The following is a 109,503-nucleotide window of genomic DNA, read 5'->3' as shown; positions in this document are numbered from 1 at the left end:
GCCCTCGTCGACAATGCCGAACATGCGTGCGGAAATGTCTTGGTACTCCACGCGGGTCTTTCCCGTCTCCAGTTTCGGAAGCTGGGCGGGGGAGTGAATGGCGCAGTGCACGAAGTCGAAGTTCGGCCACCACTTCTTTGGACGTTCGTATTCGTCTTGCCCGCATACGATGCAGGTCAGGTGGACCCAAACCGGGCGGCTGCCGGCTTTGCGATTAGCCCGCGACTGGACCAGCCAGGCCGGCGGGTTTGCATTGAGCTCGGCAAATTCTTTTTCGCTCATTCGCGAAGGGACGCCATGGCGCTTGGCCATTTCCATGGGAATATCCAACGCAATTGCTGCGTCTCTACGTGTCATCATCGTCTCCAAGCCTAGAGTACCGGGGCATTCTTAGGTATATGCCATTGCTCTCGCGGCATTTAAAAGCATCCGAAAGCGAGGTGGAGATCACCCGGGGATGCGGCATGGGTCTCACTTTCTACGCCGAAACCGGATAATTCATTCGCCTTTCATGAGCTCCATCACTTAGGCTGTATGAAGCATGTGCTAACTATCACTCCGCATGTTCTACGACAGAGAAGGATTGCTCATGGCCAGCAAAAAGAACGGTATGCGACTCGCAGCTGCCGTTATCGGTATTTCCGCCATCGCGCTGACCGGTTGCACCGGTCCGTCATCAAATGACTCGGGTGACAACGGATCCGGTGAAGCCAGCAGTGCCCCCATCACCTTGGGCACGACCGATAAAGTAACGTCGCTTGACCCAGCGGCCTCTTACGACAACGGCTCGTTTATGGTCATGAACCAGATCTACCCGTTTGTGCTGAACTCGGAACCGGGCAGCCCAGACCCATCCAATGACCTGGCCGAGTCGGCCGAGTACACCAGCCCTACCGAATTCACCGTTAAGTTGAAGCCGGGATTGAAGTGGGCCAACGGAAATGATCTTGATTCGAAGGATGTGAAGTTCTCCTTCGACCGCCAGCTGGAGATCGCGGACCCCAACGGCCCATCATCGCTGTTGGGCAACATGGAATCGGTTGAAGCTCCGGACGCCACCACCGTGGTTTTCAAGCTCAAGGTTGCCGAGGACCAGACCTTCCCGCAGGTGCTCACCTCGCCGGTCGGCCCCATCGTTGACGACGAGGTCTTCCCGGCCGACGAGGTTCTCGATGACCAGAAAATCGTGGATGCCAACGCCTTCGGCGGCCAGTACATCATCGATTCCTACAACAAGAACAACCTGATTTCCTTCGCGGCGAATGAAGCCTACCAAGGCGTGCTCGGTGCACCGGCCAACTCGAAGGCAGCAATCAAGTACTACGCGGACGCGAACAACCTCAAGCTCGAGGTGCAGCAGGGCAAGATCGATGTTGCCTGGCGCTCGCTGACCCCAACGGACATTGAAGATCTGGGCAAGGAAGAGAGCCTCGCGGTCCACAAGGGCCCTGGTGGCGAGCTTCGCTACATCGTCTTCAACTTCGATTCGATGCCATTCGGCGCCAAGACCGAGGACGCTGACGAAGCGAAGTCGCTGGCGGTACGTCAGGCAGCCGCACATCTGGTAGACCGCCAGGCGATCGCCACGAACGTCTACAAGGACACCTTCACTCCTGCCTATTCATATGTTCCACAGGGATTCACCGGTGCGATCGAACCGCTGAAGGATATGTACGGCACCGATGGCAAGCCAGATGCTGCCAAGGCCAAGAAGGTTCTGGAAGACGCTGGCGTGGAGACCCCGGTGGAGCTCGCGCTGCAGTACAACCCGGATCACTACGGACCGAACTCGGGCGACGAGTACGCGCTAGTTGAAAAGCAGCTCGAAGCCGATGGCCTGTTCGACGTTGACTTGAAGTCGACCGAGTGGGTTACCTACCAGAAGCAGCGCGTCACCGACTACCCCGCCTACCAGCTGGGCTGGTTCCCGGACTACTCGGACGCCGACAACTACCTGTCCCCGTTCTTCGCTACCGAGAACTTCCTGTCGAACGGCTACGACAACGCGGAGGTCGATTCGCTGATCTCCGAGCAGCGCGGCCAGTCCGACGTTGCAGAGCGTACCGCCTCGATCGAGGAGCTGCAGCGAATGGTCGCCGAAGACCTGTCCACCTTGCCGCTCTTGCAGGGCTCGCAGGTGGCCGTGGCCGGCAAGGACGTTCAGGGTGTCGAAAAGACCCTGGACGCATCATTCAAGTTCCGCCTCGGTGTGCTGAGCAAGTAATCTCGACGGCACCGTAAGTACACCTAAGACCAGGGGATCTACCTCAAGTGCAGAACTTCGTGCACCAGGTAGATCCCCTTGGCATGTCCATTTCGGACCATGCGCCAAAATTCTGATCCTGATACTAAGGACAAAAGATGACAATCACGTCGCAAACGGGCGAAACTCACAGCCCGGCACCTGCGCGCAAACCAGCGAAGCAGAAGGGCGGAGGATTCCTCCGCTATCTGATTACCCGCTTCCTGTTGATCATTCCCACCGTTTTCATCCTCATCACGGTGGTCTTCTTCCTCATGCGCGTAACCGGTGACCCGATTACCGCTGCCATGGGTGGACGTCTAACTCCAGACCAGTTGGCCATACGAATTCATGAGGCCGGCTATGATCGCCCGGTTCTCATCCAGTACATCGAATACCTAGGCCAGGTGTTCACCGGAAATCTCGGACGCACCATGAGCGATAACCGTGCGGTCACCGAGGTCTTGGTGACCTATGGCGCAGCTACCTTAGAACTTGCGGTTAACGCGGTACTCGTCGCGTTGCTTGTAGGCATCCCCTTGGGTCTGGTCGCGGCAAAATTCCGTGACCGCTACCCGGATGCGGTCCTGCGCATCCTGGCGATCCTCTCCTATGCGACCCCGGTCTTCTTCGCCGGCCTGCTGCTCAAGCTGATCTTCGGGGTGTGGCTGGATTGGCTCCCGATCAGCGGTCGTGCCGATTGGCAGACCGAACTTGCGCTGACCGGTCTGCAAAACCCTTCGGGCATTTATTGGCTGGATGCCCTGCGCAGCGGTAACCTGAACGCCTTCGGCGACGTAGCCGCCCACGCTGTGCTCCCGGCGTTGGCCTTGGGATTGCTGACCGGTGGGGTGTTCCTGCGTCTGGTGCGCACCAACGCAATTGGCACACTGGGACGAGAATATGTTGAAGCCGGACGTTCACGCGGCGTCAGCGAATTCCGCCTGGTTACCAAGCACGCTTACCGCCCGGCATTGATTCCCATCATCACCGTGATGGGATTGCAGATCGCCATGCTGCTCGGCGGCGCGGTGCTCACCGAAACCACCTTCGAGTGGGCGGGGCTCGGCTTCAAGCTGGCCGAGTACCTCACCGCCCGAGACTTCGTCGCGGTACAGGGCATCGTAGTGGTGCTGGCCATTATCGTGGCGGTCACCAACTTCATTGTTGACGTCCTTGCGGCCCTGATCGACCCGAGAGTCAGGTACTAATCATGAGCATCCCTTCGATTGCCTCGGCCCGAAAGTCCTGGTTCGCCCGGCTTCCGGTCGTTTCACACCTGCGCATGTCCTCTGGTCTCCAGCGCGGCATGTTGATCGCCGGCCTTGCACTTTCGGCGTTGTTTATTTTCTCGGCCCTCTTCGCCCCGTTGATTGCTCCCTTTGATTTCGCCCAGTCATCAGATATGTCCGGCGACTTCCCGCGTCAGGCGGCTCCCGATGACAAGTTCATTTGGGGGACCACCGTCACCGGCTACGATGTCTTCTCCCGCACCATGTACGGTGCGCGAACTGCGATCTGGGTGATTATCGCCGCGGTGCTGATGTCGCTGTTCGTCGGAGTGCTGTTGGGCCTGATCTCCGGCTACCTCGGTGGCTGGTTTGACCGCATCATGGTGGTGCTCGCCGACGCGATCTACGCATTCCCGTCACTCTTGCTGGCCATTGTGATGTCCATCGTCATCTCACAGGGCCAATCGAGCCTTTGGGGCGGCATCATGGCGGCGGCAATATCCATTACCGTGGTCTTCATCCCGCAGTACTTCCGCGTGGTGCGCGCCGAGGTGATGCGCCTGAAAGCCGAACCTTTCGTCGAATCGGCGCAGGTCATCGGTGCCAGCCCGTGGCGCGTGATGACCACGCACCTATTGCGCAACTCGACGCGCACCTTGCCGTTGATCTTCACCCTGAACGCCACCGAAGCGCTGTTGACGCTTGCCGGCCTGGGCTTCCTCGGATTCGGCATCGAACCGACCGCCGCGTCCGAATGGGGCTTCGACCTGAACCGCGCGATGTCCGACGCGACCAGCGGCATCTGGTGGACCGGGCTGTTCCCAGGTCTTGCCATCGTGCTCACGGTCATGGGCCTGACCCTGGTCGGCGAATCGATGAATGACCTCAACGATCCACGGCTGCGTCGTTTCAGCCGCAAGAAGGCACAACGCATCACGCAGGCAGGAGCCGCACGGTGAGTAACAATCTGAAAACTGACATGAACGCCACAGAGAATGTGTTGCGCATCGAGAACCTGAATGTCGACTTTGTCACGGATGCCGGGGCCGTCCCTGCGGTCCGCGGCGTGGATTTGTCGGTCAAGCCAGGGGAGATCCTGGCCATCGTCGGCGAATCCGGATCGGGTAAGTCGGTGACCGCGCGCACCGCCTTGGGGATCTTGGCGGAAAATGGTGCCTCGCATGGCGCTGTCTACCTGAAGGGCCAGAATATGCTGACCCTCCAGGGGTCCGCATTGCGGGCGGCTCGCGGACGAGACGTGTCGATGATCTTTCAGGAGCCATCCACCGCACTGAACCCGGTGTACACCGTTGGCTGGCAAATCATGGAGGGCATCCGCGCACACACCAAGCTGTCGAAAAAGGAAGCCAAGGCGCGCGCCGTCGAGGCGATGCGCCAGGTAGGCATTCCGGATCCGGAACAACGCGTGGATTACTATCCGCACCAGTTCTCCGGCGGGCAGAAGCAGCGTGTGGTGATCGCCGCGGCGCTGGCGCTGGAACCCGATTTGATCGTGGCCGATGAGCCGACCACCGCGCTGGACGTCACGGTGCAGGCCGAAATCCTGGCTCTGCTGCGGAACCTGCGCGATGAGCTGGGGACCGCAATTGTGATCATCACCCACAACATGGGCGTGGTGGCAGACATCGCGGACCGGGTCATCGTGATGAACCAAGGGCAGATTGTCGAACAAGCAACTTCGCGTGAGCTGTTCGAGAACCCGCAGGACGAGTACACCAGAACGCTGCTGGCGGCCGTACCGCATCTGGGACGCAATTCCGCCTCTGCCGGCCTGGAAGAGCGGCCCCACGCCCAAGCCGAAGTGCTCGTGGAGGCCAAGGGGCTACGGGTGCATTTCCCTGGACGTCTCGGAGCTCCTGGATTCACCGCGGTGGACGGAGTGGATCTGAAGATTCACGCCGGTGAGGTTTATGGACTGGTGGGCGAGTCAGGGTCTGGAAAAACAACCATCGGGCGCAGCATCGCCGGGCTCAATAGGATCACCGATGGTTCGCTGCAGGTGCTCGGCTATGAAATGGCGCAGTTCAAGGAACGCAGCTTCAAGCCGCTGCGCAAGCAGATCGGTTTCGTTTTCCAGGATCCCGCGGCGAGCTTCAACCCGCATCTGACCGTGGGGGAGTGCGTGGCCGAACCGTTGAACGTGCACCGAGAACTGAACCCTTCACAGACTCGGTCAAAGGTCGCTGCGCTCTTGGAATCCGTGCAGCTGCCCGGAGGCTTTGCCGATCGGTACCCGCATGAGCTTTCTGGCGGGCAACGTCAGCGAGCTTCCTTGGCGCGGGCCTTGGCGCTGGAACCTAAGCTGCTGATCGCCGATGAGCCCACCAGCGCGCTGGACGTGTCGGTGCAGGCGAAGGTATTGGAGCTATTCCGTGAATTGCAGGCGGAACTAGGATTCGCCGCGTTGTTCGTCTCCCACGACCTCGCAGTGGTTGACCTGTTGGCTTCGTGGGTGGGCGTCTTGTTCCGGGGTTCATTGATCGAGGAGGGGTTAGGCTCCAAGGTGCTTTCCGCGCCGCAAAATGCCTACACCCAGCGTTTGATCGCGTCCCTGCCGGTTCCGGATCCTCGCGAACAAGCCGTGCGACGAAAGATCATTGAAGAATTGAACGGCGCCTAGCCTGGATTCTAGGTTTTGCCCCGACATCCTTTTTCAGGTTGTCGGGGCAACGTCACTTAATGGGAAATACACGAGATGACCACGTAAACTAAACATCATGAGCGAGCCGAACACTACTGCCCCTATCGAGGAATTCGACCCGCATGCAAGTTCTCTGCCAGGGGAAGTTGAGCAAGAAGTCCTCGACGAGTTGTACGCCATCCGTGGAAGCATCGATAACTTCGATGCCCAGCTGGTGTATCTGCTTGCCGAACGTTTTAAGGCCACACAACGCGTGGGTCTGCTTAAAGCACGTCATGACCTGCCGCCCAGCGACCTCAATCGTGAAAAAGCGCAGATTCAGCGCTTGCGCACCTTGGCTCACGAGGCACACCTTGACCCGGAGTTTGCCGAGAAGTTTTTGAACTTCATCATCTCCGAGGTCATTCGCCACCATCAGAACATTTCTGACGCGCATAAAAATGACTGAACCAAGTGACGATTTCGCCCGTTCGGATGTCTTCGTCACCTCGTTCTGCCAATTTCCCGGTCAAGATCCGTTGGAGATTCACAAGGTTATCCGCGGGGAACTAGGCGAACCGAATCTGGCGGTTTTCCCGCAATTAGTGGACCGCGGCATGGGTTCCGATGCACTGGGCCGAAGCGCCACCATGGTCAGCGACATGGGCTTTGACCTGCAACCGCATGGTTGGCGCATCGGGGTCACCGATGGGATTGATGCCCGTCGGGCGCGGAGCTTGTTGCGCAGCGACGAAAACCTCTTGGCTGATGTCATCGGCGCCGAGAAGAAACCAGCGACGCGACTGAAGATTTCGACCCTTGGGCCGTGGTCATTGGCGGCCGGGCTCTACCTGCAGCACGGTGAACGGATCCTGATTGATCACGGGGCACGCCGGGATGTCTTGGAGGCTTATGCCGACGGGGTGAAGCAGCAGCTCCTGCGGATGCGCGGGAGCACCACGATTCAAAGATTTACGGTGCAGCTCGATGAGCCGCAGCTGCCCGCTGTGCTTGACGGCGCATTGCCCACCGCCAGCGGATATCGCACCTTACGCTCCATTCCACGACAGGAGGTGCGCGAGGTTTACTCCCGGTTTGTGCAGACGCTTGCCGAGGTCGAAGGCACGCAAATAGTCGTTAATCTGCCCAGCGCCGATGAGCAGTGGATCAAACGCGTGGACATCTTGCATCAGGCCGGTGTGCAAGGGTATGTGATCGATCCGGCGCGAGTGGATCACCGCTCATGGGAGCGCGTCGCAGCTTTGGTGGAAACCGGGGCGCAGATTTACCTTCAGCTACTTGAACCGGGCAAGCGTGCCCCGGGAGTTGTCGACGGGGTGAACAAGGTGCTCCGGCCCTGGCGGCAGCTTGGCCTGCCGTTGACGCAGTTAGGCCAGCTGACGCTGATGCCCGCAGGCACGTTTGCCAACGCGAGTGCAAATCAGGTGGTTGAATGCCTGCAACATTTAACCGGTTATGCCCAAGCTTTGGAGCAAACGCGGGTTGACGCGTAGCGGAATCCTTGATTTGTGCGGTCACAGCATGAAAACGGGGGTGTGTCATGTATCTTAGGAAGAGTGGGGAAAGTAAAAGTACCCGTATAGGCGACGTGGGTGACGCCACTGTTTTCGGTTTCAGGGGGATGTTGTATGAAGTTTCGGATTTTAGTCGTCGATGATGACGAGGCGTTGTCGGAGATGATCGGCATCGTCTTGCAGAATGATGGCTTCGAAGCATCATTTTGCTACGACGGATCCGGCGCAATCGAGGCATTCCGCGAAGCTAATCCCGACCTGGTTCTGTTAGACCTGATGTTGCCTGGAATTGACGGCATCGAGGTCTGCAAGCAGATTCGTGCGGAGTCGGACGTTCCGGTGGTCATGCTGACCGCAAAATCTGATACCGCAGATGTTGTTCGCGGCTTGGAATCCGGGGCTGACGACTATGTGCCCAAGCCCTTTAAGCCAGCAGAGCTGGTAGCGCGCGTTCGAGCCCGGTTGCGCCCGAATGAAACGCATGTGGCAGAAACTCTGACCGTGGGGGACGTGACAATCGATGTCGCCGGGCACCGCGTGACCCGCGCTGGTAATCAGGTCTCCCTCACCCCACTTGAATTCGATCTATTGGTCACCATGGCACGTAAACCGTGGCAGGTCTTCAGCCGCGAGCAGCTCTTGGAAGCTGTATGGGGTTACCGACACGCAGCCGATACGCGCCTGGTGAACGTTCACGTGCAGCGATTGCGATCCAAAATTGAATTAGACCCTGAAAAACCACAGGTCATTCAGACCATTCGCGGTGTGGGTTACAAGGCTGGTACGGCAAGTTGAGTGAACACGCCACGACCGGAAGCGAGATTGCACCGGTCGAAGTGCGTGCTCAAATTCCTCCGGTAGCTCCTGCATTCTTGAGGGTAAGGCTTTGGGTCAAACGACCTATTGAATGGATTCGGCAGCGCTGGCAGCGCCACCTGATGTATCGCACGGTGATTTCGACCCTGCTCTTTACCTCCTTGGCGCTGTTGGCAGCCGGCGCTTTTTTGTCCAACCAGATTTCCTCCGCGCTATTCAGCGAGCGGTTTAACCAGATTTCAAAAGAATCTGAACGTGGTCTGGCTCAGGCGCGTTCAATTCTTGAATCTGCCTCCACAACCGACCGTGTTTCTACCCAGTCCTTGGTGAACTCGACCTTGGCGACGCTAGAAGGCGACGGAGCCACGGTGATCCGTGACTTTGTGCTCAAACCAATTCCGGTCGCAGGTGATGAAAACCTGTATGTAGGACCCACCGCTTCTGGCTCATTGACTACCCGGGTAGTCCCAGACGACCTGGCCGAAAGTGTGCAGAGCGATTCGGGGATTTTTTGGCGTTCAATTGAGCTTGGCGTTGGTTCGGAGATTCAGCCAGGCATCATCATCGGCACCAAGGTGTTGATCCCTCCGGGCCGTGAATATGGGCTGTACTTGGTCTATGACTTATCCAGCGTGCAGGACACCCTGGAATTCATCAACCGTGCCATGGCCTTTACCGGTCTGGTCTTGTTGCTAGTCGTTGGCTTTATTTCCTGGTCTGTATCCCGCACCGTAGTGCGTCCAGTTGCAGACGCGGCGTATGTATCCGAACGGATTGCCTCGGGCGATCTCGACCGGAGGATGAAGGTTGCTGGCAAGGATGAAGTCGCCAGACTCGGTACTGCCTTCAATCACATGGCGCACTCGCTGCAAGAACAGATTACCCAGCTCAATCACCTCTCGGCCATGCAGCAACGTTTCGTTTCCGACGTTTCCCACGAATTGCGAACCCCGCTGACCACAGTGCGTATGGCCGCTGAGCTAATTCACGATGCTCGCGAGAACTTTGATCCGCTCACCGCCCGTTCGGCGGAACTCATGTATGAGCAGATTGAACGTTTCCAGAACCTACTCAATGACCTCTTGGAAGTTTCCAGATTCGACGCCGGCGTTGCGGTCCTTGATCGAGAGTCCACCGACCTGAACGTCATTGTACGAAAGGTGATCGACACCGCCACGCCCGTGGCCGATGAATATGGCTCGATTATCCGGTTCAACGCCCCGGCAGAGGGATGCGTGGCGGAATTCGACCCGCGCCGAGTTGAGCGTGTGGTGCGAAACCTCGTGCTAAACGCCGTAGAACACGGCGAACAGAACCCCATCGATATCACCATCGGCCAGAACGAAAGCTCGGTCGCGGTGACCGTGCGAGACTACGGCATCGGGATGAGTCCCGAGGCCTGCAAACATGTTTTCGATCGCTTCTGGCGTGCGGACCCGGCACGTGCCCGGACTACCGGCGGCTCGGGGTTGGGCCTGTCCATTTCAATGGAAGATACCCGGTTGCATGACGGACGCCTGGAAGCCTGGGGAAAGAAGGGCGTGGGCTCGGCATTCCGCTTGACCTTGCCGCGGACCGCGCACGACGCGATTACCTCATCCCCACTTCCATTGGAACCTCCGGTGACGGAAGAAATTCTCGGTCTGCTCGGTGATTCCTTCCCGTTGACCGGTGAGGTGCCGAAGATCGGCTACACGCCGTTGATCTTGGACGACGAAGATATTCTTATCGAGGACGAAATCTTCCCCAAGCCGGTGGATCCATCCGAGAATCCGGGGGAGGGCAAATAATGCGCTTACGGTTGCTGAGAGTTCTAACTATCGTATTTACCGGGCTGCTCATACTTTCAAGCTGCGCCGCCATCCCACGTAATTCGACCGTGCAGAAGATTGAAGCCGAATCCGACCAGGGCGAATCGCAGCCTTTTCGCTTTGATGCCCAAGGGCCAACGGAAGGTGCAGATGCACGCCGTATCGTCGAAGGGTTCGTCGAAGCTGGACGATCGGTCCTCGAAGATTATGCGCTTTCGCGGGAATTCATGACCCCAGAGTTGGGGGCCGACTGGCGCGGGAATACCCGCACGCTGATCTATGAGGCGATGAACGTACTCACCGGTGCCGAAAGTAACCGATACACGGTGCAACTGGAAATATCTGGTGAGGTTGACGCGATGGGTGTTTACACCCAAGAACCAGAGCATTCAACGCGCGCCGTGGACGTGGAACTTACCCAGGTGGATAACCAATGGCGGATTTCCAATGCGCCGGACGGGATCATGCTGGAATCGAGTTCCTTCAGCAAGATCTTCGCTCCGCAAACTATTTATTTCTACGACGCCAGCTACCAATATTTGGTGCCCGATGTCCGCTGGTTTACCTCTGGCGCGGGTACGACGACGTCTATGGTGGAGGCCTTATTGGCTGGTCCGGCGCCATATCTGCAGAACGCCGTCGTTTCGGCCTTTTCTCCGGCAAGTACGCTCGTGCGTTCGGCGGTGCCGGTGCGAGATGGAACGGCGACGGTTGATCTCAGCGCCGAGAGCCTCAGCGATGCCTCTGATCATGCGAAACAGCTCATGCAGCAGCAACTTGAAAAAACGTTATCGCCCTTGTCCTCCGTGAGCATTGTGCGCATGCTTCAAGATGAAACCGAAGTGACCTTGGGCTCGCCGTCGGCAAACTTTGTGCCGGCGCTGATCAATCCGAGTACCCCGGACACACTGATCGCGATTTCCAATGAATCGCTGGTTTACGTCAAAGGACGATCGATCATCCCCGTTGGCGGAGTCCCGGACATTTCGGCGTTCCACCCGCGCCATCCTGCCATGTCAGCGGTGGGCAATCGGTATGCCTTCCTCAATGGCAAGGGCACGCAATTGATGACGATCAGCGAGAGCGGAAGCGTCAGCGTGGCCGCTCAAGGCGGCGCCTTAATCCGCCCCTCGATGGACATCGCGGGCTGGACCTGGACGGCTGACAACACCGCGGAGCATCCGCTGCTGGTGGTGCCCGAAGATGTGGCCGGGCAGGGAGAAGTGCGCCCGATTAGCGTCTCCTGGCTCGAAGACACCAAAATCAGTTCCTTGGCTATTTCGCGTGATGGCGCACGTGCGCTGATCGTGGCCGAAGAGAATGACGAAGCTAAGGTATACGTCGCCGGCATCGTGCGTGACGCCGATGGTGTGCCACGCGGACTGACCGACGAGCCGATGGAAATCTTCCCAGATGTGCCAGTTTCCACCGCCGTATGGGACTCGGATCGTTCAATCATTGTGGCCGAGTTGAGCGCAACCGAACAGGTTGCAGCGGAACAAATCACTTTCGAGCATGGATCTGAACGGTTGGGTCTGCTGCTCGGCATGAGCGGCATAACCTCGGGTGTCGGAGATCGCCGACCGGTGTATGCCGAAACGAGCGAGGAACTTTACACGCGGGTGGGCAATTCATGGCATGCGCTCGATGACTACGCCAAAGACGTCGCATACCCGGGCTGAATTCACAATTGGTGAGACATCGTCCAGCGCAAGGCGGTTGCAGCGACATCCTTGAAGCATGTCACTCCAACGCCGTTCCGCTGGCTTACTTGATGCGCTGGTTCATGCGCGGAGCGCCGGATGGATCATTCACTCGGTGCGCGAGACGCTGAACCTACTTTTACCTACGAGTTGCGCAATTTGCGAGCGTGCGGATTTTAGGCTTTGCCCCGAATGCCGGCACAAGATTCATCAGCAGCTGTTTTTACCACCATTGGGGGATCAGCTGCAGTTCTATATTGAGCTGCCCAGTACGCAGTGGCAGCTGCCGGTCAGCGCCAGCGGTATCTACAGCAACGAACTGGCGCGAGCTATCTTGGCCTACAAGAATCAACAACGTCATTTCTTGGGCCAAGAGTTCGCTCCTTTCCTGGCCGCGGCGATTAATATTGCTTGTCCTCCTAGAGTATTGGGCCAGCCTACGTTGGTGGTTCCCATGCCCAGCTCCGTGCGTGCCCTGAGCACGCGCGGTTATCGACCAGTAGAGGTCATGCTGAAAATGGCACAGCGCCAGAGGCTGCTCGGGGAGCACACTCGGACCTCACCGGTACTTCACTATCGTTTCCGTCAGCTTCTTGGTGGGCAGCAGAAGAGCAAAACTGGGCCCGCGCGGCGAAGCGGTGACTCGCGGCTGATTGCGGAAATTCCGAAGTATTCGGGACAGCCGATAATTCTCGTCGACGACGTCACGACCACGGGGTCCACCCTTCGCAGTGCGGCGCTGGCTTGCTTTGAAGCAGGCTACGACGTGATTGGAGCCGTGGTTCTCGCATTCACAAAACCACCTAGCGATGACGAGGACTAGCCGATTTCGCTGAACGCGATATGAAATCTGGCTGTTTGGTACTTGAATCCTGCCGGATGTGGCATAGGGTGAAGTATGGGTTGCATCACAGATGCAGCGAAGGCCCATCTTCAGCCTTTGGGGGAGGAAAACCCCGGGCTGTTGTGTCACCCGACTCCCTATTGGAGGACACCATGGAGCTGAATTACAGCGGACGTAATATCACCGTCTCGGATCGATTCCGTGAGTACGTTGACGAGAAAATCACCAAGGTCGACCAGCTGGCCAGCAAGATTCAGCGCATCGATGTGAAAGTCGTCAAGGAAGCACACGCCCGCAACCAGAGCACCGCGCTTAGCGTCGAACTGACGGTCGTTTCACGGGGCCCCGCAATTCGTGCGGAAGCTCGCGGAGCAGATAAATTTGCGGCGTTCGACATCGCATTCGCAAAGCTCCTCGAAAGATTGCGCAAAGCACGGGATAAGCGGAAGGTTCATCGTGGAAACCATGCGCCAATCGCTGTCCACGAGGCGACTAGCTCGCTACCCGTAGCTCCAAGCGACAAATCTTTGGTGCAGGAGACGCTCGAAGCCCAGGCAAATGCTGAAGCCGAGGCAAACGCGAAGGAAGCGGAGTATTCGCCGGTCGTCATTCGCCGTAAGGTCTTCCCCGCTGAAGTCATGAGCGTTGATGACGCAGTTGATCGCATGGAACTCGTTGGGCACCCCTTCTATCTGTTTATCGATGAAGCCACCGGCGCTCATTCGGTCGTCTACGGACGTACCCAGTACCAGTACGGCGTCATCACCCTCGACCCGTCATTGGGTGAAAATGACGAATTGCCAACCGAAGTTCGCGGTTACCGCGATAAGGCCCTGGCTAACGAGGGCTAATCATTAACAACTCTCACGACCTGGGCGGTCAACGCACTCTGGGCTTATCTCAAGCCCGAAGAATTGCGTTGGCCGCCCAAGGTCTGTCTCGACCACGCAAGCAGACCAAGGTTTCCAAGCGCCACCTTGTGGGGGTTCTTGACGCAATCGGGCAATTGCAGATTGACTCCATAAACGTCGTCAGCAGGGCGCACTATGTTCCATTGTTCGCTCGACTTGGTCACTACGACACCCAATTGCTGGATGCCTTGGTGTCGCAGCGGCATGGACCGGCAACCGAATACTGGGCACATGAGGCAAGCTATGTGCGTAGCGAGCTCGTGGCAGATCTCGTGCCCTGGCAACGACGGCGCTGGGTTGATCGTTCGGAACAATTCGATGGCGATTTGAAGGACCTGAGTGCCCGGGTAATCGAGCACCTCTCGTTGCACCCGGGTACTAGCGCACGCCAGCTCAGTGCCTCGCTGGGAGTCAATCCCATGAAGGATCGAAGCCACTGGGGATGGAACTGGAATGACACCAAGATTGTCACCGAAGCATTATTTGCGCAGGGCAGGATTCTTGCATTGGGTCGAAACACGCAGTTCGAGCGATTATTCGCACTGAGCCAGGATGTCTTGCCGGAGCTGCCGGCGGTCGACCAAGAGCATAAATATCAGGCGCTACGTCGGCTAGTCGTAGAGTCCTTGACCGCTCAAGGCATTGGTACAAAGCATTGCGTTGCCGAATACTTCAGATTGCCAATTCGTGAGGTTCAGGCAGCTCTGGAATCCATGGCTGACGAGGGACTGGTGGAACGCGTGCAAGTTGAACGAGTGACAGAGACGTGTTTTATGATCCCCGGTACGAAAATCCCTCGGAGAATCGCACCGGATCTGCGCTTATTGGCGCCATTTGATTCGATGGTGTTCAACCGCAAGCGGCTGGAACGCTTCTTTGATTTCGAATACCGAGTCGAAATCTATGTTCCCAAAGAGAAGCGTCGCTATGGTTATTATGTTTTCCCAATGCTTTACGGGGAGCGCTTCGTTGGTAGGGTCGATTTGAAAGCCGACCGCGCGAAGGGCGAATTGCAGGTAAATTCGGTGCATTATGAGGCGCACGCACCGAACGAAGTTGCTGCTGCCTTGGAAATTGAACTCGGACGAATGGCGCGCTGGCTTGCCTTAGACAACGTGAAATACAGGCTGTGAACAGCCTGTTAGCGCAGTTCCTATTTGCATGCAGAACACCAAACCGCCCCGGGAAATAGCAAGTTGTGCTGTTTTCCTCACGTAGACTAAAGACGCCAGAATTTACTGTGCTTGAGATATTGGGAGCTACCACGTGGCATCATTGCTAGAACGTATTTTGCGTACCGGCGACAAGAAGATTCTAAAGACTCTTCGAGCTTACGCCGACACGATCAATACGTTGGAAGACGAATTTCGCGACATGTCGGACGAGGAGCTTAAAGCCGAGACCGATAAGTTCCGTGCTCGTTTAGCAGAAGGCGAAACTCTTGAAGCATTGCTTCCGGAAGCTTTCGCGGCCGTTCGCGAGGCCTCAGACCGAGTTCTGGGTATGCGCCACTTCGACGTGCAGCTCATGGGTGGCGCTGCACTGCACCTGGGTAATATCGCAGAAATGCGCACCGGTGAAGGTAAGACCCTGGTTGCGACTGCGCCGGCTTATCTGAATGCCCTGTCCGGTAAGGGCGTGCACGTGGTGACCACCAACGACTTCCTCGCGCAGTATCAGTCGGATCTTATGGGTCGTGTTTTCCGATTCCTCGGATTGAGCTGTGGTTGCATCTTGTCCAATATGGATCCAGCCGCGCGGCGTAAACAATACGAGAACGACATTACCTACGGAACGAACAATGAATTCGGGTTCGATTACCTGCGCGACAACATGGCATGGAATAAGACCGAACTTGTCCAGCGCGGACACAACTTTGTAATCGTCGATGAGGTCGACTCGATTCTGATCGACGAGGCACGTACGCCATTGATCATTTCGGGCCAAGCATCAGGCGACGTGAACCGTTGGTACACCGAATTCGCCAAGATCGTCAAACGCCTCGACCGTGAGGATGACTATGAAGTCGACGAAAAGAAGCGCACCATCGGTGTGCTGGAAGACGGTATCGAGAAGGTCGAAGACTATCTTGGCATCGACAACCTGTACGAATCGAATAACACCCCGCTGATCGGTTTCCTGAACAACGCTATTAAAGCCAAGGAACTGTTCAAAAAAGACAAGGACTACGTCGTTGTCAAGGACGAAGTCATGATCGTCGATGAGCACACCGGACGTGCCCTTGAGGGGCGCCGTTATTCCGAAGGCATGCATCAGGCCATCGAAGCCAAGGAAGGTGTCAGCATTAAGGCTGAGAATCAGACCTTGGCGACCATCACCTTGCAGAACTACTTCCGCATGTACGACAAGATCTCGGGCATGACCGGTACCGCGCAGACTGAAGCCGCCGAATTCATGGGTACCTACAAGCTCGGTGTCGTCGAGATTCCAACAAACCGCCCGGCCATTCGAAACGATCAGGCCGACCTGATCTACAAGAATGAAGTTTCCAAATTCAATGCGGTCGTCGAAGACATCGCCGAACGTCACGGAACCGGACAGCCCATCCTGGTGGGTACCACCAGCGTTGAAAAAAGCGAATATCTGTCGCGGCTGCTCTCCAAGGGTGGCATTCGCCACGAGGTGCTGAACGCTAAACAGCACGCACGCGAAGCTGCAGTCGTTGCCATGGCGGGTCGTAAAAATGGCGTCACCGTCTCCACCAACATGGCCGGCCGTGGTACCGATATCATGCTCGGCGGCAACGCCGAGTTCCTGGCCGTCGCCGAAATGGAACGCCGAGGATTGGATCCGGAGAACCATCCGGAGGAGTACAACAAGGTCTGGGACGAGGTCTTTGCGAAAGCCAAGGCCACCGTGGCTAGCGAAGCCGATGAGGTCACTGCGCTCGGTGGGCTGTACGTGCTTGGCACCGAGCGCCACGAATCGCGGCGTATCGACAACCAGCTGCGTGGTCGTGCGGGTCGTCAGGGTGACCCGGGTGAGTCCCGTTTCTACCTCTCGATGACCGATGACCTGATGCGGCGGTTCAACTCCGGCATGGCTGAACGCATCATGAATAATCCGTCGATGCCAGACGAGGTGGCCCTGGAATCTAAAATGGTCTCCAAGGCCATCGAGTCCGCGCAGGCGCAGGTCGAGGGAGTAAACGCCGAACAGCGTAAGAACGTGCTGAAATACGATGACGTGATGAACCGTCAGCGTGAAGCAATCTACGCCGACCGTCGCGCGATCCTAGAAGGCGAGAATATCGACGAGAAGGTCAGCCACTTCCTCGAAGACGTCGTGAAATCCATGGTCAACGAGGTCACTCTGGTTGGCAACCCGGATGATTGGGACCTGAAGCAGCTGTGGACAAACCTCAAGCAGCTTTACCCGATCGGCCTCACTGTCGATGAAGTGGTCGAGGAGGTGCACGGCGTTGGGCATCTAACTCCACAGTTCCTTGAAACCGAGATCCTCTCGGACGCTAAGTACCAGTATGAACTGCGCGAAAAGGCCATCGGCTCCGAGGTCTTGCGAGATCTCGAACGCCGCGTCGTGCTTTCCACGATCGGTCGCAAGTGGCAAGAGCACCTGTACGAGATGGACTATCTCAAGGAAGGCATCGGTCTGCGTGCCATGGCTCAGCGCGATCCGTTGGTTGAATACCAGCGCGAGGGATACACCATGTTCCAGACCATGATGGAATCCATCCGTGAAGAAAGCATCGGAACACTCTTCAACCTCGACGTGCCAGCCGGATCGGAAACGAGTCAGGAATCCTCCGGTGCAGTGGGCGAACCGGCCGTTCCGAAGAACTTGCAGTTCACCGGGCCTGACGAGGACGGCGAAGCCAGTACCCAGGCCAAGCAAGCTTCGAACCCGGCCAAAAAGAACAAGAAAAGTAAGCGCCGCTAAAGCATTTCCACACTGGTGATTTGCCATCGTCCGTGCCATGGCTCAATTCTGAGAGCTACGGCGCGGACGCGGTGTTTAAAGGCCACGATGACCGAGCATTCGTAGGCACCGGATATCGTAGGCCACAAATGCAGCGAACGTACCTCGCCGTGGCTGGTGCCCGGCATCGGCTGGACGGTGTAGCCACCGGTTTGCAGAATTGCCTGCGAACGAAGCTTTTTTACGCATTCGGGGTCCATGACAAAAGCCAATTGGCTCACCGAACGATATCCAGCGATGATCTCGAAGACCGCTCGGGACACCGCATGAGAGAGTTCGACGACGGTCTTGCGCTCGGATGGTGCAATCGCCGGTCGATGAAATATGCGATCCATGGCCAACGAAATTTGCTGTGGCGATCTGTTGGCGTTGGGCTGGCGATGTTCTGCGGTGAAGCGTATCGGTGTGTTTGGGCAGCTGCCTGCCCTGCTATTTCTTGTCCGGTTGGCAAGCAGCTCTGACTCGATGCTCACGGTGTTTTCCTCCCTAGTCGGTTTTGGGCAACTGCAGTTCGATACCAAGCCGCAGCAGATTTGGGTCCTCCCCGATCACCTGGCGGTTCAACTCATATATTTGCGGCCAAAGCTCGGCAATCTCGGCAGGCGATCCGTGTCTGTTGAGCAAGTCGTTGGCGATGCTCCATAAGGTTTGCCCAGATGCGACGACTACATGATCCGGTTGCGCAGAGGCACTTTTTCGGTCATTCCCGGATCCCAGAAGTCGGTTCATAGGAATGCTCAGTGAGCCAGGAAACCAGCCCGGTGTTGGGATTTCGGTATTTGGCTGTGCTGAGGCAGTTTCTGGGCTGTGTGGCAAAGATGCCAGCTCCCCGGTTTGGTGGTGCGAGATATCCGGGTGAGGAGTCGTCGCGCCGTTGGCAATGCCGGTTCCGGACAGTGCCAACGTTGTTCCTAAGATCGGGCCCACTGCACGGTGAGCCAAGCTTGGGGCCAACCGGATCAACAATTCCAAGAAGCCGCCATGCCCGTGGCGTGCCGCGTTAATTGCCGCGCGCAGGAGAGCATAAAAAATCAGGTACGCACCAAAGAGGACTCCGGTGCCAAGCAGAAATAACACCAGCAAGTTCTGCGACATGTCGCCAGCTGGATCGAAGTGGGGCCGTGAACGTACGGCCCATTCGGCCAAGGCCAACAGGATGACCAACGTTGCACCAGTCAGCAGACCGACCATGAAAGTCTTCCTTAAGCGGAACATCCATCTCGCCTCTTTTTATGTAATTTGATGCAGTTTGCTGTAGTTAGATATAGATGATGACACTTTAATTGATTTTATGGAAGAGGGTTTCCCGAAAAACTCTTCTCTCGTACAGTGGGCGCATGCGATGGGATTCCCTTTTTGAAGATCTTGAGGCGCAGGCCGAGGCCCAACAGGCGGCACAGTTCCGCGAAGAGGTAGCGGAAAGTATTCGTATCGAACGAGCTACAGAGCAAATGCATGAGCGCTTGCTTCGGCTTCAAGGATCGGCAATTACCCTGAAGCTGGCCGGCGAATACGAAATAAACGCAAGGCTTGGCCCCATCGGTAGAGAATATTTCTGCCTTGAAAATGAAGGAAAGCGTTGGCTGGTGAAGAATTTGGCGCTGCGTTCACTGGAAATGAATCAGATCGGTTCTAACCTCACAGGGCGCTTGTCGCCAGTAAAGTTCTCCACTGTGGTTCGCGGCGTGCTGCGTGATCGCCAACGAACCTTGGCATATGACATCAACGGCAAGCCAGTAGCCGAAGGAACCTTGTCGCAGGTAGGTAAAGACTTTCTCATCATTGCGCTTCATCCCAGAGACGATTACGCGCGTGATCGCAGTATCACCGGCTATCAGCTCCTGCCGCTAGATACGGTCGGCTGGGTTCAAGTCGTCGATGTCTAATAATCCACAGGCCCCGGAATAGGTCTTCACACCAACGGAAACTTGTCGTAGGCTCTCGAAACAAGTAGCTAGCGCGGGCAAAGGACAGAGCATGAGCGGCGAACAGAACACCGGCACGACCCGTTCTGCTAGTGCACCGCGAGTAAAGCGACCGACGTGGAAGGACCCGAGGTTGGCCCTGGGCGCGGTCCTGGTCGTGGCTTCAGTGGTTGGCACGGTTTATCTCGTGCGCGAACTGAACCACACCACAGAGGTTTATGTAGCCGGAGCAAACATCACTCTGGGAGAAGAACTCTCGACGCAAAATCTTCGAACTGAGAATGTGAAACTCGGGGAATCCGGTGTTCAATACCTCGAAGCGAATCCGGAGCTCATTACCAACGCCCGCGCCAATACCTTCATTGGAGCCGGTGAGTTCATCCCGAACGACTCCATTACGCACAACGAATTGGGTTCCCGCCGGCCAATCAATATTGATCTGCCAGCGGATCTTACGCCGGCGATTACCCCGGGTAGTTTCGTCGATGTATGGATTGCCCAACGTGAAAAGGGCGGTTCGGCGTACGGAGTTCCAGAACAGTTGGCAAGCATGGTGGAAGTCTCTGCACGGGTTGCCCGCGCAGGGGGACTCGTGAATCAAAACGGTACCAATCTGGAGCTGCTCGTCGAACCCGACCATCTCGAGCCATTGCTTCAAGCCTTGGCTAACGAATCGAGAATTATCGTGATCTACAATCCAGCCGGTACCCAGCAATGAGTATCTCGGTGGTGGTCTTGGGAAATGGTGAACACGTTGTCCGCCAAATCGAAGGGTATCGCGGCGAGTTGATGGTCACTCGCGTATGTGAAGATATTGCGGAGGCCGTTGCGGCCTGTGCGGTGGGCGCAACAGACGTGCTGTTGGTGTCCGGTTGGGAGCTGCTGCCGCCACTGGAACAGATCGACGCGGTGACTTCGCAACAAACGGTGCTGGTACTGCTGGACGAAAAACCTCGAAACGGTGGCACCACCCAAGGAATGCTCGAAGTAATTGAGAGCGTTCCAATGCTGGAGCTAGAACTACTCGTGGTGCAGGCGCTTCGTGAATTGACGCATCCCGATGAGCTAGACGAAGCACAGGTCACCGAGACCTCCGCGCAAGCGACATTGTCGACCGGAAAAATTGTCTGCTTTTGGGGCGCGGCGGGTGCACCGGGCCGAAGCACGGTGGCGCTGAACTACGCTGTGGAAGCCGCGCTCTCAGGAAAAACGGTGGTGATACTGGACGCCGATACTTTTGCCGCGTCCATTTCCATACAGCTGGGTCTGCTCGATGAATCCGCATCTATCGCGCAGCTTTGTCGTGTGATTGACTCGGGATCACGCGAACCTGCAAGGTTGGATGCAACTTGCTTGAGCGTCGAAGTTGGTACTGCGATACTCAAAGTAGCCACCGGTCTGCCGCGGTCAAGCAGGTGGCCGGAGGTGAGAGCGTCTGCGCTACGTCGTGCGACAAGTGTCTTGCGTGAACACAATGATTTGGTGGTGCTTGATGTCGCATCGCAGGTGGAAATGGACGAACAACTGAGCTTTGACACCCAAGCGCCTCAGCGCAACGCGGTCACCGTGGAGATGCTTCGCTGTTCGGATGAAGTATTTATGGTTGTCGCCGCAGATAGCGTAGGGATCCCGCGCGCCCTTCGAGCGATCGATGAATTGGAAGATCAAGTCCCCGGAGTGAGTCTGCAGATTGTTTTCAATAAACTCGGTGCTGCGAATACCGGGCATAGCCCCAAACGGCGTCTCCTGGAAACCTGGGATCGGTTCGGGCCCAATCATTGCATCGCTGGATACCTGCCCCAAGACGTGGTGAGCTGCAATGCGGCGCTACTAGCCGGATCGCCCTTGGCTGAAATCGCCCCTAAGAGTACATTGCGTACTGAAATACGGGGTTTGCTGGGCATTAAATCCACGGAAAAGAGACGGAAGCGACTGAGTCGTCGAATCGGCTGAAACCTTGAACTTTGGTACTCGAAAACACGGTAGTGTGGTTTCTATCGGAGATCCGCAAAGACGCGGATTAATTAGAACTTCGTTCTTGGAGGCGTTCACTTGAACTCGTCGGAATCCAGCATGTCAGAATCATTTATGGATGCGACACTCACCTCGCAGTTGGTGAGCGAGTACTATGGCCAAATCGCTAGAGAAGATGTCGCGGCGTTTACGCCCGACGAGCTCGAGGCGCGAGTAGCCGCACACTTGGAAATCGGATATGGCCGCGACGTTGATACGGCCAATGTATCTATTACCCGCAACAATGGTGTTTCGGTGGTACATATCGTCACCGACGATATGCCGTTCTTGGTTGATTCGGTCACCGCGGAACTGGTCCGGCTTTCAGCCCCAATTCAGCTCGTCGTGCACCCGACTTTCGTGGTCTCCCGCGATCGAGACACCGGACTGATCAAAAAGCTGTCGCACACGGGGTTGCAGCACGTTGCCAGTGGCGATACGGCTGCCTTGTCGGATCTCAGCACGCTGACCTCGCTCGACACCCATACCAAGGTTGAATCCTGGATTTCGGTAGAAGTCGCACGCGACCTCTCCGACGATGAAGCAGTGACGATCGTTGAAAATTTGCTGAAGGTCCTTGCCGACGTGCGGGTTGCCGTGCAGGACTGGCCCGCAATGCTGGATCGGGCAAAGAGCATTGCCCAGACGCTGCCGCAGACCGCCAATGCAGGCGAGATTGCCGATCTCGACCAAGCGGTAGAGCTGCTGAACTGGATGTCGGACGGTCGTTTCACCTTCTTGGGCTACCGCGACTACTATCTGACCACGGAGCACGGGGAAGACGTACTCGTTGCCCGTGAAGGAAGCGGTCTAGGGCTCATGCGATCCCTGGAGGACCAGGGCCCACAGCACCTGACCAAGCGTGGCCGCGCGACGGCCCGCGACAAGCGCGCATTGATCATCACCAAAGCGAACTCGCGTTCCACCGTGCACCGCGGAGTCTACCTGGACTATGTGGGGGTTAAGAGCTTCGATGCCAGCGGCGACGTCAATGGTGAGCGCCGCTTCATTGGGTTGTTTGCTACCAAGGTGTACACCTCGAGTGTGAAAACCGTACCGGTGGTGCGTGAAAAAATCGAAGCGGTCCTGAAAAGTACCGGATTCGCCCGAGACTCGCACTCCGGCAAGGACATCGTCACGATCCTAGAGTCCTACCCGCGCGATGAAATGTTCCAGATCTCCGTAGACGACCTGACCGAAATTGCATTAGGCATTCTGCGTCTGCAAGAGCGTCGCCGCACCTCGGTCTTCCTGCGCACTGACTCCTACGGGCGCTTTGTGACCGCAATGGTGTATCTGCCACGCGACAGGTTCTCCACCGATGTGCGACAGCGTATCGAAAAAGAGCTGGATTCCAGCTTCAATCCGGTGTCTACCGAATATGAAGCGCAGCTCGGAGCCGGCGCCTTGGTCCGGCTGTTCTATCGACTTCGCCTTCAGCACCATGGGCTGACCCCGGTGGTGGATCGCAAGGCGTTGGAGAATCGAATCGCCAAGGCCGTTCGCTCCTGGAACGACGCCATTACCGACACCGCACGGAATAGTCTCGAACCGGGCGAAGCCAACCACCTGGCCAATTCGTGGGCCGGCGCATTCCCCGCAGCGTACAAGGTGCAATTTGAGATTGAAGATGCACTGGCCGACATCGATCTGCTGGAGGAGCTTGATGCTCCGGATCAGCAAGGACCAGTCGTTTCCTTCTACGATGCTGCCAATGACGAAGATTCCGCTGTCACCAAGCGAATGAAAATCTTTGTAGACCGGCCGTTGCTGCTTTCAGGGATCCTGCCCGTACTGCAGGATTTGGGCCTTGATGTGGTTGATGAGCGCCCGTATGAGCTGAACCCCGAAGGCATCGGCGCGCGGTACATCTATGACATGGGGCTGAAGGTTGATCCAGAAATCGACTTCGCCACCATCGAAGCCAAACTTGCCGACGCCTACTCTGCCGTGGTTCGCAACGCCGCCGAATCGGACAAGCTCAATGCGCTGGTGCTGCGTGAAGGGTTAAGCTGGCAGGAAGTCGCCATGCTTCGTGCCTACGCGCACTACCTTTTGCAGCTTGGCATTTCGAATTCCACCGGATTCATCGCATCGACCCTGGTCAACAATGCGGCAGTGACACACGGTATCGTCGATTTGTTCCATGCCACCTTCGATCCTTCGCTCTCTGCTGCGGCTTCAACTTCGGCACGGGATCAGGCTCTGGCACAGATCGACGAAGCACTTGAAAATGTGCCTACCTTAGACGCGGACACGCTGCTTCGCCGTTTCGTAAAGGTCATAGAGGCAACCAAGCGGACGAACTACTACACCGAACGTCTCGCGCTGGCCTTCAAGCTCGCACCCGAAGAGATTGACTTTGCCCCATTCCCACGGCCAAGGCATGAAATGTGGGTCTACTCGCCACGTGTCGAGGGTGTGCATTTCCGGTTCGGTGCGGTTGCCCGCGGTGGCCTGCGCTGGTCCGATCGTCGAGAGGACTTCCGCACCGAAGTGCTGGGTCTGGTCAAGGCGCAGATGGTCAAGAACTCGGTGATTGTGCCTACCGGAGCAAAGGGCGGTTTCTACGCCAAGCAGCTACCTAGTCCGGCAGTAGATCGGGCAGCTTGGATGGAAGAAGGCAAAGCCTCCTACCGCATCTTTATCCGGACCTTGCTGGATTTGACCGATAATCTGGTCACCGATGAAAATGGCGAGCACGTCGAGTCACCAGCTAATGTGGTGCGCCACGACGGGGATGACACCTATCTGGTAGTGGCTGCGGACAAGGGCACAGCAAGCTTCTCAGACATCGCCAACTCGATTTCGCAGGAGAAGGGCCACTGGCTGGGTGACGCCTTCGCCTCGGGTGGCTCCGTAGGCTATGACCATAAAGGCATGGGCATTACCGCCCGTGGCGCATGGGAATCGGTCAAGCGCCACTTCTTCGAACTTGGTCTGGATACTCAGCGTGAAGAGTTCACCGCTGTAGGCGTTGGCGACATGTCAGGCGACGTCTTTGGCAATGGACTACTGCGCACCCGTACCGTGAAGCTGGTCGCCGCATTCGACCACCGCGACATTTTCCTAGATCCAAACCCGGCGCCGGAAGCCTCCTTTGTCGAGCGCCAGCGGCTATACGATCTTCCGCGCTCCAGCTGGGCAGACTACAACAAGGAACTGATTTCCGAAGGCGGCGGAGTCTACTCCCGCAGCTTGAAGTCGGTCCCGATTAGCGTGCAGGTACGCGAAGTCCTGGGCTTGGACCCCTCGGTCACTAAGCTGAGCCCAAACGAATTGCTCAAGGCGATTCTGTCGGCACCAGTTGACCTGCTCTACAACGGCGGCATCGGAACCTATGTGAAATCCAGCGCCGAAACACACGCACAGGTGGGCGATCGCGCCAACGACGCGATCCGTGTTGATGGCGGCGCAATTCGCGTCAAGGTCATCGGCGAGGGCGGAAACCTGGGCATGACGCAGCTTGGCCGCATCGAGGCAGCCCGCAATGGCGTTATCCTCAATACCGACGCCATCGATAACTCTGCCGGTGTAGATACGTCGGACCGTGAAGTCAACATCAAGATCTTCGTAGACCGGCAGATCAAGGCGGGAAAGCTCACCGCTGAAGAACGCACCGATTTCTTGTTGTCGATGACGGACAATGTGGGCGACCTGGTGCTGCAGGCCAATTTTGATCAGAACGTGCTACTGCTGAACGAAAAGCATGCAGCCAAGGTCTGGGCTCCCGCCTACGAGCGACTGATGCAGTGGCTGGAAAAAAACGCTGATCTGAATCGTGAGCTGGAGTTCCTGCCAAGTAGCGACGAGCTGGAACAGCGCAAGAGCGCTGGTGAGATGATGACCGCGCCGGAGATTTCGGTGCTGGCCGCCTACGCCAAAATTCAGCTCGCGCATGCGCTGGCTGAATCCGATCTGGCGGATGATCCGTACTACGTAGCGACATTACGCCGCTACTTCCCGCAGCAGCTAGTGGATCGCTTCGGCGATCAGCTGGAAACTCACCCATTGCGCCGGGAGATCATTGCGACCGTTGTTGCCAATGACATCATCAACATCGGTGGGGTCACCTATGTCTTCCGTGCCATGGAAGAAACCGGTGCAAACGAAGTCCAGATCGCCAAGATGTTCACCGCGTTGCGTGAAATCTATGGTTTCGACCGGCAATTCGCTGCGATCAACCTCCAACCCGCTGGTACGGAGGTGGCGTACTGGGGAAGACAGCATCACGACATGCGTCGCTTGCTTGATCGTACGACGCGTTGGTTCATCAACCGCGTTGATCAGCAGCAGCCGGTCGAAGAAATCGTAGGCAACTATGAACCGATCGTCAGCGAGTTGCGCCAGAGCCTGCCGACGCTGTTGCGCGGGTCGGATCTCGAACGTTACAACGCATGGCAGCTTGATGCGATCAGCAATGGGATCGACGAGCATCGAGCAAGCATGTGGGCCTCTCAGTTCGAATCCTATACATTGTTAGATATCGCCGAACTGGTTGGTCGTACCGAGTATTCGGCACAGCAGGTCGCCGAGACCTACTTCGTGTTGTACAACCAGTTTGGCGCCGACGATTTGCTCAATCGGATCACTAAGCTGCCGCGTTCGGATCGTTGGCAGGCGTTGGCCCGTGCAGCAATGCGTGACGACCTGTATACGACACTCATTGATCTGACCTTGAACGTGTTGGACAACGGTGCGGAGATTGCCGGTCCGGCAGAGCGTGTTGCAGCTTGGGAAGAAGCAAACGCGGCTAACCTTGATCGTGCGAAGACAATGTTTGCTGAAGTAAACAGCCTCGGACGCGACGACATGGCGTCGCTGTCTGTAGCCCTTCGCCTTCTGCGTTCCATCGTCCGGAGGTAACACCCCCTAATGGCCCTCATCACCGAGCAACTCCGTCAACAAGCAAACCTCGGGCCCGGTGATGAGGACTGGCTCCACCTGCTGGTGGGGGACTGGCAACTGATCTCAGATCTGGCGTTCGCTGATCTTGTTCTTTGGTTCCCCACCGGCGACGGGTCCTATGTCGCGCTTGCGCACGTACGGCCTTCTACCTCCCACACCGTATTCCACACGGACTTTGTGGGAGAGCGGATCCGTAGAGATTTGCGACTCATGGTCGACCAGGCCTGGGACAGCCAACGCGTGCAAAAATCTGCCGAGCAACCAAGCGCTGATCTGATTTCCGGATTAACTTCGGTCCAAGCCATTCCCTTGGTGCGCCAGCACCGCCCTGTTGCCGTGATCACCTCACACTTTGATCCAAATCAGGCACGTACGCCCTCGAACCTGGAACTCGTGTACCGGCAGAGCGCCGAGGACCTTCTCACCATGGGAACCCGCGGGCTGTGGCCGGACTTCGCAAGCCCTACCGGCTCACGCCGCGGCGCGCCGCGTGTCGGTGATGGATTCATCAGGCTCAACGTCAACGGGGTGGTCGAATACGCCAGCCCGAACGCAGTGTCGGCTTTCCGCCGGCTAGGGGCGGCCGAAGTTCTTCAAGGTCAACCGCTCGCGGATCTCACTATGGCCCTGGTCAGTGACCGGCGCGTTGTCGATGAGACGCTACCACTGGTGCTGCAAGGCAAAATGCCTTGGCGTACCGAAGTCGAATTTTCCGGGGTCACCCTGTCTCTTCGTGCAATCCCGCTTCGAGACGAATCGAAACGTTGGGGTGCCCTAGTGCTTTGCCGTGATGTCACTGAGCTCAGACGTCGCGAGAAGGAACTTGTCACCAAAGACGCGACGATTCGCGAGATTCACCACAGGGTAAAAAATAATCTGCAGACCGTGGCGGCTCTATTGCGCATGCAATCGCGGCGGATGAACTCAGTCGAGGGTCAGCAAGGACTCGAACAGGCTATGCGGCGCGTTTCAACTATCGCATCGGTTCACGATTTCTTGTCCAAGGGCCTGAACGAAACCGTCAAATTTGATGACCTGATGGATCGTCAGTTCCGGCTCATTGTCGAAATTGCCTCTCCGGGTCAGCGCGTTGCTACGCGGCGCGAAGGCGAATTCGGAATGCTCGATGCCGATTTGGCCACACCACTGTCGTTGGTTATCAACGAACTGGTGACAAACGCGGTGGAGCATGGATTAGCTAACAGGGATGGCGAAGTTGGACTCCTCGCGAATCGGTACCGCGGACATGACGGTAAAGATTGGCTGCGCGTGGTGATTCAAGATGACGGACATGGCCTGCCAGACGGTCCACGGCGTGAAGGTTTGGGATTGCAGATCGTGCGCACCTTGGTCACCAGCGAATTATCTGGTGAAATCCAGTGGGTGCAATCTGAACCGCAAGGAACAAAGGTTGTCATAGAAATGCCGCTACACCGCAACCGGCGCGAGCAGTACACGGCATAGGCGAAGAAGTAATTTGTTAAAGAGTAGTGGGGGGCAAGTTCCTAAAGAACTTGCCCCCACTACTCTTTGGGTTTAGCTGTACTGCTTCATCAAAGATTTGACGCTCGCGACGTAACGCTTGGTGTCTTCGAACATCCCGTACTTTCGGACTCCTCCGAGTCCTTGATAGTACGAAGCAATTGCATCATCCAAGCTATCGGTGTTATCCAGATTGAAACGGATCGTGGCCACGCCAGCAGCGACATTGTCCTGTGGCTTCAGCAAATTCAGATCGCGTCCGAGCCGGGACGACATCCACTCGCCGGTGCTCGGAATAACCTGCATGGCGCCCAAGGCGTTGGCGGGGGAGACTGCACGCATGTTGAAGCCAGATTCCTGCATGGCGTGTGCCATGGCAAGTGCAGGGTCAACACCCATGCTGTTAGCGGTCGAACGGATCATGGCTTTCATTTCATCACGGCTTGGGACCGAGACGGAATCTAAGTAGTTCTTGTTCTGATTGGCATCATTGACGGTGGCATCCGGATAGGTGCGCCCCTCAAAAGTATTGCCGATCTTGCGGTCTTCCTTCTTCTCGACATTGCCGTTTGGCTGTACCGAGGAACCGGAGACCTTGAGCTTTTCACCAATCTTCAGCGGAGATTGGGTGCTTACCTGCGGGTTCAAGTTAAGCAGCGCCGACAGCTTCATATTGTGCTGGCCAGCGATACCGCCGAGCGTGTCACCGCTCTTGACGGTGTAGGTTGCGTTGCCGGACTTCTTCGGTTCGCTCTTCTTCTCAGAATTTTTGGAACTCGAAGATCCACCAGAAACGATTAGTTTATCGCCGGGAAAGATGTGCTTGCCGGCGCTGATGTTGTTCTTGCTCAACAGGGCCGAGAGGCTCATGTTGTGCTTGACTGCGATGCCACCGAGGGTGTCGCCGCTCTTGACCGTGTAAGTAGAAGAGCTTGAACCTGAGTTTTGGTTCTTGCTTTCGCTCTTTGGCGAAGAGGACTTGGAGCTGCCCGAAACGGTGAGCTTGTCGCCTGGGAAGATTGGCTTCGAAGCTGAAATGTTGTTCTTGCTCAACAGGGCTGAGAGGCTCATGTTGTGCTTGGCTGCGATGCCACCGAGGGTATCTCCGCTTTTGACCGTGTAGGCAGAAGAGCTTGAACCTGAGTTTTGGTTCTTGCTTTCGCTCTTTGGCGAAGAGGACTTGGAGCTGCCCGAAACGGTGAGCTTGTCGCCTGGGAATATCAGCGAGCTAGCAGAGATATCATTCTTGCTCAGCAACGAAGACAAGCTCATATTGTGCTTCGCGGCGATTGCCCCAAGCGTATCGCCATTTTTGACCGTGTATGACGAGCTTCGAGTGCTCTGGGACTTTGACTTCTCCTGTGATGAGGAAGCACTGCCCGGAACCTTAAGAGTCTTTCCGGCAACAATAACGTCGTTCTTGAGATTGTTGAGTTTCTTCAACTCGGAGACGGAAGTGTCATACTCCCTGGCAATGCTCCACAACGACGAGCCTGGCTCGACCTTGATTTCCTTGATGCTGCGTTTAGCAGGAAGTCCCATAGTCGAAACACGAGAAGCGAGCAGATGCGCCTTGATATGGTCTTCAGCGATCTTGACGGTCTCTGGTGAGACGCTTTTTGGCGATAAGGAGTTTGGGCTCAGAGTCAATGGAACAGGAGCCGCCTGAACTGCGGGGGCTAGGGCCAGGCTGCCGATCACTGCGGCAGGTATAGCCGCGCCTGCTACGACGCCTAGCGCATGCTTAGCTGCATAGCTCGATTCGTGTGGCATGGGGTCAATCCTCAAATCAGGGGTGTAGGTAACAACTTTCACTCGAACGATGCTAGGTAACGGCACCAATGTTGTTCATGTGGCAATTGTTATCAAAGTGATACATGAAAATTTACACTACTACTGTGGCGCATGGAAACCATTGTGGCTCGTCGGGATTAAAGTTTCTGCACCGTTCACTAATTTGTGGGAACCTTTAGAGGTGAATGAACTTCAAAAAACCGTTGGCCAGTGGCTAACCCTGCCGGACCTAGCCGAAATTCTTGACGTCGATATTCGACGTGTCCACCGCATGCTCGATGAGCGCGCTATCATTTCCGTACGGATCGGTGAGCGTCATGTGCGGTCAATCCCCGCAGACTTCGTTCTTGACGGCGCTGTAGTGGAGAGCCTCAAAGGAACCCTGTCGGTGCTTCAAGACGCCGCATATTCGGATGAAGATGCCATCAAGTGGCTATTTACCGAAGATGAGTCGTTGCCAGGAACACCAATGAATGCCTTGCGCACCGGACGAAAAACCGAGATCCGTCGTCGTGCGCAAGCCCTCGCCTGGTAGGCCCTTCGACAAGACCATAAAGTCTTTATAAAAGAGAGGTCTCGGCCACGTCAACGCATTGGACGTGGTCGAGACCTCTGTTATTTTCCTGAGACCCTACCTAGATCGCGCATTACGCTGACTCACCGAGTAGTACCTCGTTCAAGGCGATTGGAGTTCCAGGAGGATTCGGTGGCGCTTTGCTCAGCTAGCAATCTTTGAAGTAACGGGTTCTTGGAGGCGCGAAGAGTTCATTTGCTTCGCTTAGTGACTGCATCGCTGAGATAATGCATTCCGGCCAAAGGAAGCGGAGCGACATCGATGCGTTCTAGTGCTGCCAGTGACTGCGTAGTCAGATCGCTGATACTGGACTCGGTTTCCCGCAGCGCGCCAGACGCCCGCAAAATATTGCTCATTTTGGCAACTTCCACATCGCTTAAGTTTTGGGCACCGAGGCGAGTTTGGATAAACTCGCGTTCCTCCGGGACGGTTAGCGCCAAGGCATGAGCAATCAATTCGGTGCGCTTTCCTTCGCGAAGGTCATCGCCAGCAGGTTTTCCGGTGACCGATGGATCGCCAAAAACTCCGAGAACGTCATCCCGTAGTTGGAAGGCTTCACCCAAAGGCAAAGCGAAAGCACTATAGCTTTCCAAGAGTTCGTCTCTCGCATTAGCCAATGCGCCACCAAGCAAGAAGGGATTCTCCGTCGAGTATTTTGCGGACTTGTATCGAACGATGGTGCGAGCGCGCTTAACTGCCTCGGCCGGATCGTAGGCAGAGCCAGCGGACTCTTCAAGAACGTCCAGATATTGTCCCGCCATGACTTGCAGCCGCATCTTGTTGAAGATCGCCCGGGTGCCTGGCGTTAGGCTGTCAATCCCGGCAAAGACTTCTTCACTCAGAGATAGGCACAAGTCCCCGGTGAGGATGGCGCTCGCTACGCCGTACTGTGCTGCGTTCCCAGTTAATCCGAGCGAAGAATGCTGGGCCTCAAAGCGCTTGTGTACGCTCGGTTTGCCTCGACGAGTATCTGAGTTGTCAATAATGTCATCGTGGATGAGCGCGGCACCCTGGAAGAGTTCTAGAGCTATGCCCAGACGAACAATATTCTCGTCGTCGGGCTGACCTCCAGCCCCGAGAAACCCCCAATAGGCGAATAGCGGACGAAGCCGCTTTCCGCCACGAGTAAGATCTTGAATGCTGTTGACGATTTCCGTGGCGCTGGCAGTAATCTGAGCAACTTCTTCGCTTTTTGACGACAAGAAGTCTTCCAGGCGATGAGCGACCGCATCGGTGTACGTGCGGCTCACCTCCCCGGCTTCTGACACGAGGGCTGACAGAGATTCAGACGGCGACATGCAAAACCATTTTCTAAGCGTGAACTGCTAACGGATAGTTTCAACTCTACCGTTATCTTTATGGGTTGCTAGCAGAGCGCAGAATGGCCCCATATTGGATTGCTAACACTTGCCAGCCATCCGTCGGTGACGCTCACTAGACTGTAGATATGTCAGTCTTGGAAAACCGCGCGATCTTGCATGTGGATATGGATGCCTTTTTCGTGTCTGTAGAGCTGCGCGAGCGTCCCGAGTTAAGGCATGAACCGGTGATCGTCGGATTTCCAAATGGCCGAAGCGTAGTCTTATCCGCATCCTATGATTGCCGGGCACGCGGGGTGCGATCGGCTATGCCGATGAGCCAAGCAATCGCCTTGATGCCGCAGGCAACGATTATCGAACCGCAGCATGGGGTGTACTCTGCGGTTTCTGCCCAGATCATGAACTACTTTGAGACTATTACGCCTTTGGTTGAGCAAGTAAGTATCGACGAAGCGTTCCTTGACGTCACCGGAAGCATGAGGTTGCTCGGTGGCCCGGTCGCGATCGCTCACCGAATTCGCGCCCACCTGGCCGAGGAATTGAATCTACCCTCCAGCATCGGCATTGCTCGAAACAAGTTTGTCGCAAAACTTGCCTCTACGCATGCCAAGCCCAATGGGCTGATCGTCGTCGCACCAGAACGAACCACGGAGTTTCTGCATCAATTGCCAGTATCGGCGATGTGGGGTGTCGGGAAGAAAACTGGAGAACAACTTCACGCGTTGGCGATCGAAACTATCGAGCAATTAGCCGACGAGCCCCAATCACGTATGATCCAACGTTTTGGTGAACACGGCCGTTCCTTGCACCTGCTGGCCCATGGCATCGATAACCGAGCAGTTCAGACCACTAGGGAAGAAAAGAGCATTTCTGCCGAACATACCTTTGCCGGCGATATTGCGGACCTCGAATTGCTGGAAGAAGAATTGCTCAGACTAGGACACCGGATAGGCCAGCGGCTTCGCGCCTCCAATAAAGCCGCATCCGCAGTGGGCCTCAAACTGAAATACCAAGATTTTACTGGCGTAACACGATCCCGTACTTTGGCCGCGCCAACAGACTCGTCTTCCGCAATAAGTCAAAGTGCCATCGAACTATTGCGTCGGATGACTCCGTTGCCGCAGCCGGTACGGCTTGTGGGAGTGAAGGCAGAAAGGCTAAGCGACCCTGAGTTGGGCATTCAGCTCAGTTTGGATCCAGCGGAGGGCAAAACCCGCGAAGCTGAGAGGGTTGCGGACGAAATAAGCCAACGATTCCCTGACTCCGGATTAGCTCCGGCCCGCTTCCTTCGACCCAAAGAAAAATAGCTTTAATCGGCGTAGCTATGAAGTTGCCTGAAAGAGCTGAAGATCAACTAGCAGGGTAGCGGTAAAAGAGACTATCCTAATAAGTAGGTAGCAAATACCGATTGGAACGTTTCCAAGTGGTTGTGCGTTATACCTGTAGGCGGTGGATGACCGCTACAGCAGTGATTGGAAGGAGAAGACGATGCCGCTATCAGAGCACGAGCAACGTCTGTTGGAGCAGTTGGAAAAGCAGCTGCACGAAGACCGCCGCTTCGCCTCCAGTATGAAAGCTCCAGCTAGCAGTGGTCGCCTTTCAACGCGCAACATTGCACTCGGCGCGCTTCTGGTCATAGTTGGGCTTGCTGGTCTAATTTATGGCATTTCGCAGCAGCTCATCATCGTGGGTGTTGTTGGTTTCGCCGTCATGTTCGGTGGGGTACTGCTGGGCCTGGCCAAGTCTGCAGCAGGCAAGGTTGGTGGTGCGAAGGCGCCAGCCGATTCAAAATCATCCGGCCCGGGAAACTCGCAGTTCATGAGCGGTCTGGAAGAAAAATGGAATCAGCGCAAGCGGGACCAATCCGACGGCTAGAATCCTTATTTACGAGGTGTAACCCTTTATTGGGGTTGCACCTCTTTTTCTTTTTAACGGTCTTTTCAACCGTCGACACGCGCTACGTCGATTCTCGGCAGATTCCTAGGAAACACATTCTCACCGCTTCCTAACGATTCCCCACTTTCCTCCCCGTCTCCCTCCACCGCCCTCCCCATTCGCCCAAAAGGCCCGAAAGTAGCGGTATCTCGGTAATTTCTTGGTCGAATTTCGAGGTGCGCACGTTCTCGCCCCTGGAGCCCTCCACAATGCATGCTGGGAAAAACCCGCCAAAACACGGCATTTTTTATGTCCAACCCCTCGCGAAAACGGTTGGATTGCGTTGACAGTGGAGGGTTGTGGAGTAAAGTGGAGTGCAGTAGAGGGAATTGGGGTTTCCAGCCACTTCACATGAAAGGCGGTGTGCATGTTCCTTGGAACTTACACGCCCCGACTTGATGAAAAGGGCCGGCTGATTCTCCCCGCAAAATATCGTGACGATCTGTCTTACGGACTCGTATTGACCCGTGGGCAGGAGCGCTGCATTTATGTTTTCAGCCAACGAGAGTTCGAGAAGCAGCATGAGCAATTAGCTCAGGCATCGCTTACCTCGCGTAAGGCGCGAGACTATGCACGTGTTTTCTTGTCCGGAGCTTCCGACGAAGTGCCGGATAAGCAAGGACGAGTCACGATTCCTCAAGTATTGCGAAACTATGGAGACCTTGACCGTGAAGTGACGGTCATTGGTGCGGGCAACCGCATAGAAATTTGGGACTCCACGGCATGGCAGCAGTACTTGCAGGAACAGGAAGACGTATTTTCCGAAACGGATGAAGACTAAGGCTCCAACAGGAGCCGGTTTACATCCACATCAGGTAAGAGCGCTGGGTTGAGATCTCCAGCCACCTTCAGGGGGACTTGCTCTGGCTCCACTTCCCCGGAGCCAGATCGACGATCGCCGTTACAAGGTTGGAGGGGGATCTGAATCCAGCGAACACGACGATAGCGAAAGGGGGCGCAGTGCCGAATCAAGATTCTCAACGACCCGCATCGGAACGACACGTTCCGGTATTACTGGATCGATGTGTCAATCTCTTGGCACCGGGCATCGAACGCGCCAACGCCGCCGGACGCAAGGCAATCGTCGTGGACTGCACTTTAGGAATGGGCGGGCACTCCGAAGCCATTCTCCAGCGCTTCGACAACCTCCACTTGATCGGCCTCGACCGCGATGAACAAGCCCACGAGCTTGCAGGTGCACGGCTCAAGCCCTACGCCTCGCGCGTTGATTTGGTTCATGCGGTGTACGACGAAATTTCAGATGTTGTCGAAGACCTCGGCTACCCGGGAATCGATGGTGTCCTCTTTGATCTGGGCGTCTCGTCGCTTCAATTAGACGAACGCGAACGCGGATTCGCCTATTCCTACGATGCACCATTGGATATGCGAATGGACACCTCGGTAGGTCCAACTGCCGAAGATCTAGTCAACGACTTGGACCGTGAAAAGCTGCTGCGCATCATTCGGCAGTGGGGTGAAGAGAAATTCGCGGGTCGAATTTCCACCGCAATCGTCGAAGCCAGGGATAAAGAACGAATCACCACCACCGCCCAACTGGTGGACGTGATCCGAACAGTCGTTCCAGCTGCTGCCGCTCGTACTTCCGGCCACCCGGCCAAGCGGACCTTCCAAGCGTTGCGTATTGCGGTCAATGAAGAACTCGATGTACTGGAGCGGGCTATTCCTGCCTCAATGTCTTCATTGAATATTGGTGGTCGAGTGGTCGTGATGAGCTATCACTCGCTGGAAGACAAGATCACCAAACGTCACTTCGTGAAGGGCTCAACTTCCTCCGCGCCACCGGGCTTCCCGGTCGAGCTGGAAGAGCACAAGGCTGAATTCAAGGTTCTGACTAAGGGCACCGAAAAGCCGAACGAAGCAGAAATTGCAGAAAACCCACGCGCTGCATCGGCCCGCTTACGGGCGGTCGAAAGAGTTCTGAAAAGGAGCTAGCCATGAGCCAACGAGCCCAACGTCGAGTATTGAAGACTGCCGCTATGACCGCACAGCCGGTTGTAGAAGGTAGTGCCGCTCGCGATGTTCGTCCGGAGCCGGTGGCGGCGAGCGAACTGGCTGGCAATGACCCTCGGCAGCGTGTGACGCTCTCGCTCGTTCCTCGAATGAACGAGACGAATAAACGCTCAATGCTCGTCATGGTAATCGCTTTAGTCCTGCTGGCCTTCGCGGTTATGGTCACGCTCGTTTTCATGAATACCTCGGTCGCGCAGCGCCAGTACGACATCGTCTCCTTGCGAAACCAAGAACGCGCTCTCTCTCAGGAGAACCAAGCGTTGTTGAAGGAAGCCCAGTCGTTGTCCGCTCCACAGGCGCTCGCCAAGGAGGCCAAAGCGATAGGCCTGGTGGCTCCGGGAGCACCGGGTCTCGTCGACCTATCAGACAACAGCATCAAGAAATCAGCCGACAAGGCCGTCACTGCAGAAGGAAACGCCGCAAATTATGCGACGCTCCCGTTGCCAGGACAAAGCATCCGCGAGAAGGCTGACACGAAAAAGAGCGAGTCGAAGGCTCCTGCTCCCACCGTGGGGCAGAATTCCAAGGACGAATCCAAAACCTCTAATGAGGCATCGGATTCCAAGGACTCCACGAAGTCCGAGGCGAAGGAAGAGGCGGCAACTCGCAAGGTCGCTGATGACGGGCGTCCGGTCTTCAACGACAGCGAGCTCAACGGCGGCACGATCCCGGCACCAATGATCAAATCCCCGACGAACTAACTTTCGCTTTCTAAGCTAGGACTACGGCGGTAATTCTCGCTGTCAAGAAACCACGTTGAGGGGACTGAGTATCACCGTGAACTCGACCGCACTGGAAACCGCAAAAAAGCGCATGCGCTTTTTGCTGATCCTATCTTTGGCAGCACTCCTGGCGATTGCTGGTCGGCTATTTTGGGTGCAAGGCATCAACGCTTCCACCGTCGCCGACGCCGCTCAGGCCGATCGTCAGCGCGAAGAAATCATCGCGCCGACTCGCGGTTCAATTGTCGATCGCAAGGGAACCTTGTTGTCGGTCAGCGTGGATCGATACGACCTGGTGATCGATCAGCGTGATCAACGAGATCAAATCCGCCGCGCCAAGCGTGATGGGACTAACGGCAGCGAGTTCATCGGCTGGGACCAGGCGATCCAGGAACTTGCGGAAATTCTTGAGCAGAACCCCGAAGACCTTGCCAAATCGGTTCAGCCGCAGGATGACGCCAAGCCCAAAGGCTACGTGGTTCTTGCCAAGGGAGTCACCCCAGAAGTCAAGAACGAAGTCATGGAAGTTGGCATCCCTCGTCTGACGCCATTACTGCGCAGCGAAAGGCAATATCCGCAAGGCGTCATTGCCGGACCGTTGCTTGGCTTTGTTCGCAATTCCGAAGACCAGACCACCGTGGTCGGCGCCGAAGGGCTCGAACTGAGCCAAGAGGAGCATCTGAAGGGAACCAACGGCAGCCGCAAGATCGAGGTGAGCGCCGACGGCGTGCGCATCCCGGTCACCGAAGTCGAAGAAACTCCCGCGGTCAATGGCCAGGACGTGATGCTCACCATCGATTCCGACGTGAACTATGTGGCCCAGCGTGAAGCCGAAAAGAAGCAGAAAGAATTCAACGCTGAATGGGTTTCGGTCGTCGTCGAAGAAGTGAAGACCGGCAAGATTCTTGCCATCGGCGACTCTGCCCAGCTGGATCCCAACGATCCGGGAGCCACCGACCCGGAATTCCGGCGTTCGGTGGCCATCACCCGTGCCTTTGAACCAGGCTCCACAGGCAAAGCCGCCATCTTCGCCGCGGCGATAGACCAAGGTGCGGTGACTGCGAAGACCGAAATGCGCGTCCCGAACAAAGTGACGGTCACCAGAGAGACGATCCACGACTCGTTGCCGCACGCCACCTATGACATGACCGTGGCCGGAATCTTCGCCCGATCCTACAACACCGGCACGGTGATGGTTGGCAATAAGCTCAGCAACAAGGAACGCTATGACTACATGCGCAAGTTTGGGCTGGGCAGCCCGATCTACCTTGGTCTGAATGGTGCCAGCGCCGGTCAGCTGGCAAAACCCGAGAATTGGGACCGACGCCAGCAGTACACCACCATGTTCGGCCAGGGCTATTCCCAGACGGTGCTGCACACGGCATCGATCTTCCAAGCCTTGGCCAACGGCGGCGAACTGATTGCTCCAAGCCTCATCGAGGGGTACAAGAACGAAGACGGCAGCATCACCAAACCTGAAACCCCGAAAACTACCCGAGTTGTGAAAAAGACGACATCTAAAGAGATGCTCAAACTCATGGAAGGTGTCGTGGAATCCGGCACCGGTACTAAAATGAAGATACCGGGCTACCGGGTAGGCGGAAAGACCGGTACCGGCCAGGCCGCCAGCGACAAAGGCTACGACGGATACAGCTATTCGTTTGCCGGCGTAGCACCACTGGATGACCCGCAATACGTTGTGGTGGCAACCATGTACCGTCCACAAGGCAGCTGGAAGAACTTTTCGGTCGCCGACACGTTCACCGAGGTGATGAGCCACGTGCTCAACACCTACAACGTGCCGCCAAGCTCCACTAAATCTGAGTCGTACGACGTCTTCGTTGGTAAGGAACAAAAGAAACCTTGGTAGTCCAGGAATCAGGCACGCCACGCGAGCTGGAACGTTATTTACGACCCCAATCGGTCAAGGGAATCAGCTTTGACCGGCTCTGCGTGACGGTTGCCGCAACTGCAAAGGACCGAGGTACCGGGCTTAATCCGCACATTACCGGTGTGAGCCTGAACCCGCAGATCGTTCAGCCGGGAGACGTGTTCCTAGCGATTTCGGGTGCCAAACGGCACGGAGCCGAATTCCTTGCGGCTGCGCTCGAACACGGTGCAGTTGCCCTGATCACCGATCCTGCCGGGCTGGAGTTCTTGCCAGCCGAACTGTCAATCCCGGTAGCAGTGGTGCCGAACGTCCGGCAGATAGCCGCCCAAGCCGCTAGCAGCGTCTACGGCACAGATACACGCTGCCCACAGCTGCTCGCGGTCACCGGCACCAATGGCAAAACCACGACAAGCTACATGATTCGCGCGATAACCGAGGCCCTGGGCAGGCACTCAGGCCTCGTGGGCACCATCGAAATGTCTGCTCGCGGCCAGATCATCCCCAGCGTGCTGACCACGCCCGAGGCCACCCAGCTGCATGGTGTCCTGGCGCGGATGCAGGAGCAAGAAGTCGCCACCGTGGCCATGGAAGTCTCCAGCCACTCACTGAGCTATGGCCGAGTGGACGGACTTCGATTTGCGGTCTCCGGATATACCAATCTCACCCAAGACCACTTAGACCTGCACGGTTCGATGGAGGAGTACTTCCAGACCAAGGCGAAGCTGTTTAACTCGCAGCATAGCGAACGCGCGGTGGTGATGGTAGACGATCCGTACGGCCAGCGCTTGGCGGAGCAGGCCCTGATCCCCACCGAATCGCTGAGCCTCGACGCTGCCAACGGGACCGCCGACTGGATAGTCACTGACCTTGCGCCTAGTGCGCTTGGACATAAATTCTCCATCGTGCACCGCGACGGGCGAACCCTGCATGCGCGTACCGGGCTGCCGGGCCTATTCAACGTCGCCAACGCGGCGCTGGCCACGCTCATGGTGCTTAGCAGCGGAGTTGACCTCGATACGCTGCAACAGGTGCTGGAGGAGTTCGAACCGTTGTCCGTGTCGGTTCCCGGACGCATGCAGGTGATCGGCGAAGCCCCGGTTGCCGTGGTGGACTTCGCGCACAATTCCGACGCACTGGCTAAGGCTCTGGACTCGGTACGCACCGGAGAGCAGGGCCGGCGGATCATCGTCTTTGGCGCCACCGGTGAACGCGACAAGACCAAGCGGCCGGACATGGGCGCGGTAGCCGCACGCCACGCCGATATCGTCATCGTCACCGACGACGACCCGCACGGCGAAGACCCCGCACCGATTCGCGAGCAAGTCGCATCCGGAGCGCGCGCTGTCATCGAAGGCGAACGCCGGCAGGTGCAGCTGTTCAACATCGCGCCACGCGCTAAAGCCGTAGAGTTCGCTGTGAGTTTGGCGGGGGTCCAAGATGCGATCCTCATCGCCGGTCGTGGACACGAAGTCAGCCAAGACGTAGCGGGAATTGACGTTGCCCTCGATGACCGCATCGAATTGGCCAACGCCCTAAAACTTCATGGATTTGTGACCATTTACTAGCTCACAGAAGTCCTCGACCACGGCCGCACAAGTGTAAAGTCCTAATTGCCATGATTGATTTGTCCTTCTCCGACCTGCTCGCGATCACCGGGGGTCGCGCGACAGCTTCTGTCGTCCCATCCACCGTCATCTCATCGGTCACCACCGATTCGCGTGACGTGCTTCCCGGAGCCCTCTTTGTCGCCAAGCCCGGTGAGTTCTCCGACGGGCACGCCTTCATCGACAAGGCTCTCGCCGGTGGTGCCGTGCTGGCCTTGGCCGAACGCATCACCTTAGATGACCGGCGGGTCGAGCACCCGGCAATCATCGTCGAAGACGCGGTCGAAGCCATGGGCCAGATTGCCGCGCACATCGTCAAATACCTGAAGACCCGGAACGATGCCGTGGTGATCGGGATTACCGGTTCGGCCGGAAAGACCACCACCAAAGACCTGCTGGCGACGATCTTGGACAAGGTCGCACCGACCGTTTCGCCGATCGGTTCCTACAACGGCGAAGTCGGCGTTCCGCTGACGGTGTTCACCGCCACCGAGGAAACCAAATATCTGGTAATCGAAATGGGCGCCACCGGCGTGGGACACCTGACCTACCTGACCGACATGGTTCGCCCGAAGCTTGGCGTAGTGCTCTGCGTCGGGACCGCGCATGCCGGTGAATTCGGCGGAGTCGAAAACATTGAAAAAGCCAAGGGCGAACTCGTCGAGGCCTTGGACGCCTCCGGGACCGCCTTGCTGAACTTCGAAGATGCCAGGGTAGCGCGCATGGCGGACCGCTCCGGGGGAGCGGTCCGGTACTTCGGCAGCATCCAAGGAAAGCCACAGAACGCCAGCGTTTGGGCCAGCGATGTTGTGGTTAATGCGCAAGGCCAGCCCGAGCTGACCCTCGAATTCGCCGACGGCTACAGCCAGCGGATCACCTCCGGCCTGCTGGGCCGCCACCACGTGAGCAACATTCTCGCCGCCGCGAGCGCAGCCTTTGAACTCGGGATCGCGTCAGCGCAGATCGCCGAGACCCTTGATGGGTTGGCCGCCGGCAGCCGCTGGCGGATGGAGCGCATCGAGCGGGCCGACGGCGTCACCATCATCAATGACGCCTACAACGCAAACCCGGAATCCATGCGCGCCGCGCTACGCACCTTGGCCGAGCTCGGCCTGCCCGATGAGCAGGGCCACGCCCGGCGCACTTGGGCGGTACTGGGCGAAATGCTTGAACTCGGCGACGACTCCCGGCATGAGCATGATGTGCTGGGACGGATCGCGGTACGCATGAACATCAAGAAATTGCTGGTCATCGGCTGGGGCGCGAAACTTGCCTATAATTCGGCGGTGCTTGAAGGCAGCTGGGGAGACGAAGCTTATTTTGTGGAAGATCTAGACGAAGCACGTACCTTGCTTCAAGAGCAGCTACTACCTGGAGATATTGTCCTGTTTAAATCCTCAAATGGGGCCGGTCTGCGGCACCTGGGCGATGACATCGCTGCACTTGTGAAAGAAGGCGAAGACGCGTGATCGCATTGATTCTAGGCGCAGGCATTGCCCTGGTGCTGACCATGGTGGCGATGCCGTTATACATTCGGCTGCTCACCAAAAAGCAGTACGGCCAGGTCGTGCGCGACGACGGCCCCAATTCGCACGCGGTGAAGTCCGGCACCCCCACCATGGGCGGGGTGGTCTTTGTGCTTGCGGTGTTCGTCGCCTACTTTGCCACGCACCTGATCCTCGGATTAATGGGACGCACCTCCTCGGGCATCACCGCTAGCGGTTTGCTGGTGCTGCTGCTCTTTGGCGGAATGGGCCTGGTCGGCTTCCTCGACGACTTCATCAAGATCGCCAAGAAGCGTTCCCTGGGCCTGCGTGCCTACCAGAAGATCGTCCTGCAGGCGATCGTGGGCATCAGCTTCGCCATCCTCGCCTTGCAGTTCCCCAACAGCCAGGGCCTGACCCCGGCGTCCACCGCGATCTCCTTCTTGCGCGACCTGAACATCGATCTGGCCTTTGCCGGACCAATGCTCGGCTTGATCCTGTTCGTGCTTTGGGCAAACTTCATCGTCACCGCCACCACCAACGGCGTGAACCTCACCGACGGCCTGGACGGCTTGGCGACCGGGGCCTCGATCATGGTGTTCAGCGCGTACACCTTGATCGGCATCTGGCAGCAGAACCAGGCCTGCGGCAACGCCAACGCCATGGAAGTCTGCTACACCGTGCGTGACCCGCAGGATCTGGCGCTGCTCGGCGCCACCATCTCCGGTGCGCTGATCGCATTCCTGTGGTGGAACGCCAAGCCGGCAAAGATTTTCATGGGTGATACCGGTTCCTTGGCCATCGGCGGCGCCGTGGCGGCCATGGCCATTCTTTCGCGCACGCAGCTGCTGCTGCTAGTTATCGCCGGGCTGTTCGTGATCATTACCCTGTCGGTAATCATCCAGGTGGGTTACTTCAAGCTTTCCGGCGGCAAGCGCGTGTTCAAGATGGCGCCCCTGCAGCATCACTTTGAGCTCTCCGGCTGGTCCGAAGAGAATGTTGTTATTCGATTCTGGATTCTGGCCGGACTGTTCGTGGCAGCCGGACTGGGTCTGTTCTACTCCGAATGGGTTGTCGCACTGTGAGTGAAAAACTGGCCGATCTGAGAAGCTGGGATGCTAATTGGAAGGGCCTGCGCGTTCTCGTTGCGGGTCTCGGGCTTTCCGGTTTCTCTGCCGCGGATACCCTGATCGAGCTGGGCGCGATCGTCAGCGTCATCGACGGCCGCGACGATAAGATCAACGCCCAGCGCGCCGAAACGCTCAAGCTGGTCGGAGCCCACGAGGTGCTGCTCGGCGAGCAGCACGTCGCTTCGCTGCCACAGGTCGATGGCGCTGCGCCAGACCTGGTGATCGTCTCGCCAGGCTGGAATCCGCGTCACCCGATCTTGCTTCAAGCCGCGGATGCCGGCATCGAAATCTGGGGCGACATCGAACTGGCCTGGCGGGTCCAGAACCGCGCCGGGCGTACCGCGCCGAAGTGGCTGGCGATCACCGGCACGAACGGCAAGACCACCACGGTAGGAATGACCGAGGCCATCTTGCAGGCCGCCGGCCTGCGGGCGATCGCCGTGGGCAACGTCGGCACCCCGATTCTCGATGCGGTGCGCGAACCGGTGGAATACGACGTGTTCGTCGTTGAGCTCTCCAGCTTCCAGCTGCACTACACCCACAGCATTTCGCCGCTCGCCTCGGTGGTGCTGAACATCGCGGAGGACCATGTCGATTGGCATGGTGGATTCGAAGGCTACAAGGCCGACAAGGCCAAGATCTACGAACGCACCGAAGTCGCCGCGATCTTCAACACTGCCGATGCGCCGACGCTCAAAATGGTCGAGAACGCGGATGTTGTCGAAGGCTGCAGGGCCATTGGCTTCTCCACCGACAGCCCAGCGGTTTCCACCGTAGGCATCGTCGAAGGACTGCTGGTGGACCGCGCATTCATCGAAGATCGCCGGACCAACGCGCTTGAACTGGTGGCGCTGAAAGATATCGGCGAGATCGTTCCACGGCATACCGCGGCCAACGCCGCGGCGGCGGCCACCTTGGCCCGCGCCTACGGGGTGGAAGCCGAAGCGATCGCCAAGGGGCTTAGCGGGTTTGATTCCGGAGCGCACCGCATCCAAGCGGTGGCGCGTCGCGATGAGATCTTGTGGATCAACGACTCCAAGGCAACTAACCCGCATGCGGCAAATGCTTCCCTTGCGGCGTTCAGCTCGGTGCTGTGGATCGCCGGCGGCCTGTCCAAGGGCGTGGACTACACCGAGCTGGTCAAGGAGCATGCCCAACGGCTACGAGCCGTGCTGCTGATCGGCACGGACAACGATTCGCTGCGTGCGGCGTTGGCCGAACAGGCACCGCAGGTACAGCTGATCGACATTACCGCTCAAGGGCTAGCCGCCGAGGGCGTTGCCCCTAGCGGGACTCAGGTGATGACCCAAGCGGTGCGCAAGGCGGCAGAACTAGCTCAAGCCGGCGACACCGTGCTGATGGCTCCGGCCGCGGCATCGATGGATCAATTCAGTTCCTACGCCCAGCGTGGCAACGCATTTATCAGCGCGGTCAGTGATCTGATGGATGCGGGCACCGAAGAAACCAAGTAAGCAGCGGACGGGACGGGAGGCAGATATGGCGTCACCACGTGGCAAAAAAGCCAAGAACGGAAAGCCTAAAATCTCCCCGATTTCTCGGCTCATCGGCAATATCGAATCCGGTAGTGCCCGGACCGCCTCCATTGACTACATGCTGGTGTTCGTCACCTCCATTGCCCTAGCCGTCTTCGGTGTGCTGATGGTCCAGTCCTCGGCATCGGTCGAGGCGATCGCGCGCGGAAACGATGGCTTTGAGGTGGCAATCTCCCAGGCGATGTTTGCCGCATTGGGGATCGCGTGCATGATCGTCATGCAATTTTTCAAACCAGAGTCCTTGAAGCGGCTCGCCTGGCCGGCGGCAATCATCGCGTTCGGGCTGCTCTTCCTGGTGGCCTTCACCACGTTGGGCCATGAGGTCTTGGGCAACCGAAACTGGATCCGCATCACCGCCACCGTGGGGCTGCAGCCCAGTGAATTCGCCAAGCTGGCGTTGGCGGTTTTTGCCGCGTTCATGCTGGAAAAGAAACAGGGCATGCTGCATGACTACAAGCACCTGTTCATTCCAGTAGTTGCTCCCGTCGGCGGCGCCATCCTCCTGCTGGTGCTGTGGGGCAAGGATGTGGGTACCGCGCTGATCCTCATCCTGATCATCGCCACCGCATTATTTCTCGGCGGGCTCAAGGTCAAGTGGCTGGCCCTGACCGGCGCCGCGGGTTTTATCGTGCTCTCGGTCTTGGTTTTTGCCTCTAGCAACCGCCGTGCCCGAGTGCTGGCGTGGCTGAACATCGACTGCGGACCCGACGACAGGATCTGCTACCAGTCGAGCATGGGACTTCATGCCTTTGCATCCGGCGGCTGGTTCGGTGTTGGCGCCGGGCAATCACGGTTGAAGTGGTCCTATGTTCCGGAAGCTCAAAACGACTTTATCTTCTCAATTCTTGGTGAAGAGTTCGGCTTTGTCGGAGTGCTCTTCGTGCTGTCCATGTTCGCGCTTTTGGCCTTGGCCATGTACCGCATTTCGATGCGCGCAAATGACCTGTACACGAAGGTCCTCATGGGGTGCATTTCTTCGTGGATCATTGGCCAGACGTTCATCAACCTCGGCACCGTGAGCGGACTGCTGCCGGTCATCGGCGTGCCTTTGCCGTTCATCTCTTCCGGTGGCTCGGCCATGCTGGCCGTAATGCTCGCCATGGGTTTTGTCCTGTGTTCGGCTCGCGCCCAAAAGGTCGCCGCATTGGCTACCCTTGTCGAGGATGCCAAGAAGCCTAAAAAGTAGTATTCGCCTACGTTATTGCCTAACAGCCGGTCTTGGACCCAAGGAGTAGAAAAAGCCATGAGTGATCCGATCCGTCTGGTCGTTGCCGGAGGCGGAACCGCCGGCCATATCTCGCCGATGCTGGCGATCGCCGATGCGGTCCGCAAACGGGAGCATCAAGCAGAAATCCTCGCGCTGGGATCCCCGGGCGGACTCGAAACGAAGCTGGTGCCGGAAGCTGGATATCGGCTGGAGCTGATTCCCAAGGCGCCGATGCCCCGCAGTATTTCGCTGGATCTGCTCAAGTTCCCATTTCGATTCCTCAAGGCGCTAAGCCAGGCGAAGCGGACCCTGCGCGTAAGCGGGGCCGAAGCACTGCTCGGCGTGGGCGGCTACGTATGCACACCAGCCTATTTAGCGGCAAAGCAGCTGGGGATACCGACCTTTGTCCATGAGGCGAATTCGGTTGCCGGCATGGCCAATAAGTTGGGTGCCAAACACGCCGTTGCGGTCGGAACCACCTTCGCCAATACGGGGTTACCCAAGGAACGCCAGGTGGGCATGCCGATGCGCTCGAATATTGCGCTGATGGACCGCAACGCGTTGCGCGAGGAAGCACGCGCGTATTTCGGACTCACCGATGAAGCTCCGGTACTCCTGGTCACCGGCGGTTCCTCCGGGGCGCAAAGCCTCAACACCACGACGGTCGCCGCGCTCGATGAGCTGACGGCCGCCGGAATTCACGTGGTGCATATTACCGGCCGCGATAAGCAGGCCACCGATGCCCAGGGAAATCTCTTGGCGCGGCAGGGCTATACGCAGCGCGAATATGTGGAACGCATGGACTACGCCTATGCGGCGGCCGATCTGATGATCTGCCGTTCGGGTGCCGGGACCGTTTGCGAGCTGGCCGTGGCGGGCACCCCCTCGGTATTGGTGCCCTTGCCCATCGGCAATGGCGAGCAGAAGCTCAATGCGCGTGCACTCGTCGCAGCAGGGGGCGCGGTGCTGGTCGCCGACGATGAGTTCACTCCCGAGTTTGTCACCGACACAGTCCTGAACTTGGTCACCGATCAGCATAAACTTGAACAGATGTCGCAGGCTGCCGCCGCCCTGGGGCAGCGAGACGCCGCCGAGCAGATGGCGGCCCTGATTATCGATGAAGTTTCATCCCGCCGTTCAGCGTCGGGTCAGAAAGGCTAAACATGGCACAGCAGCCAGGCGAACACATCGCCGAACTTGGCAAGGTACATCTGATGGGTGTTGGCGGTGTTGGCGTTTCTGCCGTTGCCCGACTGCTTTTGGACTACGGGGTATCGGTTTCCGGCTCCGACGCCAAGGACCTGCCGGTACTCGACGGCTTGCGCGGGCGCGGTGCGCGTATCCATGTCGGCTATGACCCACAGAACTTGGGCGACGCGGACACCGTGGTGATCTCCTCGATCATCAAGCCCGGGAACGCCGAGTACGATGAAGCACTACGCCGGGGACTGCGCATCATGCACCGCTCCGAGGGGCTCGAAGCGACCATGCGCGGCCATCAGCAAGTGGTGGCCATCGCCGGAACCCACGGCAAGACCACCACCACGTCGTTGACCGCCCATATGCTGAAGACCGCCGCGGCAGCCCCGTCTTTTGCCGTGGGCGCGAACATTCCGAGTCTGGGGACCAACGCAGAACTCGGCGCGGGAGCGATCTTCGTCGCCGAGGCGGATGAGTCCGATTCATCGTTCTTGAATTATCGGCCAAATGTCATCGTGGTCACCAACGTCGAAGCCGATCACCTCGACCATTACGGTACGGCGGAAGCCGTGCACCAGGCCTTTGTAGATTTCGCTCGGCTGCTGCCCGCGGATGGCCTGCTCATTTGCTGTGCAGATGATGAAGGCGCCAATGATCTGGCTCGCAAGATGCGCCACGAACGTCCCGAACTGCGGATCCAGACCTACGGTTTCGCCGATCACGCTGACCGTCGGCTCAGCGATGCGCGCGCGCTGGACGACGGGCGTTTTGCATGCACCATCGAATGGGGGAGCGGCGAGAGCCATACGCTGAACCTTGCGGTGCCCGGCCAGCACAACCTGCTCAACGCTGCCGCAGCCCTGGCGGTAGGCATGGATGCCGGGCTCGAAATCGACGATGCGCTTGAGGCATTGGCGAGTTTTGCAGGTGCAGCGCGCCGTTTTGAGTTCAAAGGCGAAGCCGAAGGCGTGCGTGTCTATGATGATTACGCCCACCATCCCACCGAAGTAAACGCCGCCTTGAAGGCAGGACGTGCAGTGGTGGGAGACGGAAAGCTGCATGTGGTGTTCCAACCGCATCTTTTCAGCCGAACCCAAGAGTTCTACCGCCAGTTCGCCCAAGCCTTGTCGCTGGCCGACAGCGTGCGCGTTCTGGAGATCTACCCGGCACGTGAAGAGCCGATCCCCGGAGTCACCAGCGCGCTGATCGCCGAGCGGATCGAAGTGCCAAGCGAAGTGCTCAGCCCGGCGGCGGCGGTGGCCCACGTGGTCGAGTATGCCGAACCCGGAGATGTTGTGATGACCATTGGTGCCGGCGACGTGACCGAACTTGGTTCGCAAATCGTTGCAGCACTGTCCTGCGAATAAAGCTGGGAGCCACCATGGGAGAAAACACCAAGGTTGTCGAGCTGCCAGCCAGCCCGGAGAAGAAACGACGCAAGCTGCTCATTGTCATCGCCGCAAGCATTGTGGCGCTGAGCATCGCGGCGGTATTGATTCTCAGCTTTTCGCCGCTGCTTGCCGCCAAGAAGATTGAGGTGGCCGGAAGCAAGCTGGTCAGCGAGAAGAAGCTGCTCGAAGCGCTGGCGCCGCTGGAAGGAGTGCCGCTGCCGCGGATCTCCGAATCGCGTGTCGCAGAGCTTATCGGCGATCAGCCAGCCGTGGACGAGATTGTGGTGCGTGCGAAAATGCCCGACACGCTAGTCGTCGAAGTGGTGGAGGCCGAGCCTGTGGCGATCCTAGTGGAGGGGAAAAATTCCTATATCGTCTCCTCTACCGGAGAGAAGCTGAAAAAAGTCGGAGAGAAGGACAAGACCAAACTTCCTCGGGTGAAGGCCTCGGATCAAACCAAAGACCCGGAACAGTTTCAGCTGTTGACCGGGATCCTGAGCACGGTGGAGCCCAACGTGCTCAAGCAGGTCTCCACCGCTACGCTGACCCAGGCCGGTTTCATGGAACTCGCCTTGCCGAAGAAGCGAACTCTGATCTGGGGAGACGGGGCGAAAGCCGCACTTAAAAATGAAGTTGCGAAGATTTTCCTCGATGAACTAAAAGAAAATCCGAAGATGGCCAAGGTCATCGACGTGACCAATCCAGAAAACCCGGTGACGTATTAAGTCGTTCGCCACGGGCGAGGGATGAACATTCTCAAGGTAAATTCTGGAAAGATAGGTTTCAATAGGCGACACGCCACGGCGGTCGTTGCAGAAAGCCAGCATGGCTCATAGCGTTCTTAATAGCGATAGCTTGACAGAAACTTAACCTTAAGGCAAAAGGTCAAGGTTTCGCGCATGAATCGTGAAATATGTAGCACATCTAACAAGGGAAGCGGGACGTGGCAGCTCCACAGAATTACCTCGCGGTCATTAAAGTCGTCGGAATCGGCGGTGGCGGTGTAAACGCAGTCAATCGAATGATCGAAGTCGGTCTCAAGGGCGTTGAATTCATCGCCATCAATACCGATGCGCAGGCTCTACTCATGAGTGATGCCGACGTTAAGCTCGACGTAGGACGCGAACTTACTCGCGGTCTCGGCGCTGGCGCGAACCCTGATGTGGGACGCCAGGCAGCCGAAGACCACGTAGAAGAGATCGAAGACGTCCTCCGCGGCGCCGACATGGTCTTCGTGACCGCCGGCGAAGGCGGTGGCACCGGTACCGGTGGCGCGCCCGTCGTGGCACGAATCGCCCGCGGATTGGGCGCACTGACCATCGGCGTCGTTACCCGCCCATTCACCTTCGAAGGTCGCCGCCGCGCAAACTCGGCCGAAAATGGCATCGAGGCACTACGCGACGAAGTCGATACTCTGATCGTCATCCCGAACGACCGACTGCTGTCCATCTCGGACCGCAACGTTTCCGTTCTGGACGCATTCCGCCAAGCAGACCAGGTTCTGCTTTCCGGTGTTCAGGGCATCACCGACTTGATCACTACCTCGGGTCTGATCAACCTCGACTTCGCCGACGTGAAGTCCGTTATGCAGGGTGCCGGCTCGGCACTTATGGGAATCGGCTCGGCACGTGGCGAGGATCGTGCGGTCAAGGCCGCGGAACTAGCAATCGCTTCGCCGTTGCTGGAAGCATCCATTGACGGTGCGCACGGCGTCCTGCTCTCCATTCAGGGTGGCTCGGATCTCGGTTTGTTTGAGATCAACGAGGCAGCTCGTCTGGTTCAGGAAGTCGCGCACCCAGAAGCCAATATCATCTTCGGTGCCGTCATCGACGACGCCTTGGGTGACGAAGCTCGAGTCACGGTAATTGCTGCCGGCTTTGACGAGCCGGACGTAACCAGCAAGCCGATGGCTCCGCTGGTTTCAAAGCCAGCGGCCAGCCGTCAGGCACAGGAGCAGCAGCCTGTTCCAGCTGCGGTGGCCCCTGAAGCAACACCAGCTCCGGCGGCTGCTGCTCCAGAAGCAAAGCCAGCGGCAGCGGAGCAGAACAACTCCTTCCAGGATCTTCCAGACGTTGTCGACTCGGACCTTAACGGTTCGAACGATGACCTGGACGTTCCGGACTTCCTAAAGTAAAAACAGCGACAAGCTGAGCAGTGCTACATTTCGCGTCGAACCTCGATTCGAGTATCCAACTGGCATTTACCACGCAAGCCGAGGGAAACCTGGCCTTGCATGTAAACGATGACCCCCACTTAGTAGGGGAGCATCGGGCCAAGCTGGAAGACTCGATCGGGGTTCGCCGTTTTTCATTGCACTTCATGAACCAAATCCATTCCACCGTGGCGGTGCACATTGCCCCAGGCCTGCGAACCTCATGGAATGAACCCGAGGCGCCGACCTGCGATGCGCTCATTGACCCTACCGGTCGCGAGGCCCTGGCCGTCATGGTCGCCGATTGCCTGCCCGTCCTTTTTGTTGCACGAGACAAGCGCAATGATCGGACTTTCACCGCCGCGGCCCATGCCGGGCGTCGAGGGCTTCTGGGTGGGATTCTGACGCGTACCGTCGACGAACTGCGGCAATTGGGTGCAGATGCGGTCGAGGCCGTCATCGGTCCGGCCATTTGCGGGCGCTGCTATGAAGTCCCTGAAGCGATGGCGGCCGAATCCGAGCTTGCGCGACCGGGGATACGATCCAGCACTAGCTGGGGAACTCCCGCTCTCGATCTGCCAGTTTCGGCCGAGCAGGAACTCTCAGCCCTTGGTGTTACGGTACAGCAAAGCGGAATTTGCACCTTAGAGGATGAGAGATTCTTCTCCTACCGAAGAACTCCGCAAGCGGGTCGATTGGCTGGCCTGATATGGCCGAAAGCCTAGGCTTGCGCGACACACCGCGCAAAAAAATTCGAATGAGCGATGCCTGTCGATTGCCGTGCGGTAGCGTCAGAGTAGCGGATTCATGCACCTGCGGGTGCATGCACGGGACAACTGAGGAGAAATATCGTGGCTGACGGACTACGTAAGGCAATGGTCTATCTCGGCTTGGCGGATGCTGTTGAGCAGAGCGAGGCCGAAATGGACAACTCAGAACCTAGGACCCAGGTGCGGGCCGTAGAAGATGCTGCCCCGCAGCGTCCTTCCGAAGCTCCGCGCCCGCAGCCGGTAGTCAAGTCGGTTGCCCCGCATTCCGTAGCCAAAGAACCAGAGAACGAATACCGTGCTCCGGTCACACCGATAAAGCGTGCCCCTTCAGTACGGGATGAGGATTCCGAATTGCGTCAAATTACTACCGTTCACCCGCGTTCTTACAACGATGCCAAGATCATCGGTGAGAACTTCCGTGACGGAATCCCGGTGATTATGAATGTCACCGATATGGGAGAAACCGATGCTAAGCGCCTGGTCGACTTCTCGGCTGGCCTAGTCTTCGCACTCCACGGCTCCATCGAGCGAGTCACGAATAAAGTATTCCTGCTCTCCCCGGCCACTGTGGAAGTACTGGGTGAAGACCGTAAACAGTCCGAAGCTCAGGCGACCTTCTTCAATCAGAGCTAAGCTGCAGGAGCGAGCGCGTAAACATGGTGTTCGGGATTATTTATTTCCTGCTAGCTGTCTTGCAGATTCTGCTAATAATGCGAATTGTGTTGGACATAACTGAAAGTTTTGCACGGCATTGGCGCCCGAAAGGGATCGCGCTAGTGGCCGCAACAGCAATCGTCACTATTACCGACCCGCCGTTGCGTTGGTTGAGACGCAGGATTAAGCCATTGGATATCGGTGGAATCCGGCTTGACTTGTCATTTTTGATCCTGTTTATCGTCGTAATGATTGTCAAATCGATCATTAGTGGCGTAGGTTACAGTACAGGGATCTGAGCAGGTATTTCGTAGAAGAATACGAGGATCTGGCTGGATCCTAAACTGTAAAATTCAATAGAAAAAGAGCTGTCCCGGCAGTTCGGTTTCGTAATTAGTGTCCGAATCGTTATATCCTTTAGGAAATAGTGCTCCGACTTCACCGGTCGCGACACTGAATGAACGGTAAGTGTTTCGCTAGACATCAACGGTCGAGCGGAAATGATCCCAGTATTGAGGTGACCCAATGGCTTTGACGCCAGAAGACGTAGTCAATAAGCGGTTTCAGCCGACCAAGTTCCGTGAAGGCTACGACCAAGACGAGGTAGATGACTTCCTCGACGAGATCGTTGTGGAGCTGCGTCGCCTGACCGGTGAGAACGAAGAGCTGCGCCGCCGCTTGGCAGCGCAAGGCGGGGACACCAGCGTCTCGGCCAAGGAACAGTCCGTTCCAGCTCCCGTGGCCGCCGCTCCAGCTGCGAAACCAGCTGAAGAAAAGAAGGCTGAAACCAAGCCGGAAGAGCCAAAGAAGGTCGAGACCCCAGCAGCTGCACCAGCAGCCGAGGCCAAGAAGGCCGAAGCTCCGGTTGCTGCAGCCAAGGTCGAGGACAAGAAGGACGCGGCTCCTGGAGCCAACGCCGTTCCTGCTGCCGCTCCTCGCACCGAGTCCGCAGAATCTGCAGCCAACGTGCTTTCGATGGCACAGCGACTGCACGATGAATACGTTGCCTCCGGTGTTGAGCAGCGTGACAAGATCATCTCGGAAGCTAAGACCGAAGCGAACTCGCTGGTTACCTCTGCAGAAGAGAAGAGCCGCAAGACTCTCTCCGCACTGGAACAGCAGAAGTCAGTACTTGAGCGCAAGCTTGAGCAGCTGCGTGGCTTCGAGCGTGACTACCGTGCACGTCTGAAGACTTACATCGAAGGACAGCTCCGCGACCTTGAGTCGCAGGGATCCATCGATAACGCAACCAAGTCCAACTAGTCCCTTACGGGTTTGATGGCTTGAACTAAATATCAGTACAGTTGACGGTGGTGCTCGGGATTGTCCGGCGCCACCGTTGATGTTTAAAGGGAATTAATGGGTAATAGTTTGAGTGCTTCACAACCGAGAAGTGCTGCTGCGGCCAAGCGCTTCACCGGCATCGGGCTGGTCATCGCCTTGATCGCGCTGGTCTTGGACCAGGCGGTCAAGATTCTCGTGGAGAGGAATATGGAACTCGGCGAATCCTTCGTGGTCATCCCGAATTTCTTGGATATCCATTACATTCTCAACCCCGGGGCCGCCTTCTCCATGGGCGAAGACTTCACGATCATCTTTGCCATCTTGCAAGCGGCGGTCGTGGTCTACGTGATCTACCTGCTCTTGCGCAAGGTCGCGGTACGCTCCTGGGCGATCACCCTGGGATGTCTGCTCGGTGGGGTCGCGGGAAACCTGACCGACCGAATCTTCCGCGAGCCGGCCTTTGGCTTCGGGCATGTAGTTGACATGTTCTCTGTCCAAAACTTTGCCATCTTCAACGTCGCCGACTCGTTCATCGTCTGCTCGATGATCGTGGTTGCGCTGATGCTGATCCGCGGGAGAAATTTGGATGGCACCATCGGCGATGCGCCAACTAAGAAAATGAACGACGGGGACGACGAAAGCACGGAGCCCACAGCATGAGCGGTACCGACACCACCGAGATCCACGAACTACTCGTCGCCCCTGAAGACGCAGGGCAACGCCTGGACGTCCACATCTCCAAGGCCCTGGAAATCCCGCGCACCCTGGCCAAGTCCCTGTGCAAAGATTCGATGGTTGAAGTCAACGGACGGATTGTCACCAAGCCGCTTAAGCTCCAAGTGGGGGACAAGCTGCACGTGACCATCCCACCCCAGGCCGATCCATTAGAAATTAGAGTAATAGCCGTGGAAGATCTGAAGATTATTGCCGACGAAGATGACTATGTGGTCATCGACAAGCCGGTAGGCGTCGCGGCGCATCCCTCGCCCGGTTGGGTCGGCCCGACAGTTGTCGGCGCGCTGATGGCCGAGGGATATAACATCTCAACCTCCGGCGCGTCAGAACGCCAGGGCATCGTGCATCGGCTCGACGTCGGCACCAGTGGCCTGATGGTGGTGGCCAAGTCCGAACGCGCCTACACCGCGCTCAAGCGCGCCTTCAAGGAACGTACTCCGAAAAAGGTCTACCACGCGGTGGTCCAGGGACTGCCGGATCCCCTAGAAGGAACCATCGACGCGCCCATCGGCCGCCACCCGGGACACGACTGGAAATTTGCGGTACTCGAAGGCGGACGTGATTCGGTGACCCATTACGAAATGCTTGAGGCCTTTGGGCGGGCAAGCTTGGTCGAAGTGCAATTGGAAACCGGCCGAACCCACCAGATCCGTGTGCACTTCTCAGCCTTCGGCCACCCCTGCGTCGGCGACCAAACTTATGGCGCGGACCCGAAGTTCAGCGCCGCCCTGGGACTGACCCGCCAATGGCTACATGCCAAGCGTCTGGGATTCAACCATCCTGTCACCGATCAATGGGTCGAGTACGAAAGCGAATATCCGCACGACCTGTCGGGTGCATTGGAGCTACTGCGCGAGGGAACTTACTAGATCCCACGCTACTTGCTATGAGAGCTCCCACAGCGGGTGGGGCAGTGGACGAAATTCGTTGCGTGAATCGCTAGACTGGTTCAGTGAGCGCGACACGTGACGGATTTGTCCATCTGCATACCCATACCGAATACTCCATGCTGGACGGAGCAGCCCGGCTAGGCGAGCTATTCGAAGAAGCCAACCGGCAAGGCATGGAAGCCATGGCCATCACCGACCATGGATACCTCTTTGGCGCCTTTGATTTCTGGAAACGGGCGACCGACGCCGGCGTCAAGCCAATTATCGGCGTAGAAGCCTATGTCACCCCGGGCACCGCCCGTGATGACAAGACCCGTGTGAAATGGCGTACCGACGAATCGCAAAAAGGCGACGACGTTTCCGGCGGTGGCCTGTACAACCACATGACCTTGCTGTCCTATAACAACAAGGGCATGGACAACCTGTTCAAGGGTTCCTCCAGAGCCTCATTGGACTCGGTGTTCGGCAAGTACCCGCGCTGGGACCGCGAACTGCTCAACGAGCATTCCGAGGGCCTGATCGCGACCACCGGTTGCCCCTCCGGGGAGGTGCAGACCAAGCTTCGCCTCGGGCAATACGACGCGGCCAAGGCTGCCGCGGCGGAGCTCCAGGACCTGTTCGGCAAGGAAAACTACTACTGCGAGATCATGGACCACGGTCTGGAGATTGAACGCAGGATCACCAAGGACCTGTTGCGCCTGGCCCGCGAGCTGAGCATCCCCTTGGTGGCGACCAACGACCTGCACTACACCCATGAAGCTGATTCGAAAGCGCACGAGGCGCTGCTTGCCATCAACTCGGGTTCCACGCTCGATGAACCGACCTATGACCAGGGTGGCAGCCGCTTCGCATTCTCCGGTTCCGGTTACTACCTCAAGAGCGCGCGCGAAATGCGCGAGCTGTTCAAGGAACATCCAGAAGCCTGCGACAACACCCTTGAAATCGCAGATCGCGTTGATCTCACCTTTGACACCAACGCGAACTACATGCCGAAGTTCCCTTGTCCTCCGGGAGAAGATGAGACCAGCTGGCTGATCAAGGAAGTCGACAAGGGGATGCACTACAGGTATCCCAATGGCGTTCCGGACGCTTCGCGCCGGCAGGCGGACTATGAGCTGGACGTCATCATCAAGATGGGCTTTCCTGGCTACTTCCTCGTCGTGGCGGACTTCATCAACTGGTCCAAGGACAACGGCATCCGTGTCGGTCCGGGCCGTGGCTCCGGTGCCGGTTCCATGGTTGCCTATGCCATGCGTATTACCGACCTCGACCCGCTGGTGCACGGGCTGATCTTCGAGCGCTTCTTGAACCCGGAACGTGTGTCCATGCCCGACTTCGACGTCGACTTCGATGATCGCCGCCGCGCGGAGGTCATCAAGTACGTGACCGAAAAGTACGGCGACGAACGTGTCTCCATGATCGTGACCTATGGTTCGATCAAGACCAAACAAGCGCTGAAGGACTCCTCACGCGTGCTTGGCTACCCATTTAGCATGGGTGAAACCTTGACCAAGGCATTGCCTCCGGCGGTGATGGCCAAGGACATTCCGCTCAACGACATTGAGAATCCGGATTCGAAGCGCTATTCCGAAGCCGGGGACTTCCGCAACCTGGTGGCGAATGACCCGGAAGCCGCGCGTGTCTTCGAGACCGCGAAGGGCCTGGAAGGGCTGAAGCGCCAGTGGGGTGTACACGCCGCCGGCGTCATTATGAGCTCGGATCCGATTATTGACGTGATCCCGATTATGCGCCGTTTTCAGGATGGCCAAGTCATCACCCAGTTCGACTACCCGACCTGCGAAGGTTTGGGGCTGATCAAGATGGACTTCCTGGGGTTGCGCAACCTCACCATCATTTCCGACGCGCTGGAGAACATTCAGTACAACACCGGGAACGAGATCAACCTCGAGGTGTTGACCTTGGAAGATCCCGCGGCCTACCAGCTGCTTGCCCGCGGTGATACCCTCGGCGTGTTCCAGCTCGACGGTGGCCCGATGCGTTCACTGCTGAAAATGATGCGTCCGGATAACTTCGAAGACATTTCGGCAGTCATCGCCCTGTACCGTCCGGGTCCAATGGGCGCGAACTCGCACACCAATTATGCATTGCGTAAAACCGGGTTGCAGGACGTTACTCCGATCCACCCGGAACTCGAAGAACCGCTTGCGGATATTCTCGGCGGGACCTACGGCCTGATCGTGTATCAGGAGCAGGTTATGGCGATCGCGCAGAAACTGGCCGGCTACTCGCTGGGCCAGGCAGATATTCTGCGCCGCGCCATGGGCAAGAAGAAGAAGTCCGAACTGGATAAGCAGTTCGCCGGCTTTAAAAAGGGCATGAACGACAGCGGGTATTCCGACGCCGCAGTGAAAACCCTGTGGGACATTCTGCTGCCCTTCTCCGACTATGCCTTTAATAAGGCCCACTCGGCAGCCTACGGTGTGGTCTCCTACTGGACCGCCTACCTCAAGGCTCACTACCCGGCCGAATACATGGCCGCCTTGCTCACCAGCGTCGGCGACGACAAGGATAAGCTCGCGCTGTACCTGAACGAATGCCGCCACATCGGTATCACCGTGCTGCCGCCTGATGTCAACGAATCGGCCTTGAACTTTACCCCTGTGGGCAAGGACATCCGCTTCGGCATGGGCGCCATCCGAAACGTCGGCGCCAACGCCGTGGCTGGCATGGTCGAAGCGCGCACCGAAAAGGGAGCCTACCGGGACTTCAGCGACTTCCTGAGCAAGGTTCCGGCGGTGGTATGCAACAAGCGCACCATCGAATCCTTGATCAAGGCCGGTGCTTTCGACTCGATGGAGCACCCGCGCCGTGCGCTGGTGGCTATCCACGAAGAAGCAGTGGACTCGGTCATCCAGCTCAAGCGCAATGAGGCCGCGAACCAGTTTGACCTGTTCAGCGCGCTGGATACCTCCGATGTTTCGGACGCGATGACGGTGGCCGTCCCCGACCTCCCCGACTGGGAGAAGAAGGAAAAGCTCGCTTACGAACGGGATATGCTCGGCCTTTACGTCTCGGACCACCCTTTGCAGGGACTGGGCTCTGCCCTGGACCAGTACGCGGATATGCCGGTCACCAGCGTGCTTTCGGATGAAGGGCCCTCCGATGGGCACGTCATTTCGATTGCAGGCATGATCAGCGGGCTGCAGCGGCGCATTGCCAAGAAATCCGGCAATCCCTACGCGCGGTGTGAGATCGAAGACCTCTCGGGCTCCATGGAAGTCATGTTCTTCGGGCAGGCCTATCAGCCGATCGCCGAGATCCTGGCCGATGACCTGATCGTGGTCATCAAGGGCCGCGTGCAGCGCCGCGATGATGGTTCGATTACGCTCAACGCCCAAGAAATGATGATTCCGGAACTCTCCGATGCCTCTGGCACCGGACCGGTGGTCATCGGGATTCCGACGCATAAGGCCACCGAATCGCTGATCCAAAAGCTCGGTGACGTGCTGCGTACCCACAATGGCAATACCGAGGTACGGGTGAAACTCACCGGCAGCCGGGGAACCTCATTGATGCGGCTAGGGATGAACTTCAGGGTCAATCCGAACCCCGCATTGTTCGGAGACCTCAAGGTACTGCTGGGCCCTGCCTGTTTGGACGTGTAGCAACTTCCAGAGGCGTATGACCGGGTTGGGTAACCAAAGGAAAGCTAACCCGGTCACAGGCGTTAAACTAGGAGCGTGACTTCAAACCCAGATACAGTCTTTTCCGAACTCGCGACCATCGATTGGCGTGGAGAGAAACTCAACCGTGCTCAGCTCAAGGCCAAACTGCCGCGACCTGAAGTGAACTCGCAGACCGCCGCCGAGGTGGTCCAGCAGATCATCGAGGACGTGCGCGAGCATGGCATGAAGACGTTGAAGGACCTCGCGAAGCGATTCGACAAGGTTGATCTGGAGCATACTCGGGTACCCCAGGGCGAACTCGATCGTGCCCTGGACGAGCTAGACCCGCAGGTCCGGCTGGCTCTGGAAGAGTCGATCAGCCGCGCGCGAGTCTTCGCCGCAGCGCAGCTGCCGCAGGATGCAAATGTGAGCTATGGCCACGGCGGCACCGTGACGCAGCGCTGGGTGCCGGTGCGCCGCGTCGGACTATATGTTCCCGGAGGACTGGCCGTCTATCCCTCCTCGGTGATCATGAACACCGTCCCGGCGCAGGCGGCAGGCGTCTCCTCGCTGGCGTTGGCCAGCCCTCCGCAACGTGACTTCGGAGGACTGCCGCACCCAACGATCCTTGCCGCGGCGAAGCTGCTGGGCATTACCGAGGTGCACGCCATGGGAGGTGCGCAAGCCGTCGCGGCCTTCGCCTACGGCGTCGAAGTCCCCGGAGACCAGCGCGGAGATATCGAACCGGTAGATGTCATCTCAGGTCCGGGCAATGTCTTCGTCGCGACCGCTAAGCGCCTGGTCAAGGGAGTAGTGGGAATCGATGCGGAAGCCGGACCCACCGAAATTGCGATCCTCGCCGATCACAGGGCCAACGCGGCCTTCGTCGCCGCGGACATGATTTCGCAGGCCGAACACGATGCGAATGCGGCGGCCGTACTGGTCACCGACTCGCCGGAGCTAGCTGTCGCTGTGCGCGCCGAACTTGCCACGCAGGTGGCCGCAACAAAACACACCGAACGCGTGCAGCAGGCTTTGGCAGGTACGCAATCGGCGATCATCCTGGTCGATGACCTGGAGCAGGGGATCGACGTATGCAATGCGTATGCGGCCGAACACCTCGAGGTGCTGACCCAAGACGCCGCCGCGATTGCCGCGCGGATCAATGCTGCCGGGGCGATCTTCGTAGGTGAGTACGCTCCGGTGTCGCTGGGAGATTACTGCGCCGGGTCAAACCACGTGCTTCCTACCAGCGGTACCGCCCTGCATGCCTCGGGGCTGAATGTGAACACCTTCTTGAAGGCCATCCAGGTGATCGACTATGACAAGCGCGCGCTCGCTGAGGTAGCCGCTCACGTGATCAATCTGGCCAATGCGGAGGACCTTCCAGCGCACGGCGATGCAGTCGCGGTCCGTCAGGCGCTTTAGAAGCTAAACTATTAGGTGACGTGTGTGGATTTCTGTACGCCGTAGGCCTCGGTAGACACCACGGTCGCAAAAAGTTGGAGGTGCCATGAATTGCCCTTATTGTCGCAACGCAGATTCGCGTGTGGTCGATAGCCGAGTCGCCGACGATGGCGTGTCCATTCGACGCCGTCGTCAATGCACCGAGTGTTCGCGCCGTTTCACCACCACGGAAACCGCTTCGCTGAGCGTTTTGAAGCAGTCCGGTGCCGTGGAGCCATTCTCGCGCCACAAGGTCATCAATGGTGTGCGCAAGGCTTGCCAAGGACGCCCAGTGACCGATCACGATCTGGCCATCCTGGCTCAAGAGGTTGAGGAAGCGGTCCGGACTTCCGGGGCCGCAGAAATCCCGGCCCATCAGGTTGGGCTGGCGATTCTCGAGCCGCTGTCGCGCCTGGACGAAGTCGCTTATCTGCGTTTCGCTAGCGTTTATCACAATTTCCAGTCGCTCACGGATTTCGAAACTGCGATCGCGAAGCTGCGCGACCGCCGGGCCAAGACCCCGCAGGGAAACCAGCGTCCGCTTACCGCAGACTAGTGGCCAACGCTTCCCAGCCGTAGGCAGATAGTTTCAAGGCCGGGCCCCGAACCATGACGGTTCGGGGCCCGGCCTTGTTCTTTGCCGACAATCGAGTATTCGAGCCGCTACGGAAGGGTGAGAATCTCGGCGCCGTCGTTGGTGACCAGCAGAGTGTGCTCGAACTGTGCGGTGCGCTTCTTGTCGCGCGTGGTCACCGTCCAGTCATCGGCCCACATATCCCATTCAATGGTGCCCAGGGTCAGCATCGGCTCGATGGTGAAGACCATGCCAGGCTCGATCAAGGTATCGTAGGCCGGCGCCGCATCGTAGTGCGGAATGATCAGCCCGGTGTGGAATGCCTCGCCGACCCCGTGGCCGGTGAAATCACGGACCACGCCATAGCCAAAGCGCTTGGCGTAGCTTTCGATGATGCGCCCGATGACGTTGATTTCACGCCCCGGCATCACTGCCTTGATCGCCCGCTTCAAGGACATTTCGGTGCGTTCCACCAAAAGCCGGGATTCTTCGTCAACGTCGCCCACGAGGAACGTTGCATTGTTATCCCCGTGCACCCCGCCGATGTACGCGGTGATATCGATGTTGATGATGTCGCCATCCTGCAACACGGTGCTGTCCGGGATGCCGTGGCAGATGACCTCATTGAGCGAGGAGCAGAGCGACTTGGGGAATTCCCGATAGCCGAGAGTCGATGGGTAGGCGTTGTGATCCATCAAGAATTCGTGACCCAGACGATCAAGCGCATCTGTGGTCACGCCCGGCTGGCAGGCCTTGCCAACTTCGGCCAGCGCTTGGGCCGCGATCCGTGAGGCAATGCGGATTCGCTCGATCACTTCAGGACTTTTAACTTCCGAGGCCGTGCTTTTTGCCGGTTCTTTCTTGCCCACATATTCGGGTCGTTCGATATGCGCCGGGACGAAGAGCTCCGGTGAAATCGTGCCAGGGGTCAGGGTTCCAAGTGGTGCAGTTGCGACAGTAGCCATATAAACATTCTAGCTAAGGGGCTAGCCCAACATCGCGTTTCTGAAGCCACCGATGTGCGTGAGATTGAGCTAGCGTGGAGTCAGCAACAGCAAACGAACCTAGGAGCTGACCGTGAGCCAGAGCGCCACCCCCGGTGAAGGCAAATATTGGTACAACGTATCGACCGGCGGAATCGAGAAGGGACCGCAGTCCGACTGGACCCAGCTTCTCGGCCCCTACGATACCGAGGACGAGGCACGCAACGCGATGTCCAAGGTGCAGGCCCGCAACGAAGCCTGGGATGCCGAAGACGAAGAGGACGAATAACCAGCTGGACCCGGGTGCAGGGAAATTGATTCCTTGCACCCGGGTCCAATGTGGTGGCCGTGGAACTTGTTAGTCCTTGAATTCGTACTCGGCCGAGGGGAATGCGCCGCTCACCACGTCCCGGTGGTACTCGCTGACGGCCGTGGAAATCACCGAGCGAAGATCGGCGTACTTCTTCACGAATCGCGGGGTGCGGTGGGCACCCAGCCCGAGGAGGTCCTGCCAGACAAGTACCTGACCGGTGGTCGCGTTTCCCGCGCCGATGCCAATGGTTGGCACCCGCAGGGCCGCATCGACCTTGCCCGCCACAGGGCTTGGCACCATTTCCATGAGGACCGCAAAAGCTCCGGCACGCTCTAGCGCCTGGGCATCCGCGATCATCTCCGCGGCGGCGTCTCCGCGTCCTTGAACACGGTAGCCGCCCAGGGCATGCTCGGATTGCGGGGTGAATCCGATATGTCCGATGACCGGAACTCCGGCAAGCACCATCGCTTGAACATGCTCGGCGAACTGATGGCCGCCTTCAACCTTCACGGCCTGGGCGCCGCCCTCCTTCATGAGCCGAACCGCGCTGGCTACCGCTTGCTGCGGGGACTGCTCGTAGGAGCCAAATGGGAGATCGGCTACGACCAGAGCGCGCTTGGCACCATTGGCAACGGCCTTGGTGAACACGATCATTTCGTCCACGGTAATAGGCAAGGTGGAGTCGTAGCCGACAACGGTGTTGGCGGCTGAGTCGCCTACCAGAAGCAGCTCGATGCCTGCCTGGTCGAAGATCTCGGCCATCATGACGTCATATGCGGTTAACATGGCGAATTTTTCGCCATGCTCTTTTGCCTGCTGTAAATGGTGAACCCTAATGCGGGAAGGACCTTTGTCAGGGTCGGAAAGATATGGTTGGGGCATAGAAAAACCTTATCGCACTTGGACCCAGCGGTGCGTGGCAGAGTTTGAGGCTCAAAACGTATAGTCTTGCATCAGGTTGTTTAACTCCCGGCTGTGATCAGTGCCGGAATCAAAGATTTTGAGGCGGTGAATTATGGATCGTCAGCAGGAATTCGTGCTGCGCACCATTGAAGAACGTGATGTTCGGTTCGTGCGTATGTGGTTTACCGACGTCGTCGGTTCCTTGAAGTCTGTAGCGTTGGCCCCGGCCGAAGTTGAAGACGCCTTCGAAGAGGGCTTGGGTTTTGATGGCTCGTCGATCGACGGGCTGTCGCGCATCTCCGAATCAGATATGCTTCTGCAGCCAGATCCGGCGACCTTCCAGATTCTGCCATGGCGCGGCGAAGTCGAGCCCACCAGCCGCATGTTCTGCGACATCCTCACCCCCGAAGGCCAGCCTTCCAGCGCGGATCCTAGACAGGTGCTTAAACGCCAGCTGACCGAAGCGGCCGACATGGGATTCACCTGCTACACGCACCCTGAAATCGAGTTCTATCTGCTGGAGAACAGCAAGCTCGATGAGCAGGGCCGCCCGCAGCCGATAGACAATGGCGGCTACTTCGACCACGTGCCCGATGGTGTGGGCCAAGATTTCCGTCGCGCCTCGGTGACTACCCTGGAAGCCTTGGGGATTTCGGTCGAATTCTCGCACCATGAGACCGGGCCAGGGCAGAACGAAATTGATCTGCGCTATGCAGATGCACTGCAGACCGCCGACAATATTATGACCTTCCGCACCGTCATCAAGGAAATGGCCATGCAGAAGGGCATCCACGCCACCTTCATGCCCAAGCCGTTTTCGGACCAGCCAGGCAGCGGAATGCACACTCACTTCTCGCTGTTCGAGGGCGACGCGAATGCATTTTTCGAGGCCGGCCGCGAGTACCAGCTCTCCGACGTAGCTCGTTCATTCATCGCCGGCATTTTGCACCATGCGCCCGAGATGACCGCGATCACCAACCAGTACGTGAATTCCTACAAGCGACTCTGGGGCGGCGGTGAAGCTCCAAGCTACCGTTCGTGGGGCCACAACAACCGTTCCGCGTTGGTCCGCGTGCCGCTGTACAAGCCAGGCAAGGGACAAAGCGCCCGCGTGGAATACCGCGGCATCGATTCCGCCGCCAACCCCTACCTGGCCTACGCAACCCTGCTTGGCGCCGGGCTGAAGGGCATCCGTGAGGGATACGAACTGGAGGAGCCGACCGAGGACGATGTCTGGGCACTGTCCACCGCAGAACGCCGTGCCTCGGGCCACGTCCCGCTGCCTGGCACGCTGCACGATGCGCTGAAGGCTATGGAAGAATCCGAGCTGATGGCAGAGGTGCTTGGCGAACAGGTTTTCAACTCCTTCTTGGCCAATAAACGAGCCGAGTGGGAAGAGTACCGTCAGGTCATCACCCCCTACGAGCTCAACAAGTATCTGGGAATCCTCTAAGGAGTACGCCACGTCCACGACGTGGTGGCAAGTGGGAGACACACGAAGAATATGGCAGAAGTATCCTCACGGGCACTGATCAACGCTGGATTCAGCGATACCGAACGCGCCAAGAAGTTCCTTGAAGCAGAAGAACTGGCGAACGTTGATCCGGTTCTCATCGTGAGGATGATGGCGCACGCGCCAGATCCCGACCAGGCCCTTCTGCTGGCGCTCAGGCTCGTGGATCGTCATCCCGAAGCCGCAGAGATTTTCCGGGAGCCGGATACCTGCTTGGCAATGGTGCGCCTGCTTGGCGGCTCCTCGGCGCTGGGCGAGTTCTTGATCCGCTGCCCCGAGGCCTTGGCCGTAGTCAACCAGGCGCCGAGCACAACTTTTCGGCCAGTCGGTCTCGAATCCCTACGCAGTGCCATGCTCGACTCGGTCGGCGCCACGCGCACCGCCAACGAACACTGGATATCATCGTGCATTGGGGCCGAAGCACGGCAGAAATTACGTGCGAGTTACCGCAAGGCGCTGCTGTCTTTGGCGTACCGAGACCTTGGCGCCGCGGACCCGCAGGAAATTCTTCCCTTCGTCGCCGCCGAACTCGCTGATATGGCTGGTGCGGTGCTCGAAGGTGCACTGGCAATCGCACGCGCCGAAGCCTCCGAGCAGTACACCCCGGAAGATGTAGACAGCGTCAAGCTTTCCATCATCGGCATGGGCAAATGTGGTGCTCGGGAACTGAACTACATTTCAGATGTAGACGTGATCTATGTGCACGGCAGCACCCCGAACCTGGATGAGGACCTCGCATCGGCCATCGCCACCGTACTGTGCGGCAATACGGCCCGTGCAATTATGGTCCCTGGCCCCGAACCGATGCTCTGGGAAGTGGACGCGAACTTGCGTCCGGAAGGCAAGGACGGGGCGCTGACCCGGACTTTGTCGTCACATGAAGCCTATTACAACCGGTGGGCGCACTCCTGGGAGTTCCAAGCGCTGCTCAAGGCGCGAGCCATTGCCGGGGACCCGGAACTTGGACGTTCTTACGAGCGCATGGTCTCCCCGATGATCTGGTCCAGCTCGGAGCGCGAAGGCTTCGTTGAATCCGTGCAGTCCATGCGTCGGCGGGTGAGCGACCACATCGACAAGGAAGAAGTTCCTTGGCAAATCAAGTTGGGGCCTGGCGGACTGCGCGACGTGGAATTCACCGTGCAGCTTCTGCAATTGGTCCATGGACGCGTGGATCCCGAGATCCAGGTGCCGACGACTACGCTGGCGATACGGGCGATGAGCGAGATCGGCTACATCAGCCGCGAAGACGCGAGAAACTTTGACGAGTCTTACCGCTACCTGCGCCTGCTAGAACACCGAATCCAACTTAGCCAGCTGCGCCGTACGCACCTGATGCCACGCGTTGAGGGGGCACAACGGGTGCTGGCCCGGGCAGTGCGCGGAGCCGGCGACCTGCAGGCCACGAACCCCGAAAAGCTTTTGCGCCGGTGGAATGAGACCAAACGACTCGTTCGTTCGCTGCACGAACGCATCTTCTACCGCCCGCTGCTGGTCACCAGTTCGAATCTCTCGGCAGACCAGGTGCGCCTGACCCCGGAATCCGCTCAGGCACGCCTGCGTGCCCTGGGCTATCTGGATCCAAAGGCGGCGATGCGCCATATCGAGGCGCTGACCGGGGGAGTCTCGCGCCGGTCCTCGCTGCAGCGGCAACTGCTGCCGGTGCTCCTGGATTGGTTCGCCCGGGGCGTGGACCCGGACGCCGGCCTGTTGGGGTTCCGCAGACTCAGCGAGGCCTTAGGGAAGTCTCCGTGGTTCTTGGGCATGTTGCGTGATACCAATGCGGCGGCCGAGCGGTTGAGCCACCTGCTGTCAAACACACGGTTCTTGACCGATTTGCTGGCCAATGAGCCGGCGGCCGCCGCATGGCTGGGCTCGAACAGCGCGTTGGCACCGCAGACCTACCAGAGCCTGCAGCAACAGAACGCCTCGATCATCCAGCGCACCAAACAGCCCGAGGCGGCGATCCGGCAAATCCGTTTGGTGCGCCGTCGCGAGTTCTTGCGCGTTGCGCTGGCGGACGGAGCGGGTCTTCTGAACGTCTCGCAAGTCGGCGAGGCCCTGTCGAATATCGACGGAAACATGATCGATGGAATTTTGAAGGTGCTGCTCGCGGCGGACCAGCAAAAGCATGGAGTGCATGCGATCATCACCGTCATCGCCATGGGGCGGCAAGGTGGGGAGGAGATCGGCTACGGTTCAGACGCCGACGTGCTCTTCGTGCAGCGTCCCGTGGACGGCACCAGTGCCCAAGAATCTCAGGAACAGGCCTTGCGCGTGGTGACCGAGTTGACCTCCTGGAGCAATAAGCCGCTTAAACCGGCCATTCCTGCCGAAGTGAAACTTCAGGTCGATTCCGATCTGCGTCCCGAGGGGCGAGCCGGAATGCTGGTTCGTTCGCTTGACGCCTATGCCCAGTACTACGAACGTTGGGTGGAAGTCTGGGAACGCCAAGCTCTGCAACGTGCCCGCCCCTTTGCCGGCGATGCGCAACTTGCCGCGGACTTCATCCAGCTTATCGAACCGGTACGCTACGGCCAGGGCCTCGACGAGGGCCAGATGAAGGACATTCGAAAGATCAAGGCTCGCGTCGAGTCCGAAAGACTGCCGCGCGGTGCCGATCCTAACCGGCATCTGAAACTTGGCCGGGGCTCGCTTTCCGACATCGAATGGCTAGTTCAGTTTTATCAACTGCGCTACGCGTGGAAACATCCATCGCTACGCACTCCGGCCACGCGCAAGGCATTGGATGCCATGGCCGGATTGGAGCTGATCAGCGAGGAGGAAGCCGAGCTCTTGGACTTCACCTGGTCCTTGGCGACACGGATTAGAAGCGCAGAAATTATTACCTCCGGGCGTTCTAGCGACGTGCTGCCACGCTCGGCGAGGGATATGGAGGCAGTGGCACGCTGGTGCGGCTACGAGGCCAATCAAGGTCCCGCGCTGGAAGAGGACTACCTGCGAGCCACCAGGCATTCGCGGGCAATCTTTGAACAGCTCTTCTACGGTTTTGAGGACTAATGGCGGGCTCGGACGCACCCGTTCCCGCGTCGTTGACGTCTCCCGAGAGCCAGATCTGGGAAGCCGGAGATTTTGGCCATCTGCGCTGGGAGAAAACGGTGCGGATTGGTTCGGGGGAGCGTCATTGGCGCTGGGCTTCGGAGCACGTGCTGCGCTGGGGGATCAAAACCCGCAGCGGATTTAGCGTGATTCCTGCGCTTCCTGTTGCCGTGGGACAGCGCCCGGTCATCAGGGTCAATTTGCCGGGGGCGAGGATCCTTGAACCCGTGGAAGTGATCACCGTGGTTGAAACGACTCAGCGAGTCGGCTTCGCTTATCGGACCTTGGCGGGGCATCCGGTTAGCGGCGAAGAGTGCTTTGTCATCGAACAACGTACGGGCGGAAACTTCCTCACGATCAGGTCATTGACCAGACCTTCCGACGTGCAGCCTTGGCGCGGACTGTTCCCCTTGCTCAGAGCCGCCCAACTGATTGCCCGCTACCGGTACTTCAAGGCGCTCAGAACGCCTGGCAGTTCGCGGGCGGGCGGCAGCAGAACGACCGGCTCTACCAATAGCCGGTGAATCTCCCTAGACTGGCAATTGGGCCACCATTGGATGCAACATTCGGGAAATGGCGCGGTTCAAGCAGGTAGAAAGCGGTGCAACTATGGACGAACGATTTTTCGACGAGGCGGTCGCTCTGTCGCGTCAGGGTATGCAAGCCAACCAGGGAGGGCCTTTCGGGGCAGTGGTCGTTCTCAACGGTGAGGTGATTGCGACGGGCAATAATATGGTGCTCGAGCTGAACGATCCGACAGCCCATGCCGAGGTGATCGCGGTCCGCAACGCCGGAGCGAAGCTTAAAAGCTTCGACCTGTCGGAATGTGAGCTCTATACCAGTTGCGAGCCATGTCCCATGTGCCTCGGTGCGATTTACTGGTCGCGGTTTAAACATGTGTATTACGCAAACACGCGCCAAGATGCCGCTCGCATCGGATTTGACGACGAACTTATTTACACGGAACTGGATAAACCGATGGGTCAACGACTGATCCCCTTCACCCATGTTCCCTCGGCCGATGCTGCATCGGTCTTCGCCGAATGGGCCGACAAAGAAGACAAGACGAGCTACTAGTCCAGCGGGTAGGGAACCAGAGCGGCATCAACATCGGGCCATGCCAGGTGAATTCTTTCGGTAGGCATCAGCGCCTTGGTCAGCAGCGCATCGGCCACGACGATACCTGCTGGGGAAACTTCGAGAATAGACAGCGGCCCGTGCCTATCCGAAGCGGCATTGCGGAGCATCCAATGGTTCATGAGCTCGCCGATGCCACGCTCGGTCAACAACTCTTCGCCCTGGAAATAGTCGCATGAATCCATCACAGGGTGGCCCAATACCGATCTCGGGCAGACTCGATCGTAGGACGCAACAAGTGGTTCTAGGTATCCTACGGTTTCCCCATCGGCACGTTTAACGGGGAGCCAGTTCGAAGTATCCATAGCACAAGGCTAGACCGGATCAGCCATATCGGCTATTGATCCGTTGTGGCAATGACGAGACGAAAAAAACCTGTCCCGTGGACCAAGAGGTCCGCGGGACAGGTTTTGAATTCTTAACGGTTCCGTAGAGCCGTTACGGAATTAGCAACCGTAGTAGAGCTCGAACTCGTATGGGTTCGGACGCAGGCTCAGTGGCTTGATTTCGTTTTCACGCTTGTACTCAACCCAGGTGCGGATCAGGTCCTCGGTGAATACCCCACCTTCGAGCAGGAACTCGTAGTCGGCCTCCAACGCCTTCAGAGCCTCTTCTAGGCTTTCTGGAGCGCGCTGGATGTCCTTGGCTTCCTCGGCAGGAAGCTCGTAGAGGTCCTTGTCGATTGGGTCCGAAGGCTCAATGCGGTTCTTGATGCCGTCCAGGCCGGCCATCAGCTGAGCCGCGAATGCGAGGTAAGGGTTCGAGGAAGCATCCGGTGCACGGAACTCGATGCGCTTGGCCTTAGGGTTCGATCCGGTGATTGGAATACGGATACCTGCGGAGCGGTTGCCCTGCGAGTAAACCATGTTGACCGGTGCTTCGTAGCCCTTGACCAGACGGCGATAGGAGTTCACCGTCGGGTTGGTGAATGCCAACACGGCAGAAGCGTGCTTCAGCAGGCCGCCGATGTACCAACGAGCGGTATCGGACAAGCCGGCGTAGCCCTTTTCGTCGTAGAACAGCGGATCGCCGTTGGCCCACAGCGACTGGTGCACGTGCATGCCCGAGCCGTTATCGCCGAAGACCGGCTTTGGCATGAAGGTGGCGGACTTGCCCCAAGCATCGGCAACGTTCTTCACGACGTACTTGAAGAGCATCAGCTCGTCGGCCGCGTGGACCATGGTGTTGAACTTATAGTTGATCTCAGCCTGACCGGCTGCGCCAACCTCGTGGTGGCTGCGTTCAACTTCGAGGCCAACGTTGTCCAGCTCGACGCAGATCGCATCGCGCAGGTCGGCCTGCTTATCGGTTGGCGACACTGGGAAGTAGCCACCCTTGTAAGGGGTCTTGTACCCCTGGTTGCCGCCCTCTTCCTTGCGGCCGGTGTTCCAAGGCGCCTCGTCCGAGTCGACCTTGTAGAAGGCACCCTGTGGGGTGGATTCGTAGCGGACGTCTTCGAAGATGAAGAATTCGGCCTCTGGTGCGAAGAATGCGGTGTCGGCGATGCCGGTCGATTCCAGGTAAGCCTCGGCGCGCTCGGCTACGCCACGCGGATCGCGGTGGTAAGGCTCACCGGTGCGTGGGTTGATGATCGAGAAGTTGAAGGCCAAGGTCTTTTCGATACGGAACGGATCGACGAAGCCGGTGGTGACGTCGGGGATCAGTTGCATGTCGGAATCAGAGATGCCAGCGAAACCACGAATGGATGAACCATCGAAGAGCTGGCCGTTGACGAAGAAGTCTGCATCCACGGACTTCGCCGGAACGTTGAAGTGCTGCTGGACGCCTGGTAGATCGGTGAAGCGGATATCAACGAATTTGATGTCCTCTTCGGCAATATATGCCAAGACTTCTTCTGGGCTGGTAAACATGTGCAGGTGACTCCCTGTTGAGTTATTGGTTTGGTAAACGGAACGATCATACGAATTGATCTGATCAGTTCTCTTGCTTACCAAGTAATCCTACCTAGAAACCGTTTCTGAATGGTGTCTCGATTGTTTCGGCTACGTTACAAAGCGCAAGTACGGGCGCGTCGTACCGGGTCAGTAGTGGCTTTGTGATGCGTAACAAACTGATGAGATTCACACAGATCGCCCAGATACACTAGTTATGTGGAACGCAAAGACTTTAGCTCGTGGCTCGAAGGCCCCCCGCAATTAAACTCGCAAGAATGGCCGGGCCAGCGCTTGGGACGCCCGGAAAAAGGGCCTGGGTCGATCGGCCGGTTGCCGCGTCGGCTCGGCGCGTTATGCGTGGACTGGGGACTATCCATGTTGCTGAGCTGGTGGCTGTTCAACTTGAACGACCTCGCCACGCTCGCATTGTTCTGTGCCGGCCAGATGATTGCCGTTGGCTTCACCGGCCACAGCATTGGGCATCGGACCTTTGGGCTGCAAGTCCAATCCATGGATGGCACGGCTATCAAGCCGCTCACGGGGGTCATTCGATCGGTGCTGTTGTGCTTGGTGATTCCGGTTCTGTTCTCGGACGCGGATCAGCGCGGCTTCCACGACCGGGCAGGAAAAAGCGTACTGGTGAATATCCGCTAGTCCGCGTTCAAGAATCCAGGCATAAAAAAACCGCACTAGCGAACTAGTGCGGTTTTCTTTGTGCCTGATTAGCGAGCTCGGCGGTTAGGGCGTGCTCGGTTTGGGTCGATGCCCTTGGGAATCGGCAGGCGGTTGGCGGTGAGCGTGGTTAGTCGCTTGTCTACCGCGCTGATCTCCAGCTTGGTGATTGCCTTCGGAAGCTTCTTCATCTTCTTGCTGACTTCTACCAGATCGGTCTGGTCTTCGTCCTGGCCGGCGTTGATCACGTGGATCGGAACATTCGGCAGAACGCGAGCAATACGCTTGCGTTCGGACGCCACCAGATCACGCACGCGGCTGCTTGGCCCTTCGGTGACCAGCACGACGCCGGGACGGCCAACCGCCAGGAACACCAGATCCTGGTGGCGGTTGAACGCCACTGGCTCATCCTTCAAGATCCAGCCGCGACGCAGTACGCTCATCGCCGCGCCAGCGGCACCCGGACGGCCTTCAAGCTGCGCGAACGCGGCCTTCTCGGCTCGACGGGACATGATGAACAGGGCGGCGAGCAAGCCAAGCGGGATCGCGATAATCAGCAACGTGATCCAGTTGTTGATCAAGATACCAATGACCAGTCCAACGGCAATGACGCCAAGGAAGGCCAGGACCATCCACCAAACGACCATCGGATCGTTGCGGCGGGTCATCTGGAAGACCTGCACCATTTGCTTTAGGCGCCCGGGCTCTTTATTTTGTTTTTCAGCTTTTGGTTTACGCGAAAACAGACCACGCTTCTGTTGCGCGGCCGCATCGTTATCGGAGTTTTTGGCCATAGTGCTTCAATTCTACGCGATCCGGCTGGCTTATTTTTCTTCGGAGGAATTCCGGGCGAATCCGGAGGGTTCGCGCGGTGCGCTGCACAACATGAATTCGGACCCAACAGCCGGGTTTTACGGCTATTGGATCCGAACGCTTGAACATCTCGTTGGGCTCAGCGGTTAAGCAGCGAAGCAGCTTCCTGACGGGTGGTACCCGAGGATTCGATGTGGGAAAGGGATTCTGGGATCTCGCGACCCTTCTTGCGCATGGCGCCAGCCCAGAGTCGTCCCGCGCGGTATGAGGAACGAACCAATGGCCCGGACATGACGCCGGCAAAACCGAGTTCCTCGGCTTCTTGCTGCAGCTCCAAGAATTCCTGTGGCTTGACCCAGCGATCGACCGGAAGGTGACGTTCGGTTGGGCGTAGGTACTGGGTGATCGTCAGCAGATCGCAGCCTGCCTCATGCAGGTCGCGCATTGCTTCGGAAATCTCCTCACGCGTTTCGCCCATGCCCAGAATCAGGTTCGACTTGGTGATCAAACCGCGGTTCCGACCGTGGGTGATGACATCCATGGAGCGTTCGTAGCGGAAAGCCGGACGGATGCGCTTAAAAATACGCGGGACGGTTTCCACATTGTGTGCGTAGACTTCAGGCTTCGAATCGCAAATGGCGTCGAGGTTATCCGGTTTTCCGGAGAAATCGGGGATGAGCAGCTCGACTCCGGTGGTCGGGTTCATCTTGTGGATCTGGCGTACCGTCTCGGCGTACAGCCAGACACCTTCATCTTCGAGATCATCGCGGGCCACGCCGGTGACGGTTGCGTAACGCAGATCCATCTTCTTCACGCTCATGGCCACCTTGAATGGCTCTGAACGATCTAGTGCAGCAGGCTTTCCGGTGTCAATCTGGCAGAAGTCGCAACGACGGGTGCATTCGGAACCGCCGATAAGGAACGATGCCTCGCGGTCTTCCCAGCACTCGAAAATATTGGGGCAGCCAGCTTCTTCACATACTGTGTGGAGGCCTTCGGACTGCACCAAATTTTTCAGGCCCACATATTCGGGACCGATCTTGAGTTCGGCGCGGATCCACTCGGGCTTACGCTCAACTGGCGTCTGGGCGTTGCGCTTTTCGACGCGCAGCAGTCGACGGCCTTCAGGTTCAATGCTCATTAGAGGGTCCTTCTACGTTAGTAATATTTTGCTTAGACGACTTGTGGCGAGAGGAGACGTTCAAGTTCCTCTTGCACCCGCTCAACGACATCGTTGGGGGAGACCGTCTGGCCTAGTTCTTCGGAGATCGTGGTTACGCCGGCATCGGTAATTCCGCAGGGAATGATCTGGCCGTAAGCGGTCAGGTCGTTTGAGCAATTGAGCGCAAAACCGTGCATGGTGACTCCACGGGTGATGCGGATGCCAATGGCGGCTATCTTTCGGTCTTCTTCGCCGTCCTTGCCTGGGACCCAAACGCCTGAACGCCCCTTGACCTGAACGGTGGGGATGCCCATTTCATCTATAACGTTAATCAACGCTTCTTCGAGGGTCTCCACGTACAAACGTATCGCACTGATTTTCTTCAGCTTCACGATCGGGTAGCCGATGAGCTGTCCGGGGCCATGCCAGGTCAGTTTCCCGCCACGGTCAACATCAACAACGGGGGTGCCATCTAGGGGTAAGTCTTCAGGTTCGGTCCTTTTGCCGGCGGTATAGACCGCCTCATGTTCAAGAAACAGGACTCGCGGGGTCTGTTCATCGGCCGCTACAGCATCGTGCAATTTTTGCTGGTAATCCCATGCTTGCATATATGGAATTAGCTCCGTGCCGAGTCCGACTCGTTCGAATTCGATCGCCATAGTGGTTACCATACGCCTTTTGCAACAGGCCCCGCTAATTGGCTGAGAAGCGCTGAGCTGTGGATAACCGGGGCGAGAATCTGTACTTTGCGTTAGAACTGGAACATGAATGATTCAAACAATCTGTTGGCCTGGCCAACTTGCCCCGGATATGTGACGGTTCGTCCGTTAAAGGCCAAGTCACCGTGCAAAGTTTGGTTAATGCGTCGTGACTCGGATCAGAGTTACATGGTGTTGAAACTTTCTTCGAACGCCGAAAGTATCTGTTCGCTGCGTCAGAAGCAGGTCGAATCCGCAAGGAAATATGTCATAGATTTTTACGGCACCCTTTCGACACAGTTGGGCGAGGGGATTCTGATGGAGTACTGTCCCGGCGGAAGCTTGGCTCAACTTCTCGAAGAACGAGCACCATTTTCTCTCGGAGAGTGCGTCACGGCCTTGGCACCGGTAGCCCAAACCCTGGCAGCCTTGCACTCCACTGGGCAAGTCCACGGCGACGTCTCGGCTGGCAATGTGTTGTTGACAGCCGATGGAATGCCGAAATTAGGCGATTTCCAAGAAAGTCGAACCGGTATCGATCAGACACCCGGGTCGGGTACTCCCGGGTTTATGGCGCCTGAGGTTTCCGCTCGCGAACCTGAGGGACGCCTCGGCGAGCAGGACGTTTACTCCTTAGGTGCGTGCCTCTGGTTCCTGCTTGAAGGAACCGCTCCTCCAGAACCGAATATGCGTCCACCTGTCACGGTCATCTTCCCGTCGGTGCCCACGCTGGTCCATGAGCTCCTGCTTGATTCTCTGCACCAAGATCCGGTGCAGAGGCCGACAGCGGAGCAATTCGCCAGGACGCTCTTCGCTGCGGCGCAGGCTGAAGCCATCACTTGGGAACAGTGCACGCCGGTGGAGTCGACTCATCTCATGGCCACAGTTCACCCTAGCGAGGTGCGCGGTAGGCGTCGGCGCAGGCGGTCAAGAAGACCCCAGGCTGAGAAGGGTCAAAAAGACTATGCCGCACCCGAATGGCGTATGCATGAATTACGCCGAACCCCAGGGCGCGCCAAGGTCTATCTGGCTGTCGCTGGAGGGGTAGCGCTCGTGGGCGTGAGCTTCCTCGGTGTAAATCTAGTGGGGGAGCGCGGGCAATCGGAGTCGGGGACCCTGTCGCAAACACAGGAGCGTCGTGAACCATGCCGGATCCTGGACGGCGCCGTGGTTCCTGCCTGCGCGTTCTCCGCTGAGACGGTGATAGCCAGTTTCATCAAGCTTTCACGCGAACGGGATGCGGCCTTAGAGTCCGAGGACCTCAAAGCATTGTCAGCGATTTATCCGCCCGCCTCCGAGCAATTCCAAAGGGACCAGCAAACGCTTGAACGCTTGGACTCACTGAAGCTGGGAATCAATGGATTAGCTACCCGCTTGGAAGATATCTCGGTGACTGCCCGTGCGCAACCAGACACCGTGATACTACGTGCGACATCCACTCAGGAAGCCTACGACTATGTGGATTCAGCGAACCGTGTGGTCCATCAGGTGGCCCGTGGCACGCGGGAACGTATCGAAGTGGAACTGAAGCTGATTGAGGGGAACTGGAAAATTGGAAAGGTGCTCAGCCGCGAGGCATGACAAAGGCGAGGCAGCCCGAATTGCCTTCGGGGTGCCTCGCCTTTGCCTGGAGCTACAAGACTGCCTCGTAGCTTAGACCCAGAGAGTCGCGATCGCGATATTGATCAATGCCAGGCCGCCGGTTGCGTGCGCAATCCCGGTCGAAACCTCTTCGCCGGCCTTGACCTTCTTGCGACCGATGAATGCCGCTACGAGAATGGCGATGGCGATGACAACCTTGACGCCAATCTTCATGTGATTCACGTCGCCATCACCTGCTTCGGCCATGCCAACGAGAGCCAAACCGGTAATTAGCTGAGCAATCGCGCCATACCACTGCCAAACATTCACGGTAGGGGTCTTGAAGTTTGCCAGCCAGCCACCGAAGATCGCTGCCGCACCGAGAATATGCAAGAAAACAAGGATAAGAGTTAGGAAGTCCATAACTCAAGCCTAATTGATTTTCGACGAATTGTAGAAACGACGATCGCCCCTCCCGGATGAACGGAAGGGGCGATCGTTTACCTAGCTTGCGAAAGTCGATCGACGACTTTACAGACCCAGGTCGCCTTCGAAAGCGCCACCCTCAAGGCGGGCCTTGAGAGTCTGCAGGAATCGACCTGCATCGGCGCCGTCAACCAGACGGTGATCGTAGGTCAGGCAGAGGTACATCATGTGACGGATGGCGATCGAATCGTTACCATCGGCATCGGTGATGACCATTGGGCGCTTCACGATCGCACCGGTACCCAGGATTGCTACCTGCGGCTGGTTGATGATCGGGGTATCGAACAGTGCTCCGACCGAGCCGATGTTGGTGATCGAGAAAGTTCCACCGGAAAGCTCATCCGGACCAATCTTGTTGGTGCGGGTGCGCTCTGCGACGTCAGCAATCCGCGAAGCCATGCCAGCCAGATTCAGATCGCCAGCGTTCGACACAACAGGAACCAGCAGGCCCTTGTCGGTGTCTACCGCAAACGCCAGATGCTCGGCATTGTGGTAGGTGATCTGCTGAGTCTCTTCGTTGTACTCGGCGTTCAGCTTCGGGTGAGCCTTCAAGGCTTCGGCAACTGCCTTGGCGATGAATGGCAGGTAGGTCAGGTTGACGCCATTGACTGCCTTGAAATTGTTCTTGGCAGAAGCGCGCAGCTTGACCACGCGGGTCATGTCAATCTCGTGAACCTGAGTCAGCTGGGTGGAGACCTCAAGGGACTCACGCATACGACGGGCGATTACCTGACGGATACGTGGAGCCTTCTCGGAGGTACCGCGCAACGAGGATGCCTCGACAACCGGGGCGGCCGGCTTAGCGGCCGCAGGAGCGGCAGGCGCAGCAGCCGGTGCGGCGGCGGCTTCCTTGGCAGCTACTGCGTCAAGGACGTCTTGCTTGCGAATACGTCCACCAACGCCGGTGCCCTTGACGGAAGCGATGTCGATTTCGTGCTGGTTGGCCAAACGACGCACCAGTGGGGTGACGTAGCCAGCGTCGCTGTTGTTTTCGGCGGCAGCAGGAGCAGGAGCAGCGGCTGGTGCTTCTTCCTTCGCGGCCGGTGCTGGAGCGGCTGGAGCTTCTTCCTTCGCAGCTGGTGCTGGAGCGGCTGGAGCTTCTTCCTTCGCAGCTGGTGCTGGAGCGGCAGGTGCTTCTTCCTTGGCGGCCGGAGCAGCGCCCGCAGCACCGATCACTGCGAGAACGGCACCAACTTCGGCGGTGTCGTCTTCGGCAACACGGATTTCCAGCAGGGTGCCGGCAACTGGCGAAGGAACTTCGGTGTCTACCTTGTCGGTGGAGACCTCGAGCAGTGGCTCGTCTACAGCGACCTCTTCGCCAACTTCCTTCAACCAGCGGGTAACGGTACCTTCGGTGACCGATTCGCCCAGAGCTGGGAGGGTGACCTCGGTGCCCGAAGCGGAGTCTGCTGCAGCAGGTGCTGCTGCAGGGGCTTCGTCGGCTGCTGGAGCAGCAGGAGCTTCCTCCTTGGCCGCAGGCGCCTCTTCGGCGGCCGGAGCCTCTTCAGCTGCAGGAGCCTCCGGCGCCGCGGCGTCGGAACCTGAGCCATCACCGATACGAACCAGAGGAGCGCCTACTTCGGCTTCCTCATCTTCGGCGACGAAAATTTCTTCGATAACACCAGCGACAGGTGATGGAACCTCGGTATCGACCTTGTCGGTGGAAACTTCCACCAACGGCTCATCAACCTCAACGCGGTCGCCGACCTGTTTCAGCCAACGGGTTACCGTACCCTCGGTAACGCTTTCACCCAGTGCGGGCAGGTTTACGGTCTCAGACATCTTCCCGTATCTCCTCTTAAATAAAGCTTGAAGTGTGGTTTGGGTGCGCAATTTAAACGGTTGAACACCCAAAACCGATGAATGGAGGCGTTGCCTCCGAGCTTAGTGCACCGGGTAGGGTGTGTGTGAACGCACTACCCGGTGACCAACAGCGTAATTAGCCGTGAAGTGGCTTGCCGGCCAAAGCCATTGCGGCTTCGCCCAGCGACTCGTTCTGCGTTGGGTGTGCATGGATGAGCTGTGCAACATCCTCCGGGTAGGCTTCCCAGTTCACGATCAGCTGTGCTTCACCGATCTGCTCGCCGATACGGCCGCCGATGCCGTGAACGCCCACGATTGGGCCGTTCTTGACGCGGACCATCTTGATCAGGCCGGAGGTGCCCAAGATCGAGGACTTGCCGTTGCCAGCCAAGTTGTACTCGGTGGTTTCGATCTGGTCCTCGCCGAACTTCTCCTTTGCGGCAGGCTCGGAGTAGCCGACCGAGGCGATTTCTGGCTCGCAGAAAGTTACCTTTGGAATGTTGATGTCTTCGACGATGGTTGGGTTCTGGCCAGCGATTTCTTCGGCGACAAAGATGCCGTGCTGGTAACCGCGGTGTGCCAACTGAACGCCAGGGACCATATCGCCGATGGCGTAGATGTTGCCCACGCCGGTGTGCAGGCGCTCATTAGGGATCACGAAACCGCGATCGAGGGTGATGCCCTGCTCTTCGAAGCCCATGTTCTCGGTGACCGGGCCACGGCCGACGGCCACGAGGACAATCTCGGCTTCGAGGGTCTTGCCGTCGGCTAGGGAGACCTTGACGCCGTCGGCATCCTGCTCGACCTTCTCGAAGAAGACACCGGTGTTGAACTTGATGCCGCGCTTCTTGAAGGAGCGCTCGAGGTTCTTGATGATTGCTGGGTCTTCGTTTGGAACCAGTGAAGGTAGGCCCTCAACAATGGTCACGTCGACGCCGAAGGACTTCCAGACGGAGGCGAACTCAACACCGATAACACCGCCACCAAGCACAATGGCGCTCTTTGGCATGTCAACCATGTTCAGCGCTTCGGTGCTGGTCAGCACGCGTCCACCGATTTCCAGACCGAAGGTCTTGGAGGTCGAACCGGTCGCGAGAACGATGTTCTTGCCCTTGTACGGAACGCCATCAACCTCGATAGTGTCCTTGGAGACCAGTCGTCCGCTACCTTCGATAACGTTGACTTTCTTCATCTTCAGTAGACCCTGAAGACCCTTGTGCTTGCCGGCGACGATGCCGTCCTTGTACTTGCGTACTCCGCCCAGGTCAATTGACTCGAGGGAGGAGTTGATGCCGTACTTGGCACCTTCGCGAGCGTTTTCGGCGAGCTCTGCTGCGTGCAGGTACGCCTTGGTTGGGATACAGCCGGTGTGCAAGCAGGTGCCGCCGACCTTTTCCTTCTCGATCAATCCAACGGTGAAGCCCAACTGGATGGCGCGTAAAGCGACCGAGTATCCAGCGGAACCACCGCCGAGGATGAGGACATCAAATTCTTGCGTTGCTGCCGAATCGGCCACGTGAACGCTCCCTCGTAATAGCTAAGTGAGGTCGGCCATGGCCGACCTGGAGATCGGGTGGTGAACTGGACTAACTCTCGCACGGGGCGCGAGCCAATTAATTCACCGGTGATGTTTCAAAACTTACCTTAGTACCGCCAAAGCACCAGAGTCATCTTGAGCTGGCTAAAAGTCGGCCATATCTCGTATTTTGGCACACATCCCGGCGCATTGGGCTATGACATCGCACGCACCGGGATGTGTCGAAAAAGGCATTTCTAGCGGGTGCCAGACATCTTCTCGGCGTAGGCGACCAAGGTGCGGACCTGCGAGCCGGTGCCGTTCTTAGGGGTGTAGCCCCATGGCGAACCCTCGTTGAAGGCCGGACCAGCAAAGTCGATGTGCGCCCAAGGAATCTTCTGACCGTCGGTTTCGCCCACAAATTCTTCCAGGAAGACCGCAGCGGTCATCATCCCGCCCATGCGCTCTCCAATGTTGGCCAGATCGGCGACCTGGGAATCGATGCTTGGACGGAGCTCTTCCGGAAGCGGCATACCCCAGGCGAGCTCGCCCACTGCATCCGAGGCTGCGACCAAATCGTTACGTACCTGCTCGTTGCCCATGACACCGGCGGTGCGCAGGCCCAATGCGAGCATCTGTGCACCGGTCAACGTGGCAATGTCGATCACTACATCCGGATTCTCCTGGCTGGCCGCTACCAAACCGTCGGCCATGACCAGGCGCCCTTCGGCGTCGGTGTTGAGCACTTCGACAGTCTTCCCGCCGAGCATGGTCAGTACGTCTCCGGGACGCGTCGAAGCACCGCCTGGCATGTTCTCAGCCAGGCACAGCCACGCGGTGACCTTCACGTCGAGGCCAAGCTCCGATACCGCGGCGATGGTGTGGAAAACTGCCGCGGCGCCGGACATATCGGACTTCATCGCGTGCATGCCCGCGGCTGGTTTGATCGAGATGCCACCGGTGTCAAAGGTAATGCCCTTGCCCACCAGTGCCAGGTGCTTGGCGGCCTTGGCCGGGGAATACTCGACCTTGACCATGCGCGGCTGGCGGGCCGAGCCGCCACCAACGCCCATCAGTCCGCCGAAGCCTTCCTTGGTCAGGCGCTTCTCATCAAAGATGGTGACCTTCAACGGCAGTGACTTGGAGTAGTCCTTCACCGCGGTGGCGAAGGTTTCCGGGTACAAGATATTGGCCGGGGTGTTGATCAGATCTCGGGTGCCACGCACGGCGCGGCCGATAACCGCGGCGCGCTTGAGCAGGGCTGGCAGATCCTTGGAGGTTGCGACCGCGGTGGCGATGAATGCCTCGCCAAGGACTGGCTTGTCGTTCTTCTTCGAACGGAAGTTCTCGAAGCGGTATGCGCCCAGGGCTACGCCTTCGGCCACTGCTGAAACTTGCTCGAGCGTGTCGGCAGGCAAGGCGAAGATCGCGGTCTTGGCGTGGGAAAGCTGGCGTGCTGCCGATCCGGCGGCGCGACGCAACTTCTCGTCGTTGAGCTCGGAGAGATCCTTCACTCCCAAGCCGATGCACATGATCGTCTTGACCTTGATGCCGTCAATTGCTGGAAGCACGGTTGCTTCGTCGGCAGAACCGGCAACGTTCAGCGCGGCCAGCGACTGTTCCAGAGCGGTGGTGGTTTCTGCCGCGAGGGGTGAAGCGGCGATGGATACCTTGTCGCCGTTTTTCAGCACGCCCAAAATGAGGGCGTCGGCGTTTTTACGTTTGATGTCTGCACCAATGGCGGTCAACGTGAGATCACTGGAGTTGATCACAAAATCATTCCTTCTATGCCTTTGTAGGGTCTAAGGACGGTTCAGCCCGCGAGAATAACCGGTGGATGGTGCCGGTGAGCTGAGTGTTTCCTACACCCGATGTTAGCCGAGGTTTGAGCTCGGCGTGCGATACTTCACAGCGAGCGAAAGGCTGAACGGATAGGATAAGTTCTTGAGCTTTAAGTAATCGCCTCTGTTTGGCGGTACCGAAAACGATTGAGGTGAGAATGTCCAAGGATCCGTTGATGACTCTGGTCAGCACTAACTTGGACGATCCGAGTCTGCAGGGTCTAGGGATGTACGTTTCGTTGCGTAGCGTATCTGACGCGGGCCATGCCCATGACTTGGTATGCAATGAGCTCTTCGGAAATTTGAATTCTGAACTCTATGCCAGTTTTGACGCGGATGAGCTTGTTGTCTACAGCGCCCAGCGCCCGCGGGTGTCTTTCCTCGGCGACCACTTCGCCGGCTATCAAGAGCCGCGCATCGAAATCTACCTGATGACCGACGCATTGGACCGGAAGTTCTGGTTCCTCACCGGAGTCGAACCAGATCTGCGTTGGGAACGCACCATCGCCGAGTTGCTCAACTTTATCGACGCGTTCAACGTGCAATTGGTGACCGGCACCGTGTCGCTGCCTATGCCTGTGCCACACACCCGCCCAGTGGGAGTGACAGCACACGGAAACCGCAAGGATCTCACCGAAAATATCTCCACGTGGGCCCCTACTGCCGAAACCCCATCGGGGCTGATGGCGCTCTTGGAGATCCGCCTGAATGACGCGGGCCGCGACGTCGTAGGCTATTCGTTGCACACCCCGCACTACCTGGCCGAATCCGAATATCCGGCGGTTGCCGTGGCTGCCTTGGAGCATGTGGGTGCCGCGCTGAAGCTGGCACTTCCCACGGAGAAGTTGCGCGAAGCGGCCCGGTTGATCGAATCTCAGCTTGCCGAACAGATCGAAGGCAGCAACGAAGTCAAGCAAATGGTGCTCGGTTTTGAAAAGCGCTTTGACGAGCACGCGCAAGACCACGAGCGCCGTTCGCTGCTGTTGGACGAAGACGAAAAAATGCCAAATGCCGAGGAGCTGGGGGCAAGTGTTGAAGACTTCCTGGCCACAATCGAGGACAGCGCCGACTGGTTGAACGCCAACGGAAAGTCCGGGGGAGCGGACTCCGCATCGGGTGACCCTGACCAGTGATTCAATCTCACCTAAACTCGGCGCGATCTTGGTTGGTGGTTTGTGCCGGAATATTTACCTATATGGCGGCCGTGTCCCAACGAACAAGTTTTGGTGTTGCAGGGCTTCAGGCCACCGAAAGATTTGACGCCACCGCTCAAATCCTGGCGTCATTTTCGGTGGTTCAGCTTGTTGTCTACGCTGGCGCTCAGGTTCCGGTAGGACTGCTGCTGGACAAGGTTGGACCGCGCATCATGATCATCACCGGTTCGGTGTTGATGGCTATGGGTCAAGCGTTCTTGGCTATTTCAACGAGCGTTCCAATGGGGCTAGGCGGAAGAATCCTGGTCGGGTCGGGCGACGCGATGGTGTTCGTCTCGGTACTCAAGCTGCTGCCGTTGTGGTTCTCCGGCTCGCGCATTCCCGTACTAACACAACTGGTAGGAACCTTTGGGCAGGCCGGACAACTGGTCAGCCTCTTTCCTTTTCATCTGATCTTGGTGCAGTTTGGATGGACGCCGGCATTTTCAATTATGTCCGGTCTGGCTTTAGCAAGCTTGCTAATCGCGATATCGCTGATTCGCAATGGTCCGGGCTGGGCGCATCTGAGCGAGAGCGCACCGATGCGTACCCGTGATCGATTAACCACCGCGTGGAAGCAACCCGGAACCCGGCTTGGGTTCTGGACACACTTCACCACCTCCTTTATGCTCAATGTCTTCTTGCTGACCTGGGGGTACCCATTCCTAGTTCAAGGTCAGGGGCTCGAGGGTGGTTTCGCATCCGGGTTGATGTCGATTTTCGTGGCGGTTGCGGTCTTATACGGGCCACTGCTCGGAGCATTGACGGCCAGATATCCGCAAAAGCGCTCGAACTTTGCCCTGGGCGTTATTGGAGCCATGGTGTTCATGTGGGCGGTGGTGTTGTTCTGGCCTGGTGCAGCGCCGTTATGGGTGCTGATCATTTTGCTCGTTGCGGTGGCGGCTGGTGGCCCTTCATCGGTTATAGCGTTCGACTTTGCCCGGACCTTCAACCCACCAAACATCATGGGTACCGCCATTGGGCTGGTCAATACCGGTGGGTTCTTCGGCGGGTTCGTCACCATCTACCTGGTCGGCGTCGTGATGGACTGGCTTTATGTGGCCAATGGGTCGGTGGGCGAGCTCTACAATTTGCCGGCCTTCCGCATTGCGTTGTCGGTGCAATTTGTCATGGCGGCGATCGGGGTGACGTTCATGCTGATCGAACGGCGCAAGGCCAGACGGCAGCCGGCCAACATCCTGTAGGTACACTTCTCCACAGCGCGCGCTGAACTGCAGGCCGGAATGGTTGTTGGGACGCATCGTGGGGTTATGACTACTACACCCGAACGGCAGCCCCTCTCGTTGTCTGATTGCGATGACGTACTCGCCTATATTCCTCATGCCCTTGGCTTTCACCCGCAAAAGTCGATGGTGCTCCTACTGATCGTCGGCCAACGCCTCGAAGCGACGCTTCGTGTTGACCTGCCCAGCGAAATTCATGAAGTTGACCGCCAGCCGTGGGTCGCGCAGGTGCTCAGCTTGCTTCGACGACTTCCGCAGGTGCGCAGTGTTGTCGCAGTGGTATACGCACCGGGAGACATCAAAATCGCAGAGGAGATTCCCTATCAGCAAATGATCTGCGAACTCGAAGAAGCCTTTGACCCGCAGGGCATTCAACTGCGACAAGCCTGGTGCCTTTGCCGCGAAAAAGTCTGGGACTACGACGACGGCGACGTCGGTGTAGCTTTCCCGCGGCCAGACATCGCGCTGGGAGAAACCAACCTGTCGCTGGTCCTTGCCGGTTCTGCTCCGTTGGACCACCCTTGGGACGGAACCGGAATAGCAACGTGGGCTAACGCGGCAGAAGTCCAAGAGCTCACCGGCGCATTTGGCGATGACCTGGTGGACAGCCTCGACGATTGGGCAGAAGTATTGAACCTGAGCGATGAAGAAGCACTAGAACGCATTCATTCGAGTTCGCTGAGCAGCGCACGCATGCTGGCCGGCCTGAGAATTCGTCTCGTGCGTGATCTACTACCTTTTCTTGCTGGTGTCGGTGCGGCGCAAACCATAGAAATGTCCAAACAATTGTGCGTTGGCAATGAGGGCGAGCAGGTTAAACCCTTGGCAGATTTTCTCTTGGGACGAGGGTGGCAGAGCCCGGACTGGAAACGATTGGAACGGCTATGGTTGGTTTCTCGCGATCTGCTCGGTGTTGCGATTGACGGTGAACGTCACGCCTTGATGTGTATCCTGGCTTGGATCGAATGGGCTCGCGGGCGAGGCACCATGGCCATCGCTTTGCTCGATCGAGTCCTAAGCGAGCAGGGAGACTACCGGCTAGCCCAGCTCCTTCGAGAGCTGATGAATCGCGGATCGATGCCCGAATGGGCGACGGACGAACTACGTGCCTGGCGTGCCCAGCTGGGTTAGCGGACGCGCGGGTGACCGGGTCAAGTGGTGTCTGTGGGCGAATTAGTGGATAATGAAAAAACAGACCCGGTTAGGTTCGAGTTGTCTAGGTTCCAGAAACGTAGTTTTTGGGAACATTAGACGTGGTTGGTGCGTTGTTATCAATGTACCCGCCGTCGCGTTGAGTCACTGATACAGCGCATTCGGACTTGACAGGGTCATAGTGGTGTTACCGGCAGGTGCATCCGGAACGCATCGTTAGAAAGGTTATTCGTGTCATCTTCTGAGACGAACGCTAATCGTAAGGTTACTGAGGCTGAGGCCGCAGAGGCCGAGGAAACGGCAGAAACTCCTGTCGCGAAAAAGCGCGCTACCCGTGCGAAGGCTAAGCCTCGCGCAAAGAAGACTGCAACTTCCGAGGAGTCGGACGTCGAGCAGGGTTCTGAAGAGTCCGAAGACGATGCTGAGTCGGGTGCCACTGACGCAGCTGGCGCCAAGGACGGCTCGGCAAAGCCGGAAGAGGAATCCAAGGGATTCACCTTGTCTTCCGCCGATGATGATGCTCCGCAGCAGCAGGTCATGGTTGCAGGTGCAACCGCCGACCCGGTCAAGGACTACCTGAAGCAGATCGGTAAGGTCGCGCTGCTGAACGCAGAGCAGGAAGTCGACTTGGCTCTGCGTATCGAAGCAGGGCTTTTCGCTACCGATAAGCTTTCCAAAGATGACGGCTCAATCGATCAGCGCTTGCGCTGGGACTACGAGCAGATCATCCACGACGGCAAGATCGCAAAGAATCACCTACTTGAGGCGAACCTTCGTCTCGTTGTTTCGCTGGCAAAGCGCTACACCGGGCGTGGGATGCTCTTCTTGGACTTGATTCAGGAAGGTAACCTGGGTCTGATCCGTGCGGTCGAGAAGTTCGACTACACCAAGGGATTCAAGTTCTCCACCTACGCGACCTGGTGGATCCGCCAGGCCATTACCCGCGCCATGGCCGACCAGGCACGTACCATTCGTATCCCGGTCCACATGGTTGAAGTCATCAATAAGCTGGCGCGTGTACAGCGACAGATGCTTCAGGATCTGGGCCGCGAACCGACTCCAGAAGAGTTGGCCAAGGAACTGGACATGACCCCTGAAAAGGTTGTTGAAGTTCAGAAATACGGTCGCGAACCAATCTCGCTACACACCCCGCTGGGTGAAGATGGCGACTCTGAATTCGGTGACTTGATCGAAGACTCCGAAGCGGTCGTTCCGGCCGATGCGGTTTCCTTCACCTTGTTGCAGGAACAGCTGCACTCGGTTCTGGACACCCTGTCCGAACGTGAAGCAGGCGTTGTAGCTATGCGCTTTGGCCTGACCGACGGTCAGCCGAAGACCTTAGACGAAATCGGCAAGGTTTACGGTGTCACCCGTGAGCGTATTCGTCAGATCGAGTCGAAGACCATGTCGAAGCTGCGCCACCCATCGCGTTCACAGGTTCTGCGTGACTACCTAGACTAAATTTTGACGTCATGCGGTCGCAATATCCCAATGGAGGATACTGCGACCGCATTTCTTTTTAAGCTGTAGCGCGGGGAGGAAGCGCTTAAAACAAGAAGGGCGATCCAGCATCGGCTGGATCACCCTTCTGTTGAATAGGACCTAGGTCCTAGTTGTTTAGTCGTTGATGTCGACCTTTGGCTTTTCGTAAAGTCGTGCCGACTCGTCCTGCCAGACCGAAGTGATTGGGCGCAGCTTGGGTTCCACGGAGCGTGCGTGGTGGGCACAGAAGAGTAATTCTCCGCTGTTCGAAGCCAGCACAGCCCGTACATAAGCCTGTGCGCCGCATCGGTCGCACCGGTCGAGGGCATTTAGTTCACGACTAGTGGTAGTAGTAGTCATTGCCAGCCTCCTTAAATCGATGTTCAATCTATACAACCAGCTTTGGCCTTGACTTTATCCCCAAATCGAGGTGCTTTCGCTCACCGCGTAGCGTTTGTGGAGAACTTTCGATGACGACTCGGGAGAATTACCGTCCGGGCGATAGCACCAAGTTCGAACACATAAACGAGTAGAATGATATCTAGTTCATTCTTTTCCCGCGTCAGTAGGAGATTGCAGCCCCGTGGCCTCAGCCGATAATTACAATGCACGTCATCTCTCCGTTCTTGAGGGGCTCGAAGCGGTACGCAAGCGACCTGGCATGTACATCGGGTCAACCGATTCTCGTGGCTTGATGCACTGCCTGTGGGAGATCATTGATAACTCCGTCGACGAGGCGCTAGGCGGTTTCGGGCAATCCATCAATGTCATCTTGCATGCCGATGGTTCGGTCGAGGTGCATGATGATGGGCGTGGCATTCCCGTTGACATCGAGCCGAAGACCGGTCTGAGCGGCATGGAAGTCGTCTTCACCAAACTACATGCCGGCGGTAAATTCGGCGGCGGCTCCTATGGGGCTTCCGGCGGCTTGCACGGGGTAGGCGCTTCGGTGGTCAACGCTCTTTCTGCTCGACTAGACGTCGAAGTTGATCGCGGCGGCAAAACCTATTCGATGCAGTTCCGCCGTGGTGAGCCAGGCAAATTCGCTGATCGTGGCCGGCCCAAAGCCGATGCCCCCTTCGCCGCTCATGAAAAAGCAACCGTTCCGGAAATCATCGGCAAAGCAAAGCGCGGGGTGACCGGTACCCGTATCCGTTACTGGGCAGATGACCATATCTTCACGTCGGACGCAAAATTCTCATATGAAGAACTCCAGAATCGCGCCCGCCAGACCTCTTTCCTAGTTCCTGGACTGCGGATCACCTTGCGCGACGAACGTGCGCTGGCCGGAACCGCGGGAGCCGAAGGACCCTATGAGGAGGTCTTCCAGCACGACGGCGGCATTAGCGAGTTCGTCGAGTACCTGAGCAGCGATTCGTCGGTCACCGACGTGTGGCGCGTCCATGGCAGTGGTTCATTCCACGAGAAGGTTCCGGTAATCGACGAGAACGGGCGGAGCCATATCGAAGACGTTCAGCGCGTGTGCGAGGTCGACGTCGCGTTGCGTTGGGGGATTGGATATGACACCACCATCCAAAGCTTCGTGAATATCATTGCCACGCCTAAGGGCGGAACGCATATTTCCGGCTTCGAGCAGGCACTGCTGAAGTCTTTCCGCAAGAATGTCGACGCCAATGCTCGCAAACTCAAATTTGGTCAAAAAGACAAAATTGAGAAAGACGATCTGATGGCCGGGCTGACCGCAGTGCTCACGGTGCGCCTTGCCGAGCCCCAATTCGAAGGACAGACCAAGGAAATTCTTGGTACTTCGCAGGTCCGGCAGATTGTCACGAAGGTTGTCGAAAAGGCGCTGAACGAGCGCCTGGCATCCACCAAGCGCAATGAAAAGGCCGAAGCGTCGACGCTTCTTGAAAAAGTCGTCAATGAAATGAAGTCCAGGGTTTCGGCTCGGATGCATAAGGAAACTCAGCGTCGCAAAACCGCGCTCGAGTCTTCCTCGCTTCCAACCAAGCTGCTTGATTGCCGGAGCAAAGAAGTCGGGCGTTCTGAACTCTTCATCGTCGAGGGTGACAGCGCATTGGGTACTGCGCGTGTGGCGCGTTCCAGCGAGTTCCAGGCGCTACTGCCAATTCGAGGCAAGATCCTCAACGTGCAGAAGGCCTCCATTTCGGACATGCTCTCGAACGTGGAATGTGCTGCCATGATTCAGGTGATTGGCGCCGGATCGGGGCGAAGCTTCGATATCGAGCAGGCCAGATACGGCAAGATCATCTTGATGACGGATGCCGACGTTGATGGGGCGCATATTCGAACGCTGCTGTTGACGCTGTTCTATCGGTACATGCGGCCCATGATCGAGCACGGCCGCGTCTATGCAGCAGTTCCGCCATTGCATCGTATTGAGGTGATCAACCCGGGGTCGAAGGCGAACGAGGTAATTTACACTTATTCCGAGGCCGAGATGTCTGCCCTGCTGGCCAAGATTGAAGCCGAAGGTAAACGCTATAAGGAACCGATCCAACGGTACAAGGGACTTGGCGAGATGGACGCTGACCAGTTGGCCGAGACGACCATGGATCCGCAGCATCGGATGCTTCGGCGCGTGGGCATTGAACACGCTCAGGCGGCCGAGGAAGTCTTCGACTTGCTGATGGGCTCGGACGTCGCTCCGCGCAAGAACTTCATCATTGCCGGCGCCGAGAACCTTGAACGGGACCGCATCGACATGTAGTCGGCCTTGATATTTATGCACGAGATGGCCCTCCCGGGATACCTGCCTAATCGCAAGCCCGGGAGGGCTTTGTCGTAGCTTGAGCGCTGTCATGCGCCCGCCTGCGTTGGCTAGTTACCAGGACAGCAAACGCGGGGCGATGAGCAAGACCGTGGGGCATACCAAGAGCAGCACCGTGCAGGAAAGAACCACAAAATTCTGCAATCGATTCAGCGGCGCTACCGGTGACAACAGGCGTTGCAGCCGCCGCGAGGAAACTTCACCTCCGGGCATCCCTACGACTTCGCCGGTGGCGGCGCTTGAGGCATTCTTGGGTGCCCCAACCGAGGCAATAGAGGAAGCCACGCTCACTATGGCGCGAAGCAGAACCGGTCGGTCCACTACCTCGAGTGCTTTGTCATCGGCGAGCATCTCGATTAGTTGCCGCACCGCATCCAGTGCCAAACGCGAGGTAGGCAGCCAGGGTAATGCTTCGTTCCAGGCGGTAAAGGCAAGAATCAGCAGATCGTGTCGCTGGTCGAGATGTGAATTCTCGTGCGAGATGACGGCGCGTTGTTCCTCGGCCGAGAGCTGGGTCAGCAGGCCCTTTGACAGCACCGTGACCGATCCGTTGAAGCCCGGAACGCAATAGGCCACCGGAAGGTCATGATCGAGCACGAGCGTATTGGGCCGGGTCTGCGAGGGGTTGCTCAACAATCGCAAGAGCTGGCGGTGCCGGGCTCTTTGCAGGGTGGTGCGCCACGAAGCTCTCACCAGGGTGAGCACCAGATGAAAAGCGAAGAGCAACGCCGTACTGAGCGCAAATAGGTGAACGACGCCGGGGTACTGAACGCTGGTATCGCCGGTGACCAGAAGCCAACCTGCATGCAGCGCGGAGATGAGGTCGTTGCCGAGCGGGGTCAGCCCCCAGACAAGCATTGAGCCAATCATGGACAGGCCACCGCCCAGAGCGATCGCTTGCCAGAGCAATACCGCCGCCACCGGGGCACGCGCGGTCCATTTTGCTTTAGACAATGCCAACGGCGTCGGCCACGCCAAGACGATAGCCAACGCCGCTAGGAAATATGAGGTGAGAAGCACTCAGTCCCCGAAGTTCATGTTACTCAGACAGTCTTTACAGAATCCAAGATAGCACGCAGGGAGACTGCTTCATCAGCCGAGATTCCTCCGATAAATCGGGCGAGGACGGCTTCGCGATCTTGAGCGGTGCCCAAAGCGTCGTTTAGCAGTCCAACAGTATGGTCCTCTCGAGACGAGGACGCGGTGTAACGATGTGGACGAGTGGAGCGTTCCCGCGCCACAAGTCCCTTCTTCTCCAGTCGTGCCAACACGGTTAGTACCGTGGTAACTGCGAGTTCTTTTGCATCAGTACCGAGTGCCGCTAGGGCATCACGAAGATCGTTAGCGGTAAGCGGTTCTGCAGAATCCCACAGCAGGTCCATGACGGAGCGTTCCAGATCGCCAAGGCTGGCCACCAGGTCTTACCTCACTTGCTTTAGTGCTGATGCAGTGCTGCCAACCTCCATAGTGGGGGAAAGCATTCTGCTTGGAAACTTCATTATATAGGCGTTTCTCCGATATTTCTACGTGGCGTAAAAATATCGAGTGATGACTGGGTTTGCGGATAACCACCTTGGGCCGGTCAAGTGGTGGCGCTGCTTCGAGTTGACTTGGGGTTTTTTGTTTCAGAAAGTTCAATCTGTGTCAATGCTAGGAATCTTGGTTTTTGCATCCCCGGGAAACTGTTGCGCTTCCGACGGGCCGCGAGTTCTACGGGCTGTCGAAATTGGTCTATTCTGGCAATACGGTCATTTTCTACGACATGTAGAAAATGAAGTATCGACTTCTCGTGACAGTTGAGGAATCCATGGATGTATTAGAGATTGCCCGGTGGCAATTCGGTATTACCACCGTGTACCACTTCCTGATGGTGCCGCTTACCATTGGCCTCGGGCTGACCGTTGCCGTGATGCAGACGGTTTGGCACCGAACCGGCAACGAACACTGGTTGCGCATGACGAAGTTCTGGGGCAAGCTCTTCCTCATTAACTTCATCATGGGGGTAGCTACGGGCATCGTCCAGGAGTTCCAATTTGGAATGGCGTGGAGCGAATACAGCCGATACGTGGGCGATGTCTTCGGCGCACCCCTGGCCATGGAGGCCTTGCTCGCCTTCTTCGTCGAGTCGACCTTCCTCGGATTGTGGATCTTTGGATGGAAGAAACTACCTCCGCGGATCCACCTAGCCACAATCTGGTGCGCCTCACTGGCGGCGATCCTTTCGGCCTACTTCATTCTGGTTGCCAACTCCTGGATGCAGCATCCGGTAGGCACAGAGCTCATCGACGGGCGCGCGGTGATGACCGATGCCTGGGCGGTATTCACCAACAACACCGCACTGGTGACCTTCCCGCACACAATTTTTGGTGCATTCGCGGTCGCCGGGGGCTTCCTGCTGGGAATCTCCTGGTTCCACCTCTACCGCCGCCGCAAGGAAGGCATCGACAGCGTTGATGCCAATGGACGAGTCGTCGTCGGTGAGGACCCGGCTAAGGGCCGGGTGCGAGATCGAAAGGATCACAAAGTCTGGATCACTTCATTGCGCATCGGCGCAGTGATCGCCGTGGTCTCCTTCGCCGGGGTCGCGCTGTCCGGCCATGAACAAGCAAAGCTCATGTTCGAGCAGCAGCCCATGAAGATGGCAGCCGCCGAAGCAGCATGCCATGACGGAACCGGCTTTTCGGTGCTCACCCTCGGTAACGTGAGCACCGAAGGGGCGACCACTTGTGACGACGTCGTTGCGGTCTTCGAACTGCCGGGGCTTTTGTCCTACCTCGCCAACGGCGATTTTGAGACTCCCGTCAAGGGCGTGAACACGCTGATACCCGAATATCAGGAAAAGTACGGAAGCCACTACCCAGATGACCCGGCCTTCGGGCAGTACGCAGGCGAAGAGATCAGCTACCTTCCGGTGATGGAAGTAACGTACTGGGGATTCCGGCTGATGATTACCCTCGGCGGGCTTTCGGCGGTCGCTGCAGCCCTAGCGCTGTGGCTCACCCGCAAGGGGACGGTGCCCTACAGCAAATGGCTTTCACGGCTAGCTCTGCTCAGCATTGCAGCGCCCTTCGGCGCGAACTCGGCAGGCTGGATCTTCACCGAAATGGGCAGACAGCCATTCACCGTGGCGCCGAACCCTCAGATGGGCGGAGTGGACCAAGTGTTCATGTACACCGCCGCCTCGGTTTCTCCCACCGTGAGCGCCGGAGAAATGCTCTTCTCATTGATCACGCTGACCTTGGTTTATGGGGTGTTGCTGGTGGTGGAACTGGTGCTGCTCACCCGATACATCCGGGGAGGCACCGGATCGGCCATGCCCGAACTGCTGGATAACGAGCAGCCTTCGGACAAGGACCCTAGCGACGACGAGGGCGACGTACTCGCCTTCGCATATTAGACAGGCGATAGCAATGGATTGGCTTCCTACTCTCTGGTTTATCCTCATCGCCGTGCTCTGGACCGGCTATCTGTTTCTGGAAGGTTTCGACCTTGGCATCGGAATGCAGATCGGTCTGGGCCGCGGCGGCGAAAAGCACAAGCGCGTGCTGCTCAACACCATCGGCCCGGTCTGGGACGGAAACGAGGTCTGGCTGCTGACCGCCGCTGGGGCAACCTTCGCGGCCTTCCCTTACTGGTATGCGTCACTGTTTTCCGCGCTGTACCTCCCGCTGACGCTCGTGCTGGTGGCACTGATCTTCCGTGCGGTAGCCATCGAGTACCGCGGAAAAGCCGAAAGCAGGAGAACTCGCGGACTGTGGGATCTAGCCCTGGGCTGGGGTTCCCTTGTTGCGGCTTTCGGGGTCGGTGCAATGCTCGCCCTGACCACCCTCGGCCTGCCGCTGAACGAAAATGGCGACCGGGTCGGCGGGCCCTTCGCCTGGCTTACCTGGTCGGCAATACTCGGCGGTGTAGCGGTGGTGGCCTTTAGCTGGATCCACTCGATTGCCTTCCTGCGGCTGAAGACCGACGGGCCAATCCGTGCACGTTCGGGCAGGCTCTTTGTCCGTTGGCTCCCGCTGTGCATCGCCCCATTGCTGCTGTGGTCGCTGGTCGTCCTGCTCGGGCAGCGCTCGGCAATTGCCTGGGGACTCCTTGGGCTGGCCCTGATCGCGGTGTGCGGCGCATGGATGAGCGCACGGTCGGGACATGAAGCTCGCTCCTTCATAGCCCTGGGCATCACGCTCTTGGCCGCGGTGGCGGCGATCTTCGTCGCAGCCTTCCCGGTGGTGCTTCCCTCGACCCTTGACGCAGCCTTTGATTTGACCATCGACAACGCGTCGAGCTCGCCCTACACCCTGAAGCTGATGAGCATCGTGGCCGCCTTCGGCGTGCCCCTGGTGCTCGCGTACCAGTCCTGGAGCTACTGGGTATTTCGCAAACGCATCAGCGAAAAGCATATCCCGGAGGATCACCTGGTGACCTCGGTCGTGAAGTAGTTTAGCCAGTTCGAAAGGAACCGCTCATGCCTGCGCCCCGCTTTTTGCCTCGTGACCTGCTGCCCCGCCGACAGGTTGCCCTGTTGGCGGCCTTCTCGGTGCTCAAAACCAGCGGGCTAATCCTCGTGGCCTACACGTTGGCCACGTGGATCGCCCAGATGTCCGTCGGGCAGCCGCACCAGCAGCTGCTGCTCTGGTTGGCGCTGGGCGGGGCGGCATTGCGCACAGCGGGAGTCTGGGGACTCAACGCCGGCTCCCGGCGCATGGGGGCCGGAGCGAAAGAGCGGATGCGCGCAAACCTGATCGAATCCGCCGCTTCGCGCCCGGGGATCGTTGCAGATCAGCAAAATGACCTGTCGCTGGCGGAGACCTCGACGTTGGCAAGCCATGGCATCGAAAAGCTCGATGACTACTTCACCAAATTCATTCCCGCGCTGATCGGCGCCACGGTTGTGCCGCTGCTTCTGGGGATCTACATCTTGCGGATCGATTGGCTCAGCGCCCTGGTGCTGCTGCTGACGATTCCGCTGATCCCGGTATTCATGGCGCTCATCGGGATGCACACCCAAGACACCATCGAGCAGTCGCAAGCCAAGCTCGACGCCCTAGCCAACCAACTCTACGAACTCGCCCAGGGGCTGCCGGCGCTGCTCGGACTGGGGCGTGCCCGGCACCAAGGGCACGCCATCGCAAAGGTGAGCGAACGCTACCGGACCGCGACCATGCAGAACCTGCGGACCGTTTTCATGTCCAGTTTCTGGCTGGAACTGATCTCAACGCTCTCGGTTGCGGTGCTCGCCGTACTCATCGGTGTTCGACTCGTTGGCGGAAACATGGATCTGGGCACCGGGCTGACCATCTTGATTCTCGCGCCCGAACTGTTCATCGCCTTGCGTGAGGTCGGTTCGGCCTACCACGCGGCCGATGACGGGCTCGCCGCCTACGAACGCTACAGCAAACAAATACAAGGCACTCCCGCCAGCCCGCTGCGCGCCCCAACCGGCCCGAGGCACAAGGCCAATGTGCTCGAAGTGCGAAAGCTGGCGCTTAGATACCGGGGGCAGGAACCGATCTATAGCGATTTTAATATGGACCTGCGCGCCGGAGACCGCCAGGTGCTGAGCACCGCCAGCGGTAGCGGAAAAACCAGTCTGCTCAAGCTCATCGCCGAGGCGCAAACCAGCAGCAATGAGTTCGCCGCCGAGCTGGTGAGCGGCGAGATCTTTGTGGCCGGTGAATTGGCATGCATCAGCCAGCACCCGCAGTTCAACGCCCAGACGGGAACCGAGCAAATCGCACAAGACGCGCCAGGCGCGCCCAAGGAGCTGGCCGAAAGGCTAGCTGCCGAACTGAACCTAAGCGCCATGCTGCCACGTGCCATAGCGGAGTACTCGCCAGGGGAACTACGCAGGCTCGAGGTGCTGCGCGCGCTATCGCGGCTGCACTCGGTGCCCAGCTGCCGGCTGCTGCTGGCCGATGAGCCCACGGCCCATCTAGACGAACAGAACGCGGACACGGTCCGCCGGCTGCTGGCCGAACTACCTGAAGATTGCGCCATGCTGGCGGCCAGCCACGACCCGCTCATCACCGAAACCGGTCCCGCGCTGAGCGCCCGCCAGCCAGCGCCCAATCACCTGCACGCGGTATCCCCGGTGCCGATGCGCGGCGGGGCCGCGCCCCAGGGGAAACCAGAGGACAAGCCCCGGTGGAACCCACGCAGGGAAGTCATGAGCAACTATCCGGCAGCCCGCAAGGCGCTGTGCTACGGGGTGCTCTCCATCCTGTGCGCCGTTGCGCTCGCCGGGCTCAGCGGTTGGCTCATCGTCGAAGCCAGCTACCAGCCGGCGATCCTGCACCTCACCGTCGCCTTTGTCATGGTGCGCACCTTGGGCATCGGGCGCGCGGTATTCAGGTATCTGGAACAGCTCGCCATCCACGACGCGGTGCTCGGCTATGCCGGGGCCCTGCGTGAAAAGCTGTGGAACGCCATGGTCGCCAACCCGGCACGCTGGGGCATGATGAGCCGCTCCTCGGTGGTGCTGCGGTATTTGCTCGCCGAAGTCGACGAATTACGCGACTCCCTCGCCCGAGTGCTCTTCCCACCCTTGCAAGCACTGATCGTGTGGGCCCTGGCCACTGCGGCGCTTTTCCAGATCCAGCCAGAATTCGGCTACGCGGCGCTTGGCGCCGGGCTCTTCCTGGCCTTCCCGGCGCGCTGGCTGGTGAAGCAAGTCGAAGGGCGGCATCTGGCCCTGGCGCTGAGCCATCGCTTGCAGCTGAACCAATTGGTGCTATCGATTCTGCGCACTAAGGAAGCACTGCGCGCCTACGGCAGCCTCGGCCCGGTGCTCCAGAAGCTAGCCCGGTCCGAAAGCCGGAATACCGCCCGGGCTCGCCGCCATGCCTATGGCCAAGGCACCGCTCCGGCGCTGGCCGCGTTGACCACGGTGCTGCTTGCCACGGCGTTGGTGTCCCTCTCGCAAAGCAGCGCATCGTTCACGGCCCTCGCCGTGCTGCTGGCCTTGTCCCTGGCAGAACCGGCAGCTAGCGCGCTGGGCGCGATCCAGCAGGGGCGAGCCTTGCACGAGCTGACCGATCAGCTCGCCGGCCGCGGGGTAGGGGAGCAACGCACTGCGGGACCAGGCGCAACCGCACCGAAACCTGGCTACACGGTCCACGGCTACCGGCTGGCCGGGCTGGAACTGGGCTACGTGCCCGGAACCCCGGTGATCAGCAACCTGGACGCGCAGATTCGCCCCGGAGAGTGGACCGCGCTGACCGGAGCCTCAGGCTCGGGCAAATCCACGCTGCTCACCGCCTTGCTCGGCGCCCTGCCCGCGAGCGGGGGACGCCTGGAAAGCATCGATGAGCACGGCAACTACCGTGCCCTGGAGCAAGGGGCGATGGACTCGGTGGCATGGTGCCCGCAAGAGGCGCACCTATTCGATTCCACTCTTCGACGGAACCTGAACCTGGCAGCCAACAGCGCGGCGCCGGCGTCCGACGAAGCGCTCATCGGGATCCTGCACCGGGTGGGGCTCGCCGGCTGGTACGCGGCACAACCTGCCGGGCTCGATACACGGATCGGCAGCGGCGGGCACCGGCTCTCCGGCGGGCAACGCTGCAAACTTGCGGTCGCCCGAGCCCTGGTCGGCGGGCAGCAGGTGATCCTGCTCGATGAACCGACCGCACACCTAGGCGTTGATGAAAGCGCCGAACTAATCCGCACGCTGCGTGCTGCGCTCGCCGGACGGACCGTCGTGCTGATCACCCACGAGACGAAGCTGGCCGAAATGTGTGAGGGTTCGATCTGCTTAGAGCGAACCCTCACACCCACCAGCTAGAAGCAGCCGCCCGTTTAGAGCAGCACACCGCCATCGGAGAACGGCAAGGTGTCCTCTCCTGGATGCAGCTCTGGTTTCACCCGGGGCTTGGCGGCCGGGGCGGCGTCGCTCTGCTGTGGCGCAGGCGCGCTCGGCTCACTGCCGGCCACCGCACCGGCAGGTGCTTGGCCCGGCAGGGAACCGCCGAGAATGTTGATCGTCTGCGCCAGCGGGGCGCCGGAACCGTCACGCTTGGCGAATTCGGTTGGCAAGGCGCGCACCACCCCGGCGGCCGAACTGGCGCGGGCCGGCCCGTAACCGGCGTAGCCCAGCGCCAGGTAGTCCTCGCCCTTGGCGAAGCGGTGTGCCCGCACACCGGCCGTCGCGCGTCCCTTCACGGGGAACTCGCTGAAGGAACTGAGCTTCACCGACTGGCCCGAGGTCCCCGGAAGGGTCTGCGATCCGGAAGCTATGGTCGCCACGACCGCGTCCTCATTGGCCTGGCCCACCACGCCGAAATGAATGACCCTGTCCTCTCCGGCCAGCTTGATGCCGGCCATGCCCGAGGCGGTCCGCCCCTGCGAGCGCACGGCGGTGGCGGGGAATCGCAATAACTGGGCCTGGCGAGTCAGGAAGACCAGCTCATCGGAGTCCTCGGCCGGCGCGGCGGAAACAACGACATCGCCGTCCTTCAAGGTGATCACCTCGAACTCTTCGCGGTTCAACGGATAATCGGGGGTGACGCGTTTGACTACGCCATTTTGCGTGCCCAGGGCGAAGACCCGGTTCAGCGGCAGCAACGCCACCACGCGTTCGCCCTTTTCAAGCTTCAGGAATTCGCCGACCGGGACGCCATTGGCCAGCTGCGGGAAGCCATGAGTTTCGGGCAGCACCGGCACGTCGATCAACGAAATGCGGATCATCCGTCCGGTGGTTGTCAGCGCGCCGATCTCCCCGCGGGCGGTCGAGGAGACCTGGGAGGAGAGCACATCGTGCTTGATGCGTGCGGAGGAAAAGTCCAGCGGGCTCCGGTCATGGGTGCGGGCGATCTGCCCGGTGGCCGAGAGCAGCACGAAGCAGGGCGAATCGGAGACTTCCAGGGCCAGCTTCGCTGTTTTTCCGGTGCCTACCTCTTCGGGCAGCGCGGTGCCCTTCAGCGGTTCGAGGGCGGAGGACTTGTTCAACTTGGTGCGCCGCGGCGTGCCGAAGGTCTCCGCCATCTGGCCGAGCTCCGCGGAAACCAAGGCATGCAGCTTCTGATCGTCGCCCAGGATTTCGCGCAGCTCGGCGATTTCGGCGCGCAGCTGCTCGGCTTCGGCCTCCAGCTCGATCCGCGAGTACTTGGTCAGCTGGCGCAGGCGCAGTTCCAGAATGTGGCTTGCCTGCGGTTCGCTGAGATCGAAGACCGTCATCAGCCGTTCGCGGGCTTCGGCGGTCTGCTCGGAGGAACGGATGATTGCGATGACGTCATCGATGTCGAGAATCGCGATCAGCAGCCCTTCGACCAGGTGCAACCGGTCTTCGCGCTTGGCCAGACGGTGCGCGGTCCGCCGGCGGACCACATCGATGCGGTGCTCCACATAGACGGTCAGCAGTTCGCGCAGTCCCAAGGTGCGCGGCTGGCCCTCCACCAGGGTCACATTGTTGATCCCGAAGGAGTCTTCCATCGGGGTGTACTTGTACAGCGCGGCCAGCACGGCGTTCGGGTTGAAGCCGTTCTTAAGCTCGATCACAAGCTTCAGACCATGGTGGCGGTCGGTGAGGTCAACGACATCAGAGACGCCAACGATCTTCTTGTTGTTGACGCCGTCCTTGATCTTCTCGATGACTTTTTCGGGCCCTACCGTGTAGGGCAGCTCGGTGACCACCAGCGCGGACTTGCGAGCCGAGATCTTTTCCAGGCTCACGGTGGCGCGGGTGCGGAATGCGCCGCGGCCGGAGCGGTAGGCGTCCTTGACGCCGTCAAGTCCCACAATCGTGCCGCCGGAGGGCAGATCCGGACCCGGAACGAACTTCATGAGTTCTTCGACCGGTGCATCCGGATTCGCGATCAAGTGCTGCGCCGCGGCGACTACCTCGTTGAGATTGTGCGGTGCCATATTCGTGGCCATGCCCACCGCGATACCGGTGGTGCCGTTGACCAGCAGATTGGGGAACGCCGCAGGCAGCACCTCGGGCTGCATGAACTGGTTGTCATAGTTGGGGACGAAGTCCACCACGTCTTCGTCGAGGTTTGCGGTCATCGCCACCGCGGAGGCGGCGAGCCGGGCCTCGGTGTAACGCGGGGCGGCCGGTCCGTCATCGAGCGAACCGAAGTTGCCGTGGCCATCGATCAGCGGCAGGCGCAGCGAGAAGCTCTGCGCCAGACGCACCATCGCATCGTAGATCGCCGTGTCCCCGTGCGGGTGGAGCTTACCCATGACTTCGCCGACCACGCGAGCCGACTTCACGTGGCCCTTCTCCGGGCGCAGGCCCATTTGGGCCATCTGGAAGAGGATGCGTCGCTGCACCGGCTTCAGGCCGTCTCGGGCATCCGGTAGCGCACGCGAATAGATCACCGAGTAGGCGTACTCCAGGAAGGAGGATTCCATTTCGCTGGTGACATCGATATCGACGATGTTCTCGACGAAATCCTCGGGAATCTCGGGAGTTTTTTTGCGAGCCATTACTCTGCCTTCGCCCTTCATCTGCTGCTTCACGGCCTAAAATGTCGGATTTCGTGTTGCAGCTGGGCGCAAACGCGAAAGCGCGACTATTCTAAGCCTATGGTGGATCGTAAACTTTCAGCGGCATATCCAGCCCACTGGGAAGCAGATGTTGTTCTTCGCGACGGCACGACCGCGCATCTTCGGCCAATTACGCCCCAAGATGCTCAAGCCTTGCAAGATATGCACAAACAGCAATCTGAAACTTCGGTTTACCTACGCTATTTTACGTACAAGTCGTCGCTGACTCCTAAAGAGCTCGAACGGTTCACCAATGTCGACCATCGCAACCGGGTGGCCTTCACCGTGCTGCGCGGTTCGAAGATCATCGGGGTAGGCCGCTATGACCGGCTGGACGATCCAACGGAAGCCGAGGTCGCGTTCAACGTCTCGGACGAATACCAAGGCACCGGAATCGGTTCAATCCTGCTCGAGCACCTTGCCGCCGCCGGGCGAGAAAACGACATAGTCAAATTCACCGCCGAAATCCTGCCGGAGAACCGCAAGATGCTCACCGTATTCTCGGATGCCGGCTATGCGGTGGCCCGGCACTTCGAGGATGGGGTGATCATGCTGGAATTCCCCATCAGCCCCACCGAGAAATCAAAAGAAGTCACCGAAGCGCGAGAACACCGGGCCGAAGCGAGCAGCGTTGCCGGGGTGCTAGCACCGTCCGCCGTAGCGGTTATCGGTGCCAGCCGCGCCTGGGGGAGCATTGGCCACGACGTGCTGGACCGGCTCGTCGAAGGGGGATTTACCGGCACCGTCTATGCCGTCAACGAGCAGGCCTTCGAGGTCGGCGGGCTGCCGAGCTATGGAAATATTACCGAGGTCCCCGGCCCGGTGGACTTGGCAATTATTTGCGTGCCACGAGAACGGGTCCTGGAAACCATCCAGGACTGTGGCGCGCACGGAGTCAAAAGCCTGATTCTCATGACCGCGGGCTACGAGACCGCCGACGGCCTAGTGGCCCAACGCAAGCTGGTGGCGCTGGCCAGGGCAAATGGCATGCGCGTCATTGGACCAGCGTCCTTAGGGGTACTCAATACCGATCCGCAGATCCGCCTCAATGCCTCGCTGGCAAGCGAATTGCCGCAGGCAGGACCGGTAGGCCTGTTCAGCCAGTCGGCAGCCATGGGCATTGTTTTGCAAGGCGCAGCGATGCAACGCGCGGTAGGCCAAAGCAGTGCCATCTCAGCCGGGCTGCGCGCAGATGTGTCCGGCAATGACGCGATGCAATATTTCGAGGATGACAAGCGCACCGGCGTCGTGGCGATGCATTTGGAATCCTTCGGCAATCCACGTAAGTTCTCCCGCATCGCCCGTCGCCTGGCACGCAGCAAACCGGTGATCGTGGCCAAATCCGACCTGATGGGCCGACGGATACCACCGGGACACTCGGTGCGCTTGGGCGAAGCCCCTCCGGCGGCGTTGAATGCGATGTTGCGGCAATCCGGGGTGATCCGGGTGAGATCCATCGAGGAGCTCATGGACGTCGCCTCGCTGCTCTCGGTATTCCCGGCACCTGCCGGACCGCAGGTAGCGGTGCTCTCGAATTCTTTGGCCCTGGCCGAAATCGTCTGTGATGTCACGGTGGGACGCAACCTGTTCGCCACCGCGCAGAGTGAAGAATTGGATTACTCGCTCGGAGAATCACGATCGATCTCGATATTGCGTGCGCGGGTGACCGAACTTGTGCAAGATCCGCAAGTGCACTCGGTGATCGTGGCGCATCTTCCGGCCATCGGGATAAACGCTCAATCGGTGATCAAGGTGCTGACCGAATTCAAGGGGCAGGACAAACCCGTCATTGCCCTCACGCCAGGCATCACGGATCCGAAATTCCGTGAGGGTGTGCATCAAGGCATTCCGGTGTTTACCTCGCCTAGCGAGGCCGTTGGCGCGCTGTCCAAAGCCTACGGCTACAGCCAATGGATGAACGTCCCGTTTCAAGCCCTGCCGGAACCCACAGATGTGGATGTTACCGGTGCGCATGAGTACCTTGAGCAGCTGGTCGGCGACATCGTCGGTACCGAACTGAAAGAGCTGAACCACGAACAGTCCAGTAAACTCCTTGGCTACTATGGCATCAAGGTATTCGATTCGACGGTGGTCAAGTCCGCCGAGCAAGCCCTGGATGCCGCCAACCGGCTCGGTTGGCCGGTCGCGCTGAAAGCCAACGATCCGGATATGCGCCAACGCCTCGATCTGGGCGGCGTTCGATTGAACATTCCAGATGCGCAGAGCCTAGAGGCAAACTTCAATCATATGAGCTCGCTCATGGCCTCGTACGACGTGACCTCGCTCGAAGTGCAATCCATGGCACCGGCAGGTCAAGCCTGCGTGATCAAGGCGGTGGAAGACCCGTTGCTCGGGCCGGTGATCTCCTTTGGACTGAGCGGCGATCCGGTGAACCTGCTCGACGATTGGGCCCACGGGGTGGCGCCACTGACCACAGAAGACCTCGACAACCTGATTCGACGCCCGCGCAGCAGCGTTCGGCTCCTTGGCTATCAGGGTCTGCCGGCGGTGGACCTGGAATCCCTGAAAGACTTCATCACGCGCGTCTCGATGCTCAAGGATCATCACCCAGCGGTGACGATTATGAACTTTGCGCCGGTTAGCGTGGCTCAGGATTCGCTGAGTGTCCTGGGGGTCAGCATGAAGATCGGCAATACCGAACAGCGTACCGATAGCGTGCGGCGGGCCCTGCGAAGTTGAGCTGAGGGGTGGCTTGGATGATTTGGTCCGTTGCACTCGGTAGAATTAGGTTATGAACTCACCAACGTATTCCACTACCGCTGGTGCTGAATTGCAGCACGACCTGGTCAGGGCCGGCTTCTACCCGCAGATGGTGCAGGACGTCTTAGCCGAGGCAATGATGTCCCAACCGGTGCTTGACCACTACGTTCATCTGGAGACGCACTTCGACCACACCGAAGTTCACCGCCACATCACGGTTTTGGTGCTCAGCGAAAAAGTCTTGTTCATCATCCACGTAGACGATCAGCAGCTCGATGACCACGGCAATAATGTCGTGGCTCAGGTCTCGACCGAAATGATCTCCTTGCGACGTATCGCCTCGGTCGCTACCAATTATGTCTATCACCAGCCACAGCATTACCGCACAGGCGATGAGGTACGTGAGCTGACCTTCGGCATGTCATGGAACGGGACGAGCCGAATCGACCTCGCCCCTGCTCCCTGCACCGATCCGCAGTGCGATGCAGATCATGGGCTGAACGGAACCGCGCAACCCGAGGACTTGGTGATTCGGGTCAGCGCCGAGGCCGACGGGCAGCGCGCGGTCAACAAGGCACGCGAGTTCGCGGTGCGTTTGCGACAAGAAACTATCTGATTGCGTATGAGCCAAATTTTGAGCGATCCCGCGTTGCCAACGCCGCCTCAGGCGCTGCCTGCGGCCCCTGCCTACGGGAAAACGACACTGTCGGAAATTCTCCCTTCCGCCGCCCACGCACTCGGCGTTCCCGGCTACCGCAATCCGCTGGGGCTAAAAGCCACTAAACGGGTCAGCCTGATCATGGTTGATGGGTTGGGTTGGAATCAGTTCAAATCCCACGCGGCGCACGCCCCATTCCTACGTTCGCTCTTTGAGCGAGCACAGAAGCTGGGCACCGGTTTTCCTTCGACGACTGCGACGAGCCTGACCAGCCTGGCCACAGGTGTAGCACCTGGCGAGCATGGCATGCTCGGCTATGACGTGATCGATCCCGAGCGCCGGCGAGTAGTTAACCAACTTGGCGGCTGGCCCGCGGATCTGAAGCCAGAATCCTGGCAGACCGTTCCCACGGTATTCGAGAGAGTCCAAGAACACGGCATCCATGTGGCTTCGGTTTCATTGCCCCTCTTTGCGAATTCTGCATTGACCCGCGCCGCCTTGCGCGGGCCGAAATTTGTGGCGGCCAAACAAATTACCGCACGCGCCCGGGCCACTCAAGAAGTTTTTGCCAGCCACCGCAACGCACTGGTGTACACCTACTTTAATGAACTAGATAAAGTCGGCCACAAATTCGGTGTGGATTCCAGCCAGTGGCGCGACACCCTCGAGGAAATTGACTACGTCATCAAATCGCTGGTCTCCCGATTGCCGGAAGAGACCACCGTGCTGATCACCGGTGACCACGGAATGGTCGATGTCCCTGAATCGCAGCGCATCGATTTCAGCCTCGAACCAGAACTCATCGAGGGAGTCGAGCTCACCAGCGGGGAACCGCGCGGCGTGCATTTAACTTTTGCCGCGAAGACCAGCGACGCGCAACGCCACCAGGTACGCGAAGCATGGCGACGTGCCTACGGCTCGAAGGCCTGGGTGCTCAGCCGCGAGGAAGCGATCGATCTGGGGTACTTCGGCAATATCCCTGAAGCCCATGCCGCTCGCATGGGTGATTTGATCATCATGGCCGCCGAAGCAATCGCTTTCTACGATGGTCGGCGGGTGGCTCCGATGGCCTTTGACATGATTGGCCAGCATGGCTCGCTGACCGCCGGCGAGCGATTCGTTCCGCTATTTACGCATCGCACCAAGTAATTCGCGGATAAGTCGATTTCAGACCGGTAAAACAAGAGGCACTGCACAAAGTTGAAAACATTTGTGCAGTGCCTCAAGTTTTGCGCGGAAGCGGCTCGTTTAGGAGTCGGTGTCCTTCTTGCGCTTTCCAAACATGATGTCATCCCAGCTTGGAACCGAAGAACGCTTCGGCTTGCGCGGGGAGGAATCCTCGGCGGAAAGATCGGGTTCCTGACTTGCGTCGTTGGAATCTTCCTTGTCCGTGACTACCATCAACTGCGAAGTCCGAGATGAGATGCCTTGTGACAGATGGGGGAATGACTCCTCATCGTCGTTCTCATACTTGCTCATGCTGCGTTCAATGATCTCGTTCAACCGGTCATCCTTCGCAGGATCCTCCGGGGCACGCTGGCCACGACGGGAATTGAGCAGGCTGACCAATTCCTCGGAATCGTTATTGTCTGCGCTGGCACTTGGTGCGGCCGGCTGCTCGGCCTGGCCTACGGCTGCGATGGGACGAAAATACTCTGGTGCCTGCTGCTCGCTTAACGTTTGCGCCCAACGATTTAGGTTCTTCAAGGACTTGCGCGCCGGGGTGAAAGCCCACTTGGCGACATTTTCCTTGCCGTCCGCCGAACCGTTGTCCAGCGACTCAACGTTTTCAGATGGCAACGGAGAATCAAACTCCACCGTTACGATCCACTGGCCCTCAGGATCCTTCCAAGAGTTCCAGCGTGCGTGTTCGGCGTCGATATTGAGCTGGTGCAAACGATGCGTCACCATTGAACCAAGGTCCGCCGGTTCTTCGCCGAAAATCTCGCGGTACTCGGCATCGGTTTGAGGCCCGGAAACCTCTACCCGACGAGCCAATTCAGCGATGTGCTCACGTTCTGCTAACACTGGGCCTTCATACTTGACGATCTGTTCAACCGGAACATTCCATTCCAAGGACAGATCGTAAGCGGAAGCTCCAGCACGTACTCGTGCCTGGATCTCACGCGGCGAATGAACCGAAGACTCATCGCGGTTTCGCGGCGCCCGAGCTCGGGCGATTTCGGCCATTGCACTGCGCAGCGCATCGTCGACGGAAAGCTCAAAGCTCATCCCATCGTCGCTGCTGACCTGCAGGCTGGAACCATTTTCATGAATTCCTACCAGTCTCAGCTGACGCATTACTACCCTCCACACGGTCTATTTCCTGAGTAAAACTCTGCCACCTATGACCCTGATTTCCTATTACCGCCCCGGGTGTGGCGCAAGAATACTCGCAAGTTCATATCACTTTGTGGCTGATGTGTCACTGGCGGGAATGTTCGGCGCAGTTCAACGTTATACTTTTAGGCCGGTACTGGTGTTTACCAACAAGTGCCAAGTATCGAGATTATCGCCAGCGGAAAAGAGTGAAATACGATCATGGCCAATGAAAATGTTGCCTCACGTGAGACCAGCCAAGACCAGTCCCGCGCCGAGCAGCTGGCCGCAGCGAAAAAATTGGGCACCGCCGCGTCCGCGAACCTGGTCGATGAAAGCGAAGCTGAGCTTGCCGAAGCCTATGTTTTGCCCGGGGGAGAAGCCGGCCAAGACGAAGCAAATGTGGATATCATTCCGGAGCAAGCCGACGAATTCACCTGTGCCTCGTGCTTCATGGTGCGCCACCGCTCCCAGCTTGCCCGCGAAGATCAAGGGCAAAAATATTGCACCGAGTGCGAGGGCTAAGCCCCAACACTCGATGCAAGAAACAGACTTTCGGGGCTAAGTGCTAGCCCTGTTCTTCGGTAGATTCCGGAGCGCGGAACTGGATAGCCTCTTTGGCTTCCTGTTCTGAGGAATCACGCTGAGCCTCCTCGGTGAATTCATACATCACACCGCCCAGAGCCGCGGTGAGCTCTTCGGGGCGGCGCGTGGAAGTGATCCAATAAGGGGTCTCATCGCGCGGATCGGTGACTTCCATGCGAACTACCGCATCGAGCCAGCCGCGCAAGTTCATGAATGCTAGTCCATGCAGCTTCTGGCCACGCTGCTTGAATGCTTCTTCGCCGCGATAGCCGATGGCCTCGCCGACGAATTTTCGCTCAATGGTAGCGCGGCCCACGGTGAGGCTTTCTTCGGTGACTTCCAGGGTAGGGACCTTAAGCAAGAAGATCACCGCGATGCCGACCAGGACAATGAGTCCGATTGCGATACCCCAAGGGATACTGATCGGGGCGACCGCTACGCCTGCGGTGATCGCGATTAGTAAAGGCCAAATCCATGTGCCGACCGAAGGCCATAGCTTTTCACGGAATAGAACATTTGAAGCCTCTGGGCTGGGAGTACTCATACCAACCAGTTTAGGCAATTTTTCGGAGTTGAATAACCGCTCGGATTCACTGGCGCAACCCTTTGGCGGCGCGCGATAGAGTTGGACAGGTAGAAAACGACCAATCGATTTACCGGGAGATTAGAAAAACTCATGAATGAGCCCACGATTTCAGTCAAAATCAAGATGCTCGATCCGCAGCTCCCGGCCCCCAGCTACGCCCACCCGTCCGATGCAGGTGCTGATCTACATGCCCGGGGTGACGTAGTGCTCAAGCCGGGGGAACGCGCACTGATCCCTACCGGGCTCGCCTTGGCACTCCCGCACGGATATGTCGGCCTCGTTCACCCGCGAAGTGGTCTGGCCGCGAAGCACGGTATTACCGTCGTCAACGCACCGGGTACTGTTGATGCCGGATACCGTGGCGAGATCATGGTCACACTGTTGAACACGGACAACTCCAACGACTTTGAAGTACGTCGTGGCGATCGTATTGCACAGCTGGTTATCCAAAAAGTCGAACTAGCCCATTTTGAGCAGGTCGAGTCCCTCGACGACACGGCTCGCGGTACCGGTGGTTTTGGTTCAACAGGCGGATTCAACGCTAACTAAGTACCCTTGGTGTAAGAGCGCAAAACTTTAAGGACATCATGTTTTTCAAGCGTAAGAAGTCGGTAGAGCAGCCGGTCGAAGAGCCAACCGTCGAGGAAAGCACTCCGGAGCCCACCCCTACCAGCGGCCCATTCGACATCAGCGACGTGCCCGAAACCGATAGCTACCTCGACTTCGGTTCGATTCTCGTCAAGCCGATCCCTGGCATGAAGGTGCGCATGGATATCGAACAGGCGAATCAGCGGGTAGTGGCGGTTTCGCTGGAGATCGCCGAATCGCGCGTCCAACTGATGGCTTTCGCTTCTTCGAAGTCGGCATCCCTATGGCCCGGTATCCGTGAAAAAATTACCGGCGATATCCATGGGCAGAAGGGCGAGATCTTCACCCGCGAAGGAGAATATGGCGAAGAGCTTCTCGCCAAGGTTCCGCAGCAGCTGCCTGATGGCCGCGCCGGACACGTCGCGCTGCGTTTCGTGGGCGTCGACGGGCCGCGTTGGTTCCTGCGCGCGGTCGTTGGCGGTGCCGCAATCGCCGATGAGGAAGCTACCCAGATCGTTGATGAACTGCTGCGTAGCGTCGTGATCAACCGCGGCGATAAGCCACTGCCGCCGGCTGAGCTACTTCCATTGAACGTACCGAGCAATGCCAGTACCCGCGTCGAGACACCCGAACCGGAAATCACCCGTCCGGAACGCGGCCCTGAAATCACCCAGATCGGCTAATGGCATGTCCTGCGAGCCCGGCCCTTTAGAGGCCCATCTTGGCAGCAGGGAAATCAGGCCGGCACACCTGCGCCTGGAGTCCTTGTCCGAGTTGCCGGTAAAGGGGCGAGTTGAGCACCTCGGGTACATTCAGTCGGTCAGCTACTCGGCCCCCAACACGCCACCGCGTCTGACCGCCGTAGTGGTGGACCGGTTGGCTGGAGTTGGTGGGCGCCGTGGCACCGTTCCGCATGTAAAGCTGCTGTTCATGGGCCAAAAGCAGGTACCCGGGATTAAACCCGGAGTAAAAATCAGATATGCGGGCATGGTTGCGCAGGTCGATCATGTGCCCAGCATCTTCAACCCGCGCTACCTGATCGTTCCGGTCAACCGCCGCTAAGTTTTGGGTTCTATAGTTGCCGTATAAGCAGGTCTCGCACCGCGACCGAGGCAGAAGTGAGAAGCATGAACAACGAAGAACAGCCAAACGAGCCGCAACGCCACAAGGAGCACTCGTTGGCTTCGAGCCTCGGACAGAATGCAAAGCTGGCGCAGAATGCCGACGGCGGGATCGATGTCATCGCCAGCGTTGGCGGTACCCGCGGCATCGTTGAGACGGTGCTCCCGGGTTTCGTGTTCGTCATGGTGTACGCGCTCAGCCTAGAGCTTTCGTGGGCGTTGATCGCCTCGATCGGGCTCGGGGTGCTGTTCATGATCGTGCGGCTAGTGAAGAAGTCATCGCTGATGCAGGCCGCCAGCGGTCTCATCGGGATTCTGATCTGCGCCTTCGCGGCTCGTGCCACAGGTGAAGCCAAGGACTACTATGTTCCAGGCTTCTTTATCGGCGCCGGCTATCTGCTCGCGATGCTGATTTCGATTATCGTCAAGTGGCCGCTGGCCGGGGTGCTCTTCGGATTCATCCGCAACGAGGGAACCGCTTGGCGTTCCCAGCCGGCAAGGCTACGCCGCTACAGCGTCGCGACGTGGATCATTATCGGGGTATTCATTGCACGTCTCGCGGTGCAGTTGCCGATGTACTTCGCCGACAATGTGGTGGCCCTGGGCCTTGCCCGCGCGTTGATGGGCGCCCCGCTGTATGCCGCTGGGCTCTGGTTCGCCTGGCTGGTATCCCGTCCGGCCAAGGACATCCAGCCGGAGCAGACTCGGCAGTAAAACTAGCGGGCCGCTCCGCGCAGAGTGCGTCGCAACGGGCTTTCAGCCTCGGGAGTGGTGATGAAGAAGATTTCGTCTCCACCCTCGATCACGTCATCATCGCTGGGCGGGAACGGCGCCTTATCGCGCACCACCGCCACGATGGTGGTGTCTTGAGGCCAGGTGACACGGCCCAGGGTACGTCCAATCAGCGCCGAATCGTGCGGCACGGTGAATTCGACCATATGCACCTCACCGCTTTTGAGCGTCAGCAGGCGTACCAGGTCTCCAACTTCTACTGCCTCTTCGACTAAGGCAGTCATCAGCCGCGGGGTGCTCACCGCCACATCCACGCCCCAGGCGTCGTCGAACATCCATTCATTCTTTGGGTGGTTTACTCGTCCCACGGTTCGACGCACACCAAATTCGCTTTTGGCCAGCAGCGAGACCACCAGGTTAACTTTGTCATCTCCGGTGGCCGAGACGACCACATCGTATTCTTCGAGCTTGGCTCGCTGCAGGACCGCCAGTTCGCAGGCGTCTCCGATGAGCCACTGGACGTTTTCCAGATCTTCTCGGTCAGCCATTTCGGCTTTCGGATCGACAATGAGCACCTGATGGGAATTTAATACAAGCTCGCGGGCGATAGACGAACCAACTGATCCGGCCCCGGCAATCATTACTTTCACGTGTTTAGCTCTCTCCTTCAGTCGCTGACTGGAATCGGCGCATTGGCAAGGACTTTTTCCACATCTTTGCTTTTTTCAAGGCGCATCATGACATGGACCAAGTCGCCGCCTTGGAGGCGTGTGCGGCTTTCTGGGATGGTTCCTTCACCGAAACGGGTCAGGTAGGCGACCCGAACACCGGCAGCTTCTTCGAGCTCCTTGACCAGGTGTCCGTACCAGCCTCGATGCAAGGCGACTTCGGTTAACATCAGTCGTCCCGAGGGCTCGCGGTAATCGCCACGGATGGAATATTCGGGAAGGATGCGCCGCAGGACTTGATCGGTGCTCCAACGAACCGCTGCAACCGTGGGGATTCCCAAGCGTTGATAGATTTCGGCGCGTCCCGGGTCGTAGATTCGCGCCACCACATGCGGCACGTTGTAGCTTTCCCGGGCCACGCGGGTGGCGAGAATGTTGGAATTATCACCGCTGGAAACGGCCGCAAAGGCGTAGGCCTCGGCAATTTTCGCCTCGACCAGGGTATCCCGGTCAAAGCCCAAGCCGACGACCTTGGTTCCCGAAAATTCTTGTCCCAGCCGGCGGAATGCCTCAGGATTTTGGTCGATTATCGCCACCGAATGTCCGGCTTCGTCTAGCGTATGGGCCAGCGCAACGCCTACGCGTCCGCAACCCATGATCACAAAGTGCGCCACCGCCAACTCCTTGTTTTCTTGCCACCAGTGCAACTTCTGTGTGCTGCGCAGTTCACAGCCACGCAAGTAACAATAGCGCGCCGCGAACCACGCGCCTGAGACGAGGGTACTGCCTATGGCGCGCCCTGCGATAACGTTATCTCGTGCCTGCTTTATTTGATGGTCTTAAAAGGATCCTCGT

At 58.2% G+C, this 109,503-nt stretch carries 90 protein-coding genes; 66 read left to right on the top strand and 24 right to left on the bottom strand.

Annotated elements, in window-relative coordinates:
• Positions 1-360, bottom strand: a 360-nt coding sequence (locus tag ACT3UQ_RS10370) for a hypothetical protein (protein WP_444637076.1), incomplete at its 3' end; no start/stop codon positions are given.
• A gap of 229 nt (positions 361-589) precedes the next feature.
• On the opposite strand from ACT3UQ_RS10370, the gene ACT3UQ_RS10365 reads away from it, so the two are divergent.
• The 13 genes from ACT3UQ_RS10365 (at position 590) to secA (ending at position 17,656) form a co-directional block, all read left to right on the top strand.
• Positions 590-2,224, top strand: coding sequence for an ABC transporter substrate-binding protein (locus ACT3UQ_RS10365; protein WP_105569253.1), 1,635 nt, complete (start codon positions 590-592; stop codon positions 2,222-2,224).
• 137 nt (positions 2,225-2,361) lie between these two features.
• Positions 2,362-3,453 (top strand): ABC transporter permease, encoded by a 1,092-nt coding sequence (locus tag ACT3UQ_RS10360; RefSeq protein WP_105568859.1) that lies wholly within the window; start codon positions 2,362-2,364, stop codon positions 3,451-3,453.
• A 2-nt stretch (positions 3,454-3,455) separates the two neighbouring features.
• The gene (locus ACT3UQ_RS10355) at positions 3,456-4,433 is read left to right on the top strand and encodes an ABC transporter permease (RefSeq protein ID WP_105552459.1); all 978 of its coding nucleotides are present in this window, start codon (positions 3,456-3,458) and stop codon (positions 4,431-4,433) included.
• Positions 4,434-4,453: 20 nt separating this feature from the next.
• Positions 4,454-6,115: an ABC transporter ATP-binding protein gene (locus tag ACT3UQ_RS10350; protein WP_105552458.1), complete on the top strand. Its 1,662-nt coding sequence runs from the start codon at positions 4,454-4,456 to the stop codon at positions 6,113-6,115.
• Positions 6,116-6,212: 97 nt separating this feature from the next.
• Positions 6,213-6,584: a chorismate mutase gene (locus tag ACT3UQ_RS10345; protein ID WP_096286604.1), complete on the top strand. Its 372-nt coding sequence runs from the start codon at positions 6,213-6,215 to the stop codon at positions 6,582-6,584.
• Entirely contained in the window at positions 6,577-7,629 is a 1,053-nt protein-coding gene (locus ACT3UQ_RS10340; protein WP_444637075.1) for a hypothetical protein, read from the top strand. Before ACT3UQ_RS10345 ends, ACT3UQ_RS10340 begins: the two co-directional genes overlap by 8 nt.
• 135 nt (positions 7,630-7,764) lie before the next feature.
• Positions 7,765-8,445, top strand: coding sequence for an MtrAB system response regulator MtrA (mtrA, locus tag ACT3UQ_RS10335; RefSeq protein ID WP_105552456.1), 681 nt, complete (start codon positions 7,765-7,767; stop codon positions 8,443-8,445).
• A gap of 77 nt (positions 8,446-8,522) precedes the next feature.
• On the top strand, positions 8,523-10,256 hold the full coding sequence (gene mtrB, locus ACT3UQ_RS10330) for an MtrAB system histidine kinase MtrB (RefSeq protein WP_258133473.1): 1,734 nt from the start codon (positions 8,523-8,525) through the stop codon (positions 10,254-10,256).
• Between the two features lie 89 nt (positions 10,257-10,345).
• The gene (locus tag ACT3UQ_RS10325) at positions 10,346-11,959 is read left to right on the top strand and encodes an LpqB family beta-propeller domain-containing protein (protein ID WP_181148226.1); all 1,614 of its coding nucleotides are present in this window, start codon (positions 10,346-10,348) and stop codon (positions 11,957-11,959) included.
• A gap of 136 nt (positions 11,960-12,095) precedes the next feature.
• Positions 12,096-12,803, top strand: a complete 708-nt coding sequence (locus tag ACT3UQ_RS10320; protein WP_444637074.1) for a ComF family protein — start codon at positions 12,096-12,098, stop codon at positions 12,801-12,803.
• Positions 12,804-12,976: 173 nt separating this feature from the next.
• Complete coding sequence (gene hpf / locus ACT3UQ_RS10315; RefSeq protein WP_105552452.1) at positions 12,977-13,675, top strand: ribosome hibernation-promoting factor, HPF/YfiA family; 699 nt, start codon at positions 12,977-12,979, stop codon at positions 13,673-13,675.
• A 68-nt stretch (positions 13,676-13,743) separates the two neighbouring features.
• Positions 13,744-14,868: a winged helix-turn-helix domain-containing protein gene (locus ACT3UQ_RS10310; protein WP_444637073.1), complete on the top strand. Its 1,125-nt coding sequence runs from the start codon at positions 13,744-13,746 to the stop codon at positions 14,866-14,868.
• A 133-nt stretch (positions 14,869-15,001) separates the two neighbouring features.
• Positions 15,002-17,656: a preprotein translocase subunit SecA gene (gene secA, locus ACT3UQ_RS10305; protein ID WP_105552450.1), complete on the top strand. Its 2,655-nt coding sequence runs from the start codon at positions 15,002-15,004 to the stop codon at positions 17,654-17,656.
• On the opposite strand, the gene ACT3UQ_RS10300 is transcribed toward secA, so the two are convergent.
• Positions 17,653-18,030, bottom strand: a complete 378-nt coding sequence (locus ACT3UQ_RS10300; protein WP_105649572.1) for an Rv3235 family protein — start codon at positions 18,028-18,030, stop codon at positions 17,653-17,655. The genes secA and ACT3UQ_RS10300 overlap by 4 nt on opposite strands.
• 151 nt (positions 18,031-18,181) lie before the next feature.
• Positions 18,182-18,841 (bottom strand): LysM peptidoglycan-binding domain-containing protein, encoded by a 660-nt coding sequence (locus ACT3UQ_RS10295; protein WP_444637072.1) that lies wholly within the window; start codon positions 18,839-18,841, stop codon positions 18,182-18,184.
• A 191-nt stretch (positions 18,842-19,032) separates the two neighbouring features.
• Here ACT3UQ_RS10295 and ACT3UQ_RS10290 point away from each other — a divergent pair, with 191 nt between their 5' ends.
• The 5 genes from ACT3UQ_RS10290 to ACT3UQ_RS10270 all read left to right on the top strand — a co-directional run bounded on the left by ACT3UQ_RS10290 (position 19,033) and on the right by ACT3UQ_RS10270 (position 28,005).
• Positions 19,033-19,581 (top strand): hypothetical protein, encoded by a 549-nt coding sequence (locus ACT3UQ_RS10290; protein WP_444637071.1) that lies wholly within the window; start codon positions 19,033-19,035, stop codon positions 19,579-19,581.
• 91 nt (positions 19,582-19,672) lie between these two features.
• Complete coding sequence (locus ACT3UQ_RS10285; RefSeq protein WP_146112414.1) at positions 19,673-20,338, top strand: hypothetical protein; 666 nt, start codon at positions 19,673-19,675, stop codon at positions 20,336-20,338.
• Positions 20,335-21,573 carry an AAA family ATPase gene (locus ACT3UQ_RS10280; RefSeq protein WP_444637070.1) on the top strand — a complete coding sequence of 413 codons (1,239 nt, stop codon included), beginning with the start codon at positions 20,335-20,337 and terminating at the stop codon, positions 21,571-21,573. Before ACT3UQ_RS10285 ends, ACT3UQ_RS10280 begins: the two co-directional genes overlap by 4 nt.
• A gap of 120 nt (positions 21,574-21,693) precedes the next feature.
• Positions 21,694-26,499: an NAD-glutamate dehydrogenase gene (locus tag ACT3UQ_RS10275; protein ID WP_444637069.1), complete on the top strand. Its 4,806-nt coding sequence runs from the start codon at positions 21,694-21,696 to the stop codon at positions 26,497-26,499.
• Between the two features lie 9 nt (positions 26,500-26,508).
• Positions 26,509-28,005 carry a sensor histidine kinase gene (locus tag ACT3UQ_RS10270; protein ID WP_105552443.1) on the top strand — a complete coding sequence of 499 codons (1,497 nt, stop codon included), beginning with the start codon at positions 26,509-26,511 and terminating at the stop codon, positions 28,003-28,005.
• A 72-nt stretch (positions 28,006-28,077) separates the two neighbouring features.
• Here ACT3UQ_RS10270 and ACT3UQ_RS10265 read toward each other — a convergent pair whose 3' ends face one another.
• Positions 28,078-29,796, bottom strand: a complete 1,719-nt coding sequence (locus tag ACT3UQ_RS10265) for a lytic transglycosylase domain-containing protein (protein ID WP_105568867.1) — start codon at positions 29,794-29,796, stop codon at positions 28,078-28,080.
• 202 nt (positions 29,797-29,998) lie between these two features.
• Between ACT3UQ_RS10265 and ACT3UQ_RS10260 the strand changes: the two genes are divergently transcribed.
• The gene (locus ACT3UQ_RS10260; RefSeq protein WP_096286571.1) at positions 29,999-30,352 is read left to right on the top strand and encodes an Rv2175c family DNA-binding protein; all 354 of its coding nucleotides are present in this window, start codon (positions 29,999-30,001) and stop codon (positions 30,350-30,352) included.
• A gap of 230 nt (positions 30,353-30,582) precedes the next feature.
• Here the strand turns inward: ACT3UQ_RS10260 and ACT3UQ_RS10255 are convergent, their stop codons facing one another.
• Positions 30,583-31,641 carry a polyprenyl synthetase family protein gene (locus tag ACT3UQ_RS10255; RefSeq protein ID WP_258133471.1) on the bottom strand — a complete coding sequence of 353 codons (1,059 nt, stop codon included), beginning with the start codon at positions 31,639-31,641 and terminating at the stop codon, positions 30,583-30,585.
• A gap of 197 nt (positions 31,642-31,838) precedes the next feature.
• On the opposite strand from ACT3UQ_RS10255, the gene dinB reads away from it, so the two are divergent.
• From dinB to nrdR, 24 genes are all read left to right on the top strand, one after another.
• Entirely contained in the window at positions 31,839-33,017 is a 1,179-nt protein-coding gene (gene dinB / locus ACT3UQ_RS10250; RefSeq protein WP_181148229.1) for a DNA polymerase IV, read from the top strand.
• 181 nt (positions 33,018-33,198) lie between these two features.
• Entirely contained in the window at positions 33,199-33,585 is a 387-nt protein-coding gene (locus ACT3UQ_RS10245; RefSeq protein ID WP_105552440.1) for a DUF3040 domain-containing protein, read from the top strand.
• A 427-nt stretch (positions 33,586-34,012) separates the two neighbouring features.
• Complete coding sequence (gene mraZ / locus ACT3UQ_RS10240) at positions 34,013-34,426, top strand: division/cell wall cluster transcriptional repressor MraZ (RefSeq protein ID WP_105552439.1); 414 nt, start codon at positions 34,013-34,015, stop codon at positions 34,424-34,426.
• Positions 34,427-34,605: 179 nt separating this feature from the next.
• Complete coding sequence (gene rsmH / locus ACT3UQ_RS10235) at positions 34,606-35,598, top strand: 16S rRNA (cytosine(1402)-N(4))-methyltransferase RsmH (RefSeq protein WP_105552438.1); 993 nt, start codon at positions 34,606-34,608, stop codon at positions 35,596-35,598.
• A 2-nt stretch (positions 35,599-35,600) separates the two neighbouring features.
• Entirely contained in the window at positions 35,601-36,377 is a 777-nt protein-coding gene (locus ACT3UQ_RS10230) for a hypothetical protein (RefSeq protein ID WP_146112413.1), read from the top strand.
• Between the two features lie 76 nt (positions 36,378-36,453).
• Entirely contained in the window at positions 36,454-38,268 is a 1,815-nt protein-coding gene (locus ACT3UQ_RS10225; protein WP_258133470.1) for a peptidoglycan D,D-transpeptidase FtsI family protein, read from the top strand.
• The gene (locus ACT3UQ_RS10220; protein WP_105649569.1) at positions 38,262-39,854 is read left to right on the top strand and encodes a UDP-N-acetylmuramoyl-L-alanyl-D-glutamate--2,6-diaminopimelate ligase; all 1,593 of its coding nucleotides are present in this window, start codon (positions 38,262-38,264) and stop codon (positions 39,852-39,854) included. Before ACT3UQ_RS10225 ends, ACT3UQ_RS10220 begins: the two co-directional genes overlap by 7 nt.
• A gap of 50 nt (positions 39,855-39,904) precedes the next feature.
• Positions 39,905-41,362 (top strand): UDP-N-acetylmuramoyl-tripeptide--D-alanyl-D-alanine ligase, encoded by a 1,458-nt coding sequence (locus ACT3UQ_RS10215; RefSeq protein WP_105552435.1) that lies wholly within the window; start codon positions 39,905-39,907, stop codon positions 41,360-41,362.
• Positions 41,359-42,462 carry a phospho-N-acetylmuramoyl-pentapeptide-transferase gene (mraY, locus tag ACT3UQ_RS10210; protein ID WP_105552434.1) on the top strand — a complete coding sequence of 368 codons (1,104 nt, stop codon included), beginning with the start codon at positions 41,359-41,361 and terminating at the stop codon, positions 42,460-42,462. The genes ACT3UQ_RS10215 and mraY overlap by 4 nt, the downstream gene beginning before the upstream one ends.
• Positions 42,444-43,979: a UDP-N-acetylmuramoyl-L-alanine--D-glutamate ligase gene (gene murD, locus ACT3UQ_RS10205; RefSeq protein ID WP_105552433.1), complete on the top strand. Its 1,536-nt coding sequence runs from the start codon at positions 42,444-42,446 to the stop codon at positions 43,977-43,979. The genes mraY and murD overlap by 19 nt, the downstream gene beginning before the upstream one ends.
• Before the next feature lie 25 nt (positions 43,980-44,004).
• Positions 44,005-45,246: an FtsW/RodA/SpoVE family cell cycle protein gene (locus tag ACT3UQ_RS10200; RefSeq protein WP_444637068.1), complete on the top strand. Its 1,242-nt coding sequence runs from the start codon at positions 44,005-44,007 to the stop codon at positions 45,244-45,246.
• Between the two features lie 57 nt (positions 45,247-45,303).
• Complete coding sequence (gene murG, locus ACT3UQ_RS10195; protein ID WP_105552431.1) at positions 45,304-46,428, top strand: undecaprenyldiphospho-muramoylpentapeptide beta-N-acetylglucosaminyltransferase; 1,125 nt, start codon at positions 45,304-45,306, stop codon at positions 46,426-46,428.
• A gap of 2 nt (positions 46,429-46,430) precedes the next feature.
• On the top strand, positions 46,431-47,834 hold the full coding sequence (gene murC, locus ACT3UQ_RS10190) for a UDP-N-acetylmuramate--L-alanine ligase (RefSeq protein WP_105552430.1): 1,404 nt from the start codon (positions 46,431-46,433) through the stop codon (positions 47,832-47,834).
• Positions 47,835-47,848: 14 nt separating this feature from the next.
• Positions 47,849-48,583, top strand: coding sequence for a cell division protein FtsQ/DivIB (locus ACT3UQ_RS10185; protein WP_105552429.1), 735 nt, complete (start codon positions 47,849-47,851; stop codon positions 48,581-48,583).
• Between the two features lie 218 nt (positions 48,584-48,801).
• The gene (ftsZ, locus tag ACT3UQ_RS10180; protein WP_105552428.1) at positions 48,802-49,992 is read left to right on the top strand and encodes a cell division protein FtsZ; all 1,191 of its coding nucleotides are present in this window, start codon (positions 48,802-48,804) and stop codon (positions 49,990-49,992) included.
• Positions 49,993-50,012: 20 nt separating this feature from the next.
• A complete protein-coding gene (locus tag ACT3UQ_RS10175) occupies positions 50,013-50,735 on the top strand; it encodes a polyphenol oxidase family protein (protein WP_105552427.1) in 723 nt (240 codons plus the stop codon).
• A 126-nt stretch (positions 50,736-50,861) separates the two neighbouring features.
• Positions 50,862-51,413, top strand: coding sequence for a cell division protein SepF (locus ACT3UQ_RS10170; RefSeq protein WP_105552426.1), 552 nt, complete (start codon positions 50,862-50,864; stop codon positions 51,411-51,413).
• Between the two features lie 23 nt (positions 51,414-51,436).
• Positions 51,437-51,733 (top strand): YggT family protein, encoded by a 297-nt coding sequence (locus ACT3UQ_RS10165; protein WP_096286481.1) that lies wholly within the window; start codon positions 51,437-51,439, stop codon positions 51,731-51,733.
• A gap of 226 nt (positions 51,734-51,959) precedes the next feature.
• Entirely contained in the window at positions 51,960-52,697 is a 738-nt protein-coding gene (locus ACT3UQ_RS10160; RefSeq protein ID WP_105552425.1) for a DivIVA domain-containing protein, read from the top strand.
• Between the two features lie 108 nt (positions 52,698-52,805).
• Positions 52,806-53,378, top strand: coding sequence for a signal peptidase II (gene lspA / locus ACT3UQ_RS10155; protein ID WP_258133469.1), 573 nt, complete (start codon positions 52,806-52,808; stop codon positions 53,376-53,378).
• Positions 53,375-54,322, top strand: a complete 948-nt coding sequence (locus tag ACT3UQ_RS10150) for an RluA family pseudouridine synthase (protein WP_105552423.1) — start codon at positions 53,375-53,377, stop codon at positions 54,320-54,322. The genes lspA and ACT3UQ_RS10150 overlap by 4 nt, the downstream gene beginning before the upstream one ends.
• Before the next feature lie 83 nt (positions 54,323-54,405).
• Positions 54,406-57,969 carry a DNA polymerase III subunit alpha gene (gene dnaE, locus ACT3UQ_RS10145; RefSeq protein WP_105552422.1) on the top strand — a complete coding sequence of 1,188 codons (3,564 nt, stop codon included), beginning with the start codon at positions 54,406-54,408 and terminating at the stop codon, positions 57,967-57,969.
• Between the two features lie 75 nt (positions 57,970-58,044).
• Positions 58,045-59,397, top strand: a complete 1,353-nt coding sequence (gene hisD, locus ACT3UQ_RS10140) for a histidinol dehydrogenase (RefSeq protein ID WP_444637067.1) — start codon at positions 58,045-58,047, stop codon at positions 59,395-59,397.
• An 85-nt stretch (positions 59,398-59,482) separates the two neighbouring features.
• Positions 59,483-59,971, top strand: a complete 489-nt coding sequence (gene nrdR, locus ACT3UQ_RS10135; protein WP_096286469.1) for a transcriptional regulator NrdR — start codon at positions 59,483-59,485, stop codon at positions 59,969-59,971.
• Positions 59,972-60,078: 107 nt separating this feature from the next.
• On the opposite strand, the gene map is transcribed toward nrdR, so the two are convergent.
• Positions 60,079-60,954, bottom strand: a complete 876-nt coding sequence (map, locus tag ACT3UQ_RS10130; RefSeq protein ID WP_096286467.1) for a type I methionyl aminopeptidase — start codon at positions 60,952-60,954, stop codon at positions 60,079-60,081.
• A gap of 112 nt (positions 60,955-61,066) precedes the next feature.
• Here map and ACT3UQ_RS10125 point away from each other — a divergent pair, with 112 nt between their 5' ends.
• On the top strand, positions 61,067-61,261 hold the full coding sequence (locus tag ACT3UQ_RS10125; RefSeq protein ID WP_105552420.1) for a hypothetical protein: 195 nt from the start codon (positions 61,067-61,069) through the stop codon (positions 61,259-61,261).
• Positions 61,262-61,330: 69 nt separating this feature from the next.
• Here the strand turns inward: ACT3UQ_RS10125 and panB are convergent, their stop codons facing one another.
• On the bottom strand, positions 61,331-62,167 hold the full coding sequence (gene panB, locus ACT3UQ_RS10120) for a 3-methyl-2-oxobutanoate hydroxymethyltransferase (RefSeq protein WP_105552419.1): 837 nt from the start codon (positions 62,165-62,167) through the stop codon (positions 61,331-61,333).
• 133 nt (positions 62,168-62,300) lie between these two features.
• Between panB and glnA (ACT3UQ_RS10115) the strand changes: the two genes are divergently transcribed.
• From glnA (ACT3UQ_RS10115) to ACT3UQ_RS10100, 4 genes are read left to right on the top strand one after another with little or no spacing between them, the layout of a single operon-like run.
• On the top strand, positions 62,301-63,641 hold the full coding sequence (gene glnA / locus ACT3UQ_RS10115; RefSeq protein ID WP_105552418.1) for a type I glutamate--ammonia ligase: 1,341 nt from the start codon (positions 62,301-62,303) through the stop codon (positions 63,639-63,641).
• 51 nt (positions 63,642-63,692) lie between these two features.
• Positions 63,693-66,719, top strand: coding sequence for a bifunctional [glutamine synthetase] adenylyltransferase/[glutamine synthetase]-adenylyl-L-tyrosine phosphorylase (locus tag ACT3UQ_RS10110; RefSeq protein ID WP_105568876.1), 3,027 nt, complete (start codon positions 63,693-63,695; stop codon positions 66,717-66,719).
• Positions 66,719-67,282: a DUF1990 family protein gene (locus ACT3UQ_RS10105; protein WP_105568877.1), complete on the top strand. Its 564-nt coding sequence runs from the start codon at positions 66,719-66,721 to the stop codon at positions 67,280-67,282. The genes ACT3UQ_RS10110 and ACT3UQ_RS10105 overlap by 1 nt, the downstream gene beginning before the upstream one ends.
• A gap of 49 nt (positions 67,283-67,331) precedes the next feature.
• The gene (locus ACT3UQ_RS10100; RefSeq protein WP_258133468.1) at positions 67,332-67,835 is read left to right on the top strand and encodes a nucleoside deaminase; all 504 of its coding nucleotides are present in this window, start codon (positions 67,332-67,334) and stop codon (positions 67,833-67,835) included.
• On the opposite strand, the gene ACT3UQ_RS10095 is transcribed toward ACT3UQ_RS10100, so the two are convergent.
• Together ACT3UQ_RS10095 and glnA (ACT3UQ_RS10090) are read right to left on the bottom strand one after the other, a co-directional pair.
• Entirely contained in the window at positions 67,832-68,200 is a 369-nt protein-coding gene (locus tag ACT3UQ_RS10095; protein ID WP_146112412.1) for a hypothetical protein, read from the bottom strand. The two genes, ACT3UQ_RS10100 and ACT3UQ_RS10095, sit on opposite strands and share 4 nt — an antisense overlap.
• A 141-nt stretch (positions 68,201-68,341) precedes the next feature.
• On the bottom strand, positions 68,342-69,766 hold the full coding sequence (gene glnA, locus ACT3UQ_RS10090) for a type I glutamate--ammonia ligase (RefSeq protein WP_105552414.1): 1,425 nt from the start codon (positions 69,764-69,766) through the stop codon (positions 68,342-68,344).
• Positions 69,767-70,006: 240 nt separating this feature from the next.
• Between glnA (ACT3UQ_RS10090) and ACT3UQ_RS10085 the strand changes: the two genes are divergently transcribed.
• The gene (locus ACT3UQ_RS10085) at positions 70,007-70,444 is read left to right on the top strand and encodes an RDD family protein (RefSeq protein ID WP_105649565.1); all 438 of its coding nucleotides are present in this window, start codon (positions 70,007-70,009) and stop codon (positions 70,442-70,444) included.
• Positions 70,445-70,512: 68 nt separating this feature from the next.
• Here ACT3UQ_RS10085 and ACT3UQ_RS10080 read toward each other — a convergent pair whose 3' ends face one another.
• The 3 genes from ACT3UQ_RS10080 to lipB all read right to left on the bottom strand — a co-directional run bounded on the left by ACT3UQ_RS10080 (position 70,513) and on the right by lipB (position 73,096).
• Positions 70,513-71,256, bottom strand: coding sequence for a DUF4191 domain-containing protein (locus ACT3UQ_RS10080; protein ID WP_105568880.1), 744 nt, complete (start codon positions 71,254-71,256; stop codon positions 70,513-70,515).
• A 158-nt stretch (positions 71,257-71,414) separates the two neighbouring features.
• Positions 71,415-72,416 (bottom strand): lipoyl synthase, encoded by a 1,002-nt coding sequence (lipA, locus tag ACT3UQ_RS10075; protein ID WP_105552411.1) that lies wholly within the window; start codon positions 72,414-72,416, stop codon positions 71,415-71,417.
• A 32-nt stretch (positions 72,417-72,448) separates the two neighbouring features.
• Positions 72,449-73,096, bottom strand: a complete 648-nt coding sequence (gene lipB / locus ACT3UQ_RS10070; RefSeq protein ID WP_105552410.1) for a lipoyl(octanoyl) transferase LipB — start codon at positions 73,094-73,096, stop codon at positions 72,449-72,451.
• A gap of 231 nt (positions 73,097-73,327) precedes the next feature.
• On the opposite strand from lipB, the gene ACT3UQ_RS10065 reads away from it, so the two are divergent.
• Positions 73,328-74,716, top strand: a complete 1,389-nt coding sequence (locus ACT3UQ_RS10065) for a serine/threonine-protein kinase (protein ID WP_444637066.1) — start codon at positions 73,328-73,330, stop codon at positions 74,714-74,716.
• A gap of 72 nt (positions 74,717-74,788) precedes the next feature.
• On the opposite strand, the gene ACT3UQ_RS10060 is transcribed toward ACT3UQ_RS10065, so the two are convergent.
• The 4 genes from ACT3UQ_RS10060 to ACT3UQ_RS10045 form a co-directional block, all read right to left on the bottom strand.
• Positions 74,789-75,139, bottom strand: coding sequence for a hypothetical protein (locus tag ACT3UQ_RS10060; protein ID WP_096286439.1), 351 nt, complete (start codon positions 75,137-75,139; stop codon positions 74,789-74,791).
• A gap of 108 nt (positions 75,140-75,247) precedes the next feature.
• Positions 75,248-76,984, bottom strand: a complete 1,737-nt coding sequence (sucB, locus tag ACT3UQ_RS10055) for a 2-oxoglutarate dehydrogenase, E2 component, dihydrolipoamide succinyltransferase (protein WP_105568882.1) — start codon at positions 76,982-76,984, stop codon at positions 75,248-75,250.
• A 157-nt stretch (positions 76,985-77,141) separates the two neighbouring features.
• The gene (gene lpdA / locus ACT3UQ_RS10050; RefSeq protein ID WP_096286435.1) at positions 77,142-78,521 is read right to left on the bottom strand and encodes a dihydrolipoyl dehydrogenase; all 1,380 of its coding nucleotides are present in this window, start codon (positions 78,519-78,521) and stop codon (positions 77,142-77,144) included.
• A 257-nt stretch (positions 78,522-78,778) separates the two neighbouring features.
• Positions 78,779-80,293 carry a leucyl aminopeptidase gene (locus ACT3UQ_RS10045; RefSeq protein ID WP_105552407.1) on the bottom strand — a complete coding sequence of 505 codons (1,515 nt, stop codon included), beginning with the start codon at positions 80,291-80,293 and terminating at the stop codon, positions 78,779-78,781.
• 245 nt (positions 80,294-80,538) lie between these two features.
• Between ACT3UQ_RS10045 and ACT3UQ_RS10040 the strand changes: the two genes are divergently transcribed.
• The 4 genes from ACT3UQ_RS10040 (at position 80,539) to ACT3UQ_RS10025 (ending at position 85,412) form a co-directional block, all read left to right on the top strand.
• A complete protein-coding gene (locus tag ACT3UQ_RS10040; protein WP_444637065.1) occupies positions 80,539-81,495 on the top strand; it encodes a proteasome assembly chaperone family protein in 957 nt (318 codons plus the stop codon).
• On the top strand, positions 81,492-82,760 hold the full coding sequence (locus tag ACT3UQ_RS10035) for an MFS transporter (RefSeq protein WP_105552405.1): 1,269 nt from the start codon (positions 81,492-81,494) through the stop codon (positions 82,758-82,760). The genes ACT3UQ_RS10040 and ACT3UQ_RS10035 overlap by 4 nt, the downstream gene beginning before the upstream one ends.
• A 66-nt stretch (positions 82,761-82,826) precedes the next feature.
• Complete coding sequence (locus tag ACT3UQ_RS10030) at positions 82,827-83,930, top strand: DUF4192 family protein (RefSeq protein ID WP_181148230.1); 1,104 nt, start codon at positions 82,827-82,829, stop codon at positions 83,928-83,930.
• A 252-nt stretch (positions 83,931-84,182) separates the two neighbouring features.
• Positions 84,183-85,412 (top strand): RNA polymerase sigma factor, encoded by a 1,230-nt coding sequence (locus ACT3UQ_RS10025; protein ID WP_105552403.1) that lies wholly within the window; start codon positions 84,183-84,185, stop codon positions 85,410-85,412.
• A gap of 156 nt (positions 85,413-85,568) precedes the next feature.
• Here the strand turns inward: ACT3UQ_RS10025 and ACT3UQ_RS10020 are convergent, their stop codons facing one another.
• Positions 85,569-85,793: a DUF7455 domain-containing protein gene (locus ACT3UQ_RS10020; RefSeq protein WP_096286423.1), complete on the bottom strand. Its 225-nt coding sequence runs from the start codon at positions 85,791-85,793 to the stop codon at positions 85,569-85,571.
• Between the two features lie 223 nt (positions 85,794-86,016).
• Between ACT3UQ_RS10020 and ACT3UQ_RS10015 the strand changes: the two genes are divergently transcribed.
• Positions 86,017-88,125 carry a DNA gyrase/topoisomerase IV subunit B gene (locus tag ACT3UQ_RS10015; RefSeq protein WP_444637064.1) on the top strand — a complete coding sequence of 703 codons (2,109 nt, stop codon included), beginning with the start codon at positions 86,017-86,019 and terminating at the stop codon, positions 88,123-88,125.
• Between the two features lie 114 nt (positions 88,126-88,239).
• Here ACT3UQ_RS10015 and ACT3UQ_RS10010 read toward each other — a convergent pair whose 3' ends face one another.
• Both ACT3UQ_RS10010 and ACT3UQ_RS10005 read right to left on the bottom strand, forming a co-directional pair.
• Positions 88,240-89,205 carry a M56 family metallopeptidase gene (locus ACT3UQ_RS10010; protein WP_105649560.1) on the bottom strand — a complete coding sequence of 322 codons (966 nt, stop codon included), beginning with the start codon at positions 89,203-89,205 and terminating at the stop codon, positions 88,240-88,242.
• Between the two features lie 23 nt (positions 89,206-89,228).
• A complete protein-coding gene (locus tag ACT3UQ_RS10005) occupies positions 89,229-89,600 on the bottom strand; it encodes a BlaI/MecI/CopY family transcriptional regulator (RefSeq protein WP_096286417.1) in 372 nt (123 codons plus the stop codon).
• 392 nt (positions 89,601-89,992) lie between these two features.
• Here ACT3UQ_RS10005 and ACT3UQ_RS10000 point away from each other — a divergent pair, with 392 nt between their 5' ends.
• The 3 genes from ACT3UQ_RS10000 to cydC are packed head-to-tail and all read left to right on the top strand — an operon-like array spanning position 89,993 to position 95,965.
• Positions 89,993-91,582 carry a cytochrome ubiquinol oxidase subunit I gene (locus ACT3UQ_RS10000; protein ID WP_105552400.1) on the top strand — a complete coding sequence of 530 codons (1,590 nt, stop codon included), beginning with the start codon at positions 89,993-89,995 and terminating at the stop codon, positions 91,580-91,582.
• A gap of 13 nt (positions 91,583-91,595) precedes the next feature.
• Positions 91,596-92,621 carry a cytochrome d ubiquinol oxidase subunit II gene (cydB, locus tag ACT3UQ_RS09995; RefSeq protein ID WP_105552399.1) on the top strand — a complete coding sequence of 342 codons (1,026 nt, stop codon included), beginning with the start codon at positions 91,596-91,598 and terminating at the stop codon, positions 92,619-92,621.
• Between the two features lie 26 nt (positions 92,622-92,647).
• The gene (gene cydC, locus ACT3UQ_RS09990) at positions 92,648-95,965 is read left to right on the top strand and encodes a thiol reductant ABC exporter subunit CydC (RefSeq protein WP_444637063.1); all 3,318 of its coding nucleotides are present in this window, start codon (positions 92,648-92,650) and stop codon (positions 95,963-95,965) included.
• Between the two features lie 14 nt (positions 95,966-95,979).
• Here the strand turns inward: cydC and ACT3UQ_RS09985 are convergent, their stop codons facing one another.
• The gene (locus ACT3UQ_RS09985; protein WP_444637062.1) at positions 95,980-98,610 is read right to left on the bottom strand and encodes a DNA gyrase/topoisomerase IV subunit A; all 2,631 of its coding nucleotides are present in this window, start codon (positions 98,608-98,610) and stop codon (positions 95,980-95,982) included.
• Between the two features lie 99 nt (positions 98,611-98,709).
• Here ACT3UQ_RS09985 and ACT3UQ_RS09980 point away from each other — a divergent pair, with 99 nt between their 5' ends.
• The 3 genes from ACT3UQ_RS09980 to ACT3UQ_RS09970 are packed head-to-tail and all read left to right on the top strand — an operon-like array spanning position 98,710 to position 103,198.
• On the top strand, positions 98,710-101,370 hold the full coding sequence (locus ACT3UQ_RS09980) for a bifunctional acetate--CoA ligase family protein/GNAT family N-acetyltransferase (RefSeq protein WP_444637061.1): 2,661 nt from the start codon (positions 98,710-98,712) through the stop codon (positions 101,368-101,370).
• A 52-nt stretch (positions 101,371-101,422) separates the two neighbouring features.
• Entirely contained in the window at positions 101,423-102,007 is a 585-nt protein-coding gene (locus tag ACT3UQ_RS09975; RefSeq protein WP_096286405.1) for a DUF5998 family protein, read from the top strand.
• A gap of 6 nt (positions 102,008-102,013) precedes the next feature.
• Positions 102,014-103,198, top strand: coding sequence for an alkaline phosphatase family protein (locus ACT3UQ_RS09970; RefSeq protein ID WP_444637060.1), 1,185 nt, complete (start codon positions 102,014-102,016; stop codon positions 103,196-103,198).
• Positions 103,199-103,297: 99 nt separating this feature from the next.
• Here ACT3UQ_RS09970 and sepH read toward each other — a convergent pair whose 3' ends face one another.
• The gene (sepH, locus tag ACT3UQ_RS09965) at positions 103,298-104,350 is read right to left on the bottom strand and encodes a septation protein SepH (protein ID WP_444637059.1); all 1,053 of its coding nucleotides are present in this window, start codon (positions 104,348-104,350) and stop codon (positions 103,298-103,300) included.
• Positions 104,351-104,590: 240 nt separating this feature from the next.
• Here sepH and ACT3UQ_RS09960 point away from each other — a divergent pair, with 240 nt between their 5' ends.
• Positions 104,591-104,893: a DUF4193 family protein gene (locus ACT3UQ_RS09960; RefSeq protein WP_105552392.1), complete on the top strand. Its 303-nt coding sequence runs from the start codon at positions 104,591-104,593 to the stop codon at positions 104,891-104,893.
• Between the two features lie 43 nt (positions 104,894-104,936).
• Here ACT3UQ_RS09960 and ACT3UQ_RS09955 read toward each other — a convergent pair whose 3' ends face one another.
• Positions 104,937-105,497: a DUF3093 domain-containing protein gene (locus tag ACT3UQ_RS09955; RefSeq protein WP_105552391.1), complete on the bottom strand. Its 561-nt coding sequence runs from the start codon at positions 105,495-105,497 to the stop codon at positions 104,937-104,939.
• A 132-nt stretch (positions 105,498-105,629) separates the two neighbouring features.
• Here ACT3UQ_RS09955 and dut point away from each other — a divergent pair, with 132 nt between their 5' ends.
• The 4 genes from dut to ACT3UQ_RS09935 all read left to right on the top strand — a co-directional run bounded on the left by dut (position 105,630) and on the right by ACT3UQ_RS09935 (position 107,962).
• Positions 105,630-106,088: a dUTP diphosphatase gene (gene dut, locus ACT3UQ_RS09950; RefSeq protein ID WP_105552390.1), complete on the top strand. Its 459-nt coding sequence runs from the start codon at positions 105,630-105,632 to the stop codon at positions 106,086-106,088.
• Between the two features lie 38 nt (positions 106,089-106,126).
• Positions 106,127-106,810, top strand: a complete 684-nt coding sequence (locus ACT3UQ_RS09945; RefSeq protein ID WP_105552389.1) for a DUF3710 domain-containing protein — start codon at positions 106,127-106,129, stop codon at positions 106,808-106,810.
• 4 nt (positions 106,811-106,814) lie between these two features.
• Positions 106,815-107,189 (top strand): hypothetical protein, encoded by a 375-nt coding sequence (locus ACT3UQ_RS09940; RefSeq protein ID WP_105649556.1) that lies wholly within the window; start codon positions 106,815-106,817, stop codon positions 107,187-107,189.
• A gap of 65 nt (positions 107,190-107,254) precedes the next feature.
• The gene (locus ACT3UQ_RS09935) at positions 107,255-107,962 is read left to right on the top strand and encodes a DUF3159 domain-containing protein (RefSeq protein ID WP_105649555.1); all 708 of its coding nucleotides are present in this window, start codon (positions 107,255-107,257) and stop codon (positions 107,960-107,962) included.
• A gap of 2 nt (positions 107,963-107,964) precedes the next feature.
• Here ACT3UQ_RS09935 and ACT3UQ_RS09930 read toward each other — a convergent pair whose 3' ends face one another.
• On the bottom strand, positions 107,965-108,630 hold the full coding sequence (locus ACT3UQ_RS09930) for a potassium channel family protein (protein ID WP_105552386.1): 666 nt from the start codon (positions 108,628-108,630) through the stop codon (positions 107,965-107,967).
• Positions 108,631-108,647: 17 nt separating this feature from the next.
• A complete protein-coding gene (locus tag ACT3UQ_RS09925) occupies positions 108,648-109,322 on the bottom strand; it encodes a potassium channel family protein (protein ID WP_105552385.1) in 675 nt (224 codons plus the stop codon).
• Positions 109,323-109,503 lie beyond the last annotated feature (181 nt).

It is taken from the genome of Glutamicibacter sp. AOP12-B1-11, from assembly GCF_052379245.1.
Taxonomy (GTDB): Bacteria; Actinomycetota; Actinomycetes; order Actinomycetales; family Micrococcaceae; genus Glutamicibacter.
The sequence above is the reverse complement of the archived record's forward strand: the minus strand, read 5'-3'. Positions and strand labels throughout refer to the sequence as shown.

Bases quoted from the DNA above. Each gene is read 5' to 3' on its own strand.
- ACT3UQ_RS10080 (WP_105568880.1), bottom strand. From the start codon at position 71,256: ATGGCCAAAAACTCCGATAACGATGCGGCCGCGCAACAGAAGCGTGGT.
- ACT3UQ_RS10280 (WP_444637070.1), top strand. From the start codon at position 20,335: ATGAGTATCTCGGTGGTGGTCTTGGGAAATGGTGAACACGTTGTCCGC.
- ACT3UQ_RS10345 (WP_096286604.1), top strand. From the start codon at position 6,213: ATGAGCGAGCCGAACACTACTGCCCCTATCGAGGAATTCGACCCGCAT.
- ACT3UQ_RS09970 (WP_444637060.1), top strand. From the start codon at position 102,014: ATGAGCCAAATTTTGAGCGATCCCGCGTTGCCAACGCCGCCTCAGGCG.
- ACT3UQ_RS09975 (WP_096286405.1), top strand. From the start codon at position 101,423: ATGAACTCACCAACGTATTCCACTACCGCTGGTGCTGAATTGCAGCAC.
- ACT3UQ_RS10350 (WP_105552458.1), top strand. From the start codon at position 4,454: ATGAACGCCACAGAGAATGTGTTGCGCATCGAGAACCTGAATGTCGAC.
- cydC (WP_444637063.1), top strand. From the start codon at position 92,648: ATGCCTGCGCCCCGCTTTTTGCCTCGTGACCTGCTGCCCCGCCGACAG.
- ACT3UQ_RS10290 (WP_444637071.1), top strand. From the start codon at position 19,033: ATGCGATGGGATTCCCTTTTTGAAGATCTTGAGGCGCAGGCCGAGGCC.
- glnA (WP_105552418.1), top strand. From the start codon at position 62,301: ATGGATCGTCAGCAGGAATTCGTGCTGCGCACCATTGAAGAACGTGAT.
- dinB (WP_181148229.1), top strand. From the start codon at position 31,839: ATGTCAGTCTTGGAAAACCGCGCGATCTTGCATGTGGATATGGATGCC.
- ACT3UQ_RS10300 (WP_105649572.1), bottom strand. From the start codon at position 18,030: ATGGATCGCATATTTCATCGACCGGCGATTGCACCATCCGAGCGCAAG.
- ACT3UQ_RS10100 (WP_258133468.1), top strand. From the start codon at position 67,332: ATGGCGCGGTTCAAGCAGGTAGAAAGCGGTGCAACTATGGACGAACGA.
- ACT3UQ_RS10215 (WP_105552435.1), top strand. From the start codon at position 39,905: ATGATTGATTTGTCCTTCTCCGACCTGCTCGCGATCACCGGGGGTCGC.
- ACT3UQ_RS10160 (WP_105552425.1), top strand. From the start codon at position 51,960: ATGGCTTTGACGCCAGAAGACGTAGTCAATAAGCGGTTTCAGCCGACC.
- ACT3UQ_RS09935 (WP_105649555.1), top strand. From the start codon at position 107,255: ATGAACAACGAAGAACAGCCAAACGAGCCGCAACGCCACAAGGAGCAC.
- ACT3UQ_RS09955 (WP_105552391.1), bottom strand. From the start codon at position 105,497: ATGAGTACTCCCAGCCCAGAGGCTTCAAATGTTCTATTCCGTGAAAAG.
- ACT3UQ_RS09980 (WP_444637061.1), top strand. From the start codon at position 98,710: ATGGTGGATCGTAAACTTTCAGCGGCATATCCAGCCCACTGGGAAGCA.
- lipB (WP_105552410.1), bottom strand. From the start codon at position 73,096: ATGGCGATCGAATTCGAACGAGTCGGACTCGGCACGGAGCTAATTCCA.
- ACT3UQ_RS10265 (WP_105568867.1), bottom strand. From the start codon at position 29,796: ATGCCACACGAATCGAGCTATGCAGCTAAGCATGCGCTAGGCGTCGTA.
- ACT3UQ_RS10165 (WP_096286481.1), top strand. From the start codon at position 51,437: ATGGTGTTCGGGATTATTTATTTCCTGCTAGCTGTCTTGCAGATTCTG.
- murD (WP_105552433.1), top strand. From the start codon at position 42,444: ATGGGTTGTCGCACTGTGAGTGAAAAACTGGCCGATCTGAGAAGCTGG.
- ACT3UQ_RS10185 (WP_105552429.1), top strand. From the start codon at position 47,849: ATGGGAGAAAACACCAAGGTTGTCGAGCTGCCAGCCAGCCCGGAGAAG.
- mtrA (WP_105552456.1), top strand. From the start codon at position 7,765: ATGAAGTTTCGGATTTTAGTCGTCGATGATGACGAGGCGTTGTCGGAG.
- panB (WP_105552419.1), bottom strand. From the start codon at position 62,167: ATGCCCCAACCATATCTTTCCGACCCTGACAAAGGTCCTTCCCGCATT.
- ACT3UQ_RS10245 (WP_105552440.1), top strand. From the start codon at position 33,199: ATGCCGCTATCAGAGCACGAGCAACGTCTGTTGGAGCAGTTGGAAAAG.
- mraZ (WP_105552439.1), top strand. From the start codon at position 34,013: ATGTTCCTTGGAACTTACACGCCCCGACTTGATGAAAAGGGCCGGCTG.
- lipA (WP_105552411.1), bottom strand. From the start codon at position 72,416: ATGAGCATTGAACCTGAAGGCCGTCGACTGCTGCGCGTCGAAAAGCGC.
- ACT3UQ_RS10355 (WP_105552459.1), top strand. From the start codon at position 3,456: ATGAGCATCCCTTCGATTGCCTCGGCCCGAAAGTCCTGGTTCGCCCGG.
- ACT3UQ_RS10275 (WP_444637069.1), top strand. From the start codon at position 21,694: ATGTCAGAATCATTTATGGATGCGACACTCACCTCGCAGTTGGTGAGC.
- sucB (WP_105568882.1), bottom strand. From the start codon at position 76,984: ATGTCTGAGACCGTAAACCTGCCCGCACTGGGTGAAAGCGTTACCGAG.
- ACT3UQ_RS10105 (WP_105568877.1), top strand. From the start codon at position 66,719: ATGGCGGGCTCGGACGCACCCGTTCCCGCGTCGTTGACGTCTCCCGAG.
- ACT3UQ_RS09960 (WP_105552392.1), top strand. From the start codon at position 104,591: ATGGCCAATGAAAATGTTGCCTCACGTGAGACCAGCCAAGACCAGTCC.
- ACT3UQ_RS10365 (WP_105569253.1), top strand. From the start codon at position 590: ATGGCCAGCAAAAAGAACGGTATGCGACTCGCAGCTGCCGTTATCGGT.
- dut (WP_105552390.1), top strand. From the start codon at position 105,630: ATGAATGAGCCCACGATTTCAGTCAAAATCAAGATGCTCGATCCGCAG.
- ACT3UQ_RS10340 (WP_444637075.1), top strand. From the start codon at position 6,577: ATGACTGAACCAAGTGACGATTTCGCCCGTTCGGATGTCTTCGTCACC.
- ACT3UQ_RS09985 (WP_444637062.1), bottom strand. From the start codon at position 98,610: ATGGCTCGCAAAAAAACTCCCGAGATTCCCGAGGATTTCGTCGAGAAC.
- ACT3UQ_RS09940 (WP_105649556.1), top strand. From the start codon at position 106,815: ATGTCCTGCGAGCCCGGCCCTTTAGAGGCCCATCTTGGCAGCAGGGAA.
- ACT3UQ_RS10020 (WP_096286423.1), bottom strand. From the start codon at position 85,793: ATGACTACTACTACCACTAGTCGTGAACTAAATGCCCTCGACCGGTGC.
- ACT3UQ_RS10270 (WP_105552443.1), top strand. From the start codon at position 26,509: ATGGCCCTCATCACCGAGCAACTCCGTCAACAAGCAAACCTCGGGCCC.
- ACT3UQ_RS10200 (WP_444637068.1), top strand. From the start codon at position 44,005: ATGGCGTCACCACGTGGCAAAAAAGCCAAGAACGGAAAGCCTAAAATC.
- ACT3UQ_RS10230 (WP_146112413.1), top strand. From the start codon at position 35,601: ATGAGCCAACGAGCCCAACGTCGAGTATTGAAGACTGCCGCTATGACC.
- murG (WP_105552431.1), top strand. From the start codon at position 45,304: ATGAGTGATCCGATCCGTCTGGTCGTTGCCGGAGGCGGAACCGCCGGC.
- map (WP_096286467.1), bottom strand. From the start codon at position 60,954: ATGGCTACTGTCGCAACTGCACCACTTGGAACCCTGACCCCTGGCACG.
- murC (WP_105552430.1), top strand. From the start codon at position 46,431: ATGGCACAGCAGCCAGGCGAACACATCGCCGAACTTGGCAAGGTACAT.
- ACT3UQ_RS10030 (WP_181148230.1), top strand. From the start codon at position 82,827: ATGACTACTACACCCGAACGGCAGCCCCTCTCGTTGTCTGATTGCGAT.
- ACT3UQ_RS10150 (WP_105552423.1), top strand. From the start codon at position 53,375: ATGAGCGGTACCGACACCACCGAGATCCACGAACTACTCGTCGCCCCT.
- cydB (WP_105552399.1), top strand. From the start codon at position 91,596: ATGGATTGGCTTCCTACTCTCTGGTTTATCCTCATCGCCGTGCTCTGG.
- ACT3UQ_RS10000 (WP_105552400.1), top strand. From the start codon at position 89,993: ATGGATGTATTAGAGATTGCCCGGTGGCAATTCGGTATTACCACCGTG.
- sepH (WP_444637059.1), bottom strand. From the start codon at position 104,350: ATGCGTCAGCTGAGACTGGTAGGAATTCATGAAAATGGTTCCAGCCTG.
- ACT3UQ_RS10285 (WP_146112414.1), top strand. From the start codon at position 19,673: ATGAGCGGCGAACAGAACACCGGCACGACCCGTTCTGCTAGTGCACCG.
- nrdR (WP_096286469.1), top strand. From the start codon at position 59,483: ATGAATTGCCCTTATTGTCGCAACGCAGATTCGCGTGTGGTCGATAGC.
- ACT3UQ_RS10360 (WP_105568859.1), top strand. From the start codon at position 2,362: ATGACAATCACGTCGCAAACGGGCGAAACTCACAGCCCGGCACCTGCG.
- ACT3UQ_RS10040 (WP_444637065.1), top strand. From the start codon at position 80,539: ATGACTCTGGTCAGCACTAACTTGGACGATCCGAGTCTGCAGGGTCTA.
- ACT3UQ_RS09945 (WP_105552389.1), top strand. From the start codon at position 106,127: ATGTTTTTCAAGCGTAAGAAGTCGGTAGAGCAGCCGGTCGAAGAGCCA.
- ACT3UQ_RS10110 (WP_105568876.1), top strand. From the start codon at position 63,693: ATGGCAGAAGTATCCTCACGGGCACTGATCAACGCTGGATTCAGCGAT.
- ACT3UQ_RS10095 (WP_146112412.1), bottom strand. From the start codon at position 68,200: ATGGATACTTCGAACTGGCTCCCCGTTAAACGTGCCGATGGGGAAACC.
- ACT3UQ_RS10060 (WP_096286439.1), bottom strand. From the start codon at position 75,139: ATGGACTTCCTAACTCTTATCCTTGTTTTCTTGCATATTCTCGGTGCG.
- glnA (WP_105552414.1), bottom strand. From the start codon at position 69,766: ATGTTTACCAGCCCAGAAGAAGTCTTGGCATATATTGCCGAAGAGGAC.
- hpf (WP_105552452.1), top strand. From the start codon at position 12,977: ATGGAGCTGAATTACAGCGGACGTAATATCACCGTCTCGGATCGATTC.